This window comes from Lacrimispora sanguinis (genome assembly GCF_044987295.1).
Taxonomy (GTDB): domain Bacteria; phylum Bacillota; class Clostridia; order Lachnospirales; family Lachnospiraceae; genus Lacrimispora; species Lacrimispora celerecrescens_B.
Map to the genome: position 1 here is coordinate 5,253,606 of NZ_CP173277.1, position 115,343 is coordinate 5,368,948.

Here is a 115,343-nt window from a genome sequence, read left to right on the forward strand (position 1 = left end):
TTCAAAAAGGTATGCCGCCGTGCGGAGAGTATCATCAGCGTTCTCAAATGCAAAATGCGGGTCATCCCCAATCTGCAAAAGGAGTGCTTTCAGCACCTTTCCCCGTCTTTTCCCACCAATGGGAAGATTGAAAGCATCCTGCAAAAAATTGTGCCGCTGTCCACCTTTGTGGGCGGCTTTCCTTTTGCCAGCTCCGGTTTTAATGATGGAGAGGGTTACTACCTTGCACTGGACTCCAGCGGCAGCCTTGTTATTGTGGACATTTGGCGGCGCGGCAGCGATAGGACAAACAGCAACTTTGTCATTATGGGTAATTCCGGAGTAGGAAAAAGCACCGCTATCAAGCATATTATCATGTCCGAGTACATGAAAGGCACTAAAATCATTGTAATCGACCCGGAAAGTGAATACAAAGACCTCTGCTATAATCTTGGATGCGGCGGTGATTGGGTCAATGCTGTGGGCGGCGCCGGTGGCCGTTTCAATCCCCTTCAGGTCCGTCCGTCCCCCCGTGATGATGAACAGGAAAATGAGGCCGACCGACTGTATCGTGATGAAGGTTATGGTATGAATGACCTGGCTCTCCACATGAAGAACCTTGAAATTTTCTTCAGCCTTTACATTCCGTCACTGACCGATATGCAAAAGGCGGTTCTCAAAAAGAGCCTTGTGGAGTTGTACCGGAATTTCAATATCACATGGGACACCGATGTGGCGGTACTTTCGCCGGAGGACTTTCCCATCTTTTCCGACCTTTATAAGCTGGTAAAGGAAAAAGCAGATACCGAACAGGACAGGCAGGCTTATGCCGACCTCTCCCTGCTGCTCTATGACATTGCCGAAGGCTCAGACAGCTTTATTTGGAACGGCCACACTACCATTAAAAGCGAAAGCCGGTTCGTTTGTTTGGACACCAATGCCCTCCAAGGAACCAGTGATAACATCAAGCGAACACAGTATTTTAACCTCTTGACCTACTGCTGGGAGCAGATGAGCCGAAACAGGGATGAACGGGTACTTTTAATTTGCGATGAGGCTTATTTGATGATTGACCAAAAAGTGCCGCAATCCCTTGTGTATCTCCGAAACGCCATGAAGCGTGCCAGAAAGTATGAAGCAGCCTTGGCTATTATCTCCCACAGCGTTATTGACTTCCTCTCTGAGAGCATCAGGCAGTATGGGCAGGCGCTCCTTGATATTCCTTGCTACAAGCTCCTGATGGGAACAGACGGTCCCAATCTAAAGGAAACAGCCAAGCTCTACGACCTCACCGAAGCCGAACAGGAGCTGTTATTGGCTCGGAAGCGTGGACACGCCCTCTTTATGGTAGGAGCGAAGCGCCTGCACATTAACTTTGAGATTCCGGATTATAAGATGATGTATATGGGTAAGGCGGGTGGCAGATAAACACCAAAACGCAATGACCACTTTGCTCAGTCTTCTATATATTCTGCAATATCTTCTAAGCGGCAGTTTAATATTTTGCAGAGATCCTCGATCGTTCGCATACTCAAATATTTATTATTCTTCATTCGTGTTAAGGTATTGGGGCTAATATTGTGTTTTTCCCGCAACATATAGGTCGTAATGCCTTTTCGTTTAAGAGTTTCCCAAAACGGTGCATAGCTAATCATAAAATCACCTCTTGATTTTATGATAGGAGATGAATTATAATTAGTACATGTATGATAGATAGTACATGTACTATATTTTGAACACATACAATGCAGAAAGAAGGTCTTACTATGACAAGAAAAGTGGATGAGTTAGGGCGTATTGTTCTCCCCATTGAATATAGGCAAACGCTCAATATCTCAGAAAAGGATGAGTTGGAAATCACTTTGGATTTTGATAAGATCACCATTAGAAAACCAGTTATGGGTTGCCACTTTTGTCAATCCGCAGCAGCACTCGTTCAGATCGGGAGGGAATATGTATGCAGAGAGTGCATACAGAGATTGCAGAATGCCAAGGAGGGAGAAGTCCTTTTTCCGGTAAAGATAGAATCTGTATAATAAGAGGGCAATGACATGAGCAGTACACGCTACAGGCAGATTAAGGACAGGCAATGCCTGCGTGGGAGCCGAAACTTTAATAAGTAAGTAGTACGCTATCCCTCCTTGTTGATATGGTACTGTGCTCATGTATTGTAAGGGGTTCCTCATTCTTTCTAAGTATGAGGAACCCTTTTGAATGTAAATTACTTTAAGAGCCGGACGCTGGTTGCGTCCGGTTTTTGTTAGGAGGCGATTAGATTTGGCCATTGATCCATTGACCGCAAAAATATTGACACAGATAGCGGCTCAGGCCGCAACCGATGAGCAGGCACGGAAGCGCCTGCTCATCATTATTTTGACCCCGACAGTTACCTTTTTAATGCTCATTGCCTTAATCCTCTACCTGATTACCAGTCCATTTTCCGTATTGGCGCAGTGGCTGATCGGTGATGAATTGTCGGTGGTGGAGGATTTTCAAAAGGAGTATGGCTACAATCAGACGTTGGGTATTCACGAACAGGATTATATGGATGGCATCGGGCAGTCCTACGAAGGAATTGTGTTTACAGACGGCGGCATGGAGGTTGTTTATTACAACCAGCTTGATGAACGCTGGACAAATGTTATGTACGGCCAATCAAGTACCATTGGCGAGGCGGGCTGTGGCCCTACCTCTATGTCCATTGTGATTTCCACCTTGACCGGGACGGCACATGACCCGATTGAGTTGTCAAACTGGTCCGTAGCAAACGGACACCGCTGCGAAGGTAACGGCTCCTATCACAGCCTGATACCAGCCGCCGCCGGGGGTTACGGATTATCTTGCGAGGGGGGTCTGTCCGCACAGGACATCGTGGATGCCCTTTCGTCCGGCAAACTGGTGGTTGCCATTATGAGCAAGGGGCATTTTACGAACAGCGGACACTTTATCGTCCTCCGGGGTGTTACCAGCGAGGGGAAAATCCTTGTGGCTGACCCTGCCAGCCACAAACGCAGCCAACAGGAGTGGGATCTGTCACTGATAATAAACGAGGCTCGGAAAGGCGCCGCCGCAGGAGGCCCGTTTTGGGCGATTGGAAACTGACCAGGAGGCTAAACATGATTTTATATCTTTCATCTACGCAGCACACCAATCTGCTGGATTTTACCGGCTGGTACAATGCCGACAGCGAAATGCCCATCAAGAAAATGGCGGGCAATTTTGTCCTGAAGCAATTTATTGTCTATGATATGCGAAACTTTTCTCATGTAACAGAAGTTGTTCTGGATCGCATTGCCTTTGGAGATGATGATGAAGAATTTGCAGGGGCTATCGAAGAATTTCTGACTATGTATAACCCCCGCATTACTGTAATCTGCGAGGGACTTTTGGAGGATAGTCCTCTATTCCGTTCTCTGCTGGAAAGCGGTGTGGGCAATATCGTCTGCTCTACTGATATTGCGGAAATCCAGCGTGAGATTTTGGAGTGCCTGAGTGAACAGGGCATGGTGCGTTATGCTGCCAAGGAACGCACGAAAAAAACAGGCGGCAGGAGAACCTATCGTTTTGACTGCGAGAATATCCATGTCACCGTGATTTCTTCACAGTCGAGAATGGGAGCAACTACAACAGCACTCGGCCTTTGCGCATGGCTGGCGGCTGTGGGGGCTTCTGTCTGCTATGTGGAGGAAAATGAAAGCAATATCTTAACCACCATGGCGGCCGCCTACGAAATGGAACCGATGGGAGAGGGTTGGCGAATGGATGGAGTCCAATACGGAACAAAGCCACCGGCAGAACCGGTGAATTTTATTATCCATGATTTGGGCTGTCAGCCAGTTCTAAATGAAAAGGTGTATGATGCGGGTCTGCTGGTTATTGTGTGCGGCACAAAGACCTATGAGCTGCCCAACTCTGTGCGGCTGTTGAAACGATTGGATACCGTAGATGCCTATATACTCTGCCCATTTACCCATGAGGCGGTCAGAAGTGACTATGCAGCAATTCTGCAAAGCAATTTTCATAAGGTGCTGTTTTTGGACTACCAGCCTGAACCTACGGACGGTATGAGCAATTCCAAACAGTACAAAACGATGATGACAAAATATATCGCCGGGGCATAACGCCCCGGCGTAAGGAGGATTTCGATGATGACCAAGCAAGCGGAGCTGAAACAACAAGCGTATGCCAGCGATTTGAAAAGCCGTGCGCTTTCTGTATTGATTTACCTGATCGACCGATCCAACAAAGATTTGACCTGTTTTCCGGCTATTCCTACAATGGCCGAGCAGCTTCATATATCTGTATCTACGGTAAAGCGTGCCCTAAAGGAGCTGACTGACGCAGGCTACATCCAAAAGGAAGCACGTTTCCGTGAAAAAAACCGTGGGCAAAGCTCTAACCTGTATATCCTGCTTTTTGTAGAGCAGATGCCCACGCCCGACAACGATAATACCCTCGCATATGAGGATTACATAGCGCCTGTAACTCCAGAATCAGGGATAGGCGATAATAAGACCGCAGTGGTTCACATCACCTTTGATACCTTGAAAGGTGAAAAGCAGGAGAAACAAACAGCGGAAGTGGCAAGAAACGAGTTTGCCCCAGTCGCACGCTCGACAACGAAAAAGACCCCCATTCCCATTCATCTTGATACATTCGGAACGCTACCTCTCCGTTATTTATCGGAAAGAATGAGAGAAGTAGCAGGGAAATCTCGACCCTGCTTTTCATCTGATTTTCCGTGGACGGGGGCGGGGGTCATTTTGCAGCCCCCTTGAACTACTCAAGTGAACTGGTATAAATAGCGAAAAATAAGTCAATTAAGAGATTATGCAGTTGCCTGAAATATAAACCAGCCATCCTTAACCGAAAACTGAAATACGCCGCCATGCTTTTCCACGATATGAGCCATGCTTTTAATCCCAAAGCCATGCCCCTGTTCTTTTGATGCAGGAAGCCCTTGCCTGAATACTGGCTCTGCCTGATAACGGTTGCGAATGTCAATGCACAGCTTGTTATTCTTGGAATACACTCGCAGCGTAATAGAGCGTTTATTACTATCCTGTATAGTTTCTGTGGCTTGTATGGCATTTTCCAAAGCGTTTGACAAGAGCGAGCAAAGCTCAGTATCGCTAAAGGGAAGCAAATCAGGCAGTTTTGCATCCACCGTCAGCATGATTGACCCTTGTTTCGCTTTCGTAGCGAAAGCGGACAAAATCAGGTTGACGGTTTCGTTTTCGCAAAAGCGTGTGGGCGTGATGGCATCCATGTCGGACTGGGCAGTTCGTAGGTACTCTTTAATCCCCTCTATGTGTTCCTTGGAGGCCAGTCCCTGTAAAAGCGCAAAATGGTGGCGCATATCATGCCGATAGGATGCGGCGTTCTGCTGTAACTGCCGCAGAGAAGCAAACTCTGTCTGCGCCAGCCGGAACTGCGCATCCAACATATCCTTTTCTCTTTGAAGGCTTGCCTGTTTTTGTGTCTCAGCGTAGTAAAGGATAACAAACACAAAATAGAAAACAGAGATTGTTGAGGGCATGAACTGTACCGCCCATTCGGTGCCGCTGTAAAGCACATTGGTGTAGATGGCGGTGGTGTAGTCGAACAGATAGTAAAAAAGCGGCACCCCGCCTAAAAATAAGCAGGATTTAGTGGACACCTCCATAAGATGCCGGACGGAAGCCGCCACATACTTTTTCAGGAAATAGTAGAACAGAACTATCGCCCCAACATAAAAAACGTGGTCCGCAAGTCTGCTGTCTAAAGCGGCACCTGCAAGGAAACCGAACCAGCGTGGTGCTTGACAGCAAAGATAACCGGAAAGCACGCTGACGGCGGAGATGAGCCACGGACGTTTATAGTATAAAGAGAATATCACGATCAGCGGCAGATGGATAATCAGCGGATATAGCTTTGATGTCATATCCAAGCCCAAAAGCCACCAACTGGCGGTTTGAACGAAAAGGAAAATGACACAGAGCAAACCGGTAGTGAACCTGTTTTTCTTTGTGGGTTCTATTCCCCCAAAGAGAACAGTCACCGTGATGCCAAAAACCAGAGAAACCCCAAACCGTAAGAGTCCTATCACTGTTACTGCCATTGAAAAGCACCTCCCTCCATTTTCTTATTCCCCTTCCATTTGATAATTCAGATATTGCTGCTTAATCTCCTTTGCCTTGCTCTGTGCAATCGGGACAGCGGAAAGGGTCTGTAAGATTATCTGATGGTTTTCAATGGTATCCACATACTGCATATTCACAAGATAGGAGCGGTGGGGTTTGATAAAGCACCCATAGTTCAGAAGATTGTCGCAGACAGCGGAAAAAGGCTCCGTACATTCGATGACCTTGCCGGAGCGTAGGTGATACAGCACGTTTCTGCCGATGACCTCGGCAAAAGCCAAATTGGAAATCAGTATTTTTTGAATACCGTCATTGCTCTTTACGATGACCGCATCCTCTTCTTCTTTCGCTTTGATTTGCTCCAGCAACTCATCAAAGGTGAAGAACAGTTTTTCTTTTGAGATTGGTTTGAGTACATAGTTGATCGCCTTCACTGAGTAGCTTTCCAAGGCAAACTCAGGCGATGAGGTAAAGAATAAAATCGGCGCGGTTTTGTCAAAGGCGCGGATTTCCTTTGCCACCTCAATGCCGGTAAAGCCCGGCATCATAATATCCAGACAGTATATATCAAACCGCTTTCCTTTTTCCAAGGCCGAAATCAGTTCAAATCCGTTTGGAAAGACGGCGTGTTCACAGTTTAGATTTCTTGATGTTCGGTACAGGTCTATCAGCTGTACCATATTGGATAGCTCCTCAATATTGTCGTCACAGACCGCAATTTGCAGCATAAGCACCCCTCCATGTTCTATTAGACTTCTTCGGAAACTCTCCCAGGCTCTCCCTCCTGCAAATTGGGTCGTTGCCGATTAACGGGTTCAGATTTTATAACGGAATTTTCGTCAGGAACATACTCCATGATGTCGCCGAAGTCGCAGTCCAAAACACTGCAAATCCGAACCAAAATATCAACGTATATGTTTTCATCCTTCGATATTTTCAGAAGCGAACCGCTGCTGATGCCCGCCGCCTTGCATAGCTCGCCTTTTCTTATTTTTCTGTCAATCATCAGTTTGAATAATTTGTTATAGCTGACACCCATAACACGCCTCACGTCCTTCTAAAAGTCGAAAATCGTTTATACAAGTAATAGATTACAGTATATCATCAAATTATGGCAAATACAAGATAAAATTTGTGCGTACTCGTCGATTTTCGCGCGATATTGTGCTTATACACATCGAAAAGCAAAAAAGACAGGAGCCTGATTTTCTCCAAAATCATGTTTCATGTCGAAAAAATCATGTTTCATGCAGCGGACAGTTTTGCAGAGAGATTTCTGATAAATTGAACGTGGAGAAATAAACGTTATTTCGTTCAATATGAATAGGAGGAAAAATTATGAAAAAACGCTTTATGAGCATCCTGCTCACACTGTGTATAGCACTGACCATGCTGCCGACGACGGCAAGCGCAGCTTGTCCGTTCGATGCACTGACCGGCAGATACGAAATCGTTTCAAGCAAAGGGTTTTCCGGTATCCCCGCAGATACCTTTACTGTTGGTGAAAGGTTCGAAAACATCAGGGCTACAATTGGGTACTTCTACAGCGGTGCAAACGAAGCTCACTTCGGGCACAACCCTAAATGGTGGCTAAACGGTATGCCACTGCAAGAAGGGTACATATTTACCCAGGTAGGCCATTTCACCTTGACCTTACAATGTGAAATGTCGGATTCGGAATACAACAGATGGACAAAAGCTGGGATTAAAATTCCATCCAAAACCGCCGTTGCTTCTATGCGAGTTGAGGTGCAGCCGGATGTTGACTGGGGAAGAAGCAATAATGAACTCACACTTAAATCGTCGATGTCTAAGACGACCTACCGCCAAGGCGCGGACGAGTTTGACCCGACATCCATTCTAGTAAGTGTCCTTGCCTACACGAATCATAATGAATCCCAATTTGATTTAGACTGGGACGACCTGATCTACTACGCCGGGGCTCGCGGTATGAAGTATAAAGAGCACGGCATACAAATCACGAAGGGCTATCGCTTCTGGTCACCCGGAGAGAAAGACCTGTGGGTAGTCGTTGGGAATAAGTCATTCATCATTCCGTTTACGGTTACGCCGTTTGTTTCTTCCGTTGAAGTGACGGACGAACCTGATGCGGGCAGTTCTACCTTCAGCAAAGGCGACTACTCCGTTAAGGCTACCTATACGGACGGAGCTTCAGGGGTGCTCGGCGGCGACTCGCTCCACATTACAGTCAAAGGTAATAGTATGTATCCGGGCAGCGAATATGAAGTCCCTTCCGGCACTTCCACTGTTAAACTAAACATGGGTGATTTTACCGTCGAACGTAAAGTGACCTCTCCACCGTCGATGTATAAGGTCGGTACGAACCCGGTCTACAGGTCAAGCCCGGACGGCACCGTTATTGGGACATTTCCAGCGGATACTGTTCTGGAAGTGACCGAGATAAACGGTGATTGGGCGACGGTAAAGTATGAGGGCAAAACGTATTATATGTGGGCATCCAGACTGACCAAGGTGACGACATCATCGACGTCAACACCCTCAAACGCCAACGCCACCGTGATTGAATCCGGCGAATACTATATGAAAATCGGTGACAGATGGGTATACCCTGATAACGGATATAATTACTGGCTGATTCTATCAGATAAAAAGCCTGATAAACCATTTAAGGTTACACTCGTAGGCGAAGATAAAGACCGCGGACCTGAATATACAATTGAGTATTGGGACCGTTATGTGGTCTGTAGTAATAATTGTGCAGCGGATTTGCAATTGCATGCGGATATTAACAAGCTAACGTATAGAATCAACACCTATGCAAAATCCGGCTTCAGCACAATAAGGCCTTATGAAAACCAAAGTTACCTTGCAATAGGCACAGGGGGTGGAGTATTCGCCAGATACTCGAAGGGCGCCGCTCCCGACTTAGCCAAAATCGTCTTCATAAAGGCTGATACACTTACCGACACACCGTCCTCCACACCGCAACCCGTAGCCCCCACCAATACCGTCACCGCTGCCCCGAGCAAGACGAGCTTTGTCATGAGCGGCAAGCCCGTATCCGTGGCGGCGGCGTACACCATAAACAGCACCAATTACTTGCAGCTTCGCGCAATCGCTGCCATGTTAAACGGCACTGCCGCACAGTTTGACGTGGGCTGGGACGGCCAATATGCCGTGATTGAACCAGGCAAGGCCTACAGTGGCGCGGTGACCGAAACCAAGCTCCAAAATACAACGAATGTCAGGCAGAGCGGAACGAAGTTCAAGCTGGGTGATGAAGTTTTTACATTCTCCGACGCCCGACTGATTGACGGAGACACCAACTACCTCCAACTGCGCGAGTTTGCACAAAAGCTCTCCGGCACAGCATCGCAGTTCAACGTGTACTGGGACGGTGCAGCAGGTCAGGCAGTGATTCAGCCCGGCGTTGCCTATACCGGGTCGGCATCGTAGCCAGCATAAGAACCGCTCACGGAAAACTCCGTGGGCGGTTCAGACTGTAGACAAAGGAAAACCGGCATAAAGATAACCGAAAAACCTTAGGTTTTGTCCCCGGTAATCCAATTGTTTTTGGGAGGATTCACTCCGACCAAAAATTTTCCCTGTGGAAGCGAGGCGTGCGCCGAGCCGCCGCCCAGTGGCGGCGTCCGGCTTGCGGGGATTCATTCCCTGCAAACGTATTCAATTGCAAGGGGTCCCCGCACGATCCGCAGATCGTGCGGGGTGGAATTGATGACAAAGCCCAGCGAAGCGGGTTTGTCATCAGCCTAAACCGCTCACGGAAAACTCCGTGGGCGGTTTTGCTGTGTCTAAAATCATGTTTCATGTCGGAAAAATCATGTTTCATGCAGCGGACGGTTTTCAGCGGCGAATTTTGATAGAGTGAGCAGGAAGGCAAAAGGTTTTATTTCATTCAATCAGCAACCATTACGAGGAGGTTTCCAATGAAGAAAAAAATAGTATCATTTTTGCTTGCGCTTGTCATGCTATGTGCCCTGCTCTCAGGCTGCGGCAGCAATGAGGATCTAGAAGCGTTTCACCCTACCCAGGGCTTGACGCTCAGCAATCCAAGCGGCGACACATGGACGGTGCTGGTTTATTTATGCGGCACCGACTTGGAGACAAACGGCAGCTTTGCCTCCATCAACCTACAGGAGATGGCACTGGCCGCCCAATCTGAACAGGTGAACGTACTGGTTCAGACCGGCGGCACACAGGCGTGGGCGATTGACGCAATCGATCCCGGTCAGCTTCAGCGGTGGCGTGTGATTCCCGAAAGCATCAAGCTGAAGGACAGCCAGCCCCTCGCCAGCATGGGGGCGGCGGAAACCCTGGGCGACTTCCTGAAATGGGGCGTTGCAAACTATCCCGCAGACAAATATATGTGTCTGCTGTGGGATCACGGCGGCGGCAGCGTAGCGGGTATTGCGGCGGACGAGTTAAACGGCGGCGATATGCTCAGTCTCAAGGAGCTGGCACAGGGCATCGGGATGGCCGGGGTGCAGTTCGAGCTGGTCGGCTTTGACGCTTGCCTCATGTCCACCATGGAAACAGCGGCGGCAGTAACGCCCTATGCCCGGTACATGGTGGCCTCACAGGAGCTGGAACCCGGCACCGGCTGGGATTACACCGACTGGCTCTCCTATCTGGCCGAAGAACCCACCGCCGACGGCCTTGCCGTAGGCAGTCGCATCTGTGACGGCTTCTATGCCAAGTGCGCCGCAGGCGGCAGCGAGAGTATGGCGACGCTGGCCGTGACCGATCTCTCTAAAATTCCGGCGCTGGCGGCAGCCTTCAACAATATGGCTGCCGAAATGAAGGGCTATACCGCCGAAACCGATAAGCTCCGTCCGCTCACCCAAGCCATCATGAAAGCGGAAAACTATGGCGGCAACAACGATGGCGAGGGCTATACCAACATGGTGGATTTGGGCGACCTGACGCTTGGTGCGCAGGGTGTTCTCACAGAAACCGGCGACACGCTGATGGCTGCGCTGCATGAAGCGGTTCCATACGCCGTGGCGGGGCAGGCAAGGCAAAGGGGCAACGGATTGTCTATTTATATGCCTCTTGCCATGACACCTGACGAGCTCGACCTTTACGCAAATATTGCAGCTACCAGCGGAGAGTATCTGCGCTTTTTGGAGGGTTTGTTCGATTGGACAGTACCCGCCGGCGTGAAGGTCAATCAGCCCATCTATCCCTCTGCGGGAAATACCGCCACCGGGGAACAGATTTCTGTTGACAATGTGGCATCGGCTGAAACACTGGAGCAGGGCAGCTACACCGTGGACTTTTCCACCCAGATCACCGAGGATGGCTCCATTCTGCTCACCTTTAACAGCGGTGCGGAAATCGTCAGCACCGTTGCCTTCGACCTTTATTACCACGATGAGGACAGCAATTCCCTCTGGTATTTGGGGAGCGACTTTGACATCAATCAGGATGACGGAGGTACCCGCTTCTGGGACAACTACCGCAATGTCTGGACGATCATCAATGACAATCTCTGCATGATGGTGGCACTTAGCTTTACCGACGACTACATCCTTTACACCGTACCCGTACAGGTGAACGACAATCCTACCAACCTGCGCATGCTCTACCATCGGGAAAGCGGCGAGTACGAGGTTATCGGCACATGGGATGGCATTGACAGCGAAACCGGTATGTCCAGCCGCGAGGTAAAGAAGCTCATGGACGGCGACCGGGTAGAATTCGTCTTTGACGCCGCCAACATGGATACCGCCGAGGATGCCTCCTTTGTGGGCGGCGGCTTCACCGTCAACGGCCCTGTCGTTGCGGAGGAAGCGAACCTCTTTGATGGAGACTACTATTACCAGTATGAGATTACCGATATTTTCGGCAATACCCATCAAAGCGACTTTGCGGTGCTACACGTGCAAAACGGCGAAATCAGCGTTGAACTATTAACGCCGTAGCGCAAAATTCATGTTTCATGTCGAAAAAATCATGTTTCATGCAGCGGGCGGTTTTTGAATCGAGATTTTTGCTAAATTGAACACAAGGAAATATTCCTTACACACTACCTAAAAAATGGAGGATTTGAAATGAAAAAATTACTGGTACTTATGATGGCACTTGCTATGACACTGAGCCTTGCAGCCTGCGGTGGAGACGAGCCTGCTCCTTCATCAGCAGGATTTACAGCAGAGCAGCAAGCCCTCGCACAAAATTTTATGAGCATGGCGGAAGAATTTGATGCAATCGCTGACAAGGTGAATGCAAGCCCTGAGCTTTTGAGCGATGAAGAGCTTGTCACCGCCATGAACGAACTTGCCGATGAAATTATCAAGGCGGATGAATACTTTGCCAACCCCGAAACGCTCACGCCTGAGGTGATGGGAGCCCTGACGGTAGCCATTGATGTAGGACGCACATTCATCGCTGAAGCCAGCGCTGCTTTGGACGAAATTGAGGATGCAAAAGCCGCTTCGTTAGAAACGTCCATTGTTGTTCCCGTAGAGATTTTCAATGGGACAGGTGTTGACATTCACGCGCTTGCCCTTTCGCCTGCCAATGACAACAATTGGGGAGAAAACCTGATCACTGAGGTTATCAAGAATGGTGAAAAGGTGCAAGCAGAGCTTGTCTTCACCGCAGATACTCTTGTTTGGGATATTTTAGTGCAGGATGGCAGCGAAAATCAGTTAACCTTTATGGGCGTTGATTTTACGAATGCAAACGCAGATGGAGCTAAGCTATTCCTTGAGGCAACAGAGGGCGGAGACTATTTCGCTTCTGTTAATTAACAGCACAGCTATTGAAACAAACACAACCCTGCTGATGCCAGTAGCAATGCAGCTTGAAAAGTCGGCAGAAGCTTCTGCCGACTTTTCTCTAAAAACACTAAACAGAGGAGGACTTTATTATGTTGCCAACTTTCATCACAATCGCCGTAATTATTGCGGTCATTGTTCTATGGATCATCTCCACCCAGCGCAGACTGGTGGTGCTGGATGAGAATATCAGCAACGCCATGAGCCAGATTGGGGTGCAGCTTTCCAGCCGCTTTGACGCCCTGACGGCCCTTTTGGATTTGACCAAAGGCTATGCCAAGCACGAAAGCGAAACGCTGATTGAGACAATTAAATCAAGAAGAAGCGTCATCACGGCAAAATCCACACCGGATGAAGTCATGCGTCAGGAAGGGGTTATTTCCGAAGCTCTGAGCAGGATCGCCATGGTAACGGAGCAATACCCCGAACTAAAAGCAAACCAAACCTATATCAAAACCATGGATGCGGTACAGACCTTTGAAAACATGGTGCGTACCAGCCGCCTGATCTACAACGACAGCGTGACAAAATTAAACCGTGAAATCCGAATGTTCCCGGTATCTGCGATTGCCGGAATGCTGGGCTTTCGGCAAAGGGACTATCTGGAGGAGCAGGCATCCAAGGCGGATATGCCCAGCATGAAATGAGGTGCCCTATGCGAAAGAAAGTACATGGCCTGATTCTATGCTTTGCCTTATTATTTGCCCTCCCTTTCCCGGCTTTTGCGGCAAATCAGGTAAATACCATGGATATACAGGCGGTCATTTACGAGGACGGCTCCATGTATGTGACGCAGGTTTGGGAGGGCAACTTTGACGAGGGCACGGAAAGCTACATTCCCATGAACGCACCCGAAACCCTGACCATCAGCCAGCTTATGGTCTCCGACCAAAACGGGAGCTATGAAACCGTGACGGATTGGAATGTGGACGGGAGCTTTGAAGAAAAAGCAAGAAAATGCGGCATCCATGCGACCGACAATGGATATGAAATTTGCTTCGGCATTAGCAATTACGGACAAAACCGCTACGCCATTGAATACAAGCTGGACAATGCTGTGGGCGGTTACAGCGATAGGGACGGAGTAAACTTCCGATTTGTCAATGACGGCATGAACACCACCCCCACCGATGTGAAGGTGGAAATCCGGCTGGCGGACGGAACGCCCATCACAGATGAAACCGCCGACATATGGGGGTTTGGCTATGACGGGCAGGTGGAATTTTTAGACGGTGCCATTCTTGCCTACACGGAAAGTCCAATCTATCCCGAAAACCATGTGACGGTACTATTTTCTTTGGAGAAAGGAATCCTGTCTCCCTCACGGCAGGAACCGGGCAGCTTTGAGGAAGTAAAAGAAACTGCATTTTCAGGCAGCGATTACGATAGCACCGGTGAGGAAGTATCCACATTTGAGGCGATTGTCACGGTGCTTTTGTCCATCGGACTTCCCATCGGGCTGATGATTTGGTTTTTCAGGATGAAAAAGAAACGTGCGGAGAAAAAAAGGCAAAGATTCGCAGAGCGGTTCGGGTATTTTCGGGACATTCCCAATGACGGCAATCTGAGCGCAACCTATGCGTTAGGGCAACTGTTTGATGTTTGTGAGGACGGTGCGATTCTCGCAACGGGAATGCTGCGGCTGATTCAGCTTGGCTGCCTGTCCCCTGTGGAAACGCAGCAGGTCGGCTTGATGGGCAAAACCAAAGAAATGGTAAGCCTGCGGCTCATGGGCAGCAATCACGCCAACATGAACGAGTATGACGAGTACCTCTATACGGTATTGGAGGGTGCTGCCGGTTCGGATGCCATCTTGCAGCCAAAGGAACTGGAACGCTTCGCAAATCAGAATGACACGCTGCTTCGTGCCTATATAGAAAAGCAGGACAGCGCGGGCAGAGCCTATTTAAGTCAAAAGCACTGCCTGAAACGGTGGAACGCACCCGCCAAGCTCACCGACCTGACCCCTGCCGGGGAGCAGGAGCTGGGCGAGCTGATGGGGCTGAAACGGTATCTGATGGATTTCTCATTGATTGCCGAACGGGGTGTCAAGGAAATGCCGATTTGGAGGGAACTTTTGACCTATGCCATGCTCTTTGGCATTGCCGATCAGGTGGCGGAGCAGATGAAAGCACTGTACCCGCAAATTTCTAACCAGCTAACCGATTACACCCAGAGCATGGTGACCGCCTACTCTTATCACTACTTGCTTTACAGCAATATGAAAAAAGCCGAGGAGCAGCGTGAGCAGGAAAAACGCAGCGGAGGCGGCGGTGGATTTGCTTCCCTTGGCGGTGGCGGCGGCTCCATCGGCGGTGGCAGCGGCGGCGGAACAAGATAATCAATTACTACACATATGGAGGAAATACATATGGGCTTATTTTCTAAAAAACCCCCTTGCCCCATCTGCGGCGGCAAGATTTCATGGTTTCTGCCCACGAAAATCGAGGGTGAGTATATTTGTGATACCTGTCACGGCAAGCTGGATATGCAGACCGAGAAAGAACTGAATCTGACCATGCATGACTTTCGGGAATATTTGATGTTTTACGATCAAAACAAACTGCTGAAAGATCAGTTTGTGATTTCTGAAAAGATAGACTTCGGCCTTTGGGACACCAAAATCATCTTTGATTACCAGAACAAGTGGTTTTGTATGAGCAAACAACCGGACAAAACGGTATTTGAGGGCAGGCAATTGAAATCCTTTACCATCAGGGAGGACAACACGCCTCTGTTTGAGGGTTCGGCAGCGGGTATCCGCCGCTACGCCAGCACCGTGCCTGAGCGCACCATGGCCCTGGCATCCCAAATCTCCCAATTTATGATGAACAGGCAAGTAGCTCGTACCCTTGACAGACTGGATGACGGCAAGGTGAACCGAACAACAGAGACACCGAATTTCGATGTGCCGGAGCCTTTTCGGGCGTTTAACGTGGAGCTGCATTTCGACCATCCCTACTGGACGGTGATGAAATGCGATATGGACGGCCCCCGATTTAATGATACCCACCCTGATGTGAACGACTATCTTCGGGACTATCAGAACAGCGTGGCGGAAATCGAAAAACTGGTGGCGGCACTCCGGGCGGTTGCCTTTCCCAGTGCGCCGGAGCAGTCCGCCGGCCTTGGCCTGGTGGGGACACAGGCGGTATACACTGCCACTGCGGCGCCTCCTGCCGACGCTATCGAAGAAATTAAGAAATACAAGGGGCTCATGGAGGACGGTATCATTTCCCAGCAGGAGTTTGACGCCAAGAAACGGCAGCTCCTTGGGATTTGAAGAAAAATGCCCGATCCATGGGGAAAGGAGGGTATGGCATGACCTACGCCTGCGAGGACTGCGGCTTTTTATTCTGCCGGGTGGGAGCGGTAAAGGAATGCCCCGCCTGTGAGAAAAACCATATTCGCCCCGCCACTGAGGAAGAAGCCGATAGGCTACAGAAACTTTTGGAACAAGGAAAACCAACTTTACAAATCAAGGAGGAACAGACACTATGAATAAACGACTACTCAGTATGTTTCTTGCGCTGTGCATGGTAATGACCCTGCTGCCGGTATCGGCAATGGCGGAAGAAATACATACGCCGATTGGCACAAGCGGGGAAATCATCCGCTTTGCACCGCTTACAGAAACAGAAAAAACAGTATCACTGGGCACACCCAGCGAGGATTTGAAATTGCCCGAAACACTGACCGCCACAGTGCGGACAGCCTTGCCTTCTGCGGAGGATTCCGTGCAGGATTCCGGCAGCCCGGAAACGGCGACCCCCACAACGGCTGCCGAACCCGAATGGGAAGAAACCACCGTGGATATCCCCGTGAAGTGGGAATCCACACCGGCATACGACATGGACGCCGAGGGCGAGTATGTGTTTACCCCGGTGATAGGGGGCTATGACGTTCGTGCAGAGCTGCCGGAGATTACGGTGACGGTGGGCGAACTGCCGCCAATTGCAGCGCGCGGGTTGTTTACTCCCATGTCTGCCACAACCTACGACATTTGGGTGGGCGGCGTGCAAGTGACCGATATAAATAAGGGCGATGTGCTTGGTGCAGCAGATGGTGAAGGCGCAACTGTCATCTATGACAATAACACAAATACCCTTACGCTGAACGGTGCAACGATCACCGATGTGTACAACACGACAATAGACACTTACGATGCACAATGCGGCATCTACTCCAAAATCTCCAACCTAAAGCTGGTGGTGACGGGAACCAACGGCATAACCAGCACCACAAGTGAAACCAACAAATTCAGTTATGCCATCTATACCACCAATAAACTGGATATTTCTGAAAGCGGCAGCGGCAGCCTTACTGCCGTGAGCGACGGTGCATCCCTCAGCTATGGTATCTACAGTAAGGGGAGCCTCACAATCTCAAGCGGAACCATCACTAGTACTAGCAAGAGTAGCGGTGTCGCTTACTCAATTGGCATAGATGGACAGTCGATAGAAATTTTAGGCGGAGACGTGACCGCTACCGCCATCGGAACCACCGTCGGAACTGCACCCATAGGGATTCGGTCATCTACTGACATTAGCATTGCAGGAGGAAAGGCCACCGCTAAAGGAGAAAAGACCATCGCAAATGACCTCGATAGTCGGGGTATAAAAGGTAACGTGGTCGTTACAGGCGGCACGGTGACTGCCCAAGGTGCTACGCAGGCACTGGACGGAAGTCTGATGACCTCGGGCTATACGGGTTGCATCGTTACTGCAAGTACCAATGAGAACGGAACCTCCGCTGTTACATATGATGCGGCGAATCTTGCAAGCTATAAATACCTGAAGTTTGAGCCCTCGGCAGGTGTTACCGAGCAATTCACCCTCACCCCCGGCGGCACCTACTACTTTGACCTGTCCGGCGAAAAGAGCAATATTGGCACGGTCAACACCGCTCTGCCTGACACAACCCTGCACTATGTGCCCTTTACCTACGCGGGCACGGTGAATGCATATAGCCTTGACAGCACCAGCAGTGGCAACAAAGGCTCATCTGCGGCGGCAATTGCAACCGACCGCAGCCTGTTTGTGGGGGATTATCATATCGGCACGGAGATCAATTGGAACAGCTTGAACACAGCAAGCCTCATCTTTGGAAAACCCTTTGATACAAACTACACTCTGCGTTCCTTGAGTGCAGGGAGCAAATCAGCTGGCAGTGGTTCTGTGGGACAGCCGAATACCAACGAGTGGGATCAGATTTTGGATAAATCAGGTTCAACCGACAATACAACGGGCTGGATAAAAAATTGGAGAGAAATGTTCTCTTGGGCACAGGACACATCTACAGATGATGCGTCGAAACGCGCTCATTGCGGGTACTACTCGGCCCACTTCCGGAATTTCTCGTCGGAAGTCTTAGCGTACTGTGGCTTCCGCCCCGCCCTTGAAGTGCTGAACCCTGACACTCTGACCCCTGACGGATTGAAAGCGGTAACGCTGAACCTAAACGGCGGCAAGTTAAAGGACAGCACAGCAGACATCAACATCATCTGTGCGGGCGATGACTTCAAAGCGCCAAGCGGCGAGGGGTTGACGGCACCCACCGGTAAGACCTTTGACGGCTGGAAGGATTCAAGCGGTGCAACAACCTACGCTGTGGGTGCACATGTGCCCAATACCGTGACTGGCCTGACGGCACAGTGGGCGATACCTGCCACAGCCTACGACATATGGGTGGGAGAGGTTCAGGTGACCAGCGCCAACGCAAGCGATGTGCTTGGCGACGGAACGGTAAGCTACACACCAGCTGGGGGAGGCGCGGCCCAAACCCTTTCCTTGAAGGGTGCGAAGATTGGCGCAGAAAGCCAGTATCGATGGGATTCCACAACCGTTGTCAGCGCAAAAGCCTATGCTGCCGTCTATGCAAAAGAGAGCCTAAACGTTGTCTTGACTGGCAATAACAGCCTGACAGGCGGTTCTCAAGGCGCTGATAAGGACGAGAGCTATGGCCTGTATTGCGGCGGAGCTTTAACCATCACAGGTGGCGGAGCCCTTGAAGCGATTGGTGCGACAATGAACAAAACCAGTTGCGTCAGTTATGGTTTGTTTGTTAAAGGTACTTTAAGCATCGGTGATGGCACAACGGTAACCGCTCGCGGGGGAGATATAAGCGGCGGAAATGGTGTTAGTTTTGGCGTGTTTGGCAAAGACGGCGGGCTCACTGTCGAAAACGCAACGCTGACTGTTGCCAGCGGCACCGGATATAACAGTTTTGGTGTGCGGATCATGCAAGGGGATATCAGCATCACCAACAGTGATGTTACTGTCACCTCCGGCACTACATCCCAGTATAGCAGAGCTTTGGAAGCAGATGCTGGAAACATTTCGATTTCTGGCGGAACGGTATCAGCCAGCGCAGAAAATGGAGCCAGCCCGGCTTACTGCATAGCGATTTATGTTCCCGCTGGCAAGAATATTACAATCTCATCGAGCGCAGTGGTAACGGCACGGGCCGGTAGTGCAGGTTATGGCGGCCGCGCCATGAGTCAAGCCCCCAATCTGGACAGTTACGGCAGCGAGTATTATATAACGGCCAGCAGAGCCTATAACGGCGGCAGTCCCGAGACCTATAATGCGAGCAGTATAATCGACTATCGTTATCTTGACATGAGACAGAGAACCGCAACCCCGACTACCGGTACAACGAGTGCCAGCAAAAGCAGTGCATCCCAGAATAGCATCAGCTTCACGCTGACCAACAGCTCCGCTTATACAAGTGCTCTGATATGGAAGGTGTATTCCGGTTCGACCGGTCAAATCCTGGCTAACGGCGTGACGGCAACCAAGAGCGGCAATACCCTAACCCTGTCCCATGCAGTAAATATTCCTGCGGCGACCTACTACGTCGCTGTTACGGAAAGCGGTAAAGCAGAGAGCGGAAGATTGGCACTCACCGTGGGCGCATTTGTTCCCGCTTCCCTCACCGGCACGGCAACCATCAGCAACACAGCCCCAAGGATCGGCGATACCCTAACGGCTTCACTGGTTGGCGGCAATAATACCGGCACGCTGAACTATGTATGGAAAGCGGGCGGGGCCCAAGTTGGCACAGGTGCAAGCTATACGGTAACCGCAGCAAATTTTGGCGCGGCCATTACGCTGGAAATTACCTCAAGCGTGGAAACGGGAACAGTGTCCAGTGCACCTACAACAGCGGTGGCAAAAAAGGCGGCCCCGGCAGCGCCGGTAGCACCCACTCTTTTGCTTAAAACGAATAGCTATGTAATGCTGACGGCAAACAGTAATTATGATTTCTCTAAGGATGGCATCAACTGGCAAGCAGCCAATACGTTTACCGGTCTGAGTGCAAACACACCGTATACCTTCTATCAACGGTTCTCTGAGAAGTGGGATACAGAACCCTCAGCAGCCAGCGTAGGCTTCGAGGTGACAACCGACGCAGCTACCTACACCATCACAGCGAATCCGGCCAGCAAGAACTTCGGTTCACTGGCAACTGGTTACAGTGCTCCGGCAGCGCAGACCGTCACCATCACAAACACCGGAAACTCCAGTTTGGCGCTGACCCAGCCGAGCAGCACCAACTACACCATCGGCGCACTCAGTACCACCACACTGGCGGCAAACGGCACGGCTACCTTTACCGTTACACCGAAAACCGGACTCGCGGTGGGAAATTATAATGAAACCCTAACCGTAAGCACCGACCACAGCACCAACGCTACGGTAAGTTTAAGTTTCTCTGTAACCACGGTTCCTACCTACACCATCACAGCGAATCCGACCAGCAAGGATTTTGGTTCGCAGACAGTCGGCTACACTGCCCCGGCAGCGCAGACCGTGACCATCACAAACACCGGAAACTCCAGCGTGACGCTGACCCAGCCGAGCAGCACCAACTACACCATCGGCACACTCAGTGCCACCACGCTGGCGGCAGGCGGTACGGCTACCTTTACCATTACACCAAAAGCCGGCCTTGCGGTGGGGAATTACAATGAAACCCTGACCGTAAGCACCGACCACAGCACCAATGCTACGGTGAATTTAAGTTTCTCTGTGATGGCGGTTCCTACTTACACCATCACAGCCAATCCGACCAGCAAGAACTTCGACTCACTGGCAGTGGGTTACAGTGCCCCGGCAGCTCAGACCGTCACCATCACAAATACTGGAAATACCAGCGTGACGCTGACCCAGCCAACCAGCACCAACTACACCATCGGCGCACTCAGTGCCACCACACTGGCGACAAATGGCACCGCCACCTTTACCGTTGCTCCGAAAGCCGGTCTTGCGGTGGGCAATTACAATGAAACCCTGACCGTAAACACCGACCATAGCACCAATGCTACGGTAGAACTGAGTTTCTCTGTAACGGCGGTTCCTACCTACATTGTTACTTTCAACCCGAACGGAGGCACGGTCAGTGAAACATCACGCTCAGTTGCATCCGGCACAGCGGTAGGAACGCTCCCGACACCGACACGTTCTGGCAGTTACAGCTTTGACGGCTGGTATACGGCAGCAAGCGGCGGAACTCAAATCTCTGCAAGCACAACCGCCAGTGCAAATGTGACCTACTATGCCCATTGGACTTACACCGGCGGCGGTGGCTCTGGAAGCGGCGGCGGAAGCTCCTCAAACGACAACAGCAGCTCTGTCATCGTCACCCCACCCGCACCGGATAAGCCCAATTCACCTACACAGGGAGAAATCAAGGTTTCCGGCACAGTGGACAGTAAGAGCAATGTCACAGTGAACATTTCTGGCAAAACTGTGACCGATGCCTTTGAGAAGGCTCTGGCGGACGCCAAGAAAAACGGCAACGAGCAAAATGGAATCACGGTGATCCTCCATGTTGATACCGGCAGCAAGACCGGCTCTAATATTACGGTCAATCTGCCTAAGACGGTACAGGACACCATCATTGTGAAGAAAATTGTCAACACCATTGTGGTGGTGGACAACCCCGACATCCGAATCGGCATGAATTTGGCTACCGTGCAGGAAATTAACAAACAGGCAAAATCGGATGTCAACATCACTGCCACCCGTGGGGACAGTAGCAAGCTGACCGGTGATGCGAAAAAAGCCATCGGTAGCCGCCCGGTATTCGACCTCAAGGTGAACTACGGCAACGGCAAGGAAGTTAGCAGCTTCGGCACAGGCAGCGTATCGGTAACCATCCCATATACCCTCGGCGCAAATGAAAAGGCCGGGAATGTGCAGGCGGTCTATGTGGACGCCAAGGGCAAGGTACACTGGCTCACAAACTCAGTCTATGACAGTGTGGAAAAGGTACTGCGTTTCAGCACCGATCATTTTTCCACCTATGGCATCGGCTATAAACAGACTAACACCGCATTTACGGACATTGCGGCTCATTGGGCAAAGGAAGATATTGAGTTTATGGTGAGCCGTGGATTGTTCAGCGGCACTTCCAACACTACCTTCAGCCCGAGCACCGCCATGACAAGAGGAATGTTCGTCACCGCCCTCGGACGATTGGCAAATGCTGATGTGAGCGGCTACGCAAAGAGCAGCTTCACCGATGTGAAAGGCGATGCTTACTACATGGGCTACATTGAGTGGGCAAGCAAAAATAACATTGTAAATGGCACCGGCAACAACAAGTTTGCCCCGGATCAGTCCATCACCCGTGAGCAGATGGCGGTCATTATGAGCAACTACGCCAAGACTATCGGTTATACTCTGCCGAAGGTTCATGTAGAAAACATCTTTACCGATAACGCCAAAATCAGCGCCTACGCCAAAGATGCAGTAAAGCAGATGCAGATGGCAGGCGTAATCAGCGGCAAGAACGGCAACCTCTTTGACCCGCAGGGTACAGCCACAAGAGCCGAGGTGTCTGCTGTACTGCGCCGCTTTGTGGAGCTGGCGATTTCCAGCGATACCATGCAGGGCTGGACGAGGAACGATTCCGGCCAGTGGATGTACTACGAAAACGGCAAGCCCCTCACCGGGAAAAAGGAGATTGATGGCACGACCTATACCTTTGACCAATATGGTGTGACGGCAGATGCACCTAAAAACCTGCGGTACACCACCTACACCGTACAAAAGGGCGACAGTTTCTGGAGCATCTCCCGCAAGTTGAACTGCACTATGGCTGAATTGGAACGGCTGAACAACAAGAGCAGATTCGCCCTCATCCATCCCGGCGATGTACTCCAGGTGCCGGAGAAATAAACGGATGGCTCTCTTTCCAAAGACACCAAGGTAGGCGACTATGAAATTGGATCAGACTGTATGAGAAAAAGCAAGTAACCAAAACAACAGAATAGAGCCAAGGGCAAACCCGGTGAAAACCGGGGGCGCAAAGCTGAGGGTCTAAGGCGTTTTCGGACGTTATGATAGCCTGGCTGCCAAAAACCATGCGGAGCCTGCCCCCAACATATTGAGGGCAGGCTCCTTGTATATTTGTCGGTTTTTGTCATAGAAGCAGGGTATCTGGATACCAGCTTTCGCTCCAAACCGAGGCGAAAGGGGTATTCCTATGAGCATTCTGGATTTCTCTCCCTTGCGGAGGTGGAAATAAAGACGGCGCTGTCCGTACATATCATCTTTTACACATACAATTTTATAAGCCTACTCTAAAAAAGTCAGTATTTTGCTATGGGCAAAGTGCTGACTTTTTTTGTTCGACAAAACTCCTGCTTGTTTTACAATATATCCCATTTGCGGGCTCTTACAGTAACCTTTCTGCACAACCACGCTGCCGTTCCCCACCCTCCGATTTGTTTTCGCATATCAGCAAAACAGATCGGAGGAAAGGAACATGAAAAATTATAGGGACAGTGATTATGCCTTAAATAAGTTCAGCGAAGGCATTGTATATAAGTTTGCAGACCGCATTGTAGAAATCACGTTGGAGGACTACCTTGCGGAGAACCCCGGCAAGACGACACAGGACTTTTTGGAGCTGAAAGCCTTGTCGGATGAAATCTATCATGAGCAAGTCACACATGAAAATCGGACAAGCCGTTTGGATGTGAGCATCAATGGACTGGAGGAAACAGAGCAGCTTGCCGCACCGCCCCTTGATTTGGACTTGATACATAAAAACGATACCCAAAAAGCCAAGGAAGCCGCAAGGCGGCTGCTGGACAGTGGAGAATTGACAGAAATCCAGCGGCGCCGGTTTATTCTGCATTACTTCAGTGGTTTGTCTACCCGACAAATTGCAGAAAAAGAGGCAGTACACCAACGGGCAGTTTGGGACAGCTTGCAGTGGGCTTCAAAAAAATTAAAAAAATTTTTCTATGAATGACTCGTCACCCCCCTGTTTTTTTGACATTGGGTGAAAGGATTTTCTAATTTCTTTTCGCCTGAACATTGAAAACAGAATATGGGTGTGATGGGTACATCACCGGCAGGGGAAGCGACACGCCGGGACACGCCAAGACGAGGGCAATGCCCTCCGAGCGATTATGTCTGCGGTAGTTACGTCCCGTGGTAGGACAGATTGCGACGATCCCTGCCGGTCATCATGGTACTTCTACTTTGAACGCCTCACCGCATTGAGTAGCCCGGCAGACGGCCGGGAAAACGCATCACCCTCGTTTGAGATAGAATGAGGGGCGGCTTTTATGGAGTCCGGCAACACCAGCCGGATCGCTTGTCACACCTTTGCTTTGATATAAAAATCTATCGTGCTCTATCGGAGCGATAGAAACCATGCGGCGGAACAGGTCTTTTGAGTCATCAAACTTTCAAACCGTTTCCTGATTCCGCCGCATTCTTGTGTCGCTCCTTTAGACAAGCAAAGGAGGCAAAACGATATGAACCAACCTGTCTATATGGCAGATATTCAAAATAAGATTTACGAAGCAGGCTTAATCCGACAAGAGGAACGCATTGTGCTGACCGCCGAAAACTGCGTGCTTTTGGAATACTACACCGGAAAAACATATTGCTACCGCATGGTAGAGCTTACCACCTTAAAGGCAAAGCGGCTCTTTTCCAAAGCGGCGCCGCTGAATGAAAGCGGATACCAAAAAGCGATGGACAAAATGCTTTCGCAGGCAGGATCGGAACAGGAAAACACATTTTCCATCAAGCCTGTCGTAAGAGCAAGAAATCTACTGGAACACATCTTTTCAAACATACTGCCGGAACATGGTATGGACTTTCGGAAAAATCAGGCGGCTCTTGCGTTGGAAATGCTGGAGTCCTTGCAGGAAAACAGGCTGGCACTCTGCGAGGCCGAGGTGGGTACAGGCAAAACCCATGCCTACATACTGGCCGTAACGGTCCATAACCTATTCAGCAACAATAAACTGCCGACAATTATCTCTACTTCCACCATTGCGCTGCAAAAGGCATTGACGGAAGAATATATCCCTCAGATTTCTGATATTCTGATGGAACACCGTATCATTGACAAGCCCCTGTCCTTTGTGGTCCGCAAGGGGAAATCCCATTATGCCTGCGATAGCCGAGTAAAGGGGTATCGTTCCTCTATCGCACACAATGACCGCCATGAGGACAAGGAGCTGCTTTCTGTTCTGACCGGACTTTTCACAGGAGCCTGCCCCCTTGATTTGGATACGCTCCCTTTAACGGACTATGTGAAATCCTGTATCAATGTAGAACGCTGCCATCTAAACTGTCCGCTGTCCTCAGTCTGTCGATACCGTGACTTTATCCGAAAGGCACAATCCCTTGGATATGACTTTCAGATTGCCAACCACAATCTTGTGCTGGCTGATGTACTTGGCAGGAAGAATGGGAGAAGGTCCTTGTTCCCTCCCCGTGGAGTGGTGATTTTTGACGAGGCTCACAAGCTCCTTGATGCTGCCCGACAGATGTATGGCATGACATTGGAAAATGTAGAACTGGAACGGCTGGTGGCAAGTATTTACCATGCCATAGGCGCAGGCAATCCCGACAAAGCGGAGATTGTCAGGCTGTGCGAAACCATGCAGGAACAGAACGCTTTGCTCTTTGAAGCCCTGCGATATGCCGCAGGCACAAGCTATGATAAAAACTGCTATGCCGTACAAATTGACTTAAACTGCATACGGGCGTTGAAAACACTGATGGCTGTTCTACGCAGACTGTCGGTGCTTTTTTATACGACCTCCCGTGAGAAAAGGGAGCGGTATGACCGCTTGGTAAATCGTATGGAGCAGCAGGAAACCAAGCTATCCATCCTGTTTCATCATGCCAGTTCTATTCTTTGGCTGGAAATGACCGGGGCGTCAGCCTGCCGGGTCTGCGCCCTGCCAAAGCAGCTTGATTTTCTATTATCGGAGGATATTTGGCAGGAAGAAATTCCGTATATCCTGACCTCCGGCACGATCTCTGTCGGCGGTGATTTTTCACATTTCAAGCGAAATAACGGAATTATACTGGCGGAGAAACGCCGCATCTTTGAAACCAGCAAGGCTTCTCCCTTTGATTATCCGAACCATGCTTTGCTGTATCTCCCGCAGGATACGCCGCTACCTTCAGACAAAGACAGCAGTTATTTTCAGGCGATGGCCAATCGGCTGGTGGAGCTGATTGAAGCGACCCATGGGCATACCCTGATTCTGTTTACTTCTTACCGCATGATGGAGCAGGTATATGACGAGCTGTGCGGACGAATCACTTCATTTCCCTTGTTCCGCATGGGCAAAGGCCGTCTGGACGCCATCGACGCTTTTCGTAAAAGCGGAAACGGTGTCCTCTGTGCCAGCGATAGCGCTGGAGAGGGCATTGACCTTGCCGGGGATATTTTATCTTCCCTCATTGTGGTACGGCTGCCGTTCCCTGCTCCTGACCCGATGCTGGAATATGAAAAGACCCTGTACCCTGACTTCTACGGCTATCTGAACAAAGTCATTGTGCCGAGTATGCTCATCAAACTGCGCCAATGGTTTGGCCGGGGCATCCGCAGAGAAACGGATACCTGTGTTTTCTCTATTCTCGACAGTCGGGCGAGCAGACGCTACCGGAATGATATATTGGCGGCCTTGCCTGATATGCCCGTTACGCACCAGCTTTCTGACGTGAACCGCTTTATTGCGGCCAAGAAGACGGGCGCCTATTTTGAATGAGTGGGCGCCCGTCTTTTCCCAAAGAAAAAGGACGGAGCCTATTCATTGCTCTTTACGTTTGGCTGTCACCTGACAAGCTGAACCGGAATACACTGTATAAGGGTGGTAAGGCAGGGAGCCTTATCGCCCTGTGCCTTGAAAGGAGTGATTGGGTGGACTCTTTACCAAACATAGACTTTGAAGCGATGAAAAACATAGACATCCGAACGGTCAACCCGGATACTCTGGTTGACATTAACGATACAAAAGTCAATGCAAAACTGCCCATAGAAGAACGGATACTGGATTTTATCCAGCAAATAAGAAATCCATATTGCTACAAGTGCGGAAAAGTAGTAGTCAAAATCAGCTTTAACGATACCGACGCCACACTGGAGGATAGGATGGAAAGTTTTTTGAGGATGATGTGATATGGGCGAGTTGCTTCGGGCAGAGTCTGATCGTATGGGTTCGGATAAATGGCAATATTGTCTGGACGCATCCTGAAAGGGGTGCTATAATTATACATGGACTAATATTAGCGAACACCCATTGATTCGGTCAGGTTTTGCTTCTTGACTTTTTCAATCGGGAGGTTTCGTTATGCCATTAAATAAGGAAATAACAATCTATAATGCTGTGGACTATTTGCGTCTGTCCAAAGAGGATGGCGATAAAACAGAAAGCGACAGCATTTCTAATCAAAGAGATTTAATAACCAATTTTGTGAAGTCAATGCCCGAAATCCGCCTCTGTTCCGAAAGAATAGATGACGGATTTAGTGGTGTTGACTTTAATCGTCCTGCCTTTAATTTGATGATGGAGGATGTAAGAGCTGGGCGGATCAACTGCATCATAGTCAAAGACCTGTCCCGTTTCGGCAGAAACTACATCGAAGCAGGACGATACATTGAACGGATTTTTCCGTTTTTAGGTGTGCGTTTCATTGCCATCAACGACGGTTACGACAGTGCAAAGGAAAAATCACCGTCAGACGATATTATCATTCCTTTTAAGAACCTTGTTAACGATGCGTATTGCAGGGACATCTCCGTTAAAATTAGGAGTCAGCTTGATGTAAAGCGTAAAAATGGCGAATTTATCGGTTCCTTTGCCGTTTACGGCTACATGAAATCAGCAGAGAACAAAAACAAGCTGGTGATAGACTCCTATGCCGCAAAGATTGTGCGGGATATTTTTGCATGGAAGCTGGATGGACTCAGCCAGCAAGGGATAGCCGACAGGCTGAATGAGATCAGCGAGCCATCCCCCATGGAATATAAACGCTTTTTAGGACTTAACTTTGCCACCAGCTTTCAGGTAAACCCCAAGGCAAAATGGACGGCTGTGGCGGTTGGCCGTATTTTGAAAAACCCTATTTATGCAGGGCATCTTGTGCAGGGTAAAGAAAGCACTCCAAACTATAAAATTAAGCAACGGTTTATGAAACCGGAAGATAAATGGGTTCGGGTGGAAAACACCCATGAGCCTATTATCCCTCAAGAAGTTTTTGACACAGTAAACCGTGTGCTGGCACAGGACACCCGTATCGCTCCAGATGGAGAAGCTGTCTATCCGTTTTCCTGCCTGCTATTTTGTGCTGACTGCAAAAGCGGTATGGTGCGAAAGACTGTACCCGCAGGCGGAAAGAAGTATGCCTATTATTATTGCTCAAAGAATAAGGCTGGGGACGGCTGCACCACCCACTGCATCAGTGAAAAGGTATTGGAGAAGGCGGTCCTGCAAGCACTTCAAAATCACATTGCTTCTATTCTTGACATTGAACGGATTCTCCGTTATATCGACACCCTTCCTATGCAACAGGAGGAAATCCGAAAAATTGATACTCAACTGCTGATGAAACAGGAGGAAATCAAAAAGTATAAAAACCTCAAAGTGTCTATCTATGAGGACTTGAAAAGCGGTGTCATTGATGCAGATGAGTACCGGGAATTTAAGGTCATATACGGAAAAAAATGTGAGGAAGCGGAGAAAGCTGCCGAACGGCTGAAACAGGATATTGCCCTGATCCTTGCGGGTAAGGGAGCAAACAGCGTATGGATCGAAGCCTTTAAGAAGAATCGGAACATCACTGAGTTGTCCCGAAAGGTAGTTGTTTCCCTGATTGAGTGGGTCAATATCTATTCCGGCAGCCGGGTGGAAATTCGATTCCGTTATCAGTATGAATATGAAAGAACTTTGTTCTTTGTCGAGAACGCAAAAGACCTAATTGCATCAGCTTCACCCATTCCCATAAAGGGGGTGGTGTAAGATGGCGAGAACAAGCAGAAAACAAATAGATAATTTTGCCCAGGTTCCCCTTGAAACGATATGGAACACCTGTGTTTACGGGCGGCTGTCGGAGGAAGATGAGCGAAAAAAAGAAAGTGATTCCATCGGCAATCAAATCTCCATGTTGGAACGCTATATCGCTGAAAGGCCGTACCTGAAACTCATATCTGTTTTTAAGGATGTCAATCAGACAGGAACGAACTTCGACCGTCCCGGCTTTAATGAAATGATGGACGCCATCAAGGGTGGAAAAATCAACTGCATTGTGGTCAAAGACCTGTCCCGTTTCGGCAGAAACTACATTGAAACCGGAACTTATCTTGAAAAAATACTGCCATTCTTTCATGTTCGCTTTATCTCCGTGAACGATGGATATGACAGTCTGAATGCCAGCAGTCAGGATGAAGGGTATGCCGTTCCTCTGAAAAACCTGATCCATGATGTGTACGCCAGGGATATATCAAAAAAGATAAAATCCGGGCTTGCAGTCAAGAGAAGTAGAGGGGAATTTACCGGCTGTGTCGCAGCCTACGGCTATCAAAAGGCGGATAACGGCAGATTGGTAATTGACGAGGAAACCGCACCGATTGTCAGGGATATTTTTAAGTGGGCAGTGGACGGCATGGGTGATATGCGTATCGTTCAAAAGCTCAATGAGCTGGGCATTCCCTCCCCAAGCCAGTATCGCTATGAAAAGGGCATCTTAAAAAGTGAGCGTTATGCCAATATGCGGTATTGGTACAAAAGTGCCGTCCGCAGAATTTTAATCAACCCGGTTTATCTCGGACATATGGTGCAGGGAAAAACAAAATCTGACCTATGGGGCAAGGGTGGCAGTGTGGAGCTGCCGCAGGATCAGTGGGTGGAAATCAAGAACACCCATGAACCCTTGATTGATGAAGAAACCTTTTTGGCTATACGGCAAATCAAACAGGAACGGGAGTCCGGCGAGAGAAAAGAAGTGAAACCCGGGCGGTCAAATATCTTGAAAGGGCTTGTGTTCTGCGGTGATTGCAAACGGAGCATGAAATGGCGTAAAATGCCCAAATCAAACGGTTCGGCACTCTATTACTTTAGCTGTGCCACATACGAGGATATTGCCAAGAATGACTGTATCAAAAAGCGTATGGACGAACCGGATTTGCTCTCTATTCTTTATACGGCTATCCGCAAGCAGATTGACCTGGCCGTTGATATAGACCGAATGGTGTCTAAGCTCAATGCAAAGGAAGGCTTCTGCCAGCAGCAGAGTGAGGTGGACACAGAGATTTCCGAAACGGAAAAGAAACTGTCCAGACTGTCCATGCTCAGAAGCTCCTTGTATGAGGACTATCAGGAAAAGCTGCTTGATGAAGCAGAATATCTCTTTACAAAAGCCAAGTACGAGAAAGATGTAAATGCCTTACGGCGCCGACTTGATGAGTTGTCCATGCAAAAGCACCGGATTGATACCATGCTGACACCTCAAAATCCATGGCTGGTAGCCTTGAAAAAATTTAAGAAGAACAAAGCCATAACGGGAGAAATGATTTCCGAGTTGATAGAACGGGTGGAAATATTCAGCGATCAAAGCGTATCCATCTGCTTTCGGTATCGGGATGAGTTTGAAAGTTTGCTCGGCTTTATTGAGGCGGAGAGTGAGGTGAGGGTTTCGTGAGTATCAAGAAAATTCTTGCCAAGTATATCCGGTTATCCCAAGAGGACGAGAACGAGGGTGAAAGCAACAGTATCAGAAACCAGCGGGAGCTTCTGAACGCCTTTGTGGAAAGCTCCCCTGACCTCTCACAGTATGAAGTGGTTGAGTTTTGCGACGATGGTTACAGCGGTACAAATTTTGACCGTCCGGGCGTGAAAGCCCTGCTGGATGAAGTGCGTGCGGGAAACATACAGTGTATCATCGTAAAAGACCTGTCCCGTTTCGGAAGAAACTACATTGACATTGGAGATTATTTGGAGCAGATATTTCCCTTTTTAGGGGTACGTTTTATCTCCGTCAATGACCGCTTTGACAGCAATGACTTTGACGGTACGACCGGTGGGCTTGATGTGGGTTTCAGAAACTTGATTTATTCTCTTTACAGTAAAGACCTTTCGCAAAAGGTGCGGAGTGCAAAGAAAACCCGCATGGAGAAAGGCGAATTCATCGGCAGCCATGCCCCTTATGGCTATGCGAAATCATCGGAAAACCGCAAGAAACTTGTAATTGATGAAAAGGCTGCCGCCGTTGTCAGGCGTATCTTTGCCATGGCGGATGAGGGCAAAAATGCAGTCCGGATTGCCGCCATCCTAAATGCAGAGAATATCCCGACACCATATGGCTATAAGCGGCTTATGGGCTGTGACCGTAAATACAATGTTGTTGGAAATACAAATCACTGGCATAATACGACCATCCTGACCATTATCCGTGACGAACGCTACACCGGGAAAATGGTAAACGGTAAAAATCGCAGCCCTTTTGTCGGGAGTAAGCACGGGAAACGCATCCCCAAAAGTGAGTGGATTGTCGTACCCAACACCCATGAAGCCATTGTTTCGGAAGAATTATTTGCTTCGGTTCAGGAGCGTTTCTCTGCCCCTACGAGGATAAGGACAGAACCGACCGAGATCAGACCACTGATGGGTAAAGTGAAATGTGGGGTTTGTCGGCACGTTATGCGAAGAAGCAACAGCACTCCAGCGACTGCATATTATTTCTGTGAAAGCCACCAGTATGTAGCCAACAGCGACTGCACCAAAGACAGGATTTCCGAAAGCGGCTTGATACAGACTGTTTTATCTGTGATACATACGCAGATGGAGGTCATGCTTGATATGGCACGGCTTTTGGACAGAGTGAAAACGCAAAGCCATCAAGATATGACTGCCCTGACAGAGCAGATCAGGCAGTTACAATCCATCCTTTCCAAACTGAGAGCATCTAAAGTTAAGGCATATGAAAAATACAAGGATGGGACTTTGGACAGGGACAGCTACATAAGCCGAAAAGCCGATATTGGCAAGCAGATTGCGGAAACAGAATCCCAAATCGTTGAACTTGAAACGACATTGCAAAGTCGCTATCAGGAAAACGGACAGCCGGTTTCCATTATTGAGAGCTTCAAACGATATGAGGGAATTACGGAGCTTTCAAAAGAAATGGCAGATGAACTAATCGACAGCATCTATATCTACGGAAGTGAAGCGATTGAAATTGTGTGGAACCATATAGATGAGTATATGAGGCTTGTCCAGTATGTCAAAAAAGGAGTGTGCATAGATGGAAACAGATAATAAAAAGAGCGTTCCGAGGAACGCTTGGACTATTCTTGGCATGTAGACAAAGCAAGAGCCGTTGCGTCAAGTTAGATGCAACGGCTCAATTTCGTGATAAGTCGGATTTTATTGTGTAGGTGAAGTTAAACACTAACAGAGGATGTGCTCATACCCTTACACAATGTTTTCACCCAAAATAATTTTTGGCATAGTGGTTAAGAATCTGTTCCACCGCTTGTAAAAATGCTCTAACCCTAACTTTGACACCCTTGCGTGAGTTTCTTCATCTCTAACAGTCCAATGTAAAACATAAGTGACTTTGCCTACATTGCGTGTGAGGCGAACAGGCAATGCCCCTTCTTTAACGGCATTAAAATCTGTTTGGCGGTGGGTGCGTTTGATATATCTAACTTCAATAACACCATCCTGCTCCATATAAAAGGCGGCAACCTCTTTCATAAGTTGCTCAATTTCCTCTTGCTTTTCAATCTTTGCCTCATAGATACAAATTTCATTAAACATTTATTGCACCACCTCGCACATTATATAAACTTGCTCACCGAGCGTTAATTTCCCATGCTACCGTTTCACAAAAGTTTTACACGGTAGATATATAAAGTAAGTTTACCATAGTAAAGCAGAACTTTCAATCAAACAAATATGAATGGATAGATTGAAAAGGTGCCAATAAGGATAAATATTTTTTAGTCCTGACTTGACACCAGCAGGTCCGGTAGGTCCCGTAGGCCCTGCTAAGCCAATAGGCCCAGTAGGTCCGGTAGGTCCCGTAGGCCCTGCTACGCCAATAGGTCCAGTAGATCCAGTAGGTCCGGTAGGTCCCGTGGGTCCTGCTACGCCAATAGGTCCGATCGGCCCAGTATCGCCGGTAGGTCCAGTAGGTCCCGTGGGCCCTGCTAAGCCAATAGGCCCAGTAGGTCCAGTAGGTCCCGTGGGCCCTGCTAAGCCAATAGGCCCAGTAGGTCCGGTAGGTCCTGCTACGCCAATAGGTCCAGTAGGCCCAGTAGCGCCAGTAGGTCCAGTAGGTCCCGTGGGCCCTGCTAAGCCAATAGGCCCGGTAGGTCCAGTAGGTCCCGTGGGCCCTGCTAAGCCAATAGGCCCGGTAGGTCCAGTAGGTCCCGTGGGCCCTGCTAAGCCAATAGGCCCGGTAGGTCCAGTAGGTCCCGTGGGCCCTGCTAAGCCAATAGGCCCAGTAGGTCCGGTAGGTCCTGCTACGCCAATAGGTCCAGTAGGCCCAGTAGCGCCAGTAGGTCCAGTAGGTCCCGTGGGCCCTGCCAAGCCAATCGGCCCAGTAGGTCCGGTAGGTCCGGTAGGTCCTGCTACGCCAATAGGTCCAGTAGGCCCAGTAGCGCCTGTAGTTCCAGTAGGTCCGATCGGCCCAGTAGCGCCAGTAGGTCCAGTGGGCCCTGCTACGCCAATAGGTCCAGTAGGTCCAGTAGGTCCTGCTACGCCAATAGGACCAGTAGGCCCAGTAGCGCCGGTAGGTCCAGTAGGTCCCGTGGGCCCTGCTAAGCCAATAGGTCCTGTAGGGCCGGTAGGTCCTGCTACGCCAATAGGTCCGGTAGGCCCAGTAGCGCCGGTGGGTCCCGTGGGCCCTGCTAAGCCAATAGGCCCGGTAGGTCCAGTAGGCCCTGTAGCACCAATAGGCCCGGTAGGCCCAGTAGCACCGGTAAGTCCCGTGGGCCCGGTAGCGCCTGTGAGTCCCGTAGGCCCAGTAGGTCCGGTAGCGCCTGTGGGTCCCGTAGGCCCAGTAGGTCCGGTTGCGCCCCTAGGTCCCGTAGGCCCAGTAGGCCCGGTTGCGCCCCTAGGTCCCGTAGGCCCAGTAGGTCCGGTTGCGCCCCTAGGTCCCGTAGGCCCAGTAGCTCCTGGGCAGCCTCTGAATCCTTGACATCCCCTAGGTCCCGTAGGCCCAGTGGGCCCTATTAAGCGACAACAACGACGACAAATAGAACAATGATCATCATTAGACTCTATATATTTATTCATATGGAATTTCCCCTCTATAATTATTTGCTTATATATGGAAACAGTATAAAGAATTTTAATTCTTTATACCCATAGAATATGTCCGATTGTACAGGTCTGTTAATTTATACCGGCTAGTACATCGTACAAGATTAGCTAATAAAAAATCGAAGAAGATCAAATTCCAAGTCGGTATTATGGAACAGTACATTATCACAAAGAATGATACGAAAATAAGTAAAAATAAAATAATATCAAAGTTTAGCTAAAAGGGAGAGTGTAAGTTGAATACTGGTAAAGTTATGAAAAAACGGATAATACATCTCGTTAGTTTCAGCATGATGATAGGTTTAACAGGCTGTACTACAGCTGAGGTTAGAGAGTCTATAACATTTGAAACAGTGCATGTAGAGAGGGACAATAAAAATAGCTTAAAGTTATTTTAGAAAAAGATGACAGAATGACAAAGCTAATTTCTAAGTCATGGAAAGTAGAGGGAGCGGATGAGGAATATATTTTTTTGCCATCTGGAGGAGTAGGAGAATGGAACCTGGAAGGGGAAACGAGGAACGTTCATTTTATCTGTGGTTTTGATGAGCATTAATCTTCTTTATATTTCGGAGGATGAAAGTGGAGAGGAAGAGATTTATCAAATTACTTTTGAGGAGAATCATATCGCTTGAATTTGGAGCCACTAGTAGGCAATGGGGAAAGGTAGCTGCTGACACCACCCGGTTTAAGATTTTTAGATACGGATACCACTGGAAAAGTGATGCAAAGAATACAAGGGAGATTTAAACCTCCCTTGCGTCACCGGATAATGCCTAATTGGATGTAATTCTAGGTTTAGGGCCTTCACCCGGAGGAGTATAAAATGGATCAATATAATCGCTATTTGATGCTGTTTTCGAACGATGATCTGTATGGGTAACATTTTTATTACTGGCATTATTGTCTGTAACACTGCCCTGTTTGTTGGAAGATATATCTTTACTATTCAAAATTGATTCTCCTTTCGCTTTTTAGTAGTGTCTGCAGAACAAAAAATAATATACAAAAGGTTAAGGATTTAGCTCAATGGAGCAGGAAGGAACATATTATGAAATGTTTATATTTACAGAATTAATGTACATTAAAAACTTAATATTGATAGTTAGTAAGTGGGGGAGTATACTGTTCGTGAAAATGATTTATATATGAGGTGAAATATGTTTTTTGAGTTTGGACAGTATCAAGTAGATATTGATGTAGATAAAACGAGATTGTTCTATGAAAATGCTCCTCTTGTAAGCGAGAGTTGTTCTTGTAGTGGTTGCCGTAACTTTGAAAACGCTATTATGGCGATTCCATCAGAGATAACAGGATTATTTTCTAACTTGGGAGTAGATATGAGAAAAGTAAGCGAAGTCTATGTGAACTGCAGCAATTCTGATGGAACCTTGTTTTATGGGGGTTTTTATCATCTTTGCGGAACCTTGTTAGCTGGCAAAAGTGCATGGGTACCTAATAGTCCTTTAACTTCTCATTGGGAAGAAGAGCAAGCGTTTCGAGTAGCAGATAATTTTCATATTTCCTTTCAAAAAGAGTGTGATTTACTTGAGGATAATTTTCCTGCTCCTGCTTTGCAGTTGGAAATATCCGCAAATATTCCTTGGGTATTACTTGAAGAAAATAAATATGTGTAAATTTATCCGCATAATGCAATGTCAATAAAATAATTATGTAAAGAAGAATAATAACTATTAGTATTAAGCTGGTGTTTTTTTGTATCCCAAAGGGAATGAGTTACTCCAAAAAACGAGGATTCACGAAAGAAAGAAACCTTATGAAAATTAAGATTTAATGTATTCCTGTACCTTGGAAGCTTAATATTGATAGATAGTAAGTATGGTTGTATACTACTCATAAAAGTTATTTATTGAATGTAACGATAAGTGGGAAATTGTGAGGGTATCTACTTGTTTGACGAATAAACAACATCTTAAGTTGATAAATATCCAACCAGAACTATCAACAATCTGTATTGAAGTTAATAGTTTTTTGTTGCCAGAAAATAGTCAGTAAAATTAATATTGCTGAATAGCAGAAAGGGTCAATATGATTGGTAAATACAGAGTAGTTACTTTATGTGGAAGCACAAGATTTAAAGATTATTTTATGAATGTACAAAAAACATTAACCTTAGATGGATATATCGTGATTTCAGTTGGGCTATTTGGAGATTCCGAAGACGATGAATGGACGGAAGGAACCAAGAAAATGCTTGATGATATGCATAAGCGTAAAATCGACATGGCGGATGAAATTTTTGTCATCAATGTAGATGGTTATATTGGCGATAGTACAAGATCAGAAATTGAATACGCTATAAAAACAGGCAAGGGAGTGACGTATTTACATCCTATAGATTAATTTAAATTAATATTTAATGGAGCAACGTACATTGAAAAGAGATTACTATTGTCAGGGGGTGATATTTACGGAATATGTAAAGATTGATACGCAAAACAGAGCACGAATTAATTGCTTTATCGTTAAGCATTGGTTTTCAACTGAAATGATAATTCGTGGCACCATAATTGATATGACAAAAGTGGATGGTATAGTTGTATTGGAAAATGATAATATTGTTGGTCTTCTTACCTATGCCATTCGCGATAAGGTCTGTGAGATAATATCCTTAGATAGCCTTATCGAAGGAAAAGGCATAGGAACTACTTTGATAAATAAGGTGATTTTTATAGCCAAGGAAGCAGATTGTAAAAAAGTAATTGTAGTCACTACGAATGACAACGTAAAAGCAATTGGCTTTTATCAAAAACGCGGATTCGATATGGCTCACTTATATCGTAATGCCATGGATATTTCAAGAAAAATAAAACCTTCAATTCCCTTGATTGGTGATGGTGGAATTCTATTAAAACATGAGATAGAATTCGAAATGAGTATTACCTAGTGAACGTAATACAAATCCAATAAATTGAATATGTAAAGGGAACTACTAACTTTCAGTATTAAGCCGGTAGTTTTTATTGTAGTAAATCCACAAAACTGAGATTGCTCTTTCTATTATATTAAATTCAGGGGCTTAAAGAATAGAAAATGAAAAGGTCATAATCAAACGATGCACATTTCCTGTTTTTAATATGAATTGCAGAAAAGTCTTTAAGGAAAAATAAAAGATCATTATTTGACTCAGGTAAAAGGATTTCTGATTGGTTGTTTGGTTCTTGGTAAAGGTGAAATTCAAGTGTGATCTTCATGGAAATGTCCCTGCACCCCGCATTTTTGTGAGTATATGTAAACATGCGATATTTTCCCCGTCTTGTTTTTCTCTTTAGAAATACTTAGAAGAAAGCAATTATGGAAAGAGAGGGGGTATTCATGAAGATCATTAAAGGTTGTATAAGGAGGGCCTACTGGCAAGATTTGGGGAAGCCTGCCAGTAGTATAAGGTTGTAACTGAAAAAAAAGCACATGAATATAAATATATACCTACTTTCTCTTCAAGTTTATTTTATCTAATAATTACATATAAGTATGGTTATTGTTATGAATTGCCCTTTTCATGTTATTAAAATTACTTTAGTTGGTCAGGAAGACAGAAAAATTGTATCCATAAAAAGGCTAATTAGTATCCCCCCAAGTAAAGGGAGAAATGATTGTTGGAGTGAGATTAATAATATTATAATAGACACTCAAAAGATCTTTACGGAGGGGATAAGGTGAAAAAAGTAAAAATAGGTGTTATGCGAAAAGAGTTTTATCCGGATTTTGCGGACTAATTCTTACTTGAAGGAAAAGAAGTTGGGCCTTGTCCTCTTATGGAATTTGGTGATGAATTCCTCTAGGAAGGTGAGGGTGAAATGCCAAAAGGTCTGTGCCCATGGGCTTGGATTGATACTCTATCGAGAATTGCATGAAGCGGTGTATTCGTGTGATGGAAAAGAAGAAAGACAAAAACAATTCCTGATAAAGGGCCCAGATGAATACTTACTTAATTTAACCAAAAGTGTAACCTTTTTTATTTATATTCCAACTGTGGACACCAAGGTCAGTGTTAAGTTCATACTTATCGCAACACTCGTTACAATAAATATTAACAACATGTTCTTCGAAACCTGGAATGATATCGTGCTCTTCTAAGATTTTACCTTTCCCGCATGGGCACTCATATTCAAGGCGCTCAATAATGCCAGGACCTGCACCGTAACCTACATGTCCCTTAGCTATTGAATTAGTTAATTTAGTTTTCATTTGTAACCTCCAATATTATAAGTATAATAGCAAAGCAATATAAAATGGTGGTAATAAAAGTATTAAAATTTAAAAAAGTAAATCTGAAATTTTAAAGGCAATTAGCACGATTATTTATATGCAGATATTAAAAGTACAATATTGATAAAATTATTGTGGGTATTCATTCGCTAAAACATACAAGACCACTAACTTTGTTAATTAGTTAGTGGTCTTGTTTTTCTTTAAACAATAAACTGAAATTGATCGCACTTCTGGTTTTGGCCGGTAACTAGTATTTAATGATAAAATATACATAGATCGTATTTATCAGCAATCAAAAATAGTCTTGGCTGCAAGGTATTTACCGAAATCATCCTTCCATTTTTTGTGAAGCTCTGATGAATCCCATACATTCAGAATCTCCGGTTCAAAAACCATTTTTATCATTAAATCATAGCGGTTTGCCCTGTCAATGCAAGATGAAAACGTCTGGACATGTTGGATTCCAGGTATCTCAGTTGCATGTGAAAACAGAACATCAATTTGGCTGATTAATTCTTCTTTATTAGAAACGGTATCTAGAAATTTTACAATTATATAGTGTGTCATAGTGCCTCCTTATATAGTTTAGTTTTATAATAGCACATTTTACAGTAATTGAAAGCAAAAGTTTTCCAATGCGGCAGTAAGAGGAGAATACAAATTAGTAAATATAAAGCAAATGAAAGAGTAGATAGCACGTAAAGTCATATGGAGCTAGGTGGGGATCAACAGCCGGGTTAACCAAGCAGCGTTTCTGGACAAAATGTCCTGAGGTGGCAGGGCTTGTCCCTATAAAAAATACCCGGCTGGATAAAACCCAATGTTTTATTCCGTTACGTACAATTTTGTGCCGAATTGGTCCGATACTAATTCTGTGAAATTCTCTCTAATGCTATTTTGTTTTCAGTTTCCTTTAGAAACCTTGCGGTTATATTGATAAAAACGAATGTTATCAGAACAGATAAAATATCTGCAATAGGCTGGGAAATTAAAATTCCAGTACGCCCCCAAATACTTGGCAGAATACGCAACATGGGGAACAGACATATTCCTTGTCTGCATAATCCAAGCACAAATCCCTCTTTTACCTTACCCAATGAAAGTAATAATGGGGAGTAAATTGTATAGAACCCGAAAAATATAAAGGAGACGCTTTGAAACAATATAGCCCTCATACCAATCGTGATAACTTCTTGATTTCCAGCTGCAAAAATACCAATAATATTTTTTGAAAAAATGGCGCATATCACAGAAAAACAAAAACAGAAAACCGTTGTGATTTTTATAGAAACACGTACACATTCTCTTACCCTGTCAATTTTCTTCGCTCCGAAGTTAAATCCCGCAATCGCTTGGAACCCTTTCGAAAAGCCGAATACAAGCAATGTTCCAATCGTAAATATTCGCATCGTTGTTCCCAAAGCGGCGATTGTTGTTTCCCCGAAGTGCGCAGCTTGTTTATTTGTATACCATGTAGCCAAACTTGTTAGTAGTTGAAAAATCAACGTGGAAACCCCAACTTTGAATACTGGAGATAAGGTTTCCTTTTTGATACTGATACTTGAAACCTTAAAATGGAACACGCTTTTTTGAAAGAAGATATTGAAAAGCAGCACCAATGTTGCAAGGCCTTGGGCAATTACAGTTGCATAGGCCGCTCCTGCAATTCCCATTTTGAGGGTGTAAATGCAAAGCGGATTTAGTATAAAATTCAAAATAGCAGTTAGGACATTTACTGCCATTACCAATTTGGCTCGCCCTTCGCTGGAACTCAAGCTGTTCATTGTGACGATAAAGATATTGAGAAGTAGTGATGGAACATAGACTCTGGCATAAGACATTGCAAAACCGATATTTTCGTTTCTTGCACCCAATGCTCTTAAAATAGCTTCCAGATTTATAAAGATTATGGTTGTTGCTATGACTCCCAACAACAAGCTTCCATATAGAGCAGTCGAGGCGACCTTATTTGCCTTATCCATATCTTTTGCACCTAACAGTCTTGGGATATAGGCTCCGGCTCCATTGCCAAATAACAATCCTAATGCGACAATAGCCTGTCCAAGCGGCGAACAGATCAGAATGGCAGACAGCTCGCTCACGCCTAACCCACTTACAAACAAGGCATCGCCTATGTTGTCTAAAGCGGTAAAGACCATTCCAATCATAATTGGAACGCCCAATTTGAATATCAGATTTTTCACTGGCTCTGTTCCCATACTTGATCCGGGATTTTTTTCATAAATGCTCATTCCCCTCATCTCCTTATTAATTTTTTGCTGTAATTTAGTGTACTATAATTTATAGTAGTTGTCAATGGAGAGATTATAATTTATACTAATATAAATTATAGCTATGTAAAGGAGTGCAAAGTATGTCAACCATTGATTTAATCGTATTAGGTTTGGTGAAACAGCAACCGCAAGGAGCTTATGATATTCAAAAGGAATTAGAAAGTCGGAATATCTCCCGATGGGTTAGGGTCAGCGTTCCCTCTATCTATAAAAAAGTCATTCAATTAGAGGAAAAGGGGTATCTTCATGGTTCCATTACCAAAGAAGGAAAAATGCCCGAAAAAGCTGTTTATCAATTAACAGAAAAAGGCGAGCGTCACTTTTTGGAATTGATGGAAAAGATGTCTGATAAAACGATTAATATTTTTTTAGACCTCAACGCTGTCATTGTTAATTTAGACAGTGTGCCTTTAGAAATGAAATTAAAGTGTCTGGGTCAAATTGAAACAAATATATTGAATTTAACAGAAACTTTGGATAAAAATAGGATTGCAAAACCAAATAGTCCAATGATAGGAAAAAGTGTTTTAGAGCAACAACTTTCATTAGCGGAAACACTAAAAAATTGGATAGAGCAGTTAAAATCTCACTATGAAAATATGCCGGATCATGAATAATTGCGAATAACCTAACCTTATTCTCTATTGAGAATAAAACCGAATTCACGCTACTTCCTTATTTTAGAAAATAAGAATTTATAGGGGGAATGAACATGGAAGCAAGAAAATTATTGGATGCATTATTAGTCGCTGAAAAGCTGAAAGATACAACTCGCCATTGCTATACTTCCAATGGCAGACACGAAAGTGTTGCAGAACATAGTTGGATGATGACCTTGATGGCTTTCTTTATGAGGGAAGAATTCCCGGAAGCTGATATGGATAAAGTCATCAGAATGTGCATTATTCACGACTTGGGAGAATGTTTTACTGGAGACATTCCTACTTTTGAAAAGAACCAGGACCATGAGCAGACCGAAAAAAATTTGCTATATAGCTGGGTACGTTCCTTACCGAAGGAATATGAAGTAGAAATGCGAGAACTTTATGAGGAAATGGAAGAGCGTAAAACAGTTGAAGCTCAAGTTTATAAAGCCATTGATGGCCTTGAAGCATTGATTCAGCACAATATGTCCGACTTGTCTACATGGATTCCGAAAGAATTTGAGCTCAACTTAACTTACGCAGATGATAAGGTTGCATTCTCTGATTATTTAAAATCTTTAAGACAAGCTGTTCTTGAAGATACTATAAAAAAGATTGGTGAAGCAAAGTAACTCTTTTTGAAAAGTCCAAGGTGGATGCAGAAATCCTTTTGCGCACCGGGATAAAGATTTTCTTTTACTGCGGTTTATGTTAGGCATACAGGAGATTCTTTAGATCTCTATCTTCTGTTAACTATCAAAATTATTTTTTGATTAATCGACTGAATGAAACAATCCTAATCTTTTATAGTACATTATGAGGGATTAGGATCATTTTAACGCAAATATTTTCAGGTTGAACTTTATAAAAGAAATAGTTATACTTATTTTATGCGGGGCCAGCCGGTAAGTAATATAGGAATGAGCCATGCAGGAAAGGGTACGTTTAACCGAAGCGATCAGGAAGATGAGATTACGAAGACCACGAAAAAGCATGTCAATTCAAAATGTGACGATCGTCACATTTATCTGTCTGTTCCTTTTGTCCCTGGTGACTATTGAAAAACTTGTTTTGAACAATTGGCAATCTTCCATAACCAGAGAGACTGCCGGAATGTCTGAAAAGATGAATCAAGATGTGATTGAAAAGATGAATTCATTTTTAAGAGTTCCAGTTATAGCAAATGAACTAGGGAAAAATCTGATTGAAAATAAATCCATTGATTTTTTGAACGAAAAGAGCCGCAACTCTTTTTTTATTGGCATTTTAGAATCTTATGAGAAGGAGATTTACAGTTTTACATATGCATCGGTTGATGGAGAATATTATGGGGCTCTCAGAAATAACAAGGGAGAACTTGAACTCATAAAGAATAATGATGAAACTGGCGGAGAAAGCTGGCGCTGCGCTGTTAATGAGGATTTGACGGCAGGAGCGTTGTTACAAAGTGCGGGCACTTTTGATCCCAGGCAGCAGGACTGGTATCAGGCTGCTGAAAAAGAGAAGAAGTCTGTTTTTTCGCCAGTATACAGAGATTTCATCGTTAATGACCTGGCAGTGTCTGTTTCATGTCCGATATATGATGAGGAAGGTATGCTTAAGGGGATTTTAGGGACCCATATGCTGCTCTCCGATATTGGTGCTTATCTGAAAAACGAGGGAGCTGGTTTCAAGGGCTATGTATCCGTCATGGAGAAAGACACCCGGTATTTAATTGCAAATTCCATGGGGGAGGATAATTATACCGCAGCTGGTGACGGATCACTGAAAAGAAATACGATTGATGACCTTTCTATTCCAGTCTGGAAGGACAGTTACGAGAAGTATCTTAAATCCCAGAAGACAGAATTCTTATGGAAGGCGGGAGACACGGACTGGTATGCGAATGTAAAGGAATACCGGAAAACAGGCCTAGACTGGGTCATTATTTCTATGATTCCAGGAAGTCTTTTGGCTGCGGAACTAAACCGGAATATTGGGGTATCGGCGGAACTTGCTGTTATTGCAGGTGCTCTTTCCATAACTATTTTTTTCTTGATCATTCGAAGGCTCTATAAACCGATTAATGGCTTGCTGTCCATTGCGGAGAACATTTCTGCAGGAAATTTAGAGCAAAGAGTGGAGATTGTAAGGAATGATGAAATAGGAAGAATATCCAATGTATTTAACCGCCTGGCGGATAATCTGCTTGATATGGTCAAGCACCTGGAATTTATTGTTGAAATGCGGACCAAGGAGTTAAATAAGGCTAATGAGATATTAAGAGAGAGTCAGTCCCAGCTTCATCTTATACTGGATACCACGGCTGAAGCTATATTTGGTACGGATTTAAACGGAAGATTCACATTCTGCAACAAAAGTTGTCTTCGTCTTCTGGGTTATACAAAGCCAGAGGAATTGCTGGGGAACGATATGCATTTTTTTGCCGATTTTCTTAGTCCTGAAAAAAATGGAGGGGAAAGAACCGGTGTGCTTAGGCGGGCTGACGGTACCTGCTTTGATGCGGAGTACCGCGCCCTGCCCCAATTAAGGGAAGGAAAGCATGTTGGGTATGTCATAACCTTTTCTGATATTACCGAACGAAAGAAGGGAGAGGAGAAGATCCGCTTTTTAAGCTATCATGATCCTCTTACCGGATTGGTAAACCGCAGGCGTTTTGAGCAGGAAATGAAGAGAGCAGACACGCAGCTGAACCAACCGGTTTCCTTGATTTTTCTGGATTTAAACGGCTTAAAACTCATCAATGATACCTTTGGGCATACGGCCGGAGATGAATTCATTGTTAAGGTTGCCCAGGTCTTAAAGATGAACTGTCGGGAAGGGGATGTTGCCGCACGAATCGGCGGTGATGAATTTACGGTGCTGCTTCCCCGCACGTCCAGGGAAGAGGCGGATTCCATTGCTGGGAGGATAAAAAATCAGGTCGCAGTGGAGAAGGTAAACATGGTGTCATGCAGCGTTGCGGTGGGAATTGGAACAAAGGCCAAGCACTGGCAGAAGATTGATCGGATACTGGAAACAGCAGAGAACGAGATGTATAAGGAGAAGAGCATTTCTTCCATAAACTTTGGAATTCATGCAATTAACGGCATTATCACTTCTCTCCATATGAAAAGCCCATGGGAGAAAAAGCACTCAGAAGAAGTAAGCAAGCTGTGCGAAAGGATTGGCCTGGCCATGGGGCTTCCCGAAACAGAAATTAAGAAACTGCGGGACGGGGCATACCTCCACGATATCGGTAAGATCACCTTAAGTGAGTCGGTTCTTGAAAAGCCCCATGATCAACTGACGGAAGCAGAGCATGAGATGATGAGACAGCATCCGGCCATCGGATACCGCATACTGAATCTGTCCCAGGAAACACTGGACCTTGCCAACGGTGTGTACGGACATCACGAATGCTGGGATGGTTCCGGATATCCCAAGGGCTTAAAGGGGGAGGAGATCCCGCTTATTTCCCGTATTTTATCTGTTGCAGAAGGGTATGAGAGAATTTTAAACCGGGAAAATAACCGGGAAGCGGGTAAAGAAAAAGCCCTGCAAGCCATTTTAAATGGTTCCGGACAAAAATATGACCCAACGATTGTCGAGTTGTTTGTACTTATTATGAAGGAGAATAAATAAAGCTCTCTCATTATTGAATTTCCCGCATTGACGGTTGGTTGTTCGTTTCCATTATTTGTGCTATAATGCCTACGGCATAATAGATGTATGTCTGATTTTCATATACTTAAGAGAAATGCCTGTAAATAGATTCAAAATTCAGGATTTTTCAAAATTGCAATTTTGAGGAGGCACTAGAAACATGAAGTACTTAAGAAACAAGCTTTTACTATTTATCTCTTTGCTGTTAATTTTTACGGTCATATTTCTGACTACCATTTCTTCGATTCTTTATTACCGAAGCTCCATGGCTGAGGCAAAGCAGAATTCGTCTTATCTGGCGGCAGCATATCAGCAGGGAATCGATTCTGTGTTAAATATTTACCGAAGTGAATTAAAGGTAACTGCATCAAAGAGTTTTTTAACAGATGGGAGAACATCAGATTCAGAGAAAAAACGTCTGTTGGATGAGGAGGCAGACGCTTCAGGCTTTCATTACATAACAGTAGCGGATGCACAGGGAACCAATAACAAAGGTGACCAGATTGCGGATCAGGACTTTTTTAAAGAAGCACAAAATGGAGTTGTCTATATTTCGGATCCGTTTTTAAATGAGGAGCAGAAGCTGAGCCTTTATATCGCAGCTCCTATTGGTGGCACCGGAAAAGTATTGTATGGATCTCTTCCTTATGAAGCCATCAGCGCGGAACTGACAAAAATTAAAATTGGTGAGAGCGGATATGCTTTTGTTATCGATAAGAATGGGACAACGGTCATTCATCCAAATGAAGACGATGTATCCAACCCCAGAAACTATTTTGAACTGGCCCAAAAGGATCCGTCCTATGCGCCTACTGCTAAAATTTTTAAGGAAATGACTTCCGGAAAAACCGGAACAGGTTTCAGTTTCTATAACGGACAGCGCCGCCTGGTGGGATATGTTCCCTTAAACGGACCGGAAGGCTGGTCAGTTGCAGTTACCACGCCTTTGACACAGATAGAAAAAAATATGAGTTATACTCTGGTGATGTGTGTGATCGCAGGATTGGTACTGCTTTTAGCAGCCATTGCTATTACCCGTATATTCTCCAAAAAGATCACCGAACCGATTGTGAGTGCAACACAGAGGATCGAACGGCTGGCCCGGGGAGAACTTGATGAAGACTTTGAACCTGTTAGAGGAAAAGACGAAAGTGCACGGCTTATTATGGCCCTTCAGAACACCATCCATGGACTTCGGTCATATATCATGGATATCTCCAATGTACTGAATGCCGTAGCTGCCAAAGATTTAACCATAAAAAGTGCCGTACAGTATCAGGGTGATTTTGTTCCGATCCAGTCAGCCCTGGACCAGATCTTAGACTCTTTGAACAATACACTTTGGAATATCACCCAGGCAACGGATCAAGTACGTGCCAGTTCCGCGCAGGTTGCGCTGGGCGGACAGAATCTTGCTGAAAATTCAGCGGAACAGGCGGCGACCACAGAGAGCCTGACCAATTCTCTGGAAATGGTATCACAACACATTCAGGAGAACGCAGAGCATTCCCTGTCTATGAAGAACATGACAGAGTCAGCGCTTTTAGAGACTCAGCATGGGGATGAAGAAATGCAGAGGCTGCAGCAGTCCATGGCAAGCATTGACGATTCCGCAAAGAAGATTCAGAGCATCATCCACATCATTGATGATATTGCCTTCCAGACCAATATTCTTGCATTAAATGCGGCGGTAGAGGCTGCTCGTGCCGGTGATGCCGGGAAAGGATTCTCCGTGGTGGCTGATGAAGTACGGGAGCTGGCTTCCAAAAGTGCAGATGCAGCTAAGCAGACAACTGATCTGATTCACAGCACCATTGAGTCCGTAAATCAGGGAAAACAAAACACAGAGCAGACTGCTGATGCGTTTAAAAAGATCGTAGAACAGACCAGTTCCGTTAATACGCTGGTGTCAAGGATATCTGAATCACTGAAGAGCCAGGCAAATAGCGTTTATGAACTGGGAGAGGGAATGCAGAAGATTTCCATGGTTACCCAGGCCAACTCAGCAACGGCAGAGGAAAGTGCGGCGACCAGCGAAGAGCTGTTAAGCCAGATGCAGTTATTAAAGGAACGGGTTATGGAGTTTCAATTAACTCAGTCTTAGAAGAAAGGTTTAAAAATAATGATTGACAAATAGGCATGACAATAGTATATTAAACATATATGTTTAGTATGTATAAGGAGAAGTAAAACGATATGAAAACGAACTGCGTATGTAACATGAATCTTATGATGAATTGTTGCTGCTGTAGATGCTTCATGAGAAGAGATACAGTTTATTTACGTGTGCGTTTTGGTATCTGATTTCCAATTGTTATCCTGAGACACAGGGAAAATAGATGGAAGGGAGCAGGTATATGCGTATACCTGCTCCCTTTTGCATTTATTAATATAAAAAGGGAGGAAGGGAATCGATGGATCACATAAGTAAGAAGGAGGGGGAAAAGAAAAATCATGGATTTTGAGTTTATTCGTGCCTATATGCCGCTGTATGCAGAGGCGGCGGGTATGACACTTCGAATATCTTTTCTGGGGATCCTGCTGTCAGCAGCCATTGGTCTTTTGTGCAGCCTGGTCAAGATTTTTAAGATACCGGTGTTAAAGAGTATTGCGAATGGTTATATTGAGGTGTCCAGAAATACGCCTCTTTTGATCCAGCTGTTCTTTCTATACTTCGGACTTCCTAAAATCGGTCTTGTATTAAGCTCTGAAAGCTGTGCTGTGACAGGGCTGGCATTCTTAGGAGGAAGCTATATGGCGGAAGCATTCCGCACAGGAATTGAACAGGTACCGGTCATCCAGTCAGAATCGGGTCTAAGCCTGGGGCTTACAAAAGGGCAGGTATTTCGGCATATTATCCTTCCACAGGCGATAACCACTTCAGTCCCCGTATTTTGCGCCAACATCATATTTCTTATAAAAGAAACATCGGTGTTCAGTGCGGTGGCATTGGCTGATTTAATGTTTGTGGCAAAGGATTTGATAGGAATTTATTATAAAACAGATGAGGCCCTCCTAATGTTAGTGGTAGCATACTTAATCATTTTGCTCCCAATATCCTTACTCTGTTCCTGGATAGAAAGGAGGGTTCGCTATGCAGAATTTGGGAATTAGGATACTGTTTGAGGGAAATAATTTTCTTCGGCTGTTGGGCGGTCTCCTGGTATCACTTAAGATCGCGGTCCTATCCATGGCTTTATCCGTGGGACTTGGAATACTCCTTGGTATGGTGATGACCAGTAAAAAAAGGCCGATCCGAATTTTTACAAGGCTTTATCTGGAGACAGTCCGGATCATGCCTCAGCTGGTTCTTTTGTTTCTTGTTTACTTTGGAGCTGCAAAGCATTTGAATGTGAATTTTTCCGGGCAAATGGCCGCGGTCATCGTATTCACCTTTTGGGGGACGGCTGAAATGGGGGATTTGGTGCGAAGTGCACTGGAATCCATACCGGTTCATCAGTATCAAAGCGGCTTTGCCCTGGGAATGACGGAACTTCAAGTATACCGTCATATTGTGATTCCTCAAACAATACGCAGACTGCTTCCGTCGGTCATGAACCTTTTGACGAGAATGATCAAAACCACTTCTCTTGTAGTATTGATCGGCGTGATTGAGGTGGTTAAGGTTGGAAAACAGATCATTGACTCCTCCAGGTACACGGTTCCCGATGCGGCCCTTTGGGTATACGGAGTGATCTTCATTCTGTACTTTGTAATCTGTTACCCGTTTTCCAGGGCAGCTGCCCTGCTAGATAAAAAATTAAAGGATTGATAAAAATGAGTCAGGAAATGATTTTAAAGACAGAAAAACTTAGAAAGTCCTATGAAAACGGGCAGCCGGTTTTAAAGGATATTTCTTTTACCTTGGAAAAAGGAGAAGTAGTGGTGGTCGTAGGACCTTCCGGCTGCGGAAAAAGCACTTTTTTACGATGTCTCAACATGCTGGAGCCCATTGATTCCGGTACCATTCAATTTAAGGACCGGATCATTGACAGGGGCAAGCGGGATGTTTATGAAATAAGGCAAAAGATTGGCATGGTATTTCAGAGCTACGATTTATTCCCACATAAGACCATTCTGGGAAATATTATTCTGGCCCCTTTAAAGGTACAGAAAAGGGATAAAAATGAGGTGACGGCGGAAGCAGAAAAGCTTTTGGCCAGAGTAGGGCTTCTGGATAAAAAGGATTCTTATCCCAGGCAGCTTTCCGGCGGACAGAAGCAAAGAGTGGCCATTGTACGGGCGCTTATCATGCATCCAGAGATCCTGCTCTTAGACGAGATCACGGCAGCCCTGGACCCGGAGATGGTACGGGAGGTATTGCAGGTGGTGTTAGAACTGGCAAAGGACGGAATGACCATGGTCATCGTCACCCATGAAATGGAATTTGCCAAGGCAGTAGCTGACCGTGTCCTGTTCATGGATCAGGGCGTTGTAGTGGAAGAGAGCCTGCCGAACGAATTTTTCACCTCACCCCGGACAGAGCGGGCAAAGCAGTTTTTAAATACGTTTCATTATGAGGCGTTATAAAATAAAAAATAAAATGGAGGATGTAATTATGAAGAAGAAATTACTAGGTGCATTATTAGGCATTACCATGGCGGCGGGCCTTTTGGTAGGCTGCGGCCAGGCAAAAGACAATGGAGGAAACACCGGAGGGGCAGCTGCAAAGGCAAGAACCTTATCTGAGATTAAGGATGCAGGAACCATTAAAATCGGTGTATTCAGCGATAAGAATCCTTTTGGATATGTGGATTCCAACGGAAAGATCCAGGGCTATGATGTGTATCTTGCAAAGCGGCTGGCAAAGGATTTACTTGGAAGTGAGGATAAGGTTGAATTCGTATATGTAGAGGCTGCAAGCCGGGTGGAATATTTAAAATCTGCCAAGGTGGATGTGATTTTGGCCAATTTCACTGTTACTGATGAGAGAAAGGAACAGGTGGATTTCGCACTTCCTTATATGAAGGTAGCTCTTGGTGTCGTATCCCCTGATGCTGCTCTGATTACCGATGTGGCACAATTAAAGGATAAGACCCTCATCGTGGTAAAAGGAACAACGGCAGAAACCTATTTTTCCGAAAATCATCCGGAAGTAAAGCTGTTAAAGTTTGATGAGTACCAGGAAGCTTATGACGCTCTTTTAGACGGAAGAGGAGATGCCTTCTCTACCGATAATACGGAAGTGCTTGCATGGGCCCTTCAGAATAAGGGATTTACGGTGGGAATCGAGTCCATTGGAAATCTGGATACCATTGCTCCGGCCGTTCAGAAAGGAAACAAGGAGCTTCTGGATTGGATCAACAGCGAGATCGAAACTCTTGGCAAGGAGCAGTTCTTCCATAAGGATTTTGAGGAAACCTTAAAGCCTGTATATGGAGATGAGATCGATCCTGAAAATCTGGTTGTGGAAGGCGGCCAGGTTTAAGAGACAGGGAACTGAGAAAAAATATCAACAGTAGCTTCATAAGAACTTAATGAGAAAAATAACCGGCAGGGCGTCTTGACGTCCTGCTTTTTTTATTTCATAATAACATTGTTATATAACAGTGTTATAAAAAGGAGAAACGATGAGCGCTCAGGTAAAAGATACACACCTTGCCATTTTGGAGGCGGGTAGAAAGGAATTTTTAGAATATGGCTATGAAGGGGCTTCCCTAAGAAGGATCGCCAGAGAGGCATCTGTGACAACAGGAGCCATTTATGGGTATTTTCCCGGCAAGGAGGCGCTTTTTGACGCATTGACCGGAGATGCGGCGGATGGGCTCTTGGAAAAGTACAGACAGGTACATGACGAATTTGCAGGTCTGCCTCCCAGCGAGCAGGCGGCTTCTTTGGATAATATTACGGATGAAACGATTCCCTGGATGATCAACTATATTTATGACCGGTTTGATATTTTCAAGCTGCTGTTTTGCAAAGGCAGTGCAGGAAGCTGTGACAGCTATTTCGCTCAGCTGGTCAAAATTGAAGAGAAATCAAGCTGGGATTTTATCAATGCCATGAAGGAATCAGGGCATGAGGTTATGGATATTGACGGCACCTTGATCCACATCCTGTCCCGATCATTTTTCCAGCAGATTTTAGAGTTTGTGGCCCATGATGTCCCAAGGGAAAAAGCTCTTTCCTACTCGCTGGTTCTGGGGACGTTCCAGCATGCGGGTTGGAAGAAGATCATGGGGCTCTGATGTAGTGGGCTGTTCCTGATTCTTTTGATTTAGAAAACTTTACATAATGGTTAGCCTTAGCTAACTAGTTTTATAAAGGGAGTTGTTATATAAAAACAGTTACATTTTACCAAGAAAGGTGGTTTATCATGAAACAAATTAATTCTGGGGCAGCCAAGCCTAAAACCGGCATGGCCAGGTTGATGGAGCTTGCGGCTACCAAAAAGCCTCTTATGGTCTCCTCTGTGATCTTATCGGCGCTGGCATCTGTCGCCTCGTTTATACCTTATATCGCCATTTACTTTGTGGTGAGGGAAGTTATGGGAGCATTCCCGGACTTTAAGAATCTTGATCTGCAAAGAACAATTGGATTCGGATGGCTGGCCTTTGGGGGGATCCTGCTGAATGTATTGCTGTACTTTGTAGCTTTGATGTGTTCCCATCTGGCCGCTTTTGGTACTCTGTATGAGCTAAAGGTGAACTTTGCCTCCCATCTTGCCGGATTGCCTCTGGGATTTCATATGCTGGTCGGCAGCGGAAAACTGCGTAAGATCATGGATGAAAACATTGAGAAAATCGAAGGATTCATCGCCCACCAGCTTCCTGACCTGGTGGCATCCTTTGTGGCTCCGGTGGTCATGTTCATCATTCTTCTTGGAGTGGACTGGCGTTTTGGGCTTGCGGCGGTGGTTGGCATTGTCATTGCCTTTACAATCCAGATAAAAGCCTATGGCAATGATGGGGCTAAAAACATGATGATGAACTACCAGAGCGCCCTGGAGGATATGAACAATGCTTCCGTGGAATATGTCCGTGGAATCACCGTTGTTAAGGCGTTTAAACAAACAGTGTTCTCTTTCCGCCGGATGCACAGCGCCATTAAGGAATACACCCGAATGGTCATTCCTTATACCATGAGTTGGGAAAACTATATGTCTGCTTTTCAGACGGTCATCAATAACATTTACCTATTCCTGATTCCGGTTGGTATCCTGATCGGACTGCATACAACTGATTATGCTGATTATGCAGCTACTTTCATCTTTTATCTGATCTTTGTACCTTCCATTGCCTCTGTTCTTATGAAGATCATGTATGTTTCTACCAGCGGGATGCAGATCATTGGTGGAGTTGAACGCATGGATGAAATCCTGAATACCCCGCCTCTGAAAAATCCCCAGAGACCGAAGAAAATTTCCAGTCATGAGATTGAATTTGAACATGTATCCTTCTCTTACGCCGGGCAGGAGGCCCAGGCACTTACGGACATTTCTTTCCGGGCGGAGGAAAATCAGATTACCGCGATCGTTGGCCCTTCCGGCGGCGGTAAAAGTACCATTGCTCATCTTATTCCCAGGTTTTTCGATGTGACAGAGGGCAGGATCAAAATCGGAGGCGCTGACGTACGGGATATGAGAAGCGAATATCTGATGGAAAAGGTCAGCTTTGTATTCCAGGATGTGTTTCTTTTTAAGCAAAGCATTATGGATAATATCCGGTTGGGGAATCAGAGCGCCACTGATGCGCAGGTGATCGCCGCGGCAAAGGCGGCGCAGTGCCATGAGTTCATTGAAAAGCTTCCGGAAAAATATCATACGGTTATAGGTGCAAAAGGCGTCCATCTTTCAGGCGGAGAGCAGCAGCGCATTGCAATCGCCAGAGCCATTGTAAAAGACGCCCCCATTGTTCTTTTAGATGAGGCAACTGCATTTTCCGATCCGGAGAACGAACATCTGATTCAGCAGGCGTTTCAGGAGCTGATGCATGGGAAGACGGTAATCATGATTGCCCATCGTCTGTCGACCATCCGCAGTGCGGATAAGATTATAGTAGTAGACAAGGGCTGCCTTATGGAGCAGGGCAGACATGATGAATTACTGGAAAAACGGGGGAAATATTTTGATATGTGGAACGTATATACGAAAGCTCTTGACTGGAAGATGGATAGAAAGGGGATGAAAGAACATGTATAATTGGAAGGAATCACTGATGCTTACGGATAAAGGCTACAAGGATTTGAAGAAGGCCGTTGCCGCTTGCACAATCACGAATCTGTCACTCATGCTTCCCTTTACAGTGACCATTCAGATTTTTGCCGAGCTTTTAAAGCCAATGATGGCACAGGAGATTTCCTGGACTAAGATGTGGTTTTTATTCGGATGCGGTGTTGTCTCTGCAGTGCTTGTATTTTTGGCCAGTAAAAACGACTATAAAAAAACCTATGTCACTTCTTATCTGGAAGCTGAAAATTCCAGGATCAGTGTTGCGGAACGGATCCGAAAGCTGCCTATGAGCTTTTTTAACTCAAAGGACCTTTCCGAGCTTACCACAAACATAATGGCTGACTGTTCCACTACGGAGCATGTGTTGAGCCATATCATTCCTCAGCTTAGCGCCAATGCTATTTCTATTACTATTATCTGTGTGATGATGGCCCTTTTTGACTGGAGAATGGCTCTCTCCGTGTTCATCACTGTGCCTGTTGCGCTGCTTGTCATTCTGGGAAGTAAAAAGACTCAGGCAACATTAAGTGAGAAGCAGGTGGAAGCAAAACTGAAAGCTTCTGATCAGGTTCAGGAGTATTTGGAGGGGATTAAAGTTATAAAAGCCTGTGGCCTAGATGGCTCGAAGTTTTCGGCATTAGATGATGCTTTGCGTCTGATGAAGAAAATGGCAATTAAAATGGAATTTATAACCGGAACTTTTGTCACCGGAGCTCAGATGATTTTACAGGCAGGTGTGGGGCTGACCGTTTTTGTTGGAACCTATCTGCTGACAGGGGGCAGCATTGAGCTCATCCCCATGCTCATGTTCTTTGTCATCGTCGTAAGGATTTATGGACCGGTCCTTGTGGAATTTACTCTTTTACCGGAATTGTTCTACCATCGGATCGCCACGAAACGGATGCGCACCCTTATGGCTGTTCCGGTCATGGATGGTGAGGGTGTTAAGCCTCTGACACACTGGAATATTGATTTTGAGAATGTTTCCTTTGGCTATAACGTGGATAAATCCCGGGAAGATAAGGTGATCAAAAACCTGAGCGTATCCATTCCTTCTGATGCCATCACGGCTCTGGTGGGCCCCTCCGGATGCGGGAAAAGCACCATCTCAAGACTGATTGCCCGCTTCTGGGATGTGAACGAAGGCAGCGTAAAAATCGGCGGAATTGATGTAAAAACCCTGGATCCGGAACATCTGATGAGCTACATGTCCTTTGTATTCCAGGATGTGGTACTCTTTAACGATACAGTCTATAACAATATCCGCATCGGAAACATGGAAGCCACGGAGGAACAGGTTATGGAAGCGGCGAAGGCTGCTTGCTGTGATGGATTTATAAGCGCTTTGCCTCAGGGGTATGAGACCATGCTCGGGGAAAACGGCAGCACGCTTTCCGGAGGGGAACGTCAGCGACTCTCCATTGCCCGGGCCCTGTTAAAAAATGCGCCTATCGTCCTTTTAGATGAGGCAACTGCCTCCCTTGATCCTGAGAATGAGGCGCTGATCCAGCAGGCAATTTCCAGACTGATCGAAGGGAAAACGGTAATCGTCATTGCCCACCGCCTAAGAACCATATCAGGTGCGGATAAGATCATCGTGCTTCAAGAAGGCAGGCTGGCTGAGGAAGGCACTCATGAAGAACTGATGAATAACAAGGGGCTTTATGAAAGACTGTACCGGATTCAGCAGGAAAGTTTGGGCTGGAGTGTCTAAGGGGAAGAAAATGGCATCAAAATAAATAGGAGGAGTGACTTAGGTGAAAAAGATGCAGCTCCCTTTCCGTATGACCTATTTTAACATTGATCCGAAACCTGTGAACTTTATACACCCGAACGGTATAAAAAGGATAAAGAACGTTTCCTTCGAAACGAGGGAAGAGTTGATACCAATTATTAAGGAACTAAGTGATGATCCTGTATAGACTCTGTTTATAGGGAGTGGAATCAAAGATCTGGAATTTGAATATGCAGTTAGATAAATAAATAATAAGCCGCCATTTTGGCGGCTTATTTCATACCCGTCGCTGACTAAAAGATACCGGGAATTACAATAGCAAGAGCTAGACCAATTACAAAAGAAGCTGCATTTGCAATCAATGCATAGGTGATGGTCTTCCATATTGGCACAGGTACATCGAGTTTTCGCAAGAAAACTGTATACAAAATAGCTTCGACGATAAATATCAGAAATTCGAATAAAATATAGGCAAGAATGAACAGCATTGCCCCATAACTGTAATTAATCAGATTCAATGCGACATTAAGGGTAATCTGTGTCACCAGATTAACCGCAACGATAAAGAGAAACTGCTTTTTCTTTCGAAACGCAAACAGCAGGGCTATGAGCAGCTCAACCGCAATCGTCAAAACGATGCGCGCGATTAACGAGATTATTTCTCCGCTGTAATCATAACTTTTTTGGGCGCTGAAAGATAAGGTTTCACCTTGCTCGATGACGGAGGAAATTTCTGAATCTGTCAGGCTAACACGAAAGTAACTGTCAAAGGCATATCCTTCATATGCTGCTGCGCTTATTGCGAAATAATCACTATCAGGGAAGTATATCAAAATCTTGAAATCTGAGGGGGGATAATAAGTCCAACTAAACCGATGCGTTTCTGAACAGTTTTGAAAGTATTGTAGAAAATAGTATCCATCCTTGTCTTGGTATTCGAGAAATTTCAAAAATATAGGATAGTCTTCGTGGCTCTCGTTATAGCGTCTATTGCTGTTGTCCGTAAGCGCGCTGTATGGGCCCGTTGAACGTCTGCTCGATAGTAATGTTACATAGTAGGATTGTTGGGAAATGCCATTAAAGTCAATTACTACAGAAGGTTTCGGTCCCATATCTGCCGATGCGGTAATCGAGAAAACAGTGACTAAAAGAACAATGCAGAACAAAAATGAGATTAACCTTTTTTTCACGGCGCACTTCCTCCTTATATGCTTTGGATACTTTAAATATTTTACCATAACCATCCATCCAAAACAACGATGACATTCCGTCCGTTATACCTGCCCGCCCCTTGCCGTCTGGATTTTTACCGCTAACTGGCCGATGGTCTGAGCCAGCGATACCGGGCGGCTTTTGTTGCTTGGAATTATGAATTATGTACATGTATGTTTGCAATAACAATAAAAAATAGTGCAAAAGTTCAGTATGACAAAAGAAATGTAAGAATATTAAATGGAAAAGTGCACATTAAAACCTTATAATTAGATCATACGAATTAAACATTTCCATATAAGCGTGAATTAAAATAATTTTATAAAGGAGAGGTTATTTATGAAAAAAAGATTTTTAACAGCTTCATTGGCAGCACTGGCGGCATTAAGTTTATCTGCCTGCAGCGGCGGAGGAAAGCCTGCAGAAACTACGGCAGCTCCCCAGACTGCGGAGACGACGGCTTCTGCCGAAACAAAAGCAGAGGAGTCCAAAGCCGGAGCCGATGCAGCAAAAGCACCGGAGGATTACAAGGGTACCGTTGTCGTATATTCTCCCCATGATGCGGACCCGCTCAATGCAGGCGTGAACCTATTCATGGAAAAGTATCCAAACGTTAAGGTGGAAGTTGTGGCAGCTGGTACAGGAGAACTGTGCAACCGTATTGCAGCTGAGTCCGCAAACCCCATTGCAGATGTATTGTGGGGCGGCGGCGCTGACTCCTTGGCAGCGTTTAAGGAGCATTTCGCTCCCTATGTATGTGTCAATGACGAGTTCATCGGCGATGCTTATAAGGATGCCGAAGACATGTGGATCGGAGAAAGCCCTCTGCCTATGGTCATTTTTTATAACAAGAACTTAATCGAGAAGGATGGCCTTACCATTCCTGAGACATGGGAAGATTTGACAAAGCCTGAATGGAAGGGCAAGATCGCATACTGTCTGCCATCTAAGTCCGGCTCCGCATACACGCAGCTGTGTACCATGATCCTGGGCCATGGCGGCAAGGAAGATGGCTGGGATTTCATTAAGAAATTATATGACAATCTGGATGGTAAGATTGTTGACTCTTCCGGTAAGTGCCATAAGATGGTTGCAGACGGCGAGTTCTACGTAGGTCTGACCCTGGAGAAATCCGCAGTACAGTATAAAGATGATCCGTCGGTTGGATTCGTTTATCCCAAAGACGGAACCAGTGCAGTACCTGATGGTGTAGCACTTGTAAAGGGCGCACCCAATGAAGAGAATGCAAAGCTGTTTATCGATTTCGTTACATCAAAAGAGTGCCAGACAGAGCAGAGCAAGAACTGGGGACGCCGTCCGGTAAGAAGCGATATGGAAGTAGGCGAAGGAATGGCTAAATTACAGGATATCGTGCTGGTGGATTATGATTTTGACTGGGCAGCAAATGAGAAAGAAGCCATTATTGAGAAATTCAATGACATTATGGTCGACTAATAAAAAGGATAGGAAAACATTCTGACGAAAAAAGACTGTCCCGGCCCTTATGGGACAGGACAGTCTTTTACTGTAACAAACAGAAAGGCACCGAAGGTTTAAGGAGGAACGATAGGTATGAGCCATGCAGTAATTATTAAACAGGCCGTGAAAAAGTACGGTGATTTTACAGCTCTAAATGGGGTGAATCTGGAGATGAAACCGGGGGAATTTTTCACATTACTTGGTCCCTCCGGATGCGGTAAGACAACTCTGCTTCGTATGATTGCAGGATTCAATTCTGTAGATGGCGGGGAGATTTGTTTTGATGACAGGGTAATCAACAACTTGGATGCCCACAAGAGGGACATCGGCATGGTGTTCCAGAACTACGCCATTTTTCCCCATTTAACTGTGGCGGAGAATGTGGCTTACGGTCTGAAAGCAAAAAAATATCCAAAAGATCAGATTTCCCGCAAGGTGGAGGAAGCTCTTGACCTGGTGCAGATCAAAAACCTAAAGGACAGGAAGCCAAATGAGCTTTCCGGCGGCCAGCAGCAGCGAGTGGCTCTGGCAAGGGCATTTGTCATTGAACCGGGAGTACTTCTCATGGATGAGCCCTTATCAAACCTGGACGCAAAGCTCAGAGTACAGATGAGAACAGTTATCAAAAAGCTGCAGAGACGGCTTGGGATCACCACCATTTACGTTACCCATGATCAGGAGGAAGCTCTGGCTATTTCCGATCGTATCGCAGTTATGAAGGAAGGCAACATCATGCAGGTAGGATCTCCGGAAGACATCTATAAGAAGCCGGCGAATACCTTTGTGGCCGGATTTATCGGAGTATCAAATTTTATTGACTGTGAAGTGGCTGGAAGCGATCCGGCGAATGCCGTATTAAACATTAAAGGGGAATGCAGCTTAACCTGTAAGCTCAAATCTGCCTACACGGGAAAGGGGATTATTTCCGCAAGACCGGAGCAGCTGTTTTTCGATGAAAAGGAAGGCCTTCCCGGCAAGATCGTCATCTCCACGTTCCTGGGAGACTTCATTGAGTATGAAATCCAGCTGAACAACGGGCAGACCATTCAATTAAATGAATACACAAAGGATGCCGGTGACTTGCGGCCGGACGGTCAGGAAGTACGGGTGAACTTTGATATCAGTGCGGTAGGTGTATACGATGCCCAGACCCAGGAGGTGATATCATGGTAAAGAAAGGATGGAAGTTTGACTTCTGGTTTTGGGTAAAAGTGGTGGTAGTAGGCTTTATGCTGCTGTTTCTGATTTACCCTTTCTGCACCCTGATTACGCGAAGCTTCTTCTCTGGCAAGGTGGAAGGGTTCACCCTTGAGAACTACATCCGGTTTTTTACGAAAAAGTATTATTATTCCTCTTTGGGGCGAAGCCTGTTCATCTCCATTGTCACCACGGCTACGACTTTGGTCGTGGGGGTGCCCATGGCCTATCTGATGTCCAGATATAATGTTTTCGGAAAACGTTTTATCCATATATTCATCATTATGAGCCTTATGAGCCCGCCGTTTATCGGCGCTTACAGTTGGATTATGCTGTTCGGGCGTGCCGGCTTTGTGACTCGGTTTTTTGAAAGCATCGGGATCTTTCTGCCAAGTATTTATGGAAAACTGGGCATTATTCTTGTTTTTACGTTCAAGTTATTTCCTTATGTTTACCTATATACATCGGGGGCAATGGGAAGCATTGACTCAAGCCTTGAGGAGGCGGCGGAAAATCTGGGAAGCAATAAGCTTCGCAGGCTTTTGACCATCACCATACCGGTGATTCTGCCCTCCATCGCTGCGGGAGCCATTATGGTATTTATGACCAGCCTTGCGGACTTCGGAACACCAATGCTCATTGGCGAAGGCTACATGGTTCTTCCCGTGTTAGTGTACAACGAATATATGAGTGAGATCGGTGGAAATGCTCATTTAGCCAGCGCCTTATCCGTGATTGTAGTGCTCTGCTCGACTACGGTGCTTTTGATGCAGAAATATTTTGTGACCAGAAAAAATTATGTCATGACAGCCATGAGACCGCCGAAAGAAGAGCAGCTTCACGGTTTCAAGCGCTTCCTGGTAACTTTGCCGGTTATGGTGGTAACATTTATCGGCATTCTTCCACAGATCGTGGTGGTGGTGAGCAGCTTTATAAAGAGTGATTTTACAGGATTTAAAAAAGGTTTCAGCGTCGAAAGCTATGTGACAATTTTTAACAGGCTGTGGACCAATATCCGGAATACGTTCGTGTTCTCTGCTGCAGCCATTGTATTCATTATCATACTGGGTATGCTGATATCCTACATCGTGGTGCGGCAGAAAGGCATAGCAGGGCAGTTGATGGATCTTCTCATTATGTTCCCCTTTGTCATTCCGGGCGCAGTACTGGGCATCAGCCTGATCGTGGCATTCAATAAGCAGCCCATGATCCTTACAGGTACTGCTGCTATTATGATAATCGCCTTCGTTGTCAGGAAGCTGCCTTATACGGTACGGTCGGGCAGTGCGTTCCTGCAGCAGATGGACCCCAGTGTGGAAGAGGCCTCCATCAGCCTGGGCGTATCACCTATGAAAACCTTTGCCAAGGTGACAGCAAGGCTTATGGCCCCGGGCATCTTATCAGGAGCAATTCTAAGCTGGATTACCTGCATCAATGAGCTGTCCTCCAGCGTTATGCTTTACGGCGGCAAAACAAGTACCATATCCGTGGCCATTTATACGGAGGTTGTCCGAAACAGCTATGGTACGGCGGCAGCACTGGCTTCCATATTGACGGTCAGTACGGTCATATCCCTGCTCATTTTCTTAAAGGTAAGCAAGGGGAAGGTTTCTGTTGTATGATCCACGAAAACATGGAGGGATACGAAGGATGGTAACGTTTGGTACTGGTGGCTGGAGAGCCATAATTGGAGAAGATTTTACAAAGGAAAATATCCAGAAGCTGGCGCTTGCCGTCAGCCTTAAGATGAAAACGGAAAACGTAGATGGAGAAGGGATCGTCATAGGATATGACAGACGTTTCCTGTCTAAGGAAGCGGTTATCTGGGCCTGTGAGATATTTGGGAAGCAGGGAATCAAGGTGTATTTCGTAAACCGAAGTTCCCCCACACCTCTCATCATGTTTTATGTCATGAAGCACCGGTTAAACTACGGCATGATGGTAACGGCCAGCCATAATCCGGCTATTTATAACGGGATTAAGGTGTTTACCTATGGCGGGCGTGACGCGGATGAGATTCAGACCCAGGATATTGAAAAATATCTTATAGAGGCAGAGAGGATCTATGAGCCGGACCATGAGGAGTCCGGACAGATGCCTCCAGCCTCTTATCTTGAGCTTGTAAAAAATGGAGTGGTAGAGGAAATCAATCCTTTAAATGAGTATCTGGACAATATCATATCCGTCATTGATATGGATGCCATACGCTCCAGGGATTTTCGGGTTGCCATTGACCCCATGTACGGAGTGAGTCTTACGGCCTTAAGCACCATTCTTTCCGTCGCAAGGTGTACCATTGAAACCATTAATGACCAGCATGACACGTTGTTTGGCGGCAAAATGCCTGCGCCAACGGAGCAGACCTTGCGGAACTTACAGAATTATGTGCTGGACCGGTATTGCGATATTGGGATTGCCACAGACGGAGATGCGGATAGGCTGGGGGTCATTGACGATCAGGGCCGCTTTCTCCATGCCAACAATATCCTGGTGATGCTGTATTATTATCTTCTGAAGTACAAGGGCTGGCGGGGGCCGGTAGTTCGGAGCCTTTCCACCACTCATGTACTGGACCGGGTGGCGGAGAGTTTCGGACAGAAGTGTTACGAGGTCCCCGTTGGGTTTAAGTTTGTGTCCGCAAAGATGCAGGAGACGGATGCTATCATCGGCGGAGAGTCCTCCGGTGGCCTGACGGTTAAGGGACATATTCATGGGAAGGATGGAATCTATGCCGCCTCCCTTCTGGTAGAAATGATGGCCGTATCAGGGAAAAAGCTGTCTGAAATTGCAGCGGATATTCGCAGAGAGTACGGGGCAATCCATATGGCAGAGCGGGATTACCGTTTTACAAGCGAGGAAAAGGAGAGAATCAACCAGATTCTCATGATTGACCGGAAACTGCCTCAAATGCCGTTTGAGATTGACAAGATATCCTATATCGATGGGTGTAAGGTTTATTTTAAAAACGGCGGCTGGGTGATTGCAAGATTTTCCGGCACAGAACCGTTGCTTAGGATCTTCTGCGAGATGGGAGCAGAGGCGGATTCTGTGAGCGTGTGCAGTTTGTTTGAGGAATATCTGGGACTGCAGGAAGGATAGTAAGAGGAATAAAGAGGAAGAGGCTGCTGCAAATGGAAATGAAGTTATGGAGCAACAGCCCCCTCTTAAACAACTTTAAACCAAACCCGGGATGTGTTTATAAAGTGAGACGGCAATCCCATCGTATTCATTAGACAACGTAATCTCATCCGCCACTTCTTTCAATTCTTCCACCGCATTATCCATAGCCACACCAATCCCTGCATACTGAATCATAGTTTTATCGTTCTGACCGTCACCAAAAGCAATAATCTCATCCTGCATATACCCCATAGGACTCAGTACTGCCTCCAGTGCTTTTGCCTTATCAATTCCCTGAGCTGTAAATTCAAAATAAAATGGAGCAGTAAACATACAATTTAATGTGTCTTTAAACGGTTCCATCATCTCCCGGTAATGCTCTTTCAGATAGATGGAATCCCCGGCTGTCAGAATCTTGTTGAGAGGATAGTCCACGAACGCAGCCAGATCATCCATTTCGCACAATTTATACTTTCCGCCACGGGACTCATATTGAATGATATTAATTTCCTGTTCCCCATTTTTTATCATACAGTCATAAACATCGTTGACATACATATAGTTTCCTTTGTCTATCATCGGCCGGACGTTAAAACCTTTCATATGTTCTAACACGGCTTTTCCCTGCTCTACAGTCATTGTTTCATTAAACAGCACTTCTCCGGTCTGGCAGTCTGTCACTCTGGACCCATTAAAAGAAACAAGTAGTCCGTGATGCCTGCCCATCTCCAGTTCGATTGCAAAATCACTCAGTCCGCTGTCAGGTCTTCCTGAAGCCAAGATTATTTTTACGCCGCTTTCCTGTGCTTTTTTTAATGCGGCCTTTGTCTTCGGAGTAATCTCCTTTTTGTGATTGGTCATTGTGCCGTCTACATCCATAACGATTACTCTAATGCTCATATCTGCAACTCCTTCCCGGAACCAAACAGCTGTATTGATTCCGTCCCTTTTTATTATTTATTTTAAATCTTCCTGACCATTATTATTTTGCATCAGCCCCTCTGTGTTTTCTTATAAAGTGTCAAAGCGAATATAGGTGCGGTCGTCAAAGCTGTCATTTCCCTTTACCAGCCCTTTGGTGCCCTTGTTCTCCCGATAGCAAAGGGGATCTTTTTGTATGAGCTCCCGAAGGGCGGCTTCGCTTTCAGCCAGAGTATCCTTAAGGACTGGATAGCCGTCGCTTGCAAGGACTAGCTGGGAGTGCTGGGGCACGGGAAGGATGATGACACGGTTTGAGTGAATGGGGAAGCCGTTTAACACATCATATCCATAGGCTGAATCTTCATTGGCAAAAAGAAGCTGGCGGCGCAGGAGTGGAAGAATGTATTCCCTTCCGGTGTCATGGCCGGAGAGTGATGCTTCTGTCCGGCCTGAAAGAAGCTCCGTTTGAATATAAAGGCTTCTGACCTGGGAAAGCAGGTTGTCGATGGTTTTGACTTGCTGATGATGGATGCCGCCAATGAGACATTGGCAGTCACCAAAGGCCCATACCTCTCTGCGGCGGATACTGTACAGGATGAGAACTGCCTGCAGGCGTTCTTCAGGCTTTTCTTCCAGAATGGAACGGCGTGTGCGGCAGGCCCTGGCCAGGGATTCGTTTAAATAGTCCATAGCACCGGCCCCGTCAATGTCGGAAGGCATGGCACTTAAGGCATCAAGCAGTACCTCTTTTGCATAGCATCCGCTGGTCATGCTTCCAGAGCTGTCCCCCGGGTTTTCGGTCCAGGTAAGGGTTCCCTTGCTTGTTACACCGTCGATTACTGCGATAAAGTTCTCATTTACAAACAGCCCGTCTTCACACAGATTGCTTCCTATGTGTTTGGGGATAATGGATTGTTCTATGATATGTACAGCCATGGCAGGCACCTCCAATTCTCTATTAGGTAAAGTTTAACATAAAAGTGACCTTCTGCCCATGGCAAAACCAGCATTTTTTTGATATAATGGACAAAACGAAGCCATATTGCGGACAGGAGAGGAGGAAGCGTCTATGAGACTTTCAAACAGTACCAGAAAAAGATGGCCGTCGGTCTGCGCCTTGTCTCTTATTTGCTGTATCCTACTGTCTTCCTGCCGGTCGGAGGCGGGAGAACAGACCATGTATTCCCCGGCTGATCTGGTGGTTTACTCAGTCCAGGAAAAAGGGATATGTGAACCTATCATCAAGGAATTCGAGGAACGTACAGGCTTAAATGTAAAGGTGGAACCCGGATCTTTGGAGGAGCTGTTAAAAAAGTTAGAGGATGGCAGCGGACTATATGGAGATGACGGAGAAGCCTGGGATGTGGTATTTGGGGTAGGAATTGAGACTCTGGAAGAAAAAAAGGAATACTGGCAGGCTTATGAAAGTCCAGAAGTCCCATCCATAGCCGGGGCGTTCCGGTGTGGAGATTATACGTGGACCAGTTTTTCCGCCTGCCCTTTAGTCATCATGTATAACACCAATGTGGTAACATACCGGGAGGTGCCTTCAGGCTGGACCAGCCTGTTGGAGCCCAGATGGAAAGGCAGGGTAGCCTTTATGGATCCTGGTATGTCGGATATCTATTCCTCGGCACTTGCAACGGCTGTCTATAAGTATCGGGGAGAAGGAGATTATATGAAACAGCTGGCAGATAACCTGGAATACGGGAGCCTTACCAGCTTATCGGAGGTGAATTCCGGAATTCTGGATGGCAGATATTCCCTGGGGGTCACCTTAGAAGGGGCAGCCCAGGCCCTGCGCTCAGGGGGAGCGGATGTGGACTACATTTACCCGAAAGAAGGGACCACAGTGCTGCCGGATGGAACTGCCATAGTAAACGGCTGTCCAAACCTGGAAGAGGCTAGGTGTTTTTTAGATTTCACGGTCAGTGAGGACGCACAAAGGATCCTTGTTTCGGATTTAAACAGGAGATCCGTGCGGATGGATGTACCTCCCCTTCCAGGCCTTTCCCCTATAAACAAGCTTCCCATCACAGATATGGATTTAAAGAGGCTGTCCCAGGAAAAACAAGAGATTCTGAAACAATGGAACAGGATCCTGTTCTTGTACAAAAGGAGTGCCGGAGAATGAAATGGTACGGTCGGTTTTCTTTTAAAACACGGGTATTTTTGGGATGTCTGCTGGTAGCTCTGGTGCCTCTTACCTTTTCAAGCGTGGTTGTTACCAGGCTTTTTACCGCTTCCATTAACCGGCAGCTGGCTATAGAGGGAAACCGGCAGCTGGAGGAGGTAAGCGCAAAGCTGACCCAGCTATTTGAAAATTGTGAGAAGGCCTGTGAGACTTTTACAGCTGACGGTACAGCAGCCAGGGTGATGATCGACAAGGATGCCATTGAGATGCAAAAGGATTTGTATTTATCCTTATATCAGGCGGTTCAGGAGATATACAGCAGCGCTCAGTTCAGCATTTATGATTCTGGCGGTAAGCTTCGTTTTACTACGGACACCGCTTCAAAAAACAGTTCTCTTCCCATCCGCTGGGGGCTTCTAAAGAAGGCTCAGGGGGTGAGCGGGATCACCTATTACAGGACCGATCCTTATCTTCCGGGAGCGGATAAAAATATCCTGATGCAGGGGGCCTATTCCCTGGAAAATTCCCATGGAGCCAGAACCGGATATGTGGTCCTTGATTTTTCACGTGAAAATTTTGACAATCTCTTAAACGGTTTCTATTCTTCCGGGGATACATTTTTGGTACTGGATTCCCATCAAAGGCCGATTTACTGCTCCAGCCCGGAGTATGGGGAAAAGGAGATTAATGACATCATCTCTCATGGAGTGTCAGGACATGAGAGGGAAAAGGGAAGAGGAGTGTATACCAGGTATTTATGGACCAGGGAACCCTCCCAGGGAATCTATGTCATCTTGAGACGTTCCGCACCAATCAGTGCTGAGGCCATCCGCACCATGGGGACAGTAAGCATTCTTTTATCGGCCCTTGGCCTGGTCCTCTGCCTGATGATTTCTGGTGCTCTGTCAAGAGGTATTGCCCAGCCGGTGAGCCAGCTGGATAAAGCTATGGCAAAGGTGAAAAAAGGTGATTTATCCATCCGCATTCATACAAACCGGCAGGATGAGCTGGGAAGGCTGACGGAAAGCTTTAACCAGATGACAGGCGACCTACAGAAATACTTAGAGGACACGGTTCAAAAACAGAAGGATCTAAACAAGACCACCATTAAATTGTATCAGACCCAGTTAAACCCTCATTTTCTCTATAATACCCTGGATACGATCAAGTGGAATGCCAGGATCAACCAGATTCCGGAAATCGCCATATTGGCGGAGAATCTGGCAGTGATTTTGAGGAGAAGTATTTCCAGCCGCCCTTTTATCACCTTGAGGGAGGAGCTGGAAACCATTGAAAGCTACATCCAGATCCAAAAAATCCGTTTTACAGGACGTTTCCTTTATGAAACCGAGATTCCGGACCAATTGGAGGACTGTATTGTGCCCCGAATGTTTTTACAGCCACTGGTGGAGAATGCCATCATCCATGGGCTTGATGGGTGCGAGAACGGATATATCTGTATTTTTGCAGATCAGAAAGATGGAGTATTAAGCATATCCATTACAGATGACGGATGTGGTATGGACAAGGAAATGGTGGATTGGATCAACAGTGACAACCCTTTGAAAAGAGATGGACACTTGGGACTTTACAATGTGATCCGTATACTGAAAATTTATTACGGACAGGAATATGGGATCAGGGCGGAGGTTACTAAGGAAGGAACTACCATTGCTTTAAGGCTGCCGGTCCAGAGGGAGGTGACGGATGTATAAAGTCATTGTTGTGGAAGATGAGACAATGGTCCGCCGGGGAATCATTTTGACCATTAACTGGGCGGCTCTGGACTGTGTCATAGCGGGCGAGGCTGCTAACGGGGAGGAAGGAGCCAGTCTGGCAGAACGGCTTTCCCCGGATATTATTGTGACAGATGTGAAGATGCCCCGCATGGACGGAGTAGAGATGATCACCAAACTTCGGAAAGAAGGGTGCAGAGCGAAGTTCATTATCCTGACTGCCTACGGGGATTTTAAGTACGCCCAAAGCGCGTTGCGGTTAGGGGTCAGTGATTACCTCTTAAAACCCTTAAAGGATGGAGATTTAGAGCAGGCAATCCTGCATATCCGGAGCCAGATCGAGCAGGGAAAGGAAAAGGAGGCAGGAGATGTTTCCGCACCGGTGCTTCTTTTCAATGCGGACAAGAAATCCAAGAACAAATATGTGGCTGAGGCCATCCGGTACATCCGGATGCATTATAAGGAGAACATCACCATTAGTACGGTGGCGGAATATTTGGAAATCAGCGAAGGTTATTTGAGCCGTGTGTTAAAAAAGGAAACGGATTATACATTTACCAGCTATCTTACGTTTTACCGGATGCAGGTGGCCATGTCCCTGCTTAAGGACTGCCGGGTCAAAGTTTATGAAGTGGCGGACCAGGTTGGATATTCGGATACCGCCTATTTCAGTGCCCAGTTTAAGAAGCTTTTGGGCGTATCGCCTTCGGAATATCAGGAACGATGCGGCAAATGAGAAGGGCTTTGTTTGCCGGTTTAATTCTATTGTAAATTAATGGTAATTATGGTATAATGAGAATATAATTCAATAAAGATTCAAAAGACGAAGGAGGTTATTGCTATGAAGTTTTTAAAGTGTAACCGTTGCGGTAATATTGTAGCGGTTGTAGAGGAAAAGGGCGGTACCATTACATGCTGTGGAGAGAATATGCACGAATTGGTAGCCAATACAACAGATGCTGCAACTGAGAAGCACGTTCCAGTTATTGAGATTGACGGTCAGCATGTAAAAGTTACAGTTGGTTCCGTTGAACATCCAATGCTTCCTGAACATTTCATCGGTTGGATCGCATTAGAGACCAAGCAGGGCAATCAGAGAAAGATATTGAATCCAGGTGAGAAACCAGTCGCTGAATTCATGCTTTGCGACGGAGATGAAGTTGTTGCTGCATACGAATACTGTAATCTTCACGGATTATGGAAAGCAGATAAATAAAAAAATGAAAAGCTCACAGGCCTGATGGTCTGTGAGCTTTTTTTTTGATAATTCCAATGATTGACATCTTCCCCAATTTGCTCTAGTATTAATTCTGAAGTTTTACTTTAGGATAGGAGAGCCGTAGAATGAATAAGAAAGAAGCGAATGAAATAAAGAAACTGTTTACTCCTGCTAACTGTGCCATCAGCCGCATCTGTGGCTGTTATGTGGACGCGGAAAAAAACAAAAGAACGGAGATTAAGGAGGCGTTTTTGTCCCTCCCGGAAGAAGAAGCGTTTAAATATTTTACCATCTTTAGAAGCGGCCTGTCAGGGACGATCGGTAAAAACATGGTCAACATGGAGTTTCCCTTACATACGGAAGCTGAGGGCGGAACCCAGAACTTTCTGCTAAAGCTCCGGGACAGTCAATTAAAGGATGATGCTCTGATCGAGGAATTTTATGATAAGGTGATCGCAAGCTACGATTACGGCGAGAATTTTTACATCGTCCTCATCCATTGTGCCTACGATATTCCTGCAAGGTCCTCCGACGGCCTGGAAATGGATGATGCCTCTGATTTTGTTTATGAATTCATCCAGTGCTCCATCTGCCCGGTGAAGCTGTCAAAGGCAGGTCTTTGTTACAATACCGAGGCTAACGTAATCCAAAACCGCAGCAGGGACTGGATTGTGGAGGCCCCTGATACCGGCTTTCTATTCCCGGCCTTTACCGACCGGAATACGGATATCCACAGCCTTTTATACTATGCCAAAAACCCGGAGCAGATGCCGGAACGCCTGATTGACGAACTTCTTGGCTGTGTGATGCCTATGTCGGCAAAGAGCCAGAAAGAAACGTTCCAGGCCCTTGTGGAGGAAACGCTGGGAGATAACTGTGATTTTGAAACGGTTAAAAACCTGCACGAAAATTTAAATGAGATTCTTGAAGAAACAAAGGATGAACCGGCTCCTTTTACCTTGGACAAGTATCAGATGAAAAGACTGTTGGAGAACAACGGGGCCAGCCAGGAAAAGCTGGAGGAGTTTGAGCAGCGCTATAACGAAAACGAAGAAATGTCTGTGCCTCCCTTTATCGCTTCCAATGTAGTTAATACCAGAAGCTTTGAGATCAAGACAACGGATGTAAGTATAAAGGTAGCACCTGATAAGACTTATCTGGTAGAAAACCGGATGATTGACGGCCGGCCATGCATTGTCATCGGCATTAGTGAGCATGTGGAAATCAATGGAATCACAGTAAGGCCCATAGCAGCAGATAGAACAATGGAGCCGGAAGAGTAACACTCACCGGCTCCTTAATGGATGAAAAAGACGTTTAAAAAGGGTCTGGACACAAAGGACTACGGTCTGGTCAAAGAGAAATGCCGCCGCGGCTGACAAAACCAGAACCAGAATAAAGGAAAGCAGGGTGCTGCCCGCCATTCCGAGAGTAAGCTCGCCGATATTCAGCCGTTCCCTTACAAAATAGAGCACGGCCCAGTGAACCAGCAGGATGGAGTAGCTGTGCCGGATTAAGAAGTTCATCACGATCCCGGGCTTTGGAAGCCGGCTTTCCAGGGCGCGAAGCATAAGAAAGACTGAGGCTGCTAAGAGGATCATGGCAGGAGCGCCTTCCGCCAATAAAATGGCCTTATAATCAGGACGCAGGGCTGTACAGAGGACGGTAAAGAAGCAGGCAGAAAGGCCAAGTCCCCACCAGGCTTTCCTGTATTTTATGGAAATGGGTTGTGAAAAGTAATAGCCAAGTAAAAATACCCCTTCCCATGGGCTGATCATAAGGTCAAAGTTTAAAGGAAGGCCCATGGCAGGCAGATAAACCGCCAGACACCGGAAGAGAAGGATTAATACCGCCAGTCCATGAAGCATGGAGTCGTTTAGATGCTTTAAAAGGATGCTGAAAAATGGAGCCAGGATATAGAGAGATAAAATGACATAGATTACCCATAAATGGGGGGCCCACCCAATCGGGCCTGCCGCCATATCCTTTAAGGCCTTAAAAATTCCGCTTATAAAGCCAGAATTGAAATACTGGCAGGAGAGCAGGATATAAATGCAGTAGTAGCAAAAAAAGGGAATAGCCACCTGTAAAAATCTTTTATAGTAAAAGACAGCCAGGCTATCTTTTTGTTCCCGCAGGATCAAAGCGCCGCTGTTCATAATAAACAGCGTGTTGCAGACCAGAAGAATGGAAGAAAGGGACTGCACCGCTACCCAGGCTTTGGTACCGGCCGTGATATTCGCTGTGGAAACATCAAGACAATGGACTAATATTACAAAAAGAGCGGCAATAAGACGGACATAATCCAGGTAGAGAATCCTGCCTTTTCCGGCATCATTTCCTAAAAACAGATGTTTTATATAATTTCTGTCCTGGATCTGGCTCCTGATATGAAGGCAGCAGGAAATTGCAATAAAAGCCAGTATTGTCATCTGTAATTTTCCCATAAGTTCTGTTCCTTTCCGGTCCCGTTATTCTTGCGAAGGCTTGAGATTCTACCATTATATCACAGGAAGCCGGCCATCACAAACCAAACCCTTTGGGTGTCCCTTGGAAAATTTCGTGGTCAATCCCCAGAGGCTATGATATACTTAAGAAAAAGGAAACGTACAGAGAGGAAATGAAAGTGGCAGATCGGACATTTGGCTGGGTACAGGAGGCCTATACCCTGGATAACTTAAAAAATGTGGTATCCGCGTTCGTGCCGGATTCAAAGATCAACAGGATCCTGCGCACGGATAAAATACCCAGACTCATATCGGAAAAAGACGGGAGAGATGAGTTTATACGGGAATTAAGCGGCGAGGTAATTACCATTCCTTATACCCATTTAAAGGGAAAGGGGACACCTGTTGGCTATACAAGGAGCAATGCCCCATGTTCCGGGATCATCCAGGCAGTTCTGCCGGGGCAGCGGAAGGAATACCAAAGCGACTGGCCGGCAGATTCTTTTCTAAGATGGGCGGTCAGCATTGGTTTTCTTCATTACAGCCGGAACGATGATGTATGTTCCCTTTCCCCCCTGGGGCGCCAATATGCGGAGGCATCCGCAGAAAGCGAGGAGGAAGCGAATGCGCTAAAGACTGCTTTGCTTTCTTATCCGCCTGTTTGCAGGGTGTTGTCTCTGCTGGGAGAAGAAGGGCATCTGACAAAGTTTGAGATAGGTGCAAGGCTTGGCTTCATCGGGGAGGCAGGTTTCACCTCCATTCCCCAGTACATGATCCTTCAGGGACTGGCAGAGGCAGAAACTAGGGAAGAGAGAACAAAGCTTCTTCAGGATACGGAAGGAACCAGCGATAAATACGTTCGGACGATTTGCAGCTGGCTTTTGCAGATGGGCTGGATCAACAAGGTGCCAAAAGAGGTAACAGTTTCCATTGGGGGCTTAACCTGCACCGGAACCATTCCCCAGTCTTACCAACTGACATTAAAGGGAAGAACCATATTAAAGCATGTTACAGGGGTTTCAAAGTTTGCCAGGATTCCCAAGCGGGTGATGTGGGATATGCTGGCTACTAAGGTAGCTGACCGGGAGTATTTACGCAACCGTCGGACCCATATCATTAAATGCCTGGAAGGAGTCTACCGATCCCCTTTGCAGGTAAAGGAGTATTTAAAAGGCAAGGGCATGGAAGAAGAGGAGGAGACGATTCTCGATGACCTTCGAAGTTTTGAAAATATTGGGCTTCATGTAAAAAAGACAGGAAATACCTATCGGATCATGGATGAGATAACCGGTCTTGAACTGCCTTCTGAAAGCCATGGGCCGGTACCGGTAAAATCAGAGGTGTCCCTGTTAAAGGATTATTTAAGAACCCATTTGCTCCATGTGGATCACCGATATCTTATTCTTTTAGACTTAGGATTTGACGGAACTTCTGACAGGGATTATGAGATACAGACAGCCCAGCTTCTGACTGGAGAACTTAATTTTAAGGGAGCCAGGCTTGGCGATACCAGGAAGCCGGATGTGTGCGTATATTATGGAGAAAATGGGCTGATTATTGATAATAAGGCTTATGGCAAAGGGTATTCCCTTCCGATTAAGCAGGCTGACGAGATGTACCGTTATATAGAGGAAAATAAGGAACGGAATGAAAAGCTTAATCCAAACAAGTGGTGGGAAATCTTTGACAACGATGTGATTCACTATCACTTTGCTTTTATTTCCGGTGCCTTTACCGGCGGATTTAAGGAAAGGCTTGATAATATCCGGATGCGTTCCGGGATTTATGGAGCCGCAGTCAATTCCATGAATCTTCTTTTGATGGCGGAAGAACTAAAGTCCGGAAGACTGGGATACAAAGAATGTTTTAAGCTTTTTGACTGCAACGATGAAATTGTGTTACAACGTTCTTAGACACATGGAGGTTTGATGATATGGTGTTGGGAGAATACCTTCCTTTCTGGAATAAGCTGACAGAGAAACAGAGAATGCTTTTAAAAGAAAAAGCCAGGGAAGCCAGGTTTGAAAAGGGTATGCTGGTCCATGGCGGGGTAGATGGCTGCAGCGGGCTTTTGCTTGTGACCGAAGGTCAGCTAAGGGTTTTCATGTTATCGGATGAGGGACGGGAGCTGACGCTTTACCGCCTGCTTGAGCGTGATATCTGCCTTTTCTCCGGTCCCTGTATGGTTAAAAACATTCAATTCGATGTGACGGTGGAAGCGGAGCAGGATTCTGTGGTCTCTGTGATCCCGCCGGAGGTTTACAAGACGCTGATGGAACAATCGGCTGTTGTCTCCAATTTTACCAATGAGCTGATGGCTTCCCGTTTTTCCGATGTCATGTGGCTGATGGATCAGGTCTTAAACAAGAAAATGGATGGCCGCCTGGCTGCTTTTCTTTTAGAAGAGGGCAGACTTAACGGTTCTAAGGAACTTTCCATCACCCATGAGCAGATTGCCCATCACCTGGGAACTGCAAGAGAAGTGGTTACCCGGCTCTTACGGCTGTTCCAGGCAGACCACCTGGTAAAGATCACCAGGGGAAGCGTGGAACTCCTTGATGAAAGGGGCCTGGAGCTGCTGGCTGCGGACAGCCTGAGATAGGAATGTTTGTATTATTTCAAAAACATGGGAAAATTCCTTGCATTCTTCTCTTTTCACAGTTATATTAGAAAAAGTTTATGAAAAATTTATAATATACAGAGGAACAGGAAAGATGAAGGATTTTATCCCACAGTTTTTTTTATCAATGAAGCATTACACAAGGGAGCAGTTTGTAAAAGATGTCGTTTCAGGAATCATCGTGGCGATCATTGCTCTGCCCCTGTCCATCGCCCTTGCCCTGGCTTCCGGTGTGACGCCAGAGCAAGGGCTTTATACCGCCATTGTGGCAGGTTTTGTAATCTCCTTTTTAGGCGGCAGCAAGGTGCAGATCGCAGGGCCTACGGCAGCATTTGCTTCCATTGTAGCCGGAATTGTCTTAAAAAACGGGCTTGACGGCCTGGCTGCGGCAACCGTCATGGCCGGAATTCTCCTGGTTATCATGGGATTTTTAAGGCTGGGAAGTTTAATTCGCTTTATTCCGTATACCATTACAACCGGATTTACAGCCGGTATTGCAGTGACTATATTTATCGGCCAGATAAAGGATTTCCTCGGTCTTACCTTTGAAAAGGCACCGGTGGAAACCATGGAAAAGCTGGAGCAGGTAGTGCGTACCATCGGAACCTTTAATCCCATGGCATTGGTGATTGGAATGATCGCCCTTGCCGTACTGATCATCTGGCCCAGATATTTTAAAAAGGTGCCCCCATCTTTGATTGCAGTTATTCTTACAGCTGCTTTGGTAAAGGTACTGGATCTTCCTGTTCATACCATCGGGGACTTATATACCATTTCCCCAAGCCTTCCGGCACTGCATATTCCGAAGCTGTCTTTCGCCATGATGGGAAAGGTCATGCCTGATGCAGTGACCATTGCAGTGTTAGCCGCCATTGAATCATTGCTGTCCTGCGTTGTGGCTGACGGCATGATAGGCAGCAGGCACAATTCCAACATGGAACTGATCGCCCAGGGCGTTGGAAATACCTTTTCCGCCTTGTTTGGAGGAATCCCTGCGACTGGCGCCATTGCCCGGACAGCCGCCAACGTAAAAAATGGGGGAAGGACTCCTGTGGCCGGAATGGTTCATGCGGTTCTTCTGCTGTTGATTCTTGTTTTTCTCATGCCTTATGCAGCACTTATTCCTATGCCTACCATTGCAGCGATTCTGTTTATAGTTGCTTACAATATGAGCGAGTGGAGAGAGTTTGTTTCAATCGTAAAGACCTCTCCGAAAAGCGATTGGTCGGTGCTAGTGGTAACGTTTGCCCTTACTGTGGTATTTGATCTGGTAATGGCCATTGGCGTAGGCCTGGTTATTGCTTCTTTGCTGTTCATGAAGCGGATGGCAGATGTGGCAGAGGTAAATGGCTGGAGGTATCTTGATGATGAAGAGGATACTGATGGGGACCACATTGATTTAAAGCCGGTTCCGGGGCATGTAGCCGTATTTGAAATCAATGGTCCAATGTTCTTTGGAGCTGCAGATAAGATATCCAAGGTGGTCTTGGAAGATGGAAAGAGAGTACTGATCCTTCGTATGCGGAGCGTTCCGGCCATGGATACAACTGCCTTAAAAAGCCTAAAAAAGCTTTACAATGGATTAAAAAGAAAGAACATCACACTGGTATTATCCCATGTAAACGAGCAGCCTATGTCAATGATGGAACGGGCGGGATTTGTAGATGATATGGGAAGAGAGAATATTGCGGGATGTATTGATGAGGCTTTAATGCGCGCCTCCGTTTTATAAAAGCCCTAAAGGCAAAAATCAGGCCATAAGAAGCCGGCGAAATGAATTTTTCGGCTTCTTATGGCTTTTCCATTTTCGATGAGCCATTGATCAATTGGGTAAATGAAGAGGACAAGCTGCTAAAAAAATATCATGGAAATATAAAAAAATTGTTGACATCACCAAAAGATGATACTATAATCAATACATATTAAACCTACAAGAATAATAGGATATACAAGAAAGGATGTAATTCATATGAAAAACACAATGGTTTCTGCCAGAGTTAATCATCTCTCAAGCTTTGAAAAAATGGATTGCTGTTGTTGTAAAACTGTGTGTATGTATATGAATACAGCTTATTTTTGTATGTATTAGAATACCTGGATCCGCAGCGGCAGGATTTTAGCAGGTACTATAATTGTACCTGTTTTTTTTATAAGCGGAAATAGATGATAAATTTCATCAGTAACACCACTTAATCAATCCATACGGGCAGGAAGATGCAGAAGATACGAAAGATGCGTCAAATACATATAAAAAGAACCACCTGAGAAAAAAGAATCCGGGCCAGGGCTTAGAGGAAGGCCCGGCGGCGATCCATAAGTGAGAGAAGGTGATTCCGATATCCTATTCAAATGCTTCTGATCAAGAAAAAGAATACGTCAGGCTGATCCATGAAATGGCCAGCCACGTAAAGTTTGGTTCCATCACTATCACGATTCAGGATGGAAAGATCGTACAGATCGAAAAAATAGAAAAAATAAGATTAAAGGACTGACTGGACAACCGGAGGTTCTGATAAGCAGGAATGCGTATCAGGAGAAGGTTGTCTTTTTTTGTATCCTGATTTAAGAAAGAGAGATTAATATGGCAAATACATATCAAAACCTGCAAAAGTCACACCCATGCTTTGGAGGAAATAAAAACAACGTGGGCCGGATCCACCTTCCGGTAAGCCCCGGCTGCAATATTTCCTGTAAGTTCTGCGACAGAAGGATCAACGACGAGGAGGAGAGGCCGGGAGTGACCTCTAAGGTGCTCACTCCTTCACAGGCGCTGGAGGTTCTTGACAAGGCTCTTACCCTTTGCCCGGAGATTATAGTGGCAGGCATTGCAGGGCCGGGTGATACCCTGGCTACGGATTATGCACTGGAAACCTTCCGTCTGGTAAAGGAACACCATCCGGAACTGATCAAATGTATGAGTACCAACGGCCTACTTCTCTATGAACGGGCGGATGAGATCATTGAAATTGGAGTGGAATCCGTGACCGTTACGGTAAATGCGGTGGATCCTGAAATCGAGGCAAAGCTGAACCGGTGGATCCTGTATCATGGGCGTATTTATGAGGGAGTCCAGGCAGCTGAGATCCTGATAGAAAACCAGTTAAAGGGCATCAAAAAGATAGCGGATGCAGGGATCACGGTAAAGGTGAACACCGTCCTGGTGCCAAACATAAACGGAGCGCACATTGAGGATATTGCAAAGGCTGTAAAAGAGGCGGGAGCATGCATCTACAACATTATCCCTCTGATCCCTCAATCGGAACTTTCCCATGAAACGGCCCCCGTTTGCCAGGAGATCGACGAGGCCAGAACTATGGCAGGAAAGCATATTGATGTTTTCCGCCATTGCCAGCACTGCCGCGCCGATGCAGTGGGCATGCTTGGGGGAAAGGATTTTGGAGATATGATATACCAGAGAAGGATCGCAGGAAGCGATACCTTTTCCCACGGATGAAGAAAGGGGGAGGTGAAACAACGTGAAATATAAGATTGCAGTGGCATCAACCGATGGAAAAGTGATCAACCAGCATTTCGGAAGAGCCGAGGTCTTTTACATCGTGGAGGCTGACAGCGGGGGTATGACATTCACCTATGAGGAAAGCCGGAAAACAGTTCCCGTATGCAGGGGACAGGAGCATGATAAATCACAGTTAAAAGCTGTGGCAGCCATGCTGAAGGATTGTGATTATATTCTGGTCAGCCGGATTGGAGCCGGTGCAAGGGCTGTACTGGATCAAAACAACATAGAGGCCTTTGAACTGCCGGGATATATTGAGGATTCCATCCGGAAACTTCTAGCTTATATTGAGGTACAGAAAAGCTTATGCGGGCTATAGAGAAAGCCTGACTTTGATTGAAGACTTATACGACAATTAATTATGCGAATCAGAAAGAGAGGATTTTATCAATGGGACAAATCAGACAGATAGCCATTTATGGGAAGGGAGGAATCGGAAAATCCACTACAACCCAAAACCTAACGGCAGGGTTAGTGGAGCTGGGGAAAAAGGTCATGGTAGTTGGGTGTGATCCAAAGGCAGATTCCACCAGGCTGCTCCTTGGCGGCCTGGCACAGAAAACGGTTCTTGATACGTTGCGGGAAGAGGGGGATGGTGTAGAGCTGGACCGCATCCTGAAGGAAGGCTATAAAGGAACCAGGTGTGTGGAATCAGGTGGCCCGGAGCCGGGGGTAGGCTGTGCGGGAAGAGGCATAATCACTTCCATAGGACTTCTCGAAAACCTGGGTGCATATACCGATGATTTAGATTATGTGTTTTACGACGTATTGGGCGATGTGGTCTGCGGAGGATTTGCCATGCCCATCCGGGAAGGAAAGGCCAAAGAAATCTACATTGTGGCAAGCGGGGAGATGATGGCCCTGTACGCGGCAAATAACATTGCAAAGGGCGTCAAGCGCTATGCAAAGACAGGAGGGGTGAGGCTTGGAGGAATCATCTGCAACAGCCGGAACGTAGACCGGGAACTGGATTTACTCCGCGCCTTTTCAAAAGAGCTTGGAACCAAGCTTCTCTACTTTGTTCCAAGGGATAACATTGTGCAGCATGCGGAGATCAACCGCAAAACAGTCATTGAATACAAACCCGATTCCAGCCAGGCAAATGAATACCGGAATCTTGCCCAGGCAATCATCGACAATCAGGATTTCACCATTCCCACTCCCATGGACCAGGAACGGCTGGAAGAGATTCTTTTTGAATTCGGACTTATGAACATCAATGACGATTATAAGATCTAAGCACAAATGTGCGAAGCATAGTCAAAGTTTGGAGGTTAAATATGGCAATTAATTTATCAAATTCAAATCTGGCAACCAGGGAGACCCGGCTAGGCTCCATAACCGGATATGTAGGAGACTTACATGATCTTGCCAGCCAGAGCAAATGCGGCAGCTTAAAGGGCTGCGGACGCTGTTTTTCACAGTCAAGTACCTGTCTATCCGGCTGTGCCCTCGGCCAGCTTGGAGGGATCCGGGATGTAGCGGTCATCCACCACGGCCCTTCCGGGTGCTCGGCCACGGCAAGTTCTCAGTACATCATTACCAATCAGGTGGCTGCTAAAAGAGGGGTCGTAAACAAATCCGTCTATATTGGTACAGATATGAATGAGAATGATACCATTTTCGGTTCCACAGAAGCGCTGGCGGATATCATTGTGGAGGTCAACCGGCGTTACCAGCCAAAGGCAATTTTTGTCAGCAGCTCCTGTGCCACGGGGATCATCGGAGAGGATATTGACAGCGTGGTGGATGATGTGAAGGACCAGATTCCGGTGCCTGTCATAGCCGTTCACTGTGAGGGCTTTAAATCACGGATTTGGGCGACTGGGTTTGATATATCCGATCATGCGGTATTAAGCGGAATCGTAAAGCCGCCAGAGCAGAAAAGAAACACCGTTAACTTTAAAAACTTTTTCGAAAGCGCCAGAAATGAAATCATTGAAATGTTTAAGAATTTTGATTTAGAGCCCATATTTTTATATGCCAACGCAACGGTGGAAGAACTGGAACATTTATCAGAGTCCGTTGCTACGACATGCATCTGCGGAGTTCTTGGAAATTATCTGGGCAATGGCTTAGAAGAGCTGTACGGCGTTCCCTATATTCGGACCATCAATCCCTTAGGGATCGTCGGATTTGAGACCTGGCTTAGGGAAATCGGAAGAGTTGCCGGCAAGCAGCTTGAAGTGGAACATTACATAGAAGAACAGAGAAAAATCTATATTTCCCAGATAGAAGCGGTAAAGAAAGAATTAAAGGGATTAAAAGCGGTTCTTGGAATGGGGCCGGGCTATACCTTTGAGGTGACGAGAGTGTTAAACGAGCTGGGAATTGAAGTGGTTTGGGCGCTGGCATGGCATTATGACAAGAAATACGAAAACGGGGATGTTCCTCCTGCCATGAGTTATCTTCTTGACAATGAGATCAATTTTGAAGCCAGTGTGGCGGACCAGCAGAACTTTGAGGTAATGAACATCTTAAATAAGTACCGTCCTGATTTATACCTTTCCCGCCATCCCGGCTCCACGGTATGGGCCATTAAACAGGGAACGCCGGCGGTCTATGTGGCGGACGAATACATGATATTCGGATATAAGCATACCCTGGAGTTCGCTCATACGGTTTTAGATACCATACGGAACCGGAGCTTTGAACAGAATCTGGCAAAAAGAGTGAAGCTGCCTTACACGGACTGGTGGTATAAGCAGGATGTGGGAAGCTTCTTAGAGGAGGGGATTGGCTGATGGCGAAGATCTTAGATAAACAGAGGTATAAATGCGCGATGAGTGCCATGCAGACCGTTCAGGCAATCGAACGGGCGATTCCTGTCCTTCATTCCGGTCCGGGTTGTGCCCAGAAGCTCTCTAATTCCTCGGGAAGCTCCGGCTATTTTTCACCCAACATCTATCCCTGTACCAGCATCAACGAAAGGGATGTTGTATTCGGAGGTGTTAAAAAACTTGAGTCAACCATCAAGCATTCCCTGGATGTCATTGATGCCGATTTATATGTGGTATTGACCGGCTGTATCCCGGAGATCGTGGGTGACAACACCGAAGAAGTAGTGGAAGGGTTTCAGGATGCCAAAAAGCCGGTAATCTATGCCTCCACCGCAGGCTTTAAGGGCAACAACTACAAGGGCCACGAGCAGGTGGTGGATGCGATCATTGACCAGCTTTTGGAACGGTCAGATATCCGGGTAAAAAATCTGGTGAATATATGGGCGGATGTGCCTTATCAGGATGAGTTCTGGCTGGGAAACTTAAGAGAGCTTGAAAAACTGGTTAAGGAACTTGGTCTTACGCCGAATACGATATTTGGCTATCAAAGGGGATTAAGCAACATAAAGAGGATACCGCAAGCCGAATTTAACTTACTGGTGTCGCCTTGGGTCGGGCTTAATAATATGAAGAACATGGAGAAGAAGCTTGGAATCCCTTACCTCCACTATCCCACTCTCCCCATAGGGGCCTTTGAAACCAGTAAATTCCTTCGGGAAGTGGGCAGGTTTGCAAGAGTGCCAGAGGAGAAGATTGAAAGCCTGATTGCTGAAAAAGAAGCTTATTATTACTACTACATCGAACGCTATGCGGATTTATTCCTGGAGACCAGAGTCATGTCAAAGCAGTTTACGGTGGTAGCCGACGCCCAATATGCCCTTGGTATTACGAAGTTCCTGGTCAATGATCTGGGTTTATTTCCCGCCAAGCAGTTCGTGACGGATGACACCCCAAGAGAATTCAGGGAAAAGGTCTGTTCCTATTTTAAGGAACTGAATTTTGGCATAGAAGCAGAGATGAGCTTTGAGACCGATGGCTACAAGATCCACAACGAGATCAAAGCCCATGACTATCATGGATATCCCCTGATTCTTGGAGGACATTGGGAGAAAGAGATCGCAAAGCAGACCGATGCCCATTTCCTTAATGTATCCTGGCCGGTCAATGAAAGACTGGTCATGAACAGCTATTATGCAGGATATGACGGAGGCTTAAAGCTGATCGAAGACATCTATTCCGTTGCCAGAACAAGATTCAATTAACAGGCGGGTTTCATGGAGGGAGTATTATGCCATATAAAATTGCGGTTGCATCTTCTGACGGAGAGAATATTGATATGAATTTTGGGGCGGCCCATGAATTTTTCATCTATGAAGTGGGAGAAGAAGGGGAGTATGCCCTTTTGGAAATAAGAGAAGCACAGAAGGAAGCTGGGGGGCTTTCCTTCTGTCAGGACGGGTGCAAAGGAAGGGGATGCGAAGGCTCTCACGAAAACCAGCCCAGGGTAGATTCCATAACAGACTGCCGTTGTGTCATCTGCAAAAAGATCGGTTTCCATATTCAGAAACAGCTTGAGAAAAAGGCGGTCGGCGCCTTTGATGTGGAAGGGAAAATTGAAGACGCAATGGAGAAAATCACATGGTATTTTCACCGGATGGATCATCATCAGTCACTTCGGGGAATGGCGAATGAAACATTAATAGGAAAGGAAGGCAGGGAATGATGAATCAATGGATAAAAAAAATCGTTATAAAAGCAGTTCTTACAGCATTGGGAGCCGCAATGCTGACAGGATGCGGCAAGAAAACAGCGGCCGCAGACACCGGGGTCACGAAAGTGGTGGTAGGAACCGGTAATGCCTATGCGCCGTATTGCTATCTGGATGAGAAAGGAGACCTTGCCGGATATGAGTACGAGGTTTTAAAGGCGGTAGATGAGCTGCTTCCCCAGTATGAATTTGAATATCAGACCTCAGATTTTGCCAATGTGCTGATTTCCCTTGATGCGGGCAAGATTGATCTTGCAGCTCATCAATACGAATGGAACAAGGAAAGAGATGAAAAATATTTATTTGGAAAAGAACCATATACCACCTATGTGACCTACCTTGCCGTAACCGGTGACCGGACGGACATTAAGTCCCTTGATGATTTAAAGGGCCGGAAGGTAAAAAGCTCCACCGGGTCAAATTCTGTGTATATCCTGGAGAATTATAATAAAGACCATCCGGATAATCCCATAAAGATTGATTATGTGGATAATTCGACCGATGAAGAGACTGTTACAGGCCTTGTAAACGGTGTCTGGGATGCCACCATCCTGACAAAGCGGGATACGGAAAAGCTGAATCAAAACTATGGAGGCGGCAGGGACGTCTTAAAGGTGACGGGAGAATCGGTCCAGTCTTCTTCCACATACTTCGTATATGCAAAAGACAATACCGGGTTGCAGGAGGCAGTGGATGGAGCGGTAAAACAATTAAAGGAAAGCGGAAAGCTTGCACAGATATCAAAGGATGTAATCGGCGGGGATTATACGGAAAGCGAGTAATGGTATGGATAAACTGTTTGGCTGGGAGCGGTTCTTTGAAAATATCCCTAAAATTCTTCCGTATTTATCGGTGACCTTTCGGATTGTGGTTTATGCCACCGGATTCGGAGTGCTTCTTGCCGCGTTCATTGTTCTGGCAGAGCTTAAAAAGATACCGGTCCTGAATCCGTTTTTTAAGGTGTATGTCTCATTCATGAGAGGAACCCCCATGCTGGTACAGTTGATGATTATTTATTACGGGATACCGGCCCTAATTGATCCTGTTTTCGGGACCAACATCAACAGGGGGTTCAGTGCGGTAACGTTTGCTTATATTACCTTTATCTTAAATCAAGGAGCATTTCTTTCTGCTATATTTTACGGTGCAATCACATCCATTCCCTATGGGCAGACAGAGGCGGGCTTCAGTGTGGGACTTACGGAGCTTCAGACCTTTCGGAGGATCCTTTTGCCCCAGATGGTGAGGATTGCTCTGCCGCCCTTTGGCTCTGATCTGGTGGGATTGTTTCAAAATTCTTCTCTTGTATTTCTCATCGGTGTTACGGATATCATGGGAAGGGCCAAATCCATCGGCGCGGCCACAAAACACGTACTGGAAGCCTATGTGTTTGTGGTGATCATCTATATTGTTATCAGTTTAACAATCAGGCTTCTTTTTTATTACCTGAATACAAAACTGGAGTATGGGAGAGAAGGGGTAGAATGAATTTTAATACAGCTCATTTTTATGAAAGCTTTTTTTATGGTATTAAGTATTTTCCCAATACCCTGAGGCTTGTGTTCATTCCGCTGGCCATTGGCCTGACTCTGGGAACGGTAATTGCACTGGCCAGGGTCTATAAAGTGCCTGTTCTCTGTAAGCTTCTTGGGATTTTTGTCACCGTATATCAGGGTGTTCCCATTGTGGTGGCTCTGATGATATATAACCTGGTTTTCATGCTCAAATTCAATGACCTGGCAGGATTTTTACATATTAAAACAAAAGCCGCTGATGTAGATAATATCTGGGTAGGTATTTTTGCACTGAGCCTTACTGCGGTGTGTTCCATATCAGAGGCCATCCGGGGAGCCCTGCTGTCCATTGACAAGGGGCAGGATGAAGCCGGATATTCCGTAGGTCTTACAAAGGTCCAGACAATCAGGAGGATCATTATCCCCCAGATGATCCCGGCGGCGATCCCCACACTGATCAATCATGTGGTCGGCTTAATCAAGGCCTCCTCCGTAGTCATGGCCATCGGTATTATTGAAATTGTGGCAGGAGCCACCATTCCAAGTTCCCGGACGTATTCCTTTTTTGAAGGATATGTGGCGGCCGCAGTCATATACTGGGCATTTACCATTATGATCGAATACCTGGCAAAGGTCTTAAGGCGCCATACAGGCAGATTTAGGAGGAATCCATATGATTGAAGTAAAGAATGTAAAAAAGGCCTTTGGAAAGCAGCAGGTCCTAAAGGATGTTTCTGTGGAGGTGGAGGATGGCCAGGTGGTTGTTGTCCTCGGCCCCAGCGGTTCGGGAAAAACCACATTGCTGCGGTGTATTAATTTCCTGGAAAATGCGGACAGCGGACAGCTAGCCATTGGGGATACCTGCGTGGATTTGAAAAAAGCCACCAAAAAGCAAATATTGGAGATCAGAAGGAAAACGGCTTTTGTTTTTCAAAATTACAATCTTTTTGCCAATAAAACTGCATTGGAAAATGTGATAGAAGGCCTTGTTACGGCTAGGCATATTCCCAGGGCGGAAGCCATAAAACGGGGGAAGGAAGCTCTTGACTGGGTGGGACTGGGGGAGAAATATCATTGTTATCCTTGCAACCTTTCCGGCGGGCAGCAGCGTGTGGGTATTGCCAGAGCCTTTGTCTTAAATCCGGAAGTGATTCTGTTTGACGAACCAACGTCTGCCCTGGATCCGGAGCTGGTAGGAGAAACCCTTGATATCATTAAGAAAGTGGCGGGAAGAGGAATTACGATGATCGTGGTGACCCATGAAATGTCCTTTGCCCAGGATGTTGCCAATAAAGTGATCTTTATGGATGAAGGGATTGTTGTGGAAGAGGGAAGTCCGGAAGAGATTTTTTCAAATCCGAAAGAAGAGAGGACCAGACAATTTTTATCAAGAATCATTTCCCTGGATTCCAACTATTCGATATAACAGATAAAAGCCTGGGAATCAAAATCATCATTGATTACAGAAATGAAGAGGAGATAAAAAGAAGCCCCAACCGGGAGCTGGGAGAGGGTGTGACCACTTATTTCTGTGACCCCAATGCTCATTTTAATCTATGATTATATGCTTACTAAAAGGGCAAGAGCAGAAAAAAATGTTCGCTATTATCAAAAATATCAGGAGCTGGCCAAGGATAAACAGGTGGCAGATTACCTGTTCTCCCTCTTTGATACAAAGCCGGAGTATATTGAAGCTTCCATCGATAAAATTCTTGAGGAATACGGTACCATCAGAGAATACGCCAAAACTGCTTTATCACTGAATGGCATCATCATCAAACAGCTGGAGGATATTTTTCTGGAATAACAGCTTCATCCAGATTGCAAACAAAAAGATGAGCTTTGAATAGTTTAAACCATTTAAAAGCTCATCTTTTATTCTATAATACTATTTTGAAGACAGTGTTTCTATTGAGCCACCAGCTGATCCAGAGATTTAAACTGATATCCCATTTCCTCCCATTTCGTCAACAACTCATCAAGGATCTGGGCATTGGTGCTGGAAGTGCTGTGCAAGAGCACAACCGCGCCTGGATGGATCCTGCCCAAAAGCTTTTTAAAGGCTTCTTCCTTTGAGGGCTGCTTATCCTGATACCAGTCAACGTAGGCAAGGCTCCAGAAAAAGGTTTTGTACCCAATATCCTTTGCCATTTTTAAATTGGCCTCACTGTATTTCCCCTGCGGCGGACGGTAGTACTGTTTCATGGGCTGTCCGGTAGTCTTTTCAAAAAGGTTCTCTAAATCCTTAATCTCTTTTTCAAATGCTTCTTTTGAAGAAATCTTAGACATATCCGGATGATGATAGGTATGATTTCCTACGATATGGCCTTCCGCAACCATACGCTTTACTAACTCAGGAGCGGTTTCTATGTAATTTCCTACCACAAAAAAGGTAGCCGGGGCATTATGCTTCTTTAATGCATCCAGTATGGCTGCGGTATTTCCGTTTTCGTATCCGGCATCAAAGGTCAGATAAAGAACTTTATCCGGGGTTTTTTCAGCGTAATAGGCATCGTACTGTTTTAAATAATCCATGGTAGCATTGGCTACCGGCGGCTGCCCTTCCTGCTGGAAACTTAACCCCCAGTTTCCATCTGCAGCAGTCTCCACTGCCCTGTGTTGTTCCACCATCATGGCTCCAAGGTGGCCGGCCAGAAAGGCGCAGAGGAAAAGCAGGAATACCATAATTGCCTTCTTTCCTTTTTCAGGAGGGATAGAAAGCTTTCTGATTCTTTCTGCAATCTTTAATTTCTGCAAAAATTTCATGAATAAAGCTCCGTTATGTTACATTTGTTTCAATATATGAAACGGACCTCTGTCCATATTCAAAAAGATTGCATTAACGTACCTGCTTTTCCTTCCAGACTTGCTTTCGCTTTGTCGAGAGAGGTGATGATAGCTTTCCGGTTGCTGCCGTTCCGTAAAAAATCCACGGAAGCTTCTATTTTCGGGAGCATGGAGCTTGATTCAAACTGTCCTTCCTGAATGTAGCCTTCTGCCTCCTCCAGACTCATCTGGCTGATGGGACGTTCCTCAGGCGTTCCGAAATTCAGGGTAACATTGTCAACATTTGTCAGGATCATGAGCACATCCGCATCGATTTCCTTTGCCAGAAGCCCGGCAGCCCGGTCCTTTTCAATGACTGCGCTGGCGCCCTTTAAACGGTATCCCTGTTCCATAACCGGTATGCCGCCGCCTCCACAGGCGATGACGATCTGATCTGCGTCCATAACAGCTCTTATGATATCAATTTCCACAATGGACACAGGTTTTGGAGAGGCCACAACTCTGCGAAATCCCATGCCAGGCACTTCTTCCACATAATTCCCCTTTTCCTCCTCCGCTTTTGCATCTTCCGCTGACATAAAGCGTCCGACAGGCTTCATAGGGGTGTAAAAAGCCTCGTCATAAGGATTTACCATCATCTGAGTCAAAATGGTGGCTGCAGACTTGCAAATGCCGCGCTTTGCCAATTCCGCCTGGATGCCATTTTGCAGGTCATAACCAATGTAACCCTGGCTCATGGCAGAGCATACGGACATGGGCGCAGAAGTATAACCGTCGTGAAGTTTTCCGAATTCATTCATAGCAGTGTGGATCATACCCACCTGCGGAGCATTGCTGTGAGTAACTGCCACCTGCCAGCCCGCTTCAATAAAATCTGCGATTACCTTGGAGGTTTCAGCAACCGCCTTTTTCTGTTCCGGAAGATTTGTACCCAATGCATGATGTCCCAAAGCCAGTACAATACGTTTTTTTACCATATCAGTTCCCTCTCAATTCCGTATAGTTTGGTCAAAAAGTATAAAGATATTATATTATCAGACAATAAAAAAATCAACAGATTTCAGGAGCTGGTAATCTTTAGAAAGAGCGGAGTGATTCTTTAGAAATAATTATGAAAATTTTGGTAGATATCTTGAGATTGGATGGTATAATGTACACGAAAGCAATGAGCAGTGCGAAATAAGGCAGGCAAAAAATTTCGTTGTGCTTGCACAAAAGAAATTTTTTGCCTGCCTTATTTCCCAGGGCGAATGCCCGTGAGCTTGTAAAACCAACGGTTTTACAAGCTGCACTGCGGATGCATGGTATGCACTGCGGATGCATGGTATAATAAACAAAAACATACAGAAACTGAAAGGACCCCCCCATATTTATGATATCAACCATCCTACATCTAATCCTCCCCATGTTCTTTTACACGGCCACAACGACTTTTATATATTTAAACTTAAACCTGCCACCCTTAGAAACCACCGCCTTATCCGCAATTTTGGTCTCCCCAATACTCTATTACTTCTATTCCGCAGACCAAAACCACCGTGGACATCCACCTCTAACAAGGTTTAAACTTCACGGCTCCCTAATCTATATCCTAATTTTCGGAGCATCATTATGCATATTCGGAAATTACATGGTGGATGCGTTTAGGCTGACTGAGCGATCCGTCTCTTATAAAGAGGCAGAAAATAACATATACTCAGCGTCCTTCCCCCTTCAGATCCTTGCTTCCGGCATGTTGATTCCATTTACAGAGGAGATCATTTTCCGGGGACTGGGTTTTGCCGCACTGAGGGAAAAACTCCCATTTTGGCTGTCAGCAGCTCTATCAGCAGCCCTATTTGGCCTTTACCACGGAAATCTACCCCAAGGAGTTTACGCCTTCCTCATCGGCCTGGCCGTTGCCTGGCTGTATGAGATTTCAGGGACCTTGCTGGCCCCCTATCTATTTCACGTATCAGCCAATTTACTATCGCTCAGCATCATGAATACAGGGCGTTTGAATACTTTAATACGTGCAGACCGTAAGCCGGTTTTGGCGGCCGTATCCGCGGCAGTGTCTGTTATTTGTGCGATTCGAATTTATCAGAAAAACAACTTAAAGGAGGATATTTTGTGAAGCTTTTATCTGTGGCAATTCCATGTTACAACTCTGAGGCCTATATGAGGCACTGCATTGACTCCCTTCTGCCGGGAGGTGACGAGGTTGAGATTCTCATTGTGGATGACGGGTCCACCAAGGATCATACGGCAGAAATAGCGGATGAATATGAAAGAAATTATCCGGATATCTGCCGGGCGATTCATCAGGAGAACGGCGGTCATGGTGCGGCGGTCAATGCCGGCTTAAAAAATGCCACCGGAATTTATTTCAAGGTAGTGGACAGTGATGACTGGGTGGACGAGTCTGCTTATATGGAAATACTGGACACCTTGCGGCGGTTTGTCTATGGGGAAAAGACCCTGGATATGCTGATCAGCAATTTTGTCTATGAGAAGCAGGGGGCAAATCGGAAAAAAGTCATGAATTACCGCACAGCCCTTCCAAAGAATGAAATATTTAGCTGGGATGACGTCAAGGTGTTCTTACTTGGTCATTATATCCTCATGCACTCGGTAATATATCGAACCGAGCTCCTGATACAATGCGGTCTGGAACTACCCAGACACACCTTTTACGTAGATAATATATTTGTATACCAGCCGCTGCCTCACGTAAAAACCATGTACTATTTGGATGTGAATTTCTACCGCTACTTTATCGGAAGAGATGACCAGTCTGTAAACGAAACGGTTATGATCGGCCGTATCGACCAGCAGATCAAGGTAACAAAATTGATGCTTGGCTATTACGATGTAATGAAAATAAAGCAGCGCAAGCTGCGCCATTACACGGTGCGGTATTTGGAGATCATGATGACCATATCCTCCATCCTTGCAATCAAGTCAAATAATGATGAAAATATGGAAAAGAAAAAAGAACTGTGGCAACATCTGCGTAAGCAGAACTTCCCTCTGTTCCTAAGGCTTAGATGGGGCTTTATGGGCCAGGGGGTTAACCTCCCCGGAAAGGGCGGAAAGAAATTTCCCATTGCAATCTATAAAATGACCCAGAAATTTTTCGGCTTTAACTAGAGCCGTCGCTGGCAGTAAAAACAAATATCCCCTGGCCAATCAATGAGAGGCGCCAGGGGATATATTTTTAACTGATAGCTTTTTCGGAAACTTTTTCTCTGCTGGGAACAAAAGATTCAGAGTATACAAAGTGGTACATAACATAGGCCATAACCAGTGATCCAAGACCGTCAAAGGCGGAATGCTGTTTTAAGAAAACAGTTGCAAGGCTTATTGAAATCATCAGGATCAGGGAACCGGTCCTCACTACCCGGTATTTCCTTAAGCGTTCGCTGTGAAGAACTGCAATGTGTACGCAAATGGAGTTATAAACATGGATACTGGGGAATACATTGGTACAAGTATCCGTGGAATAAAGAAACGCTACAATATCTGAGCAGATATTTTTTCCGGGATCAATCACAGGGCGGAAATCCGTACCGTTTGGAAACACGGTACAGATCACCAGACTGATGGTCATTCCTGTAAACAGCATGGTACACAGTCTGTAATAATCTTTTACATCAGTACAAAAAAAGAATAAAATAGCAGCAGCGATATAAACAAACCATAAAAGGTATGGAATAATGAAATATTCATTAAAAGGAATCAGGTCGTCTAAAGCAACATGCATGATATAGTAGTGGTTTGTCACCGTTTTTTCCAGGTGAATAAACCACGGAATATAGATAAAGGCGTAACTGAGGATCCAGACATGCCTGTACCTGTAAAGCAGATTTTTCATATAAGTCTTCCTTCTCCATTCTGGCGGTTGGTATTATGATTATCAACTTTGGAGGATTATATCATACTCGTTTTGACAGTACAATAGTATTTTACAAATGTTAATATTTATTTCAGAGAAGATTAAGCGAAAGGTTCGTTTTTTCTTCTTTCTATAATATGTGGTATATGCAGAAAGGGGTATCCCCTGCTTTGCTTTATTCCGGCGCCTTATGGAAAATATAATCTTTTTATAAAATGGTTGATAGACGGTCAAACTTTGTGTATAGTATAAAGGCAGACTTTTACACGAAAGGAATGGAATATGTTACAAAAATATATGACCGTTTTCTTTATCTCCATGGTTCCGCTGATAGAGCTTCGCGGTGCAATTCCATATGCAACAGTGATGGGACTTCCACTTTTTCCGTCCTATATCGTTGCGATTCTTGGAAATATGCTTCCGGTACCTATCATATACTTATTTGCGAGGAAGGTTCTGGAATGGGGAGCAGATAAGCCAGTGATCGGCGGCTTTTTTTCCTGGTGCCTGGAAAAAGGAAAGCGCGGCGGCGAAAAACTGCAGGCGAAAGCTGGACAAGGGTTGTTTATTGCACTTTTGTTATTTGTGGGAGTTCCCCTTCCGGGAACCGGTGCCTGGACCGGCACTTTGGCAGCCAGCCTGCTTGATATTGATTTTAAATCCAGTATTTTAGCCGTGATGGGAGGCGTCCTGGTGGCAGGGGCTATTATGGGCCTTGCCAGTGCAGGAGTTTTAGGGGCGCTTCAGTCCGTGATTTTCTAAGATATTGGTAGGAAGAAGGGCAGAATGGAACGAAGGAATGAAGAGGGATTAACGGAAAAAGAGTTTCTTTTGCAGTATCGACCGGGGAATTATGAACGCCCGTCGGTGACCGTGGATATGCTGATTTTTGCGGTGGATGAGGAGGAGATGGAAACAGAAGTTCTTCTCATTAAGCGGAAAAACCATCCATGCATCGGGCAGTGGGCGATTCCGGGAGGTTTTGTAAATGTGGATGAATCCCTGGAGACCGCGGCAGCCAGAGAGCTCGAGGAAGAGACTGGGTTAAAAGGCGTTTGTCTGGAACAGCTCTATACATGGGGGAACGTGAAACGTGATCCCAGAACAAGAGTCATTTCAGTATCCTACATGGCCGCAGTGCCTAAGGATCAGCTGACTCCAAAGGCCGGAGATGATGCCGAGGAGGCCTGTTGGTTCCAGGTAAAGAAAAAGAAGCTTTCTGAACTGGAGAATGGAGCCACTTATGCGCTTACTATTGAAAATGAAGAAGATCATATTTTTATGAGCTATCGAATTACCGAGACCTATGAGCGTCAGGGCATGATGTGGAAAAAGGAAACCGAGATCGATCTTTTGCCGGCCATTGATGTGCTGGATCAGGAAAAGCTGGCATTTGACCATGCTGAGATTCTAAACGTGGCAATGGACCGGTTGGAAGAATTGGAAAAAGAATATAACGATCAGATTTTTTAGAAGATTACACCGCCTGAGTAAGGCGGTGTTTTTAAATGATTGTAAGAAAATTTTAATCGGAAAATTATGGATTTTATGCTATACTGTTGTAAGAAATTATACTTGCATGCGGAAATATACAGGAGATAACAGAATATGGCGAAAAAATCATGCAGGCTATGGAGCCTGGTAATCAGTATCAGCATTCTTGCGTCAATACCATCGTACGGGGAGATGCCCCTAATACAGCCGTTTCCGGGAGCTACAGGGCAGACAGGGACGGGAAGCGGGCCGTCGGGAGGCACGGCCGGTGAGATTGGACCCGGGGTCGGTGCGGGTACCGGTGCGGGAAGCACTCAGACGGGAGACCTCCCCAATGCCGGAGGAACATTACCTGCGGACATAAAACAGCCGGTAATTCAATCGGAAGGTGCGGTCCTTATGGATGCGTCTACGGGAACATTGCTTTTTTCAAAGAATGGGGAAACAAGATATTATCCTGCCAGCATTACAAAGCTTATGACCGCTCTTCTTGTTGCAGAAAAATGCAGTTTGTCAGAAACGGTGACTTTCTCAAAGGCGGCCACCACAAACCTGGAATCAGGTGCAGTAACTCTGGGCCTTACGGAAGGGGACAAGCTGACGGTAGAGCAGAGTCTTTACGGACTCATGCTAAAGTCAGCCAATGAAGTAGCCAATGGTCTGGCAGAGCATGTTTCAGGAAGTGTCAGCGCTTTTTCTGCCCTGATGAATGCCCGGGCAAAGGAGCTTGGTTGTACTGGAACCAATTTTGTCAACCCCAACGGACTTAACAGCACCAGCCATTATACCACGCCTCATGACATGGCACTCATTGCCAGGGCAGCTTATCAGAATGACACGGTAAAAAAGGTATCCTCTACCTTAAGCTACCAGATACCGGCCACTAAGAAGGCTTCGGCCAGAACGGTGACCATGGGACATAAGATGCTTAATCCGGGAGATTCCAGATATTATCCGGGAGTGATAGGCGGAAAGACAGGCTTTACTTCTTTAGCCGGTAATACGCTGGTCACCTGTGTGGAACAGAACGGAGTCAGGCTGATTGCAGTTATTATGAAGAGTAAATCCACTCATTATGAGGATACGAAGTCTTTGCTTGATTATGGATTTGCCTTAAAGGCAGCCGGCGGGACAGTACAGGCTTCTTCCAAGGGCTGGGTCCAGGAAGGGGCTAAATGGTATTACAGAAAGCAGGATGGAAATAAGGCCAGCAACGAGTGGCAGAATATAGGCGGAGTGTATTACTGGTTTGACGCAGATTCTTACATGGCGGCCAGCCGCTGGGTTGAGAGCAATGGAAAATGGTTTTATCTGGGATCAAGTGGAGCCATGCTTAAGGATACCACCACGCCCGATGGATACCGTTTGGATTCTTCCGGTGCCTGGATCCGGTAGGAACTGGATGTTTTTGGCATAGAAAAAGAGCCTATAGGCTCTTTTTCTATGCCAAATCCTCTGAAGGAGCATTGTCCTGTTCTGTTTTCGTTTTGCATTCTGACTTCGGGGCAGCCTCACTTACATCTACCCGGTATTCCATGATTTCTTCTACATTGCAGTCCAGAATCCTGCAGAGCATATCAATGGTATGAGTGGAAACGAAGTTATTTTTTTTAAGCCGCCCGATTTGCCCGGCACTGACCTTGCAGTACTTTATCAGATGATACTGGCTGATGTTTTTCTTTTTCATGGTTTCCCATAGTCTGTCATAAACGATCATGATTTATCACCTCTGCCCTTAATTAAACCGTGATTATCCAGTATTGCATATTATCCATAAGTGGTTTATATTATGGAAAAGGAGGATTACATCAATGAAAAAGAATATATTTAACGTAATATTTTATCTTATCTGTTTTTTTGCTCTCTACAAATCCATCTACCGCATTGCATTTACAGTCCCGCCGGCTCCGGGAACTCCAGGCTATCAGGAATATTTATACGGTACCATAGCCATGAGTATTGGCATTGGGCTTATGATAATCGTACCCAATCTCATCATAGAATATCTGATGGGCAACTGGTCTTCTTAGACTTGACGCAGACAGGTCCTTCATTGTATGATGAACAGAAAGCAAGAAAAAGAATGAAGGAAGAAGAGGAAAAATCTGATGGGGTTTGCTGCCGTAGCTCTTTGCGCCGCAGTGGGCGCAGGCTTATATTTGCGTTCGGAGTATGAAAAAGAACAGCTTGTTGTAGAGAGAACTGTTTTGGAAAGCGCTAAGATAAAAGCGGATCGTACCATTGTGTTCCTTTCCGACCTTCACGAACACCGGTTTGGTGACGGTAACGAAAGGCTTCTGGCCGCTGTGGATGAGGCGGCTCCTGATCTTGTGCTCATAGGCGGCGATATGATCGTCAGCAAGGGGAAAGCGGATATGGCCGCTTCCTTGGAGCTTATGGGAAAGCTGGCAGGCAAATATCCTGTCTTTTGCGGCAATGGCAACCATGAGAACCGTCTGCTTTGGGAACCTCAGGTGTACGGAGACTCATATGAAACTTATATGCACAGTTTGAAAAAACTTGGAATCAGAATACTTGACAGCAGGACGGAATGGTATGGAGAAGATATTGCTGTTACCGGGATTGATCTGGAACCAGGGGCTTACCGGAAGTTCCGTCCGGATCGTTTAAAAGAGGAAGAGATGGAACAAAAGGTGGGGAAGGCATCGAAGGAACGGTTTCAGATTCTGCTGTGCCATTCTCCCCTTTATTTTTCCTCATGCAGAAGCTGGGGAGCAGATTTGACTTTGTCCGGCCACTTTCACGGGGGAACCATAAGGCTCCCATACTTAGGAGGGGTCATGACGCCTCAATACCAATTTTTCCTTCCATACTGTGCCGGTGAATTTAAGGAAGATGGGAAGCATATGATCGTGAGCAGGGGGCTGGGAACCCATTCCATCAATATCCGTTTGAACAACAAACCTCAAGTGGTAGTGGTGGATTTAAAAATGAAATCATGATTTTGGGCCTTCCATATATTTACAGATGAAGAAGGATTTGATATACTGATCAAAGGCATGTCTTATTCTGCCTTGGAGGATTTTATGGGAATCTCTTATAAACTGGATAATTTCGAGGGGCCGCTGGATTTGCTGCTTCATCTGATCGAGAAGAATAAGGTGAATATCTATGATATTCCCATCGCGACGATCACAGAGCAGTATCTGGACTTTGTAAATCACATGGAAACAGAGGATTTAAACATTGTCAGCGAATTTCTTGTCATGGCTGCGACCCTCATTGATATAAAGGCACGCATGCTGCTTCCCAGGGAGACCAATGAGGAAGGCGAGGAAGAGGATCCCAGGGCCGAGCTTGTGGCACGTCTTTTGGAATACAAATATTATAAATATATGTCTCTGGAGCTTAAGGACCGGGAAGTGGGGGCTGAACGTCTGTTATACAAACCTCCCTCCGTTCCGCCTGAGGTGGCAAAGTACGAACCGCCGGTGGATTTGGACAAGCTCCTTGACGGGCTTACCCTGGCGAAGCTTCAGGAGATTTTCCGGGCGGTCACGAAACGTAAGTCAGACCGTGTGGATCCTATCCGAAGCCGGTTTGGCAATATCCGGAGGGAATCCATAAGCCTGGAGGACAAGATAAAATCGGTCATGGATTATGCCAGAGAGCATCGGAAATTTTCTTTCCGCGGGCTGCTTGAGCAGCAGCCGGACCGGACCCTGGTTGTTGTGACATTTTTAGCGCTTCTGGAGCTCATGAAGATCGGCAAGATCAGGCTGACCCAGGAGCATTTGTTTGATGACATGTTCATTGAAACCCTGGAACCGGAAGGAGAAGACGGGGAACTGGATTTGTCGGAACTGCAGGATGAAGGGGAAGGAATTAAGGGAGAGGAAATCGATGGAACCGATGGATAAGGAAACTCTTTTGCCCGATGGGCCGAAAAAGAGCACAAAAGAAGAAAAGTTGTGGGAAGCCGTGATCGAGGCGGTTCTCTTTACCATGGGGAATTCCGTTGAACTTAAGGCCCTTGCTGCAGCGATCGACCAGGATGAGGCCACGGCAAAGGATGCGGTTCTCCGCCTGATGAAGCGCTATGATACGGGAAAAAGAGGGATGCAGATCCTTGAACTGGAAAACAGCTATCAGATGTGCACGCGGTCTGAATATTACGAGAACTTAATCCGTGTGGCATCTGCGCCGAAAAAACAGGTTCTTACGGATGTGGTTTTAGAGACCTTGTCCATCATCGCTTATAAGCAGCCTGTGACAAAGCTTGAAATAGAGAAAATCAGGGGCGTCAAATCAGATCATGCGGTCAATAAACTGGTGGAATACAACCTGGTATATGAAGTGGGCCGCGTGGATGCTCCAGGTCGGCCGGCACTATTTGCCACCACAGAGGAATTTTTAAGAAGATTTGGCATCGGATCGACCCAGAATCTTCCGGTTGCCGATCCGGTTGTGACAGCTGAGATACGGTTGGAAGTGGAAGAGGAGCTATCTGAAAGCGGTGATCTGATTCCGGCAGAAGATAAAAAAGATGACTGACATTAGGAGGATATATGACACAAACTATAAAAATTAAATACTTTACTGATAAAATAGAACGCTTACGCTACATTGACGGCAAATCTGACTGGATTGATCTTCGGGCAGCACAGGAAGTGGAGATGAAGGCCGGCGAGTTTAAACTGATCCCTCTGGGGATCGCCATGGAACTGCCGGCTGGATATGAAGCCCATGTAGTTCCAAGGAGCAGTACATTTAAGAATTACGGCGTGATCCAGACCAACAGCATGGGGATCATCGATGAAACATACTGCGGAGATAATGACCAATGGTTTTTCCCTGCTTATGCGCTGCGTGATACGGTAATCCATGTGAATGACCGTATCTGCCAGTTCCGCATCATGGAACATCAGCCTGCTTTATGCTTAGAAGAAGTGGAACTTCTGGGGCATGAGGACCGTGGCGGTCATGGAAGCACAGGAAAACAATGATATTGGTGAGATAGTGGCGAATCGAACTTCTTTATTTGGAGATAATAGCATGAGAAGAAAGACAGGATATACGGCTGCCGTCCTTGGACTGGCACTGACAGTTACCATAGCAGCAGGCGGCTGCGGGAAAAAGGATTACAAATATTCTTTCCGGACCGCTGGAATTGAGGCTCTTAAGCAGGGCAATTATGACAATGCCGTGGAAGCCTTTGATCAGGCCATCAAATTATCCAAAGGATTAGTAGGTAAGTTTGATGTGGATGTGTTAAAGTACCGGGCAGAAGCTGAATACCTTGCTGGGGACTATTCTTCCGCTGCAGATACTTATGGGATCCTTATAAAGGTGGATGAGGAGCGGCCGGAATATTTAAATTTACGTTCTGTTTCAAGAGCTGGGGCCGGAGATTTAAACGGTGCCATAGAGGATTACAAGCGAAGCGCTGAACTGGATAAAGAAAAGAAGGCACCGGGCAGGATGAAAGCCCTGCTGGCCGCAGGAGCAGCCATGGAAAAGGATGGGGCGGCTTCTGATGCCATGAGTCTCTATGAGGAAGCCCTAAGTGACGGGGAAGAAAGCGCACAGCTTTATAACCGGATGGGCTTATGTAAGATGGCCGTGGAAGACTGGGATGGAGCGGCCGAATATTTTAAGAAGGGCCTTTTAACAACCGACAGTTCAGAGGTTCCGGAACTTTTGTTTAATCAGGCTGTTGCTGAGGAACGTAAAGGGGAATTTAAAACAGCCTTGGATTTAATGCAGCAGTATGTCTCCGTACACGGCTCTGATGAGGAAGCGGAACGGGAGATCACATTTTTAAAGACAAGATAGGTTGGAGCAATTGATGGCAGAGCTGATTGAGTTAAAGGAAATAGAAGAACGGGTAATTCTGGTGGCAGTCAGTACCGAGGATGAGAAAGATACACGGGCATCCTTAGACGAGCTGGAAGAACTGGTAAAAACGGCAGGAGCCGTTACTGTGGATAAAATAATCCAGAACCGGGAGCGGATCCATCCGGGGACTTATCTGGGAAAAGGAAAGATTGAAGAAATAAAGGACCGTATCTGGGAGCTTGATGCAACCGGTATTGTCTGCGATGATGAACTGTCACCGGCCCAGTTGCGCAATTTGGAAGAAGCCCTGGATACAAAGATTATGGACCGGACTATGGTGATCCTGGATATTTTTGCGTCCAGAGCCACCACCAGGGAAGGAAAAATCCAGGTGGAACTGGCTCAGCTAAAGTATCGGTCGGCCCGTCTGGTAGGGCTTAGAAGCTCCCTGTCCCGTCTGGGAGGAGGAATCGGTACCCGCGGACCCGGAGAGAAAAAGCTGGAGATGGACCGTCGTCTGATCCATGACAGGATCGGAATGTTAAAGGCCGATTTAGAGGATGTGAAGCGTCACAGAGAAGTTGTCAGGCAGCAGAGGGATAAAAACCATGTTCCCACCGCCGCCATTGTAGGCTATACCAATGCTGGGAAATCCACTCTGTTAAACAGGCTTACAGATGCCGGGATACTGGCTGAGGATAAACTATTTGCTACCTTAGATCCAACCACCAGGAATTTAAGCCTTCCAGGCGGTCAGCAGATCCTTTTAACGGATACGGTAGGATTTATCAGAAAGCTTCCCCATCATTTGATTGAAGCTTTTAAGAGTACCTTGGAGGAAGCCAAGTACAGCGATATCATCCTTCATGTGGTGGACTGCTCCAATCCTCAGATGGATATGCAGATGTATGTTGTATATGAGACGTTAAGGGAGCTTGGGGTTTGCGATAAAGTGATGGTTACGGTGTTCAATAAGATCGATGCGGCAGAAAGCGACGTGATCCTAAGGGATGTTTCTTCCGACCATCAGGTGAGGATCTCTGCAAAAACCGGAGAAGGCCTTGATGAACTTTCAAATCTTTTAGAAACCATTCTTAGAAACCAGAAGGTATATTTAGAAAAGGTTTATTCCTATAAGGAAGCAGGGAAAATCCAGCTGATCCGTAAATACGGACAGCTGCTAAAGGAAGAGTATCAGGAAGACGGAATTTTGGTGAACGCCTATGTTCCATCGGAGCTGTTTGCCTCTCTGGCAGACAATGCCGATGCTTTTAATGAATAAAAAACACAATATGTGGATTGGTGTTAAAAAACTAATCCACATATTGTGTTTTTTCTTTTCTTCTGGTATAATATTACTTATCGGAAATCGCTTTGGGATTACTGATAAAAGGCGGTTTTTTTATTGCCGTCCATTCGATTATGAAACCTTGTTTTCATAATGTACTAAATGATAAAAATAGGAACATAAGGGGTTTTGCAGAGGAAAGGAGTTTAGTTTTATGATCCAGGTGGTAAAGAGAGATGGGGAAAGTGCTGAATTCAGTCTGAATAAAATCACGGAAGCGATTAAAAAAGCATTTAAAGCCACTCAGAAAGAGTATAACAATGAAATACTGGAACTGCTGTCTCTTCGAGTGACCGCTGATTTTCAGGGAAAGATGTCAGGCGGCCAGATTGCAGTGGAACAGATTCAAGACAGTGTGGAACATGTTCTTGAGCAGGCGGGATATACCGATGTGGCGAAGGCTTATATTTTATACAGGAAACAGAGAGAAAAGATAAGGAATATGAAGGATACCATTCTGGATTACAAGGCTGTGGTAAACAGCTACGTAAAGGTAGAGGATTGGCGTGTCAAGGAAAATTCCACTGTTACCTATTCCGTTGGAGGGCTGATATTAAGCAACTCCGGTGCGGTTACGGCGAATTACTGGCTGTCTGAAATTTATGACCAGGAGATCGCTAATGCGCACAGGAATGCGGATGTCCATATTCATGATTTATCCATGCTCACCGGGTACTGCGCCGGCTGGTCGTTAAAGCAGCTTCTTCTTGAAGGACTTGGCGGAATACCGGGAAAGATTACTTCCTCCCCTGCAAAGCATTTATCCGTACTTTGCAACCAAATGGTCAATTTCCTGGGAATCATGCAGAATGAATGGGCAGGAGCCCAGGCATTTTCTTCCTTTGATACATATCTGGCACCTTTTGTAAAGGCGGATCATTTATGCTACCGGGAAGTGAAGAAATGCATTGAATCCTTTATCTATGGCGTGAATACGCCAAGCCGCTGGGGTACTCAGGCTCCCTTCTCCAATATTACTCTGGACTGGACCGTTCCTGCTGATATGGCAGAGCTTAACGCGATCATTGGCGGAGAAGAAGCGGACTTTAAGTATAAAGACTGTAAGGCTGAGATGGATATGATCAATAAGGCCTTTATTGAAACCATGATAGAGGGAGATGCCAATGGGCGAGGCTTCCAGTATCCCATCCCTACTTACTCCATTACCAGGGATTTTGACTGGTCCAATACCGAGAATAACCGTCTGCTGTTTGAGATGACCTCCAAATACGGAACCCCTTACTTTTCAAATTATATTAACAGCGATATGGAACCTAGCGATGTCAGGAGTATGTGCTGCCGTCTGCGCCTGGATTTAAGAGAGCTTAGAAGAAAAACCGGCGGATTCTTTGGTTCCGGCGAAAGCACCGGTTCTGTGGGCGTTGTAACCATCAACATGCCAAGAATTGCTTATCTTTCCCAGAATGAAGCTGATTTTTACAAACGCCTGGATCATATGATGGATCTTTCTGCCCGGTCATTAAAAACCAAGCGGGAAGTCATAACAAAACTTTTGAATCAGGGACTCTATCCTTATACGAAACGTTATCTGGGCAGTTTTGAAAATCATTTCTCCACCATTGGCCTGATCGGTATGAACGAAGTTGGCTTAAACGCCAAGTGGCTGGGTCAGGATATGACAAATGAAAAAACCAGACAGTTTACAAAGGATGTGTTAAATCACATGCGGGAAAGGCTGTCGGATTACCAGGAAACCTACGGAGACTTATACAATCTGGAGGCAACTCCGGCAGAGTCCACCACATATCGTCTGGCAAAACATGATAAGAAGCATTATCCAGATATCATAACAGCTGGAAACCCGGGAGATACCCCTTATTATACCAATAGCTCCCACCTTCCTGTGGATTATACGGCAGATATTTTTGACGCCCTTGATATTCAGGATGAACTGCAGACTCTCTATACCTCAGGAACCGTATTCCATGCATTTCTGGGAGAGAAGCTTCCTGACTGGGAAGCTGCGGCAAAGCTGGTGCACACCATTGCAGAGAATTACAAGCTGCCTTATTATACATTGTCACCAACCTATTCCATTTGTGCGGAGCACGGATATCTCTCCGGCGAACACAATGTATGCCCGATTTGCGGAAAGAAGGCTGAGATATACAGCCGGATCACCGGATACTACCGGCCGGTGCAGAACTGGAATGAAGGAAAAACCCAGGAATACAAGAACCGGACAACATACGATCCTGTCCGCTCCGTACTGAAAAAAGGAGCTGCTATGGAAAATCGGGATAAGGCACCGGTGAATAAGGCGGAGATCGCGGCAGGGACTTATCTCTTTACGACTAAGACCTGCCCGAATTGCCGGATGGCAAAGCAGTTTTTACAAAACATGGATTATGAAGTAGTAGATGCAGAGGAGAATGTAGAGCTTGCCACAAGGTTTGGGATTATGCAGGCCCCTACTCTTGTGGTTATAAAGAACGATCAGATCCAGAAGATCACAAATGCCTCTGAAATCAGGAAATTTGCGGAAAGCACGATCTGCTAAAAGAGATCCCTTCTTCCGCCAGTCCATCATTAAGATAAGGTAGTCAGTCAAAAGATTCTATGCTATAATGGCATGGAATCTTTTGTCATTTCAAGCAGAAGAGGGGCTGAGGGTATATAAGAATAACGGCCTCGTTTGGAAAGATGGCGGATAAAATATGACTGAAGAGGAGCTTAGAAAGATGGGTAGAGAAAAATTTTCATCACGTCTGGGATTTATCCTGATCTCAGCGGGATGTGCCATTGGCCTTGGAAACGTCTGGCGTTTTCCTTATATTGTGGGGCAGTACGGAGGAGCGGCTTTCGTATTGATTTATGCGGTGTTCCTACTTATTTTGGGGCTGCCGATTGTGGTAATGGAATTTGCCGTTGGACGTGCCAGCCAGAAGAGCATTGCGTTATCCTATGATGTTCTGGAGCCAAAGGGAAGCAAATGGCATTATGCCAAGTACTTGGGAATGGCGGGAAATTACATTCTGATGATGTTTTATACCACAGTTTCCGGTTGGATGGTTTTATATTTTTTTAAGATGGCAAAAGGAGATTTTGCAGGTCTTGATGCGGAAGGAGTAGCCGGGGAGTTTGGAAACATGCTGGCTAATCCTGTTATTATGGGAATATTTATGATCATCATAGTGATAGGCTGCTTTTCTGTTTGTGCCAGAGGGCTTCAAGGCGGTGTTGAGAAGATCACAAAATGGATGATGTTATGCCTTTTGGGTCTAATGGCCATACTGGCTGTTCATTCGGTGTTTATGGAAAACAGCAGGGCAGGGCTGGAATTTTATTTAAAGCCTGATTTTAGCAAGATCAGGGAAGCGGGGATCGGCGAAGTCATATTTGCCGCCATGGGACAGGCCTTCTTTACCTTAAGCATTGGAATCGGGGCGCTTGCCATTTTTGGAAGCTACATCGGCAAGGAGCACAGGCTGGCCGGAGAAGCCATCAGTGTGGCGGTTTTGGATACCTTTGTAGCTTTTATGGCGGGACTTATTATTTTCCCTGCATGCTTTGCTTTCCAGATCGAGCCAGGCCAGGGGCCAAAGCTTATTTTTGTGACCCTGCCTAACGTATTCAACAACATGGCAGGCGGAAGGCTGTTAGGAACCCTATTTTTCCTATTTATGTCATTTGCAGCTATTTCCACGGTAATTGCAGTTTTCCAGAATATCGTTTCTTTTGCAACAGATTTAACCGGATGCTCTATAAAAAAAGCGGTATGGGTCAATGCGGCTGCCATTATCCTTTTGTCCCTGCCCTGCGTGCTGGGATTTAATGTGTGGAACGGTTTTATGCCCTTTGGCGAAGGAAGCAATGTGCTGGACTTAGAAGATTTTATTATCAGTAATAACCTGCTTCCCTTGGGAAGCCTGATCTATCTGGCCTTCTGCACCTCAAAATATGGCTGGGGATATGAAAAATTCATGAAGGAAGCCAATGAAGGAAAGGGAATCAGGTTCCCCAAATGGGCAAGAGCTTATGTGACATTTGTTCTTCCTGTGATTGTTCTGGTGATCTTTATCCAGGGCTATGTGGCTAAATTCTTCTAAAAGGCAAATGCCATCCGTATGACAGCACAGAGGCCCGCAGGCCCAAACCTGCGGGCCTCTGTGCTGTTATCTTGCCTCATGAGATCATATCAGATTATTTTGAATGGCAGGGAAAAAAATAGACTTGTAAAAATAAATATGGTATATTATGTCATATCATGCAATATTTTCATGGCGGATTTCATATGCCATGTATCAACGCATCCAATTACATAATAGAGGACAATACAGATGGATAAGCAGGATTTGAATTATAAAGAGTATGTAGAAATTGCTGAAGGAGTTTACTGGGTTGGTTTTTTTGATGAAAGTGCAGGTCTTCACTGTAATCCCTATTTAATCGTAGACGGTGATGAGGCGGTGCTCATCGACAGCGGCAGCCGGGATGATTTCAGTACCGTTATGTTGAAAGTTATGCGTACTGGGATCAGTCCGGGTAAGATCAGCCGGCTGATTTACCAGCACTATGATCCGGATTTATGCGGGAACATTCCTCATATAGAAACGCTCATTAACAGCGAAGATTTAAAAATCATATCTCATCGTGAAAATAATATTTTCATCAATTATTATTCCATGAACACGCCGAAGCAGTGCATAGAAGAATTGGGGTTTCATTTTGAATTTGCAAGCGGCAGGCGTCTGGAATTTATAAGGACACCGTATTCCCACTCGCCGGGCAGCTTCATTACTTATGATGTGAAAACAAAAACATTATTCAGCAGCGATATTTTCGGAAGCTATGATCACAACTGGGACTTATATACACGGATTGGTGCGGAATGCAGAGACTGTACCCCTCAGAAAATCTGTCCTATCACCCAAAGAGTATGCCAGATAAAGGGCATCATAAATTTTCATCAGCGAAATATGCCATCGAAAAAAGCACTGCAGTATGCTCTTTTGAGAATCGAGGAACTGGATATATCCCTGATCGCACCTCAGCATGGCAGCCTCCTCGATACTCCTGCGGCACAGGAAGCTGCAATCAGACAGCTGAAAGAATTGACCAATGTGGGGATCGACTTTTTTCTGAAAGAGGAAGCACATTGAGGCGGGCTGATGAGATCCAGCTGGGACAAAAAATTGTAATGGAACGAACGCGTTCGGATGAATATGTAAAAGCCATGCTTGATCATTTTGTAAAACAGGCGGATAACCAGATTTATACCGAGCTGGTCTCGGAGATTATAGAACGGTTTGTAGACATTTCAAAACAGCTGGAAACAAAGAGCAGAGAATTGGAGAAAAGTGACGCCTCCCGCCGGGAAGCCCAGGAGATAGCATTAATAGGAAACTGGGAGCTGAATCTTTGTACTAAGCAGCTATGGTGGTCGGACACCATGTACAGAATATTGGAAATAGACCAGTCTGTAGAGCCGGATCTTATGATTTATTTCCAAAAGGTTTATCCCGATGATAAAAAGCTGGTGAACCAAATTTATTATGATATGCAAAACGGAATGGTGCCCAATGAGTACCGGTACCGGCTGCTGGTGGAGGGAAAACGGATCAAGTGGGTTCAGCTACGGTTTGTGGGATCAAAGGATTCTAGTGGAGTGCTTACCAAAGTCCATGGTACAATCCAGGATATCACCAGTACGAAAGCAATTGAGGAAAAGCTGGAGGAATATAATCATCATTTGGAAGATCTGGTCCGGAAAAAGGTGGCGGAAGTATCTGCTTCTCAGATGGCCACGATCTATGCACTGGTGAAGCTTTCGGAGTCCAGAGATGATGAGACAGGGGAGCATATTGTCAGAACGTCGCAATATTGCCGCCTCCTTTCGGAAAAACTTTGGGAAATGGGGGCTCATCAGGGAGAAATAGACTGGTCCTTTATTGACAGCATCACCCAGGCCAGCCCTTTGCATGATATTGGAAAGGTTGGGATTCCGGATGCGGTCCTGTTAAAACCCGGCAAATTGACACCTGAGGAATTTGAAATCATGAAAACTCATGCTACCATTGGGTATGAGACCCTGGCCAGCGTAGAAAAGAAGGATACAGGAAGCGCATTTATCAAAGTTGGGATGGAAATTACGCTTTGTCATCATGAAAAGTGGGATGGGAGCGGATACCCAAAAGGGCTAAAAGGAGAGGAAATTCCAATATCAGCACGCATCATGGCTTTGGCGGATGTGTATGATGCACTGCGCTCAAAACGCGTGTATAAAGAGAGTTATTCCCATGAGAAGAGTTTAGAGATCATTACCCAGGGGAGAGGCAGCCATTTTGATCCTTTCCTGGTAGATCTGTTTCTTGAAAATGGTTCCGCTTTCCGTGATATATTCGATGGGACTGTGCTGCAAATTTAAAAAGTTCGTGTTCTCCATTGCCTTGGGGGAACACGAACTTTTATATGCCATTGTTTAGATTTCGTAATAGTTGGCCTGGCCATCCAGCCTTTTTTGCTCTTCTACCAGATCTGCCAGGGTAATGCCGTCCACCACATCGGAGATCGCATGATCAAGCTTCTTCCATACAAGGAGTGTGGCACAATTATTGGAACGGCTGCATGGGTTTACTTCTTCTTCCAAACATGTTACGGGAACCAGACTTCCCTCTGCAAGACGCAGGATCATTCCAACGGTATACTCCGAAGGATCCTTTGTCAAATAATAACCGCCCTGAGCGCCTCTTCTGCTTTTTACGTATCCAGCCCTGCTTAAAATGGTAACAATCTGTTCCAGATATTTATCCGAAATTTCCTGGCGTTCTGCCACCTGATTGATTTTTGTGCACTCGCCCGGATGAAGTGCAAATTCAAGCATCATACGTAGGGCATAACGTCCTTTGGTAGAAAATTTCATGGTTAAAAATCTCCTTCCTAATTATTCTTATCTGTTTAGTAGGATATAAAATGATTGTACACGAAACCACCTGAAAAGTAAACCTCAAATTATCCGGCTTCCCAATTTATAAAAATGGATGTATACTAATACTCATTGGGGAATTGGGAAAAGAAGGGAGGATATTTGTGAAAAAAAAGCAAAGTACAAACCAGATCATCATGACGGAAGGTGAAATCTGGAAACAGCTCCTTGCTTTTTCTGTGCCTCTTCTGGCCGGAAACTTATTTCAGCAGCTTTATAATACCGTGGACTCTGTGGTGGTCGGCAATTTTATCGGAAGCGATGCCCTGGCTGCCGTAGGCTCAAGCAACTCTTTAATCAATTTAATCATTGGCATGTTTATGGGAATTGGTACAGGTGCAGGAGTCATAATATCCCAGTATTATGGGGCAAGGGATGAAAAGAAACTTCACTGGGCGGTTCACACCAGCATGGCATTAAGCCTGATCGGAGGCCTGATCCTGATCGTTTTAGGGGTGCTTATGTCCCCTTTTATTTTAAACTGGATGGGAACGCCTGAAAAGGTCATGCCCAGTTCTGTAGCGTATTTAAGAATATTTTTCTGCGGTTCTCTGTTTAATCTTGTATATAATATGGGAGCGGGAATATTAAGGGCGGTGGGAGATTCCAAAAGGCCTCTTTATTATCTTTGCGTGTCTTCTGTGATAAATATCGTCCTGGATCTGGTTTTTGTAGTGGTCTTTGGCATGGGAACGGCAGGAGTTGGATATGCAACCGTTATTGCTCAGGCAGTATCTTCTATCCTGGTCGTATGGGCATTGATTCGAACAGACGATATCTATCAGCTGGTTCCGAGGAAAATCAGGATAGACAAAAGGATGATGGTGCGTATCTTAAAGCTTGGCATCCCAAGCGGCATCCAGCAGTCTATTATTTCCCTGTCCAATGTCATAGTTCAGGCGAATGTCAATAGCTTTGGCTCTGCCACTATGGCTGGATTCGGCGCTTACAGTAAGATTGACGGATTTGCCATGCTTCCCCTTCAAAGCTTCTGTATGGCGGCTACCACCTTTACCGGACAGAATATCGGAGCCAAAAAATCAAAACGGGTAAAGCAGGGGGTAATTCAGGGTATTGCCATAAGTATGGCGTATACGGCATTCATTTCCGTAATTTTGTATTTTAATGCAGAACATATCCTTAAAATCTTTTCACCGGATGAAGAAGTGATTGCCTATGGGTATTCCACCATGCTGATTCTGCTTCCCTTTTACTGGACCATAGCCATTCACCAGATTTTAATGGGCAGCATCCGGGGCAGCGGACGGACAATGGTTTCCATGCTGATCGGCGTGGGAAACATGTGTGTACTGCGTATGATATACATTAATCTGCTGGTGCCATTTTTCCCCAGTTTTGGAGCGGTGATGTGGTGTTATCCTATAACATGGATTACAACGATGCTGATGGACTGTGTTTACAGCATAAAGGCTAAATGGATACCAAATGGAAGCAATGAATAGATAGGAGATAAAAGAGATGAAACATGGATATATCCGGGTTGCCGCGGCAACCCCTGACGTAAAGGTAGCAGACCCGGAATTTAACAGAGAACGGATTTGTGAGCTGATAAAAGAGGGAATCAAAAGGCATGCAAAACTCATGGTGTTCCCGGAGCTTTGCCTGACCGCCTATACTTGCGGCGATTTATTCGGGCAGGACGCTCTGTTAAAAAAGACCCAAAAGGAACTTAAAGAGATTTTAAAAGCAACAGAAGGCCACGATCTTTTATGCTTTTTAGGAATGCCCTGGGAATGGGGCGGAAAGCTTTATAATACGGCTGTCGCCATTCAAGACGGAAGGATTCTGGGTATCGTTCCAAAGACGAATCTGCCCAATTATTCAGAGTTTTATGAACTGCGTTATTTCCAGCCGGGAAACGATATACCGGTGATGGTAAAATGGGAAGATGAACAGATTCCCATGGGTACCAATCTGCTTTTTGCATGTGAGGACAATCCGCAACTTGTGGTGGCAGCGGAAATCTGTGAGGATGCATGGGTTCCAAATCCGCCGTCTATCCGTCATGCCACCGCAGGAGCGACAGTGATTGTAAACTGTTCTGCCAGTGATGAGACAACGGGTAAGGATATCTACCGGAGAAGCCTTATTACGGGACGTTCCGCCAGTCTGGTTTGCGGTTTCATCTATGCCAACGCGGGAGAGGGAGAATCCACTCAGGATCTGGTTTTCGGCGGTCAGAACCTGATAGCAGAAAACGGCGCTCTGCTTGCAGAATCCAAACGTTTTGGAAATGAGACCATATACGGGGATATGGACTTAGAGAGGCTGATTCATGAAAGACGCCGAATGACCACGTTTCCTCAGGCCGACCATACGAATTATATGGTGGTTCCCTTCAAGATGAAACAGGAGGAGTTGGAATTAAAGAGATATATTGATCCAAGGCCCTTTGTCCCGGATAATGCTAAAGAGCGGAATAGAAGATGTGAGGAAATTCTCTCCATTCAGGCAATGGGCTTAAAAAAGAGGCTTGCTCATACCGGCTGCAAGCATGGAGTGATAGGAATTTCCGGAGGCTTAGATTCCACTCTGGCCCTTCTTGTCATAGTCCGCGCCTTTGATATGCTGGAAATTCCCAGAAATCAGATTCATGCGGTGACCATGCCATGTTTTGGAACAACGGATCGGACGTATCAGAATGCCTGCACGTTAACAAAGACCCTTGGAGCAGAGCTTATAGAAGTGAATATCAGGGAAGCCGTAAGCCTTCATTTCCGGGACATCGGACAAAGGGAAGATGTCCACGATATAACCTATGAAAACTCTCAGGCAAGGGAGAGGACTCAGGTGTTAATGGATATGGCAAACAAATTAAATGGAATGGTCATTGGTACGGGGGATATGTCTGAACTGGCTCTTGGATGGGCCACCTATAACGGCGACCATATGTCCATGTACGGAGTCAACGCTTCCGTGCCAAAGACCCTGGTGCGCCATCTGGTGCGCTACTATGCGGATACCTGCGGGGAGGAGGCTTTAAGCCATGTGCTTCTTGATGTTTTGGACACGCCTGTAAGCCCGGAGCTTCTTCCGCCTAAGGATGGAGAAATTGCTCAGAAGACAGAGGATCTGGTAGGCCCCTATGAGCTTCACGATTTCTTCCTGTACCAGATCTTAAGGTTTGGATACCGGCCTGAGAAGGTCTACCGCATGGCAGTCTACGCCTTTACAGGGCTTTATGAGAAGGAAGTCATTTTAAAATGGTTAAAGGTATTTTACCGCAGATTTTTCAGCCAGCAGTTTAAGCGTTCCTGCATGCCTGACGGCCCTAAGGTGGGTTCTGTGGCAGTATCCCCAAGGGGAGATTTACGCATGCCAAGTGATGCCGTGAGCCGCCTGTGGCTGGAAGAACTGGAAAATTTATAAAAGAGAGGTACATTATGATAACCAGCAGTGCCAATGCAAGGGTGAAACAGGTGATGAATCTAACAAAGAAGGCCAAAGCCAGAAACGTAAACGGCCTCTTTGTAGCGGAAGGCCTTCGCATGTTTAAGGAAATTCCGGCGGACAGGATTGACAGCGTTTTTGTATCGGAAAGCTTTTTAAAGGATGAGACCCATAAAAAACTTTTGTCGGAAGTAAACTACGAGGTTGTTTCGGATGATGTGTTTAAGGTGATGTCAGATACCCAGACACCTCAGGGAATACTGGCCATTGTGAGACAGTATGCCTACAAGGAGGAAGATTTGCTGGCTGCACCTGGCCCGTCGTTTTTAATGATTTTGGAAAACATTCAGGACCCGGGGAATCTTGGGACGATTTTAAGGGCCGGGGAAGGAGCTGGAATCACCGGCGTGCTCATGAGCGATACCACGGCAGATGTTTATAATCCAAAGGTAATCCGCTCTACCATGGGTTCTGTTTTTCGCGTTCCATTTGTTTATACAGAAGACCTTACGGCTTCTTTAAAGGCCCTAAAAGCCGGCGGAGTCAGATTGTATGCAGCACATTTAGACGGCAGGAATAATTATGAAAAAGAGGATTATACTGTTGATACAGGGTTTTTAGTGGGAAACGAAGCAAACGGCCTGACGGATGAAACGGCAGCACTGGCGGATGCTTATGTGAAGATTCCTATGAAAGGAAAGGTGGAATCCCTAAACGCGGCGGTTGCGGCCTCTGTATTGATGTTTGAGGCTGCCAGACAGCGGCGGATGTAATTGTCAGAAAATTGTAAGGCTTTTTACAGGCAGAAATATTGAGAAATATTGGAACATATAGTATGATAGTATTAGTTCAGCCATACATGGCTAAACGATAGCGCATGTCCACAGATAGATTTGCCGGGCAGCTTTGCCTACAATGACAGGGAAGGGGAATGATAAGATGGCAGCAGTCTATTGGCTTATTGTATTTGTAGTGCTTCTTGGAATTGAAGCGGCCACCATGGCCTTAACGACCGTCTGGTTTGCGGGAGGAGCATTGGTTGCATTTGTGCTGGCGCTGTTTGGGATAAATACCCAGGTGCAGCTGGCGCTGTTTGTAATTGTATCCTTTATCCTTCTGTTCTTTACCAGGCCTTTTGCTTTAAAGTATGTAAATCGGAACACGGTTAAAACCAATATGGATAGTCTTGTTGGAAAAAAAGCCAAGGTTACGGCCACGATTAATAATGTGGAGGGAAAAGGCGCAGCAATCCTAAATGGTCAGGAATGGACAGCCAGAGCGCTGGAGGACGACAGAGTATACCCTGTAGGCGCTATGGTGGAAGTAAAAGAAATAAGAGGCGTAAAATTAATTGTGAGTATGAATCAGGAGGAAACATAATATGGGAGCAGTTGGATTTACAGCAGTTATTATTATATTGATAGTTATTCTTGCGTTATTGTCATCCTGTATCAGGATCGTTCCCCAGGCACAGGCACTGGTTGTAGAGCGTTTGGGTGCATTCTTAGAAACTTGGTCCGTAGGCGTTCATATTAAGATGCCTATCCTTGACCGGGTGGCAAAAAGGGTCAATTTAAAAGAGCAGGTGGCGGATTTCCCACCACAGCCGGTTATTACCAAGGATAACGTTACCATGAGAATTGATACGGTAGTATTTTTCCAGATTACAGACCCAAAGCTTTATGCATACGGTGTTGAAAATCCGATCATGGCCATTGAGAATCTTACGGCTACGACCCTTCGTAACATCATTGGTGATTTGGAACTGGATCAGACATTAACCTCAAGAGAGACGATCAATGCAAAGATGAGAGAAACCCTTGATATTGCTACTGATCCGTGGGGAATCAAGGTTAACCGTGTGGAGCTTAAAAATATCATGCCTCCGGCAGCAATTCAGGATGCCATGGAGAAACAGATGAAGGCAGAGCGGGAACGCCGTGAGGCCATCTTACGTGCGGAAGGAGAGAAGAAATCCACCGTTCTTGTAGCAGAAGGAAAGAAGGAATCCGCGATTCTTGATGCAGAAGCTGAAAAGCAGGCTGCGATCCTTCGCGCGGAGGCAGAGAAGGAAAAGAGAATCCGTGAGGCTGAAGGCCAGGCGGAGGCAACCCTAAAGATCCAGCAGGCAAATGCGGATGGAATCCGTATGGTCAAGGCTGCCGGTGCGGATCAGGCAGTTTTAGTTCTTAAGAGCCTGGAGGCATTTAAGACGATTGCTGACGGTAAGGCGACCAAAATCATTATTCCTTCTGAGATTCAGGGCCTGGCTGGGCTGGTTTCTTCCATTACGGAGATTCCTAAGGATCCGGTGGAATAATATCCCGATACCTGATGGGCAGCCGGACTACCATTTAAATATACCGCAGCAGGGGGCAGATGCCCTCTTGCTGCGTTTTTGGCATAATTAGCCGTTCGACGAGTTAAGGGAGAATGGAACTTCTTCAGTTGGTTTGAAAGGAGGGGTTATGGAACTAAAACTTGATTTAAGCAGAGAGTATGGACTGGTGCTTGAAGGAGGAGGGGCCAAGGGGGCTTACCAGATCGGTGCCTGGAAGGCCCTGCGGGAAGCAGGAGTAAAGATAAAGGGAGTCGCAGGCGTTTCCGTTGGTTCCTTAAACGGAGCTCTCATCTGCATGGATGATTTGGAACGGGCAGAGGAGATATGGAAAAACATCGAATACTCTCATGTCATGGCGGTAAATAATGAGACCATAAAGGCGTTAAAGGAAAGAGATTTCAAGAACTTAAATATTCCGGAGCTGTTAAGCAGCGGGTTTCAGATTGTAAAAGATGGGGGATTTGATATCGCTCCGTTAAAAAGCCTTATCGAGGAAGTGGTGGGAGACGAGGAAAAGTTACGGAACTCTAAGAGGGAGCTTTTCGCCGTAACCTATTCGGTTTCAGATAGGAAAGAACTGGCTGTGGATATCAGAAACGGCGATGCAGGGTCCATCAAGGATATGTTGTTAGCCAGCGCCTACTTTCTGGCTTTTAAAAATGAGAAGCTGGGCGGGAAACGGTATATGGATGGCGGAGGAGTCAACAATGTTCCTGTAAATGTGCTTCTTGATCATGGGTATGAAGACATCATCGTGATCCGTATCTATGGCCTGGGGTATGACAAAGAACGGGTGACGGAGATCCCGGAGGGAAGCCGTGTGTATCATATAGCGCCCAGGCAGGATCTTGGGGGAATCCTGGAATTTGATAAGAAGCATACCAGAAAAAATATGACTTTGGGATATTTTGATGCGAAAAGGTTCTTATATGGCCTTTACGGGCGTATTTATTATATTGATGCACCAAATACAGAACCTTATTATTTCGATAAAATGATGTCGGAAATAGAACTTTTTAAAATATATATGCAGGATACGCTTAATGAGGAAGGGATGGCGGCCCTTACAGGCTACCGTGCATTTACAGAAACGTTATTTCCCAAGCTTGCTGAAGAATTTAAACTGAAGGAGGACTGGGATTACAAGGATATGTACCTTGGCCTGTTAGAGGATCTGGCAAAACGTTTGAAGGTCAGACGTTTTCAGATTTATACGGTGGACCAGTTGATGGAAGAAATCGGGAAGAAGCTCCGGGCACTTGACAAAGTGAAACAACCCTTTCATGCATGATTATACAAAAATAAAAAAAGTATTGCATAACTATACGAAGTATACTATAATAATGTATAAAAATACAGAGAGAAAAGCGGAGGATGCAATATGAACTTAAAAGGAAGAAATTTTATCACATTAAAGGATTATTCACCGGAAGAGATTGGATACTTACTGGAATTAGCCGCTGATTTAAAAGCCAAGAAAAAACAGGGAATTACGGGAAACTCCCTGAAAGGAAAAAACATTGCCCTTATTTTTGAAAAGCCGTCAACCCGTACCAGATGTTCTTTTGTTGTCGCTGCAGTCGATGAAGGTGCACACCCGGAGTATTTAGGGAAAGATGATATCCAGCTGGGACATAAGGAAAGCGTTGAAGATACGGCAAGAGTTTTGGGAAGAGTATTTGATGGAATCGAATTCCGCGGATTTAAGCATAAGACTGTGGAAGATCTTGCAAAATATGCCGGTGTCCCTGTATGGAACGGACTGACGGATGATTATCATCCCACTCAGATCCTGGCAGATCTTCTTACAATGAAAGAACATTTCGGATATTTAAAGGGACTCCGTTTTGTATATGCAGGGGATGGACGTAATAACATGGCTAACAGCCTTATGATCGGAATGAGCAAGATGGGCGTTCATTTTACCATTCTGGCTCCTGAGAGCCTTTGGCCTAAGAATGAGCTGGTGGAATTATGCCAGGGTTATGCCGCGGAAAGCGGAAGTACCATCACTCTGACAGAGGATACGGATGCGGTTAAAGATGCAGATACCATTTATACTGACGTATGGTGCTCCATGGGAGAAGAGGACAAGGCTGCCCAGCGCATTACTCTTTTAAAGCCATATCAGGTGAATAAGGAACTGATGGAAAAAACAGGGAAAGACACTACCATATTCATGCACTGCCTGCCGGCTGTCAAAGGAAATGAAGTGACAGAGGAGGTTTTTGAATCCGGCGCATCTGTGGTATTTGATGAAGCAGAAAACAGAATGCACACCATTAAGGCGGTAATGGTGGCAACATTAGGAGAGTAAAACATGTATATACAAGAACGAGGAAGAAGTTTGAGAAACGCTTCCATGATTGTGGATGTCCTCCATATTGTAGTAGGAATCCTGATTGTAACATTGGCCGTCATATCATTTTTAAACCCGGAAGATCACATGTTTCTGTTCCCGGCAATATTTTTTCTGGCCGGTATGCTTAACTTGGTCAATGGGATTTATAAAATCAGACTGAGTGGCCGGGAGAAAAAGAAGAAAGCGGCAGGTATCGTTGTCCTTCTGTTTGGATTTCTTCTTATCGCCCTTACTGTAATCAGTGCGGTGAGCATCTGGTGGGGGTGATATCATTGAAAACTGAGATTCTTAAACTACTAAAGGAAAGTGACGGTTACTTATCCGGGCAGGAGCTGTGCGGCCGCTTTGGAGTTTCCAGGACGGCCATTTGGAAAGCCATCCGCCAGCTTGAAGATGAGGGATATCAAATTGAAGCGGTTCGAAATAAAGGGTATCATTTCATCGGTTCTTGTGATATAATGACGAAAACGGAGATAGAAAGTTGTATTGTAGGGAGATTTGGCCGGGAGGTGGAATACCACGAGGTCATTGATTCCACTAACATAAGAGCCAGGCGCCTGGCTGAGGAAGGGGCTTCCTCCGGAACCCTTGTTGTATCTGACTGCCAGAGTGCAGGGCGGGGCAGAAGAGGGCGCGCCTGGGTGTCCCCGTCCGGGAAGAACATATTTATGAGCCTGATCTTAAGGCCGGATATTCTTCCTGCTTCCGCTTCCATGATCACATTGGTGGCTGCTTTGGCGGTCTATGACGGGATAAAGGACGTTACGGGCCTTAATGCCGGCATTAAGTGGCCCAATGATATTGTGGCAAACGGGAAAAAGCTATGCGGCATTTTGACGGAAATGAGCGCCGAGCTTGAAGGAATCCATTATGTCGTGGTGGGGATCGGAATCAACGTTAATATGGATGAATTTCCGGAAGAAGTAAGACAGACGGCCACTTCCCTGCTTCTGGAAACAGGGGAAAAGGTGAGAAGAAGCCGGCTTGTTTCCGCTATTATGGAGGCATTTGAACAATATTATGAAGAATTTATCAGCCAGGGTGATTTATCCGGGCTGATAAGTGTCTATAATAAGCATATGGTCAATACGGGAAAGGAAGTAAAAATTCTGGATCGATCAGGTGATTATATTGGCACGGCACTGGGAATTAATGAAAAGGGTGAGCTTCTTGTGGAAGTTCAGCCGGGAGAGGTAAGACATGTGATCTCCGGAGAGGTATCTGTCCGGGGAATCTATGGATATGTGTAATGAAGAACCATTCGCTTTATGATCAATTACAAGTTTTAGAACCCCAGGAAAAAGAACTGGACACAAGGGAACGTTTAAAAGCAATGGAACGCCCGCTTTTGTCCTGGTATAAGGAGCATGCCAGGGCTCTTCCCTGGAGGGACAGGCCGGAACCATACCGGGTATGGATATCGGAAATTATGCTCCAGCAGACTAGAGTGGAGGCTGTAAAGCCGTATTTTGAACGTTTTATGGAGGCTTTACCAGGGATCAAGGATTTAGCGTCGGTGCCGGAAGACCGGTTATTGAAACTCTGGGAAGGCTTAGGCTATTACAGCAGGGCAAAAAATTTGAAGAAAACAGCAGAGCTTCTTGTAGAGCAGCAGGTCGGAGAGCTTCCGGCCTCCTACGAGGAGCTTAAAAAGCTTCCGGGAATCGGGTCTTATACCGCAGGTGCCATTGCCTCCATAGCCTTTGGCATTCCTGTTCCGGCGGTTGACGGCAATGTTTTGCGTGTGGTATCCAGGGTGACAGGCAGCAAAGAAGATATTTTAAAACAGTCAGTCAAACGCCGCATGGAAGAGGATTTAAAGGCGGTGATGCCGGAACTGGAAGCCAGTTCTTATAATCAGGGTCTCATTGAAATCGGAGCGATTGTCTGTGTGCCAAACGGTTCGCCTCTGTGCGGCCAATGCCCCCTGGCCTCTATCTGCATTGCCAGGATCAAGGGACTTACCGGGGAGATTCCGGTGAAAACCCCCAAAAAGGCCCGCAGGGCGGAGGATAAGACAGTTATGCTCTTATGGCAGGATGGACGAATTGCCATCCGAAAGCGGGATGATACAGGGCTTTTGGCTTCTCTTTATGAGTTTCCCAATGT

At 46.0% G+C, this 115,343-nt stretch carries 104 protein-coding genes, 1 pseudogene and 1 riboswitch (2 of these 106 cut by a window edge); of the genes and pseudogenes, 86 read left to right on the forward strand and 19 right to left on the reverse strand.

Features of this window, described 5'->3' with window-relative positions; translation table 11 throughout:
- Positions 1 to 1,407, forward strand: partial view of a VirB4 family type IV secretion system protein gene (locus ACHZES_RS24575; protein ID WP_395547471.1) — the 3' portion only. 432 nt of this gene lie to the left of the window's left edge; only the last 1,407 of its 1,839 coding nucleotides appear in the window; its start codon lies beyond the left edge, outside the window; it ends in the stop codon at positions 1,405 to 1,407.
- A gap of 26 nt (positions 1,408 to 1,433) precedes the next feature.
- Here ACHZES_RS24575 and ACHZES_RS24580 read toward each other — a convergent pair whose 3' ends face one another.
- Entirely contained in the window at positions 1,434 to 1,634 is a 201-nt protein-coding gene (locus tag ACHZES_RS24580; RefSeq protein WP_395547470.1) for a helix-turn-helix domain-containing protein, read from the reverse strand.
- A gap of 111 nt (positions 1,635 to 1,745) precedes the next feature.
- Between ACHZES_RS24580 and ACHZES_RS24585 the strand changes: the two genes are divergently transcribed.
- The 4 genes from ACHZES_RS24585 to ACHZES_RS24600 all read left to right on the forward strand — a co-directional run bounded on the left by ACHZES_RS24585 (position 1,746) and on the right by ACHZES_RS24600 (position 4,757).
- Positions 1,746 to 2,015: an AbrB/MazE/SpoVT family DNA-binding domain-containing protein gene (locus ACHZES_RS24585; protein ID WP_395547469.1), complete on the forward strand. Its 270-nt coding sequence runs from the start codon at positions 1,746 to 1,748 to the stop codon at positions 2,013 to 2,015.
- 241 nt (positions 2,016 to 2,256) lie between these two features.
- Positions 2,257 to 3,081 carry a C39 family peptidase gene (locus ACHZES_RS24590; protein WP_395547468.1) on the forward strand — a complete coding sequence of 275 codons (825 nt, stop codon included), beginning with the start codon at positions 2,257 to 2,259 and terminating at the stop codon, positions 3,079 to 3,081.
- A 14-nt stretch (positions 3,082 to 3,095) separates the two neighbouring features.
- Complete coding sequence (locus tag ACHZES_RS24595) at positions 3,096 to 4,100, forward strand: hypothetical protein (protein ID WP_395547467.1); 1,005 nt, start codon at positions 3,096 to 3,098, stop codon at positions 4,098 to 4,100.
- Between the two features lie 24 nt (positions 4,101 to 4,124).
- Entirely contained in the window at positions 4,125 to 4,757 is a 633-nt protein-coding gene (locus ACHZES_RS24600) for a helix-turn-helix domain-containing protein (RefSeq protein WP_395547466.1), read from the forward strand.
- A gap of 50 nt (positions 4,758 to 4,807) precedes the next feature.
- Here the strand turns inward: ACHZES_RS24600 and ACHZES_RS24605 are convergent, their stop codons facing one another.
- Genes ACHZES_RS24605 through ACHZES_RS24615 form a run of 3 tightly spaced genes read right to left on the reverse strand, consistent with a single transcriptional unit; the run spans position 4,808 to position 7,140 of the window.
- A complete protein-coding gene (locus ACHZES_RS24605) occupies positions 4,808 to 6,079 on the reverse strand; it encodes a sensor histidine kinase (protein ID WP_395547465.1) in 1,272 nt (423 codons plus the stop codon).
- Positions 6,080 to 6,103: 24 nt separating this feature from the next.
- Complete coding sequence (locus ACHZES_RS24610) at positions 6,104 to 6,829, reverse strand: LytR/AlgR family response regulator transcription factor (RefSeq protein WP_395547464.1); 726 nt, start codon at positions 6,827 to 6,829, stop codon at positions 6,104 to 6,106.
- A 20-nt stretch (positions 6,830 to 6,849) separates the two neighbouring features.
- Complete coding sequence (locus ACHZES_RS24615) at positions 6,850 to 7,140, reverse strand: helix-turn-helix domain-containing protein (RefSeq protein WP_395547463.1); 291 nt, start codon at positions 7,138 to 7,140, stop codon at positions 6,850 to 6,852.
- A 299-nt stretch (positions 7,141 to 7,439) separates the two neighbouring features.
- Here ACHZES_RS24615 and ACHZES_RS24620 point away from each other — a divergent pair, with 299 nt between their 5' ends.
- From ACHZES_RS24620 to ACHZES_RS24685, 14 genes are all read left to right on the forward strand, one after another.
- Positions 7,440 to 9,539 (forward strand): hypothetical protein, encoded by a 2,100-nt coding sequence (locus tag ACHZES_RS24620; protein WP_395547462.1) that lies wholly within the window; start codon positions 7,440 to 7,442, stop codon positions 9,537 to 9,539.
- Positions 9,540 to 10,030: 491 nt separating this feature from the next.
- Positions 10,031 to 12,028 carry a clostripain-related cysteine peptidase gene (locus ACHZES_RS24625; protein WP_395547461.1) on the forward strand — a complete coding sequence of 666 codons (1,998 nt, stop codon included), beginning with the start codon at positions 10,031 to 10,033 and terminating at the stop codon, positions 12,026 to 12,028.
- 129 nt (positions 12,029 to 12,157) lie between these two features.
- Positions 12,158 to 12,859, forward strand: a complete 702-nt coding sequence (locus ACHZES_RS24630) for a lipoprotein (protein WP_395547460.1) — start codon at positions 12,158 to 12,160, stop codon at positions 12,857 to 12,859.
- Positions 12,860 to 12,978: 119 nt separating this feature from the next.
- Positions 12,979 to 13,533 carry a LemA family protein gene (locus tag ACHZES_RS24635; RefSeq protein WP_395547459.1) on the forward strand — a complete coding sequence of 185 codons (555 nt, stop codon included), beginning with the start codon at positions 12,979 to 12,981 and terminating at the stop codon, positions 13,531 to 13,533.
- A gap of 8 nt (positions 13,534 to 13,541) precedes the next feature.
- Entirely contained in the window at positions 13,542 to 15,227 is a 1,686-nt protein-coding gene (locus ACHZES_RS24640; RefSeq protein ID WP_395547457.1) for a DUF2207 family protein, read from the forward strand.
- Positions 15,228 to 15,242: 15 nt separating this feature from the next.
- On the forward strand, positions 15,243 to 16,169 hold the full coding sequence (locus ACHZES_RS24645; RefSeq protein WP_395547456.1) for a DUF4428 domain-containing protein: 927 nt from the start codon (positions 15,243 to 15,245) through the stop codon (positions 16,167 to 16,169).
- Between the two features lie 38 nt (positions 16,170 to 16,207).
- Positions 16,208 to 16,387: a hypothetical protein gene (locus tag ACHZES_RS24650; protein ID WP_395547455.1), complete on the forward strand. Its 180-nt coding sequence runs from the start codon at positions 16,208 to 16,210 to the stop codon at positions 16,385 to 16,387.
- Complete coding sequence (locus ACHZES_RS24655; RefSeq protein ID WP_395547454.1) at positions 16,384 to 23,073, forward strand: S-layer homology domain-containing protein; 6,690 nt, start codon at positions 16,384 to 16,386, stop codon at positions 23,071 to 23,073. Before ACHZES_RS24650 ends, ACHZES_RS24655 begins: the two co-directional genes overlap by 4 nt.
- 92 nt (positions 23,074 to 23,165) lie before the next feature.
- A riboswitch (cyclic di-GMP riboswitch) is annotated at positions 23,166 to 23,254 on the forward strand.
- A 408-nt stretch (positions 23,255 to 23,662) separates the two neighbouring features.
- Positions 23,663 to 24,154: a sigma factor-like helix-turn-helix DNA-binding protein gene (locus tag ACHZES_RS24660; RefSeq protein WP_395547453.1), complete on the forward strand. Its 492-nt coding sequence runs from the start codon at positions 23,663 to 23,665 to the stop codon at positions 24,152 to 24,154.
- A 511-nt stretch (positions 24,155 to 24,665) separates the two neighbouring features.
- Positions 24,666 to 26,927, forward strand: coding sequence for an ATP-dependent DNA helicase (locus tag ACHZES_RS24665; RefSeq protein WP_395547452.1), 2,262 nt, complete (start codon positions 24,666 to 24,668; stop codon positions 26,925 to 26,927).
- Positions 26,928 to 27,079: 152 nt separating this feature from the next.
- Positions 27,080 to 27,337: a DUF6870 family protein gene (locus tag ACHZES_RS24670; protein ID WP_395547451.1), complete on the forward strand. Its 258-nt coding sequence runs from the start codon at positions 27,080 to 27,082 to the stop codon at positions 27,335 to 27,337.
- 172 nt (positions 27,338 to 27,509) lie between these two features.
- Positions 27,510 to 29,177 carry a recombinase family protein gene (locus tag ACHZES_RS24675; protein WP_395547450.1) on the forward strand — a complete coding sequence of 556 codons (1,668 nt, stop codon included), beginning with the start codon at positions 27,510 to 27,512 and terminating at the stop codon, positions 29,175 to 29,177.
- 1 nt (position 29,178) lies between these two features.
- Entirely contained in the window at positions 29,179 to 30,855 is a 1,677-nt protein-coding gene (locus tag ACHZES_RS24680; protein WP_395547449.1) for a recombinase family protein, read from the forward strand.
- Positions 30,852 to 32,471, forward strand: coding sequence for a recombinase family protein (locus ACHZES_RS24685; RefSeq protein WP_342758928.1), 1,620 nt, complete (start codon positions 30,852 to 30,854; stop codon positions 32,469 to 32,471). The genes ACHZES_RS24680 and ACHZES_RS24685 overlap by 4 nt, the downstream gene beginning before the upstream one ends.
- 156 nt (positions 32,472 to 32,627) lie before the next feature.
- On the opposite strand, the gene ACHZES_RS24690 is transcribed toward ACHZES_RS24685, so the two are convergent.
- On the reverse strand, positions 32,628 to 32,975 hold the full coding sequence (locus ACHZES_RS24690; protein WP_395547448.1) for a hypothetical protein: 348 nt from the start codon (positions 32,973 to 32,975) through the stop codon (positions 32,628 to 32,630).
- Positions 32,976 to 33,173: 198 nt separating this feature from the next.
- Positions 33,174 to 34,457: pseudogene (locus tag ACHZES_RS24695) on the reverse strand (collagen-like protein); the annotation flags it as partial.
- 439 nt (positions 34,458 to 34,896) lie between these two features.
- Here ACHZES_RS24695 and ACHZES_RS24700 point away from each other — a divergent pair.
- Positions 34,897 to 35,040, forward strand: coding sequence for a hypothetical protein (locus ACHZES_RS24700; protein ID WP_154520994.1), 144 nt, complete (start codon positions 34,897 to 34,899; stop codon positions 35,038 to 35,040).
- Between the two features lie 26 nt (positions 35,041 to 35,066).
- Complete coding sequence (locus ACHZES_RS24705; RefSeq protein ID WP_395547446.1) at positions 35,067 to 35,234, forward strand: hypothetical protein; 168 nt, start codon at positions 35,067 to 35,069, stop codon at positions 35,232 to 35,234.
- Between the two features lie 26 nt (positions 35,235 to 35,260).
- Here ACHZES_RS24705 and ACHZES_RS24710 read toward each other — a convergent pair whose 3' ends face one another.
- Positions 35,261 to 35,437 carry a hypothetical protein gene (locus ACHZES_RS24710; protein WP_154520993.1) on the reverse strand — a complete coding sequence of 59 codons (177 nt, stop codon included), beginning with the start codon at positions 35,435 to 35,437 and terminating at the stop codon, positions 35,261 to 35,263.
- 207 nt (positions 35,438 to 35,644) lie between these two features.
- On the opposite strand from ACHZES_RS24710, the gene ACHZES_RS24715 reads away from it, so the two are divergent.
- From ACHZES_RS24715 to ACHZES_RS24725, 3 genes are all read left to right on the forward strand, one after another.
- Positions 35,645 to 36,121 carry a hypothetical protein gene (locus ACHZES_RS24715; RefSeq protein WP_154520992.1) on the forward strand — a complete coding sequence of 159 codons (477 nt, stop codon included), beginning with the start codon at positions 35,645 to 35,647 and terminating at the stop codon, positions 36,119 to 36,121.
- Between the two features lie 412 nt (positions 36,122 to 36,533).
- A complete protein-coding gene (locus ACHZES_RS24720) occupies positions 36,534 to 36,848 on the forward strand; it encodes a hypothetical protein (protein ID WP_038280398.1) in 315 nt (104 codons plus the stop codon).
- 31 nt (positions 36,849 to 36,879) lie between these two features.
- Entirely contained in the window at positions 36,880 to 37,392 is a 513-nt protein-coding gene (locus ACHZES_RS24725; RefSeq protein WP_286173266.1) for a GNAT family N-acetyltransferase, read from the forward strand.
- A gap of 1,046 nt (positions 37,393 to 38,438) precedes the next feature.
- On the opposite strand, the gene ACHZES_RS24730 is transcribed toward ACHZES_RS24725, so the two are convergent.
- From ACHZES_RS24730 to ACHZES_RS24740, 3 genes are all read right to left on the reverse strand, one after another.
- Positions 38,439 to 38,693 carry a hypothetical protein gene (locus ACHZES_RS24730; RefSeq protein WP_154520990.1) on the reverse strand — a complete coding sequence of 85 codons (255 nt, stop codon included), beginning with the start codon at positions 38,691 to 38,693 and terminating at the stop codon, positions 38,439 to 38,441.
- 309 nt (positions 38,694 to 39,002) lie between these two features.
- A complete protein-coding gene (locus tag ACHZES_RS24735; protein ID WP_154520989.1) occupies positions 39,003 to 39,284 on the reverse strand; it encodes a hypothetical protein in 282 nt (93 codons plus the stop codon).
- Positions 39,285 to 39,583: 299 nt separating this feature from the next.
- Entirely contained in the window at positions 39,584 to 40,969 is a 1,386-nt protein-coding gene (locus ACHZES_RS24740; protein WP_395547445.1) for an MATE family efflux transporter, read from the reverse strand.
- Positions 40,970 to 41,091: 122 nt separating this feature from the next.
- Here ACHZES_RS24740 and ACHZES_RS24745 point away from each other — a divergent pair, with 122 nt between their 5' ends.
- The 12 genes from ACHZES_RS24745 (at position 41,092) to ACHZES_RS24800 (ending at position 55,392) form a co-directional block, all read left to right on the forward strand.
- Positions 41,092 to 41,628, forward strand: a complete 537-nt coding sequence (locus ACHZES_RS24745; protein WP_154520988.1) for a PadR family transcriptional regulator — start codon at positions 41,092 to 41,094, stop codon at positions 41,626 to 41,628.
- A gap of 95 nt (positions 41,629 to 41,723) precedes the next feature.
- Positions 41,724 to 42,287: an HD family hydrolase gene (locus ACHZES_RS24750; protein WP_154520987.1), complete on the forward strand. Its 564-nt coding sequence runs from the start codon at positions 41,724 to 41,726 to the stop codon at positions 42,285 to 42,287.
- A gap of 361 nt (positions 42,288 to 42,648) precedes the next feature.
- A complete protein-coding gene (locus ACHZES_RS24755) occupies positions 42,649 to 45,279 on the forward strand; it encodes a diguanylate cyclase domain-containing protein (RefSeq protein WP_404820294.1) in 2,631 nt (876 codons plus the stop codon).
- Between the two features lie 181 nt (positions 45,280 to 45,460).
- The gene (locus ACHZES_RS24760) at positions 45,461 to 47,404 is read left to right on the forward strand and encodes a methyl-accepting chemotaxis protein (RefSeq protein ID WP_395547443.1); all 1,944 of its coding nucleotides are present in this window, start codon (positions 45,461 to 45,463) and stop codon (positions 47,402 to 47,404) included.
- 350 nt (positions 47,405 to 47,754) lie between these two features.
- Complete coding sequence (locus ACHZES_RS24765) at positions 47,755 to 48,414, forward strand: amino acid ABC transporter permease (protein WP_038280411.1); 660 nt, start codon at positions 47,755 to 47,757, stop codon at positions 48,412 to 48,414.
- Positions 48,395 to 49,072, forward strand: a complete 678-nt coding sequence (locus ACHZES_RS24770) for an amino acid ABC transporter permease (RefSeq protein ID WP_038280413.1) — start codon at positions 48,395 to 48,397, stop codon at positions 49,070 to 49,072. The genes ACHZES_RS24765 and ACHZES_RS24770 overlap by 20 nt, the downstream gene beginning before the upstream one ends.
- A 5-nt stretch (positions 49,073 to 49,077) precedes the next feature.
- Positions 49,078 to 49,830 carry an amino acid ABC transporter ATP-binding protein gene (locus ACHZES_RS24775; protein WP_038280415.1) on the forward strand — a complete coding sequence of 251 codons (753 nt, stop codon included), beginning with the start codon at positions 49,078 to 49,080 and terminating at the stop codon, positions 49,828 to 49,830.
- Positions 49,831 to 49,858: 28 nt separating this feature from the next.
- Complete coding sequence (locus ACHZES_RS24780; protein WP_395547442.1) at positions 49,859 to 50,728, forward strand: transporter substrate-binding domain-containing protein; 870 nt, start codon at positions 49,859 to 49,861, stop codon at positions 50,726 to 50,728.
- Positions 50,729 to 50,870: 142 nt separating this feature from the next.
- Positions 50,871 to 51,488 (forward strand): TetR/AcrR family transcriptional regulator, encoded by a 618-nt coding sequence (locus ACHZES_RS24785; RefSeq protein ID WP_038280421.1) that lies wholly within the window; start codon positions 50,871 to 50,873, stop codon positions 51,486 to 51,488.
- Between the two features lie 128 nt (positions 51,489 to 51,616).
- Positions 51,617 to 53,440 carry an ABC transporter ATP-binding protein gene (locus ACHZES_RS24790; protein WP_395547441.1) on the forward strand — a complete coding sequence of 608 codons (1,824 nt, stop codon included), beginning with the start codon at positions 51,617 to 51,619 and terminating at the stop codon, positions 53,438 to 53,440.
- A complete protein-coding gene (locus ACHZES_RS24795) occupies positions 53,433 to 55,184 on the forward strand; it encodes an ABC transporter ATP-binding protein (protein ID WP_395547439.1) in 1,752 nt (583 codons plus the stop codon). The genes ACHZES_RS24790 and ACHZES_RS24795 overlap by 8 nt, the downstream gene beginning before the upstream one ends.
- A 43-nt stretch (positions 55,185 to 55,227) precedes the next feature.
- Entirely contained in the window at positions 55,228 to 55,392 is a 165-nt protein-coding gene (locus tag ACHZES_RS24800; protein ID WP_395547438.1) for a hypothetical protein, read from the forward strand.
- A 106-nt stretch (positions 55,393 to 55,498) separates the two neighbouring features.
- Here ACHZES_RS24800 and ACHZES_RS24805 read toward each other — a convergent pair whose 3' ends face one another.
- Entirely contained in the window at positions 55,499 to 56,395 is an 897-nt protein-coding gene (locus ACHZES_RS24805) for a hypothetical protein (RefSeq protein ID WP_395547437.1), read from the reverse strand.
- 361 nt (positions 56,396 to 56,756) lie between these two features.
- On the opposite strand from ACHZES_RS24805, the gene ACHZES_RS24810 reads away from it, so the two are divergent.
- The 4 genes from ACHZES_RS24810 (at position 56,757) to ACHZES_RS24825 (ending at position 62,192) form a co-directional block, all read left to right on the forward strand.
- On the forward strand, positions 56,757 to 57,872 hold the full coding sequence (locus ACHZES_RS24810; RefSeq protein ID WP_038280431.1) for an ABC transporter substrate-binding protein: 1,116 nt from the start codon (positions 56,757 to 56,759) through the stop codon (positions 57,870 to 57,872).
- 117 nt (positions 57,873 to 57,989) lie between these two features.
- Positions 57,990 to 59,069, forward strand: coding sequence for an ABC transporter ATP-binding protein (locus tag ACHZES_RS24815; RefSeq protein ID WP_038280434.1), 1,080 nt, complete (start codon positions 57,990 to 57,992; stop codon positions 59,067 to 59,069).
- Complete coding sequence (locus ACHZES_RS24820; protein ID WP_089990279.1) at positions 59,063 to 60,715, forward strand: iron ABC transporter permease; 1,653 nt, start codon at positions 59,063 to 59,065, stop codon at positions 60,713 to 60,715. Before ACHZES_RS24815 ends, ACHZES_RS24820 begins: the two co-directional genes overlap by 7 nt.
- 28 nt (positions 60,716 to 60,743) lie before the next feature.
- Entirely contained in the window at positions 60,744 to 62,192 is a 1,449-nt protein-coding gene (locus ACHZES_RS24825) for a phosphoglucomutase/phosphomannomutase family protein (RefSeq protein ID WP_154520972.1), read from the forward strand.
- Positions 62,193 to 62,267: 75 nt separating this feature from the next.
- Here the strand turns inward: ACHZES_RS24825 and ACHZES_RS24830 are convergent, their stop codons facing one another.
- Together ACHZES_RS24830 and ACHZES_RS24835 are read right to left on the reverse strand one after the other, a co-directional pair.
- Positions 62,268 to 63,113 (reverse strand): Cof-type HAD-IIB family hydrolase, encoded by an 846-nt coding sequence (locus ACHZES_RS24830; RefSeq protein WP_395547436.1) that lies wholly within the window; start codon positions 63,111 to 63,113, stop codon positions 62,268 to 62,270.
- A gap of 111 nt (positions 63,114 to 63,224) precedes the next feature.
- Positions 63,225 to 64,070: a hypothetical protein gene (locus ACHZES_RS24835; RefSeq protein ID WP_395547435.1), complete on the reverse strand. Its 846-nt coding sequence runs from the start codon at positions 64,068 to 64,070 to the stop codon at positions 63,225 to 63,227.
- A 133-nt stretch (positions 64,071 to 64,203) separates the two neighbouring features.
- On the opposite strand from ACHZES_RS24835, the gene ACHZES_RS24840 reads away from it, so the two are divergent.
- From ACHZES_RS24840 to ACHZES_RS24860, 5 genes are all read left to right on the forward strand, one after another.
- Positions 64,204 to 65,268, forward strand: a complete 1,065-nt coding sequence (locus ACHZES_RS24840) for an extracellular solute-binding protein (RefSeq protein ID WP_395547434.1) — start codon at positions 64,204 to 64,206, stop codon at positions 65,266 to 65,268.
- Positions 65,265 to 66,983: a histidine kinase gene (locus ACHZES_RS24845; RefSeq protein WP_154520969.1), complete on the forward strand. Its 1,719-nt coding sequence runs from the start codon at positions 65,265 to 65,267 to the stop codon at positions 66,981 to 66,983. The genes ACHZES_RS24840 and ACHZES_RS24845 overlap by 4 nt, the downstream gene beginning before the upstream one ends.
- Entirely contained in the window at positions 66,976 to 67,740 is a 765-nt protein-coding gene (locus tag ACHZES_RS24850; RefSeq protein WP_038280450.1) for a response regulator, read from the forward strand. Before ACHZES_RS24845 ends, ACHZES_RS24850 begins: the two co-directional genes overlap by 8 nt.
- A 105-nt stretch (positions 67,741 to 67,845) precedes the next feature.
- Positions 67,846 to 68,220, forward strand: coding sequence for a desulfoferrodoxin family protein (locus ACHZES_RS24855; RefSeq protein ID WP_038280452.1), 375 nt, complete (start codon positions 67,846 to 67,848; stop codon positions 68,218 to 68,220).
- A gap of 128 nt (positions 68,221 to 68,348) precedes the next feature.
- A complete protein-coding gene (locus ACHZES_RS24860) occupies positions 68,349 to 69,506 on the forward strand; it encodes a DUF4317 domain-containing protein (protein WP_038280455.1) in 1,158 nt (385 codons plus the stop codon).
- Positions 69,507 to 69,509: 3 nt separating this feature from the next.
- Here ACHZES_RS24860 and ACHZES_RS24865 read toward each other — a convergent pair whose 3' ends face one another.
- Positions 69,510 to 70,670, reverse strand: coding sequence for an acyltransferase (locus tag ACHZES_RS24865; RefSeq protein WP_395547433.1), 1,161 nt, complete (start codon positions 70,668 to 70,670; stop codon positions 69,510 to 69,512).
- A gap of 173 nt (positions 70,671 to 70,843) precedes the next feature.
- Here ACHZES_RS24865 and ACHZES_RS24870 point away from each other — a divergent pair, with 173 nt between their 5' ends.
- The 15 genes from ACHZES_RS24870 (at position 70,844) to ACHZES_RS24940 (ending at position 84,676) form a co-directional block, all read left to right on the forward strand.
- Positions 70,844 to 72,583, forward strand: coding sequence for a restriction endonuclease FokI C-terminal domain-containing protein (locus tag ACHZES_RS24870; RefSeq protein WP_395547432.1), 1,740 nt, complete (start codon positions 70,844 to 70,846; stop codon positions 72,581 to 72,583).
- Between the two features lie 20 nt (positions 72,584 to 72,603).
- Complete coding sequence (locus ACHZES_RS24875) at positions 72,604 to 73,272, forward strand: Crp/Fnr family transcriptional regulator (protein ID WP_154520965.1); 669 nt, start codon at positions 72,604 to 72,606, stop codon at positions 73,270 to 73,272.
- A 112-nt stretch (positions 73,273 to 73,384) separates the two neighbouring features.
- Positions 73,385 to 75,022 carry a SulP family inorganic anion transporter gene (locus tag ACHZES_RS24880; protein ID WP_395547431.1) on the forward strand — a complete coding sequence of 546 codons (1,638 nt, stop codon included), beginning with the start codon at positions 73,385 to 73,387 and terminating at the stop codon, positions 75,020 to 75,022.
- A gap of 595 nt (positions 75,023 to 75,617) precedes the next feature.
- Positions 75,618 to 75,782 carry a YezD family protein gene (locus ACHZES_RS24885; protein ID WP_353655096.1) on the forward strand — a complete coding sequence of 55 codons (165 nt, stop codon included), beginning with the start codon at positions 75,618 to 75,620 and terminating at the stop codon, positions 75,780 to 75,782.
- 89 nt (positions 75,783 to 75,871) lie between these two features.
- Entirely contained in the window at positions 75,872 to 76,744 is an 873-nt protein-coding gene (locus ACHZES_RS24890) for a radical SAM protein (protein WP_395547430.1), read from the forward strand.
- Positions 76,745 to 76,766: 22 nt separating this feature from the next.
- On the forward strand, positions 76,767 to 77,126 hold the full coding sequence (locus ACHZES_RS24895; protein ID WP_395547429.1) for a NifB/NifX family molybdenum-iron cluster-binding protein: 360 nt from the start codon (positions 76,767 to 76,769) through the stop codon (positions 77,124 to 77,126).
- A gap of 71 nt (positions 77,127 to 77,197) precedes the next feature.
- On the forward strand, positions 77,198 to 78,046 hold the full coding sequence (gene nifH / locus ACHZES_RS24900) for a nitrogenase iron protein (RefSeq protein ID WP_038280463.1): 849 nt from the start codon (positions 77,198 to 77,200) through the stop codon (positions 78,044 to 78,046).
- Positions 78,047 to 78,087: 41 nt separating this feature from the next.
- Positions 78,088 to 79,551, forward strand: a complete 1,464-nt coding sequence (locus ACHZES_RS24905) for a nitrogenase component 1 (protein WP_395547428.1) — start codon at positions 78,088 to 78,090, stop codon at positions 79,549 to 79,551.
- Entirely contained in the window at positions 79,551 to 80,849 is a 1,299-nt protein-coding gene (locus ACHZES_RS24910; RefSeq protein ID WP_038280468.1) for a nitrogenase component 1, read from the forward strand. Before ACHZES_RS24905 ends, ACHZES_RS24910 begins: the two co-directional genes overlap by 1 nt.
- A 26-nt stretch (positions 80,850 to 80,875) precedes the next feature.
- Positions 80,876 to 81,310, forward strand: coding sequence for a NifB/NifX family molybdenum-iron cluster-binding protein (locus tag ACHZES_RS24915; protein WP_038280470.1), 435 nt, complete (start codon positions 80,876 to 80,878; stop codon positions 81,308 to 81,310).
- Entirely contained in the window at positions 81,307 to 82,137 is an 831-nt protein-coding gene (locus ACHZES_RS24920; RefSeq protein ID WP_395547427.1) for a transporter substrate-binding domain-containing protein, read from the forward strand. Before ACHZES_RS24915 ends, ACHZES_RS24920 begins: the two co-directional genes overlap by 4 nt.
- Positions 82,138 to 82,141: 4 nt before the next feature.
- On the forward strand, positions 82,142 to 82,843 hold the full coding sequence (locus ACHZES_RS24925; RefSeq protein WP_092251023.1) for an amino acid ABC transporter permease: 702 nt from the start codon (positions 82,142 to 82,144) through the stop codon (positions 82,841 to 82,843).
- A complete protein-coding gene (locus tag ACHZES_RS24930; RefSeq protein WP_395547426.1) occupies positions 82,840 to 83,550 on the forward strand; it encodes an amino acid ABC transporter permease in 711 nt (236 codons plus the stop codon). The genes ACHZES_RS24925 and ACHZES_RS24930 overlap by 4 nt, the downstream gene beginning before the upstream one ends.
- Positions 83,543 to 84,295: an amino acid ABC transporter ATP-binding protein gene (locus tag ACHZES_RS24935; RefSeq protein ID WP_395547425.1), complete on the forward strand. Its 753-nt coding sequence runs from the start codon at positions 83,543 to 83,545 to the stop codon at positions 84,293 to 84,295. The genes ACHZES_RS24930 and ACHZES_RS24935 overlap by 8 nt, the downstream gene beginning before the upstream one ends.
- Positions 84,296 to 84,409: 114 nt before the next feature.
- A complete protein-coding gene (locus tag ACHZES_RS24940; protein ID WP_395547424.1) occupies positions 84,410 to 84,676 on the forward strand; it encodes a tyrosine-protein phosphatase in 267 nt (88 codons plus the stop codon).
- Positions 84,677 to 84,777: 101 nt separating this feature from the next.
- Here ACHZES_RS24940 and pdaA read toward each other — a convergent pair whose 3' ends face one another.
- Positions 84,778 to 85,554 (reverse strand): delta-lactam-biosynthetic de-N-acetylase, encoded by a 777-nt coding sequence (gene pdaA, locus ACHZES_RS24945; protein WP_395547691.1) that lies wholly within the window; start codon positions 85,552 to 85,554, stop codon positions 84,778 to 84,780.
- 140 nt (positions 85,555 to 85,694) lie between these two features.
- Positions 85,695 to 86,633: a carbamate kinase gene (gene arcC / locus ACHZES_RS24950; protein ID WP_395547423.1), complete on the reverse strand. Its 939-nt coding sequence runs from the start codon at positions 86,631 to 86,633 to the stop codon at positions 85,695 to 85,697.
- Positions 86,634 to 87,286: 653 nt separating this feature from the next.
- Here arcC and ACHZES_RS24955 point away from each other — a divergent pair.
- Together ACHZES_RS24955 and ACHZES_RS24960 are read left to right on the forward strand one after the other, a co-directional pair.
- Positions 87,287 to 87,772 (forward strand): CPBP family intramembrane glutamic endopeptidase, encoded by a 486-nt coding sequence (locus ACHZES_RS24955; RefSeq protein WP_195841070.1) that lies wholly within the window; start codon positions 87,287 to 87,289, stop codon positions 87,770 to 87,772.
- Positions 87,769 to 88,788, forward strand: a complete 1,020-nt coding sequence (locus tag ACHZES_RS24960) for a glycosyltransferase family 2 protein (protein WP_038280485.1) — start codon at positions 87,769 to 87,771, stop codon at positions 88,786 to 88,788. The genes ACHZES_RS24955 and ACHZES_RS24960 overlap by 4 nt, the downstream gene beginning before the upstream one ends.
- Positions 88,789 to 88,855: 67 nt before the next feature.
- Here the strand turns inward: ACHZES_RS24960 and ACHZES_RS24965 are convergent, their stop codons facing one another.
- The gene (locus ACHZES_RS24965; protein WP_154520954.1) at positions 88,856 to 89,512 is read right to left on the reverse strand and encodes a phosphatase PAP2 family protein; all 657 of its coding nucleotides are present in this window, start codon (positions 89,510 to 89,512) and stop codon (positions 88,856 to 88,858) included.
- A 303-nt stretch (positions 89,513 to 89,815) separates the two neighbouring features.
- Here ACHZES_RS24965 and ACHZES_RS24970 point away from each other — a divergent pair, with 303 nt between their 5' ends.
- The 3 genes from ACHZES_RS24970 to ACHZES_RS24980 all read left to right on the forward strand — a co-directional run bounded on the left by ACHZES_RS24970 (position 89,816) and on the right by ACHZES_RS24980 (position 92,422).
- On the forward strand, positions 89,816 to 90,295 hold the full coding sequence (locus tag ACHZES_RS24970; protein ID WP_038280489.1) for a small multi-drug export protein: 480 nt from the start codon (positions 89,816 to 89,818) through the stop codon (positions 90,293 to 90,295).
- A 24-nt stretch (positions 90,296 to 90,319) separates the two neighbouring features.
- On the forward strand, positions 90,320 to 91,006 hold the full coding sequence (locus ACHZES_RS24975; RefSeq protein WP_038280492.1) for an NUDIX hydrolase: 687 nt from the start codon (positions 90,320 to 90,322) through the stop codon (positions 91,004 to 91,006).
- A gap of 135 nt (positions 91,007 to 91,141) precedes the next feature.
- The gene (locus ACHZES_RS24980; RefSeq protein ID WP_038280494.1) at positions 91,142 to 92,422 is read left to right on the forward strand and encodes a serine hydrolase; all 1,281 of its coding nucleotides are present in this window, start codon (positions 91,142 to 91,144) and stop codon (positions 92,420 to 92,422) included.
- Between the two features lie 46 nt (positions 92,423 to 92,468).
- Here ACHZES_RS24980 and ACHZES_RS24985 read toward each other — a convergent pair whose 3' ends face one another.
- The gene (locus ACHZES_RS24985; protein WP_038280497.1) at positions 92,469 to 92,744 is read right to left on the reverse strand and encodes a helix-turn-helix transcriptional regulator; all 276 of its coding nucleotides are present in this window, start codon (positions 92,742 to 92,744) and stop codon (positions 92,469 to 92,471) included.
- Positions 92,745 to 92,838: 94 nt separating this feature from the next.
- Here ACHZES_RS24985 and ACHZES_RS24990 point away from each other — a divergent pair, with 94 nt between their 5' ends.
- The 11 genes from ACHZES_RS24990 to ACHZES_RS25040 all read left to right on the forward strand — a co-directional run bounded on the left by ACHZES_RS24990 (position 92,839) and on the right by ACHZES_RS25040 (position 104,562).
- Entirely contained in the window at positions 92,839 to 93,057 is a 219-nt protein-coding gene (locus tag ACHZES_RS24990) for a hypothetical protein (protein ID WP_038280498.1), read from the forward strand.
- A 78-nt stretch (positions 93,058 to 93,135) separates the two neighbouring features.
- Positions 93,136 to 93,990, forward strand: coding sequence for a metallophosphoesterase (locus tag ACHZES_RS24995; protein WP_395547421.1), 855 nt, complete (start codon positions 93,136 to 93,138; stop codon positions 93,988 to 93,990).
- Between the two features lie 84 nt (positions 93,991 to 94,074).
- A complete protein-coding gene (locus ACHZES_RS25000) occupies positions 94,075 to 94,908 on the forward strand; it encodes a ScpA family protein (RefSeq protein WP_038280503.1) in 834 nt (277 codons plus the stop codon).
- Positions 94,790 to 95,542 (forward strand): SMC-Scp complex subunit ScpB, encoded by a 753-nt coding sequence (gene scpB / locus ACHZES_RS25005; RefSeq protein WP_395547420.1) that lies wholly within the window; start codon positions 94,790 to 94,792, stop codon positions 95,540 to 95,542. The genes ACHZES_RS25000 and scpB overlap by 119 nt, the downstream gene beginning before the upstream one ends.
- Before the next feature lie 14 nt (positions 95,543 to 95,556).
- Positions 95,557 to 95,994: a dUTP diphosphatase gene (locus ACHZES_RS25010; RefSeq protein WP_038280506.1), complete on the forward strand. Its 438-nt coding sequence runs from the start codon at positions 95,557 to 95,559 to the stop codon at positions 95,992 to 95,994.
- A 49-nt stretch (positions 95,995 to 96,043) separates the two neighbouring features.
- On the forward strand, positions 96,044 to 96,823 hold the full coding sequence (locus ACHZES_RS25015) for a lipopolysaccharide assembly protein LapB (RefSeq protein ID WP_038280507.1): 780 nt from the start codon (positions 96,044 to 96,046) through the stop codon (positions 96,821 to 96,823).
- A gap of 13 nt (positions 96,824 to 96,836) precedes the next feature.
- Complete coding sequence (gene hflX, locus ACHZES_RS25020; protein WP_038280509.1) at positions 96,837 to 98,108, forward strand: GTPase HflX; 1,272 nt, start codon at positions 96,837 to 96,839, stop codon at positions 98,106 to 98,108.
- A gap of 220 nt (positions 98,109 to 98,328) precedes the next feature.
- Positions 98,329 to 100,695: a ribonucleoside triphosphate reductase gene (locus tag ACHZES_RS25025; RefSeq protein ID WP_395547419.1), complete on the forward strand. Its 2,367-nt coding sequence runs from the start codon at positions 98,329 to 98,331 to the stop codon at positions 100,693 to 100,695.
- A gap of 181 nt (positions 100,696 to 100,876) precedes the next feature.
- The gene (locus ACHZES_RS25030) at positions 100,877 to 102,244 is read left to right on the forward strand and encodes a sodium-dependent transporter (RefSeq protein ID WP_395547418.1); all 1,368 of its coding nucleotides are present in this window, start codon (positions 100,877 to 100,879) and stop codon (positions 102,242 to 102,244) included.
- A gap of 231 nt (positions 102,245 to 102,475) precedes the next feature.
- Positions 102,476 to 103,297, forward strand: a complete 822-nt coding sequence (locus tag ACHZES_RS25035) for an MBL fold metallo-hydrolase (protein WP_038280513.1) — start codon at positions 102,476 to 102,478, stop codon at positions 103,295 to 103,297.
- Between the two features lie 38 nt (positions 103,298 to 103,335).
- Positions 103,336 to 104,562, forward strand: a complete 1,227-nt coding sequence (locus ACHZES_RS25040) for an HD domain-containing phosphohydrolase (RefSeq protein WP_404820298.1) — start codon at positions 103,336 to 103,338, stop codon at positions 104,560 to 104,562.
- A 54-nt stretch (positions 104,563 to 104,616) separates the two neighbouring features.
- Here the strand turns inward: ACHZES_RS25040 and ACHZES_RS25045 are convergent, their stop codons facing one another.
- Positions 104,617 to 105,057 carry an Rrf2 family transcriptional regulator gene (locus ACHZES_RS25045; RefSeq protein WP_038280516.1) on the reverse strand — a complete coding sequence of 147 codons (441 nt, stop codon included), beginning with the start codon at positions 105,055 to 105,057 and terminating at the stop codon, positions 104,617 to 104,619.
- A gap of 167 nt (positions 105,058 to 105,224) precedes the next feature.
- Here ACHZES_RS25045 and ACHZES_RS25050 point away from each other — a divergent pair, with 167 nt between their 5' ends.
- From ACHZES_RS25050 to mutY, 10 genes are all read left to right on the forward strand, one after another.
- Complete coding sequence (locus ACHZES_RS25050; RefSeq protein WP_395547416.1) at positions 105,225 to 106,583, forward strand: MATE family efflux transporter; 1,359 nt, start codon at positions 105,225 to 105,227, stop codon at positions 106,581 to 106,583.
- Positions 106,584 to 106,599: 16 nt separating this feature from the next.
- Positions 106,600 to 108,510, forward strand: coding sequence for an NAD(+) synthase (locus ACHZES_RS25055; protein WP_395547415.1), 1,911 nt, complete (start codon positions 106,600 to 106,602; stop codon positions 108,508 to 108,510).
- A gap of 14 nt (positions 108,511 to 108,524) precedes the next feature.
- Positions 108,525 to 109,304: an RNA methyltransferase gene (locus ACHZES_RS25060; protein WP_038280520.1), complete on the forward strand. Its 780-nt coding sequence runs from the start codon at positions 108,525 to 108,527 to the stop codon at positions 109,302 to 109,304.
- 166 nt (positions 109,305 to 109,470) lie between these two features.
- Positions 109,471 to 109,911: an NfeD family protein gene (locus tag ACHZES_RS25065; protein ID WP_154520947.1), complete on the forward strand. Its 441-nt coding sequence runs from the start codon at positions 109,471 to 109,473 to the stop codon at positions 109,909 to 109,911.
- A 1-nt stretch (position 109,912) separates the two neighbouring features.
- On the forward strand, positions 109,913 to 110,851 hold the full coding sequence (locus ACHZES_RS25070; protein WP_038280525.1) for an SPFH domain-containing protein: 939 nt from the start codon (positions 109,913 to 109,915) through the stop codon (positions 110,849 to 110,851).
- A 148-nt stretch (positions 110,852 to 110,999) separates the two neighbouring features.
- Positions 111,000 to 112,163 carry a patatin-like phospholipase family protein gene (locus tag ACHZES_RS25075; RefSeq protein ID WP_395547414.1) on the forward strand — a complete coding sequence of 388 codons (1,164 nt, stop codon included), beginning with the start codon at positions 111,000 to 111,002 and terminating at the stop codon, positions 112,161 to 112,163.
- 90 nt (positions 112,164 to 112,253) lie between these two features.
- Positions 112,254 to 113,189 (forward strand): ornithine carbamoyltransferase, encoded by a 936-nt coding sequence (argF, locus tag ACHZES_RS25080; protein WP_395547413.1) that lies wholly within the window; start codon positions 112,254 to 112,256, stop codon positions 113,187 to 113,189.
- Positions 113,190 to 113,192: 3 nt separating this feature from the next.
- Complete coding sequence (locus ACHZES_RS25085) at positions 113,193 to 113,501, forward strand: DUF6637 family protein (protein WP_038280532.1); 309 nt, start codon at positions 113,193 to 113,195, stop codon at positions 113,499 to 113,501.
- Between the two features lie 5 nt (positions 113,502 to 113,506).
- Positions 113,507 to 114,484: a biotin--[acetyl-CoA-carboxylase] ligase gene (locus ACHZES_RS25090; RefSeq protein ID WP_395547412.1), complete on the forward strand. Its 978-nt coding sequence runs from the start codon at positions 113,507 to 113,509 to the stop codon at positions 114,482 to 114,484.
- Positions 114,484 to 115,343 carry the 5' portion of an A/G-specific adenine glycosylase gene (mutY, locus tag ACHZES_RS25095; RefSeq protein ID WP_395547411.1) on the forward strand. 238 nt of this gene lie beyond the right edge of the window, so 860 of the gene's 1,098 nt are visible here — the first part of the coding sequence; its start codon is at positions 114,484 to 114,486; its stop codon lies beyond the right edge, outside the window. The genes ACHZES_RS25090 and mutY overlap by 1 nt, the downstream gene beginning before the upstream one ends.

Bases quoted from the DNA above. Each gene is read 5' to 3' on its own strand.
- ACHZES_RS24580 (WP_395547470.1), bottom strand. From the start codon at position 1,634: ATGATTAGCTATGCACCGTTTTGGGAAACTCTTAAACGAAAAGGCATT.
- ACHZES_RS24585 (WP_395547469.1), top strand. From the start codon at position 1,746: ATGACAAGAAAAGTGGATGAGTTAGGGCGTATTGTTCTCCCCATTGAA.
- ACHZES_RS24595 (WP_395547467.1), top strand. From the start codon at position 3,096: ATGATTTTATATCTTTCATCTACGCAGCACACCAATCTGCTGGATTTT.
- ACHZES_RS24600 (WP_395547466.1), top strand. From the start codon at position 4,125: ATGATGACCAAGCAAGCGGAGCTGAAACAACAAGCGTATGCCAGCGAT.
- ACHZES_RS24605 (WP_395547465.1), bottom strand. From the start codon at position 6,079: ATGGCAGTAACAGTGATAGGACTCTTACGGTTTGGGGTTTCTCTGGTT.
- ACHZES_RS24610 (WP_395547464.1), bottom strand. From the start codon at position 6,829: ATGCTGCAAATTGCGGTCTGTGACGACAATATTGAGGAGCTATCCAAT.
- ACHZES_RS24615 (WP_395547463.1), bottom strand. From the start codon at position 7,140: ATGGGTGTCAGCTATAACAAATTATTCAAACTGATGATTGACAGAAAA.
- ACHZES_RS24620 (WP_395547462.1), top strand. From the start codon at position 7,440: ATGAAAAAACGCTTTATGAGCATCCTGCTCACACTGTGTATAGCACTG.
- ACHZES_RS24625 (WP_395547461.1), top strand. From the start codon at position 10,031: ATGAAGAAAAAAATAGTATCATTTTTGCTTGCGCTTGTCATGCTATGT.
- ACHZES_RS24630 (WP_395547460.1), top strand. From the start codon at position 12,158: ATGAAAAAATTACTGGTACTTATGATGGCACTTGCTATGACACTGAGC.
- ACHZES_RS24635 (WP_395547459.1), top strand. From the start codon at position 12,979: ATGTTGCCAACTTTCATCACAATCGCCGTAATTATTGCGGTCATTGTT.
- ACHZES_RS24640 (WP_395547457.1), top strand. From the start codon at position 13,542: ATGCGAAAGAAAGTACATGGCCTGATTCTATGCTTTGCCTTATTATTT.
- ACHZES_RS24645 (WP_395547456.1), top strand. From the start codon at position 15,243: ATGGAGGAAATACATATGGGCTTATTTTCTAAAAAACCCCCTTGCCCC.
- ACHZES_RS24650 (WP_395547455.1), top strand. From the start codon at position 16,208: ATGACCTACGCCTGCGAGGACTGCGGCTTTTTATTCTGCCGGGTGGGA.
- ACHZES_RS24655 (WP_395547454.1), top strand. From the start codon at position 16,384: ATGAATAAACGACTACTCAGTATGTTTCTTGCGCTGTGCATGGTAATG.
- ACHZES_RS24660 (WP_395547453.1), top strand. From the start codon at position 23,663: ATGAAAAATTATAGGGACAGTGATTATGCCTTAAATAAGTTCAGCGAA.
- ACHZES_RS24665 (WP_395547452.1), top strand. From the start codon at position 24,666: ATGAACCAACCTGTCTATATGGCAGATATTCAAAATAAGATTTACGAA.
- ACHZES_RS24675 (WP_395547450.1), top strand. From the start codon at position 27,510: ATGCCATTAAATAAGGAAATAACAATCTATAATGCTGTGGACTATTTG.
- ACHZES_RS24680 (WP_395547449.1), top strand. From the start codon at position 29,179: ATGGCGAGAACAAGCAGAAAACAAATAGATAATTTTGCCCAGGTTCCC.
- ACHZES_RS24690 (WP_395547448.1), bottom strand. From the start codon at position 32,975: ATGTTTAATGAAATTTGTATCTATGAGGCAAAGATTGAAAAGCAAGAG.
- ACHZES_RS24700 (WP_154520994.1), top strand. From the start codon at position 34,897: ATGACAAAGCTAATTTCTAAGTCATGGAAAGTAGAGGGAGCGGATGAG.
- ACHZES_RS24715 (WP_154520992.1), top strand. From the start codon at position 35,645: ATGTTTTTTGAGTTTGGACAGTATCAAGTAGATATTGATGTAGATAAA.
- ACHZES_RS24720 (WP_038280398.1), top strand. From the start codon at position 36,534: ATGATTGGTAAATACAGAGTAGTTACTTTATGTGGAAGCACAAGATTT.
- ACHZES_RS24730 (WP_154520990.1), bottom strand. From the start codon at position 38,693: ATGAAAACTAAATTAACTAATTCAATAGCTAAGGGACATGTAGGTTAC.
- ACHZES_RS24735 (WP_154520989.1), bottom strand. From the start codon at position 39,284: ATGACACACTATATAATTGTAAAATTTCTAGATACCGTTTCTAATAAA.
- ACHZES_RS24740 (WP_395547445.1), bottom strand. From the start codon at position 40,969: ATGAGCATTTATGAAAAAAATCCCGGATCAAGTATGGGAACAGAGCCA.
- ACHZES_RS24745 (WP_154520988.1), top strand. From the start codon at position 41,092: ATGTCAACCATTGATTTAATCGTATTAGGTTTGGTGAAACAGCAACCG.
- ACHZES_RS24750 (WP_154520987.1), top strand. From the start codon at position 41,724: ATGGAAGCAAGAAAATTATTGGATGCATTATTAGTCGCTGAAAAGCTG.
- ACHZES_RS24755 (WP_404820294.1), top strand. From the start codon at position 42,649: ATGTCAATTCAAAATGTGACGATCGTCACATTTATCTGTCTGTTCCTT.
- ACHZES_RS24760 (WP_395547443.1), top strand. From the start codon at position 45,461: ATGAAGTACTTAAGAAACAAGCTTTTACTATTTATCTCTTTGCTGTTA.
- ACHZES_RS24765 (WP_038280411.1), top strand. From the start codon at position 47,755: ATGGATTTTGAGTTTATTCGTGCCTATATGCCGCTGTATGCAGAGGCG.
- ACHZES_RS24770 (WP_038280413.1), top strand. From the start codon at position 48,395: ATGCAGAATTTGGGAATTAGGATACTGTTTGAGGGAAATAATTTTCTT.
- ACHZES_RS24775 (WP_038280415.1), top strand. From the start codon at position 49,078: ATGAGTCAGGAAATGATTTTAAAGACAGAAAAACTTAGAAAGTCCTAT.
- ACHZES_RS24780 (WP_395547442.1), top strand. From the start codon at position 49,859: ATGAAGAAGAAATTACTAGGTGCATTATTAGGCATTACCATGGCGGCG.
- ACHZES_RS24785 (WP_038280421.1), top strand. From the start codon at position 50,871: ATGAGCGCTCAGGTAAAAGATACACACCTTGCCATTTTGGAGGCGGGT.
- ACHZES_RS24790 (WP_395547441.1), top strand. From the start codon at position 51,617: ATGAAACAAATTAATTCTGGGGCAGCCAAGCCTAAAACCGGCATGGCC.
- ACHZES_RS24795 (WP_395547439.1), top strand. From the start codon at position 53,433: ATGTATAATTGGAAGGAATCACTGATGCTTACGGATAAAGGCTACAAG.
- ACHZES_RS24810 (WP_038280431.1), top strand. From the start codon at position 56,757: ATGAAAAAAAGATTTTTAACAGCTTCATTGGCAGCACTGGCGGCATTA.
- ACHZES_RS24815 (WP_038280434.1), top strand. From the start codon at position 57,990: ATGAGCCATGCAGTAATTATTAAACAGGCCGTGAAAAAGTACGGTGAT.
- ACHZES_RS24820 (WP_089990279.1), top strand. From the start codon at position 59,063: ATGGTAAAGAAAGGATGGAAGTTTGACTTCTGGTTTTGGGTAAAAGTG.
- ACHZES_RS24825 (WP_154520972.1), top strand. From the start codon at position 60,744: ATGGTAACGTTTGGTACTGGTGGCTGGAGAGCCATAATTGGAGAAGAT.
- ACHZES_RS24830 (WP_395547436.1), bottom strand. From the start codon at position 63,113: ATGAGCATTAGAGTAATCGTTATGGATGTAGACGGCACAATGACCAAT.
- ACHZES_RS24835 (WP_395547435.1), bottom strand. From the start codon at position 64,070: ATGGCTGTACATATCATAGAACAATCCATTATCCCCAAACACATAGGA.
- ACHZES_RS24840 (WP_395547434.1), top strand. From the start codon at position 64,204: ATGAGACTTTCAAACAGTACCAGAAAAAGATGGCCGTCGGTCTGCGCC.
- ACHZES_RS24845 (WP_154520969.1), top strand. From the start codon at position 65,265: ATGAAATGGTACGGTCGGTTTTCTTTTAAAACACGGGTATTTTTGGGA.
- ACHZES_RS24850 (WP_038280450.1), top strand. From the start codon at position 66,976: ATGTATAAAGTCATTGTTGTGGAAGATGAGACAATGGTCCGCCGGGGA.
- ACHZES_RS24855 (WP_038280452.1), top strand. From the start codon at position 67,846: ATGAAGTTTTTAAAGTGTAACCGTTGCGGTAATATTGTAGCGGTTGTA.
- ACHZES_RS24860 (WP_038280455.1), top strand. From the start codon at position 68,349: ATGAATAAGAAAGAAGCGAATGAAATAAAGAAACTGTTTACTCCTGCT.
- ACHZES_RS24865 (WP_395547433.1), bottom strand. From the start codon at position 70,670: ATGGGAAAATTACAGATGACAATACTGGCTTTTATTGCAATTTCCTGC.
- ACHZES_RS24870 (WP_395547432.1), top strand. From the start codon at position 70,844: ATGAAAGTGGCAGATCGGACATTTGGCTGGGTACAGGAGGCCTATACC.
- ACHZES_RS24875 (WP_154520965.1), top strand. From the start codon at position 72,604: ATGGTGTTGGGAGAATACCTTCCTTTCTGGAATAAGCTGACAGAGAAA.
- ACHZES_RS24880 (WP_395547431.1), top strand. From the start codon at position 73,385: ATGAAGGATTTTATCCCACAGTTTTTTTTATCAATGAAGCATTACACA.
- ACHZES_RS24890 (WP_395547430.1), top strand. From the start codon at position 75,872: ATGGCAAATACATATCAAAACCTGCAAAAGTCACACCCATGCTTTGGA.
- nifH (WP_038280463.1), top strand. From the start codon at position 77,198: ATGGGACAAATCAGACAGATAGCCATTTATGGGAAGGGAGGAATCGGA.
- ACHZES_RS24905 (WP_395547428.1), top strand. From the start codon at position 78,088: ATGGCAATTAATTTATCAAATTCAAATCTGGCAACCAGGGAGACCCGG.
- ACHZES_RS24910 (WP_038280468.1), top strand. From the start codon at position 79,551: ATGGCGAAGATCTTAGATAAACAGAGGTATAAATGCGCGATGAGTGCC.
- ACHZES_RS24915 (WP_038280470.1), top strand. From the start codon at position 80,876: ATGCCATATAAAATTGCGGTTGCATCTTCTGACGGAGAGAATATTGAT.
- ACHZES_RS24920 (WP_395547427.1), top strand. From the start codon at position 81,307: ATGATGAATCAATGGATAAAAAAAATCGTTATAAAAGCAGTTCTTACA.
- ACHZES_RS24925 (WP_092251023.1), top strand. From the start codon at position 82,142: ATGGATAAACTGTTTGGCTGGGAGCGGTTCTTTGAAAATATCCCTAAA.
- ACHZES_RS24930 (WP_395547426.1), top strand. From the start codon at position 82,840: ATGAATTTTAATACAGCTCATTTTTATGAAAGCTTTTTTTATGGTATT.
- ACHZES_RS24935 (WP_395547425.1), top strand. From the start codon at position 83,543: ATGATTGAAGTAAAGAATGTAAAAAAGGCCTTTGGAAAGCAGCAGGTC.
- ACHZES_RS24940 (WP_395547424.1), top strand. From the start codon at position 84,410: ATGCTCATTTTAATCTATGATTATATGCTTACTAAAAGGGCAAGAGCA.
- pdaA (WP_395547691.1), bottom strand. From the start codon at position 85,554: ATGGTATTCCTGCTTTTCCTCTGCGCCTTTCTGGCCGGCCACCTTGGA.
- arcC (WP_395547423.1), bottom strand. From the start codon at position 86,633: ATGGTAAAAAAACGTATTGTACTGGCTTTGGGACATCATGCATTGGGT.
- ACHZES_RS24955 (WP_195841070.1), top strand. From the start codon at position 87,287: ATGGTGGATGCGTTTAGGCTGACTGAGCGATCCGTCTCTTATAAAGAG.
- ACHZES_RS24965 (WP_154520954.1), bottom strand. From the start codon at position 89,512: ATGAAAAATCTGCTTTACAGGTACAGGCATGTCTGGATCCTCAGTTAC.
- ACHZES_RS24970 (WP_038280489.1), top strand. From the start codon at position 89,816: ATGTTACAAAAATATATGACCGTTTTCTTTATCTCCATGGTTCCGCTG.
- ACHZES_RS24975 (WP_038280492.1), top strand. From the start codon at position 90,320: ATGGAACGAAGGAATGAAGAGGGATTAACGGAAAAAGAGTTTCTTTTG.
- ACHZES_RS24980 (WP_038280494.1), top strand. From the start codon at position 91,142: ATGGCGAAAAAATCATGCAGGCTATGGAGCCTGGTAATCAGTATCAGC.
- ACHZES_RS24985 (WP_038280497.1), bottom strand. From the start codon at position 92,744: ATGATCGTTTATGACAGACTATGGGAAACCATGAAAAAGAAAAACATC.
- ACHZES_RS24990 (WP_038280498.1), top strand. From the start codon at position 92,839: ATGAAAAAGAATATATTTAACGTAATATTTTATCTTATCTGTTTTTTT.
- ACHZES_RS24995 (WP_395547421.1), top strand. From the start codon at position 93,136: ATGGGGTTTGCTGCCGTAGCTCTTTGCGCCGCAGTGGGCGCAGGCTTA.
- ACHZES_RS25000 (WP_038280503.1), top strand. From the start codon at position 94,075: ATGGGAATCTCTTATAAACTGGATAATTTCGAGGGGCCGCTGGATTTG.
- scpB (WP_395547420.1), top strand. From the start codon at position 94,790: ATGACATGTTCATTGAAACCCTGGAACCGGAAGGAGAAGACGGGGAAC.
- ACHZES_RS25010 (WP_038280506.1), top strand. From the start codon at position 95,557: ATGACACAAACTATAAAAATTAAATACTTTACTGATAAAATAGAACGC.
- ACHZES_RS25015 (WP_038280507.1), top strand. From the start codon at position 96,044: ATGAGAAGAAAGACAGGATATACGGCTGCCGTCCTTGGACTGGCACTG.
- hflX (WP_038280509.1), top strand. From the start codon at position 96,837: ATGGCAGAGCTGATTGAGTTAAAGGAAATAGAAGAACGGGTAATTCTG.
- ACHZES_RS25025 (WP_395547419.1), top strand. From the start codon at position 98,329: ATGATCCAGGTGGTAAAGAGAGATGGGGAAAGTGCTGAATTCAGTCTG.
- ACHZES_RS25030 (WP_395547418.1), top strand. From the start codon at position 100,877: ATGGGTAGAGAAAAATTTTCATCACGTCTGGGATTTATCCTGATCTCA.
- ACHZES_RS25035 (WP_038280513.1), top strand. From the start codon at position 102,476: ATGGATAAGCAGGATTTGAATTATAAAGAGTATGTAGAAATTGCTGAA.
- ACHZES_RS25040 (WP_404820298.1), top strand. From the start codon at position 103,336: ATGGAACGAACGCGTTCGGATGAATATGTAAAAGCCATGCTTGATCAT.
- ACHZES_RS25045 (WP_038280516.1), bottom strand. From the start codon at position 105,057: ATGAAATTTTCTACCAAAGGACGTTATGCCCTACGTATGATGCTTGAA.
- ACHZES_RS25055 (WP_395547415.1), top strand. From the start codon at position 106,600: ATGAAACATGGATATATCCGGGTTGCCGCGGCAACCCCTGACGTAAAG.
- ACHZES_RS25060 (WP_038280520.1), top strand. From the start codon at position 108,525: ATGATAACCAGCAGTGCCAATGCAAGGGTGAAACAGGTGATGAATCTA.
- ACHZES_RS25065 (WP_154520947.1), top strand. From the start codon at position 109,471: ATGGCAGCAGTCTATTGGCTTATTGTATTTGTAGTGCTTCTTGGAATT.
- ACHZES_RS25070 (WP_038280525.1), top strand. From the start codon at position 109,913: ATGGGAGCAGTTGGATTTACAGCAGTTATTATTATATTGATAGTTATT.
- ACHZES_RS25075 (WP_395547414.1), top strand. From the start codon at position 111,000: ATGGAACTAAAACTTGATTTAAGCAGAGAGTATGGACTGGTGCTTGAA.
- argF (WP_395547413.1), top strand. From the start codon at position 112,254: ATGAACTTAAAAGGAAGAAATTTTATCACATTAAAGGATTATTCACCG.
- ACHZES_RS25085 (WP_038280532.1), top strand. From the start codon at position 113,193: ATGTATATACAAGAACGAGGAAGAAGTTTGAGAAACGCTTCCATGATT.